Origin of the sequence: Arthrobacter flavus (assembly GCF_039526005.1) — a bacterium.
Taxonomy (GTDB): Bacteria; Actinomycetota; Actinomycetes; order Actinomycetales; family Micrococcaceae; genus Arthrobacter_D; species Arthrobacter_D flavus.
Window position 1 is genome coordinate 1 of sequence record NZ_BAAAIJ010000063.1, and the last position, 88562, is coordinate 88562.

Here is an 88562-nt window from a genome sequence, read left to right on the forward strand (position 1 = left end):
GGCTTTAGGCATGATGAACATCCTTCCACCCGCGAGGTTAATCCTCACAGGTCAGGAGTCAACCAAACCTTCAGCAGTCCCAACTGCTCCCGATCCAACGGTCGGAACGCGGTCGACACCACCGGTATGGGCGCAGGCTTGGCGTCTCGGAGGTCGTAATATCCCGTCGGATACATACCAAGCGCCGCAAAGACTCGGGATACCTGACGTAATTCCATGGCGGAGCCAACCCTGATAGCACCATGCCGCTCTGCAGTTACACGTGAGATACTGCCGAACCGTTCTGCATCAACATGGTTCTCGGCAATGGTCTTTTCGTTAACGGCTTGCGAAACCTTCACAAGGGTGTTGTATGCGGGAACCTCTTCGCCGTAAAGGTCCGAAAGCCGCTGCGCAAATCGGGCCCTAAGCCGCCAGGTGGGATTCATTGTCATCAGGATCCTCTATTCTTCGTGGACTGCTGCATGTAACATGCTACGTGAAAGTTACTAGCGTGCCAATAGGGTTTTGACAGAAGTAAACCCAGACAGTGTCGCCATTGACACCGTCCGGGTCAGCCTATATGTTGACTAACATGCTACATGCTGACCAATTTATTGGGGTCAAGGCCGTCACGCGCCTACCCCCGCCCCGCATCGAGGCAATCCTGTGATGGTGGCTGATGACTGACAGAACCGGTTCTCCAAGGGCCGTCTACGCGGATGCGAATGAAGGCAGTATCAGGGCTTTGCGCGACGCCGGCCAGCTACAACGGCTGAATGACCTAACGATGTTGGATGTGCATTACGGAACACCCTCCTCGCCATCGGAGTTCCTTTCAGTCGTCGACGATGCTGAAATTGTCATTATCGGTGGCGCTTTGCCTGATCTGGTTCTCCGTCAGGCTCCGAAGCTTGAGCTAGTTTGCTTCGTCGGCCAGGGCGCTGCCAACTTCGTGAATCTGCCCCTAGCCGCAAGCCGAGGGATCAAAATTGCCGTCACACCCGGCTACGGAACAGCAGCGGTTTCCGAGCATGTGTTAGCCCTACTCTTTGGAGTCGCTCGCCGCATTTCTGAGGGAGACCGGCATGTGCGCGAAAATCGCTGGCGCCCGTTTAGCCCCGGAACACAGCTGGCAGGAAAGACGGTTGGAATAATCGGCTACGGTGACATCGGTGCCCACACTGCGTCTCTGCTCAACGCTCTAGGGACACGGGTGCTCGTGTGGACCAGGTCCCCACCTGCCGGGGGTGCACCGGGAGTGCAATTCAAGCCACTGAATGATCTCCTGAAGGAAGCGGATGTCGTCAGCCTGCATCTTGAGTTGAACGAGCAGACTCAGGGGATGATTACCGGATCGATGCTCGACCTGCTGAAAAGGGGTGCCATTCTTATCAACACTGCCCGTGCTGAGTTGATTGAAGGAGGTGCCCTCGAACGCCGGCTAACCGACGGTGTGCTGTCGGCGGGCCTCGACGTATTCATCACCGAACCGCCCCTACAGGACAATCCGCTCCTGAAATTGAATAACGTGGTCCTCAGCCCCCATCAGGGATACCACACCCCCGAAGCCTTCGCCGCAATGCTCGAGATGGTGGTCGATAACGTTCGTGACCATGTCAGCGATTCGCACAGACACCCCGAACCATCAGCTTGACCTGAAGACATAGCCCTCACCCGTCCCATCGAAAGCCAGGAGTAGCCACTATGCAGTATGAAAACTACATCGGAGGACGTTGGACGGGGCGAAACTTCACGACCAACGTAAACCCGTCGGATACAAACGACGAAATTGGTATGTATGCGTCAGCTGACGCTGACGATACGAATAGCGCCATCGAGTCCGCGGTCGCCGCGCAGTCAGTCTGGCGCGCCTATCCCCCGTCGGAACGCATCAGTGTGCTCCGAAATATCGGTAATGCCCTGCTTGACCGGAAGGATGAACTGGGTGCGGCCCTATCTCGCGAGGAGGGTAAACCCGTAAGGGAGGGAATAGCCGAGGCGGGGCGTGCGGGAAACACGTTCCACTACTATGCATCAGCTATCGAGCATGCCCAGGGAGAAACCTACTCTTCGGCTCTCCCTAAGACTCTGATACAGACCCGGCGCAACCCAGTCGGAACCGTAGGCATAATTACCCCGTGGAACTTCCCGCTGGCAATACCAGCTTGGAAGATTGCACCCGCGCTTGCATACGGCAACACCGTAGTCTTCAAGCCCGCGGAGTTGGTACCCTCTTCGGCGTGGGCACTCACAAAGATCATTTCTGAAGCCGGTCTACCGGATGGCGTGTTCAACATGGTCATGGGTAGCGGGAGTGTGGTCGGGAAAGCTATGACGACTTCATCGAGGCTCGACGCCGTGACGTTCACGGGTTCAAGCTTTGTTGGTGCGGAGATCGCCGCCGATTGCATCTCGCATGGCGCAAAACGGATCCAGGCCGAAATGGGCGGCAAGAATTCCCTGGTGGTTCTGGACGACGCTGACCTGACCATTGCTGTCGAGGCCATCATCGACGGCGCTTTCAAGTCCACCGGTCAGCGCTGTACCGCGACGAGCCGCGTGATCTCGACCCCGCAAATGTATCCACGGCTGGTGGAACAGCTGTCGGCACGCATGGCAACGTTGAAGGTCGGGGACGCTCTCGATCCTTCAACCGACATCGGTCCTTTGGCAAGCCAGCAACAACTCAATCAGGTCCGGAAATACGTCGAGCTTGGGGTCTCGGAAGGTGCCGAATTGATCGCCGGCGGACATGAGATACGGTCAGCGTCGCCTGGATTCTATTTTGAGCCCACGCTCTTCGCGGGCGGGCGCTCCCAAATGAGAATCAACCAGGAAGAGATCTTCGGCCCGGTCGTTTGTCTCATCGAAGCCCCAGACGTCGATAGTGCAATTGCGTTGGCTAACGATACCCCGTATGGGCTCGCGGCCGGAATCATCACCGATTCTCAAAGGTCGATTGAGAGATTCTTGGATACAGCGGACGCCGGGATGCTCCACGTCAATCGATCGACGGCAAACACTGAACTGCACGTACCATTTGGCGGCAATAAGTCATCGAGCTATGGCCCACGCGAACAAGGTACAGCCGCCCGCGACTTCTTCACAAGTACTTCCACCGTCTATTCGACAACAGGAACCGACTGAGGGATTGCCCTTGGGGTGGTAATCGTTCCCTCGCTACCGCCGCCACGGCACACCCGAAGACCGAGCCCAAGGGGTTTCGCTCGTTAACGCAAAATAGGGCGGGAATTGCTTCCCGCCCTATTTCAGTGGTCAGTGACCACTAAGTCGAATTAGACGACCTGGATGTTTACGGCCTGAGGACCCTTGGGGCCCTGCTCGGTCTCAAAGCTAACCTTCTGGTTCTCGTCGAGGGACTTGAAGCCGCTCGAGTTGATAGCGGAGAAGTGAGCGAACACATCGGCGCTGCCATCTTCTGGCTCGATGAAGCCGAAGCCCTTGTCAGCGTTGAACCATTTCACGGTACCTGTTGCCATTTTTAAAACATCCTTCTGGAAATATGAAACCAATCCCGACTGTCGGGCAGTTTCAGTCGCGGCGTTCGTTTCCCGCTTCTACAGAAAAAGCGGCTGGCCCGTCTGGGTTTCGCCGCTTGAAATACAAAATGCGCAACACTACAACTGCGTACGAGTCTACATGGATTTCCCCTGAGGTAAAAACAAGCGCTGCGCCCGGCTCTCTCCGCTGCCCGGTCCGCACCGTGCAACGTGGAGGGAACCATTCGGGCAGGATGCCCAGTTAACCTGTCGACACGTTGATTCCAATGAAAGGGGTACGTGATCGCAAGTGACGAGATCAGCGGGCGACGACGTCGGCCGCGCTGGGTGGCCCTGGGAGTTCTCCTGCTCGGGGTAGCCGGATCGGTGCTGGTGTTCCTTGGACCCGGCCTGGCTGGTGGCCTGCGGCTGGAGGGCAGCTCTCTCTTGGGTGCTCCGGAGTGCACTGTCGAAACGTCTGAGGGCGACGTCGGGCTTGACCGCGATGAGGCGAAGGTGGCCACCACGGCTGTTGCGCTCCGCCTCCGGGGACTGGAAACCCCCGACACCACCGGTATCGACGACGCCGTCATCCAGCGTCTCATCGATGGACCAGCCGACGACGCCGGCCCCAGCCTGAGTTGCCGTGGCTCCGCAGCCAGTGACCTCGAGGAAGAGGAGCTGACCGACTCCGGGCTCACGTCCCGCGCCGAGCAGGTGCGGGTAGCCATGACCGAGGTCTTCGGCGACCAGAGCCTGGGTGGGTTCGCTCCAGGCGGGGTCGGCCAGGGACACGGCGGAGAGTCCACCCACTACGACGGCCGGGCCATCGACATCTTCTTCCGCCCGGTGACCGAAGACAACCGGCGCCAGGGATGGATCCTGTCGCATTGGCTCGTCGCGCATGCCGACGAGCTGGACATCCAGTACGTCATTTTCGACGACGAGTTCTGGAGTGCTCATCTATCCCGAGGCGGCTGGCACTACTACGAGGCACCTGCCCCCGGTAATGAGATCCTGCGTCACCTCGACCATGTACATGTGGACGTGATCGGCGGAGGCGACGGCTGACTCGCCGGGGACAATCGAAGGGTCGCCAACGGCGCCTGGATCACTGCACCTAGAGGATGCGCTTCTCCCCGGCGCGGACTATCCGCAGCCAGCGGTACCCATACCCGAGCAGATTCACCTCCAGAGGACCCCCGGAGTACCCCAAGGGTTCAGTGCCGAGGAGGTCGACCACGTGGGTGACGTCGTCGCCGTCTGGCAGGTCGATGCTAACCTTGCGGGCGTCGTCGGCGAAATTGTGCAGCGCGACGAGCTGACCGGTGGGTGTGGTCAGGGAATGCACCAGGACGCAGGGGTTGTCCTGCTGCAGTATCTCGAACGTTCCCCATCCAATCTCCGGTGACTTCTTGTAGGCGGCGATGAGTCCACGGATACTGTGCAGCAGTGAATCCGGGTCATGCTGCTGAGCGGACACGTTGACGTGTTCAGGAGAACCTCCTCCCTCGACCACGGGCAGCGGCAGATCGCCGGCGGCTGCCTGGGAGAACCCGCCGTTGGCCTCAGCTGACCACTGCATCGGTGTACGGACGGCGGAACGCCCTCGAAGGTCAGAGTGTTCGGCCATGCCGATCTCTTCCCCGTAGTAGAGGACCGGCGCGCCCGGTAGGGAGAACATGAGGCTATACACCATCTTGATGCTCCGGGGATCATTTCCGAGCATTGGAGGCAGGCGGCGGATGATGCCCCGCCCGTGAATCCGCATCGACTCCTCGGGGGCGAATGCGGCGAACACCTCGCCCCGTTCATCGGCGGAAAGCTGGTCAAGGGTGAGCTCATCATGGTTACGCACAAAGTTTGCCCATTGATTAGCCGTCGCCAGTTCAGGCCGCTGGGCCAGGACCTCGGCCAGGGGGCTCGCGTCCTGGCGTGCCAGTGCGAGGTAGAGGTGCTGGTTGGCGACGAAGTCGAACTGCATGGTGAGCTCGTTGCCGCTCTCGCCGAAGTAGGCCTTCTGCTCCTCGTAGGGCAGATTGACCTCGCCGAGCATCATCCCGGACCCGCTGCGCCGTCCCACATAACTCCTGATGGTTCTCAGGTAGTCATGCTCGTTGCGTCCCTCAGCTTCGATGAGGAAGGGAACAGCGTCCACCCGGAAACCATCAATGCCCAGCTGCAGCCAGAACCCGATGACCTTCGCAATCTCCTCACGGACAGCAGGGTTGGCGGTGTTCAGATCCGGCTGGTGGCCGTAGAAGGAGTGCTCGTAGTACTGGCCGGCCTGCTCATCCCAGGTCCACACTCCGTCCTCCTTGTCGGGGAACATGTTGGCGCGGCCATCCGCCGGCAGCTCGTCCCGCCAGTTGTAGTAGTCGCGGTACCGGTTGGTTTTGCTGGACCGGGCCTCCTGGAACCAAGGGTGTTCTATCGAGGTGTGGTTCACCACCAGGTCAACGATGACGCGCATTCCCCGGTCGTTGGCAGTGCGCACCATCTCGACGAAGTCACCCAGATGCCCGTTGCGCTCGTTGACACCGAAATAGTCGGAGATGTCGTAACCGTTGTCCTGCCGCGGTGAAGGGTAGAACGGAGCGAGCCAGAGGCAGGTGACACCGAGTTCCTCCAGGTAGTCCAACCGTTGGCCCAGGCCTTCGAGGTCACCGATGCCGTCGTCGTTCCAGTCCATGAATGTCTCGACGTTCAGGTTGTAGAAGATCGCTGTCTTCCACCAAAGATCGCTGGTATCGGTGATTCTCACGCCACTTACCTCATTCGTTTGGTCGTCGATTGTTCGAGCCTGTTTTCCCAGTTCAGCTGGCACGGCTGGCGGACGCAACCTGGGCAACAGCATTTCGCTCAGAGATGTATCCACCCGCCTGCGCGGTGGCCCTGCCCGGTGGCCCCGGCTTTCGGTCGGTGGCGCGTGAGAGCATTAATCCATGCCACGGACCAGCTCACCCATGATCGATGTCACCGACATCATCCGGATGGTCGGTGGCGCCTCGTTCCAGCGCGGGCAGACCTATGCAAAACAGGGTGCGGTCTCCCAGCTCGACTGGGACCCCGCTGGCAGCACTCTCGACGCGCGGGTGCAGGGAAACTCACCCGCCGCGTACCGCACCCGCCTCTTCCTGAGCGAAAAGGGCGACGGGCGGTACCACCTGAGGGACAGCTTCTGCAGCTGCCCCATCAGCCTCGACTGCAAACACGTGGCCGCCACAGCGCTGCAAAGCAACACCGAGCATCTGCTCTCCCGGCAGGAACTCACGACTCCCCTCCGGAAGGCAGCGCAGGTCGGCTGGCAAAGTTCGCTGACCGGGCTGATCACTCCAACGCCCGACGACGGTGCCGCCACCCCGACCCCACCCACCCCGCTGGCACTACAGTTTGAGCTCCGCGCCTCCGCGAGCCCGCAGCACGGCTGGGGGTCACCCCAATCATCGCGGAAGGCAGCCAAACCACGGCTCGGGGTGCGCCCCGTGGTCCGCAACAGCAAAGGCAACTGGGTCAAGAACAACCTGTCCTGGGGCAGCATCAGCTATCAGACGTACGGTGTCCTCCTTGACCCCGACCAGCACCGGTGGTTCTCCCAGTTCCCCTCCCTGCATCGGGGAACCGGGGTCAGCTACTTCGGCAACAACGACTCGTGGCTCTACCTGGAGGACTTCAGCAACCCGCTGCTGTGGCAGCTACTCAAAGAAGCCCAACGCCTCGGCGTCGAGTTTGTTGGTTCCACCAAGGGCGTCTCAGTGACCTTGGCCGGCCTGGCCAGCCTGAAACTCGACGCCACCTCCACCACGGATGGCCAGTTGCAGCTGTGCCCGGTGCTGGAAATCGACGGTCATCAGCACCCAGCGGACACCGCCAGGCCAATCAGCACCCACGGCATCTACACAGTGCAGCCAGGTAGCCCCACCCAGAGCACCGTCATCACGCTGGCCCCGACGTCCAAACGGCTCACCGATCATGACATCGGGTTGCTGTTGCAGACGGCCCCGGTGGTCATCCCTGCCCCGGAAAAGCCGCTGTTCCTCGACAGCTTCTATCCGCGGCTGCGCCAGGCCATTGAGGTGATCAGTAGTGACGAGTCGGTGACGTTCCCTGACATCGCCCCTCCCCTACTGATCCTGACCGCTCGTTACACGTCCGGCGACCGGCTGGAGCTGTCCTGGGACTGGGAGTATCGGCTCGGCCAGGACGCCACGCGCAAGCCGCTGCGACCGGACCCCGGCGCGCAGGACTATCGGGACCCGACCGCTGAAACGGAAATCCTCCGCACCACGCGCGCCCACCTCGGAACCACCCCGCTCCAGGCGCCCACCCTCGAAGACATGGCAGCCGTCGAGTTCACCGAGGACACCCTGCCGAAGCTCCTGGAACTGGCTGGCGTCAGGGTTGACGTGATCGGCGACCAGCCCACCTACGAGGAACTGACCGAGCCCGCCCAGCTGACCATCACCACAGTCGAAACCGATAACCGCGACTGGTTTGACCTCGGCGTCCTCGTGACAGTGCAGGGGCGCAAGATTCCCTTCGACCACATTTTCCGGGCCCTCGCGCAGGGAAAGAAGAAGATCAAGCTGGTGGACAACAGTTACCTGTCCATGAACCAGCCCGTCTTCGAGCAGCTCCGCGAACTGATCGAAGAGGCCCGCGCGCTCAACGAGTGGGAGCCCGGCCTGAAGATCAGCCGCTATCAGGCGGGGCTGTGGGCCGAGTTCGAGGACCTCGCGGAGGAAACCGAGGAGGCTCAGGGGTGGCGGAGCGCAGTCGCAGGACTGAACGACCTGCAGGAAATCGCTCCCACCTCGCTGCCGTCCACCCTGATCGCCACGCTCCGCCCGTACCAGCAGGACGGTTTCAACTGGCTTGCGTTCCTCTACCAGCACGGACTCGGCGGGGTCCTGGGCGACGACATGGGCCTCGGCAAAACCCTGCAGACCCTGGCCCTGCTCGCCCACGCCAAGGAGACCGGCGAAACCAAACCGTTCCTCGTCGTTGCGCCCACCTCAGTGATGCCCAACTGGGTGGCCGAGGCCCAGCGCTTCACTCCTGGCCTCACCATCGTCGGCGTCACCGACACCCAGGCGAAAAGCGGCAGTGATCTGGCGGCGCTGACGGCGGGGGCGGACGTCGTCGTCACCTCCTACACCCTGTTCAGGCTCGACTTCGAGGGCTACCAGGCCAAGGAATGGGCGGGCCTGATCCTCGATGAGGCGCAATTCGTGAAGAACCGCACCGCCAAGGTGCACCTGTGCGCCAAGGAATTCTCGGCGCCGTTCAAGCTCGCGATTACCGGCACTCCAATGGAGAACAACCTGATGGAGCTGTGGTCGCTGTTCTCCATCACCGCGCCGGGCCTGTTCCCGTCGGCCCGCCGGTTCACCGAGGACTACCGCAACCCGATCGAGAAGTCCGGCAACACCGAGCGCCTCGCCCGCCTGCGCCGCAGGATCAGGCCACTGCTGATGCGGCGCACCAAGGAAGCTGTCGCCTCGGACCTGCCCCCCAAGCAGGAGCAGGTCCTGGAGGTGGAGCTGCATCCCCGGCACCGGAAGATCTACCAGACCCACCTGCAGCGCGAACGCCAGAAGCTATTGGGCCTGATCGAGGATCTGGACCGCAACCGGATGATCGTCTTCAGGTCCCTCACCCTGCTGCGGATGCTGAGCCTGGACGCGTCGCTGGTGGATCAGGCGCACGACGGCGTCCCGTCGGCAAAGCTGGACGTCCTGTTCGAACAGCTCGAGGATGTGGTGGCCGAGGGGCACCGGGCCCTGGTGTTCAGCCAGTTCACCTCGTTCCTGAAGAAAGCCGCCGAGCGGCTGACTGCCCAGGGGATCGAGTACACCTACCTCGACGGGTCCACCCTGCGCCGCGGGGACGTGATCAACACGTTCAAGGACGGCCACGCACCGGTGTTCCTGATCAGCCTCAAGGCCGGCGGGTTTGGCCTGAACCTCACCGAGGCCGACTATGTGTTCCTCCTCGACCCGTGGTGGAACCCCGCCACCGAGGCGCAGGCCGTCGACCGCACCCACCGCATCGGCCAGACACGCAACGTCATGGTCTACCGGATGGTGGCCACCGGCACCATCGAGGAAAAGGTGATGAAGCTCAAGGAGCAGAAGGCCAAGCTGTTCAGTTCGGTGCTGGATGATGACGCCGTCTTCAGCTCAGCCTTGACCGCCGACGACATCCGGGGCCTGCTGGAGGACTAAAGTCGAAGGGGTGAGTCAACAACTATCAGCCGACCTGCCCACAGCCGCTCCCACCACCGGGTTTGTCCAGGTGCGGGGGGCGCGGGAGAACAATCTCCGCAACGTAAGCGTCGACGTCCCCCGGGATGCGATCGTCGCCTTCACCGGTGTCTCCGGCTCGGGAAAATCCTCACTCGCCTTCGGCACCATCTACGCCGAAGCGCAGCGCCGGTACTTCGAATCCGTCGCCCCCTACGCCCGCCGTCTGATCCAGCAGGGTTCCAACCCGCGGGTCGACGAAATCACCGGCCTGCCGCCCGCCGTCGCCCTCCAGCAACGCCGCGGTACACCCAGCTCCCGCTCGACGGTGGGCACCGTCACCACCCTGTCCAACTCGGTAAGGATGCTCTTCTCCCGGGCGGGCACCTATCCCGAGGGTGCCGAGTCGCTGGACTCCGATTCCTTCTCGCCCAACACCGCCGCCGGCGCCTGCCCGCAGTGCCACGGCCTGGGTATCGCCCACACCGTCAGCGAGGAATCCCTGGTTCCCGACACCTCCCTGACGATTCGCGACGGCGCCATCGCCGCCTGGCCGGGCGCGTGGCAGGGCAAAAACCTTCGCGACGTCCTGGGTGAACTGGGCCACGACATCGACACCCCGTGGCACCAGCTGCCGAAGGAGTCCCGCGACTGGATCCTTTTCACCGAGGAGCAGCCAGTAGTTCAGGTCACGCCTCAGCGGGACCGGGTCGCCAAACCCTACAAGGGCCGCTTCTGGAGCGCGAAGAGCTACGTACTCCACACCCTCGCCGACTCCTCCAGCCAGTCGATGAGGGAACGCGTCCTCCAGTTCATGCACAGCGGCCCCTGCCCGCTGTGCGAGGGTAGCGGCCTGCAACAGGCGGCCCTCGCCGTGACCTTCGCCGGGTACTCGATCGCCGAGCTCACCGCCGTCCCCCTGGCCGAGCTTGCAGCGATCGTGGAACCCACTGCCACCTTGCAACACGCGGGATCGAGTTCGCGTGCCCTGAGCTCGGGCGAGACCACAGAGGTTGCCGTCACCCTGACCAAGGACCTGCACCAGCGCGTCAGCGTGTTGCTGGACCTCGGGCTGGGCTATCTCAGTCTCCGCCGGCCCACGCCTACCCTGTCCCCCGGTGAGATGCAGCGGTTGCGCATCGCAACCCAGCTCCGGTCCGGCCTGTTCGGCGTGATCTACGTCCTCGATGAACCCTCGGCTGGCCTGCATCCCGCAGATGCCGAACCGCTGCTGGAGGTCCTGCAGCAGCTCAAATCCTCGGGCAACTCGGTGTTTGTGGTGGAACACGACATGGACGTGGTCCGCAGCGCGGACTGGGTGGTGGATGTGGGACCCAAAGCCGGCGAAGCTGGCGGCTCAGTTCTCTACAGCGGCGCTGTGGCGGGCCTGGCCGACGTCGAAGCCTCGGTCACCCGCCCGTTCCTCTTCCCGGAACAAGCGCCACCTGCCGCCCCTGCAGCGCTGCGGGAACCGACTCGCTGGCTGACCCTCAACGCCATTACCCGGCACAACCTCCGCGGCCTTGACGCGGCGATTCCCCTCAACGTACTGACAGCCGTCACAGGTGTCTCCGGCTCCGGCAAGTCCACGCTGGTCTCCCAGGTGCTTGCCGACGTCGTCAACGACTACCTGCATGCGGGCGTTCCGGCGGAGGATTCCGACGACGACGGCAGCGACCGCGACTGCGCCCCGGGAGACCACATGACAGTAGGCCATGTGGCCGGCCTCGACCTGATCGACCGGCTGGTCCGGGTGGATCAGCGCCCGATCGGGAGAACCCCCCGGTCCAACCTCGCCACCTACACGGGCCTGTTCGACGCCGTCCGCAAGCTGTACGCCGGCACCGACGACGCCAAAGCCCGAGGGTACGGCGCTGGCCGATTCTCCTTCAATGTCACCGGCGGCCGTTGCGAGACATGTCTCGGCGAGGGATTCGTCTCGGTCGAGCTTTTGTTCCTGCCCGGCAGTTACGGGCCGTGCCCCACCTGCGACGGAGCCCGCTACAACCCGGAGACCCTTGAGATCACCTATCAGGGCCGGACCATCGCCGACGTTCTCGGACTCACCGTCGACGCCGCCGCAGAATTCCTGGCCGACGTTCCGGCGGCGGCACGCAGTCTCACCACGCTCCGTCAGGTGGGGTTGGGCTATTTGCGGCTTGGGCAGCCAGCCACCGAGCTCTCCGGCGGTGAGGCGCAACGCATCAAACTCGCCACCGAACTGCAGCGCGCCCGCCGCGGGCACACCCTGTACCTCCTGGATGAGCCCACCACCGGGCTGCACCCGTCAGATGTGCAGCTGCTGCTGGCACAGCTAAACAACCTGGTCGACGCCGGCAACACCGTCGTCGTCGTCGAACACGATATGTCCGTCATCGCTGCGGCGGACTGGGTGATGGACCTGGGTCCTTCTGGCGGCGACGACGGCGGCCGGATCGTGGCGGAGGGGACGCCGTCGTCGGTCGCTGACAGCACTGTCAGCCGCACCGCGCCCTACCTGACGCGGAGACTCAACACCACCGTCTGAGTGCCCTCCCCCGCGAACCGCGGTTAGCGGCGCTGCCCGCTGAGATTCCGTTTTCCCGCTGAATTCGAACTGAGGTGGTATCCACGGCTCTGATCGGTGACCGGACCGGTACCAGCAATTTCGCGCATCTCGTCGATGCCTGCAACCGCTTCGGGCTTCGTCGGGTAGTAGGTGGAAACAGCCACCAGCCCCCCGTCTCCTGCCATGAGTTTGATCCGGTAACCGCCGTCGTGCGCATCCACTATTTTGAAGTAGCCTGACACTTTCTTACCTCCTTGTAAGGAATGTCTGAACGGGTACCTACATAGTAGGGATCCGCAGGTCCAATGGGTACGGTCCAGGAGGACATTCTGGAGCTATTTTCGGGACTTTCGTCCTATCCGCCGTCCTCTACCGGGCGGTAAAATAAGAGTGCTGGCACGGTAGCCATTCCGCCGCTGGCGGCCCTGTAAAAGCCCGGCGAATAGGTTCCAATTTCACAAGGTTCTTTTTTCGATCCAAGGGAGGGGAAATGACTACCGCATCACATCCTGCACGTGACTTTCACGTGACCCATGAGCTGGTTCGCGCTGGCTCAATGGGAATGGGAGTAGTCTTTCTGCTTTTGGGCGTTCTGGCCTTTGTGCCAGGACTGACGACACAATATGGCTCGCTGGCCTTCGCCAGCGGCTCGGAGGCTCTGCTTTTCGGCGTCTTCCAGGTGTCAATCCTGCTCAACCTCGTCTATCTGGTTGTCGGAGCAGCCGGGGTCATCATGAGCAGGGACAGCAAGGGTGCCCGCAATTTCCTGCTGGGCAGCGGTGCCCTGTTTTTGATCATGTGGATCTACGGTGTGGTCATCAACCTGGATTCGACGGCCAATTTCCTGTCCTTCAACGCGGCAGGTAACTGGATGCATCTGGTCCTCGCATTGGTGGCGGGCGCCGTAGCCACCGCACATATCGCCCGGACTCGTGGAGGTGGCCAATCAACCAATACCTAGTCAGCGGCCTACGGCCCAGATCATGAGTGTTGCCTTGCACCGACCCTGTCGGTGCAAGGCAACCTGATTTAAGCCGGTTGCAACCTAGTTGCAACCTTGGTGCAACCCGAAAAAGGATACGTTCGCCATGTGCCCGGTCACCGACGACGGGGCTGTTCGGAAACGGAAGGGAAGCTCATGCCTGGAAACAAAGCCGTTGCTTACAAAGGACCCGGGAAAGTGGAGGTCATCGATATTGATTACCCCACCTTCGAGCTGAAAGATGGACCAGGAGTGAACCCGGCCAATGTGGGCCGTCAGGTACACCACGGTGTCATCCTCAAGACTGTTACAACGAATATTTGCGGCTCCGACCAGCACATGGTTCGGGGCCGTACTACTGCGCCCTCCGATCTGGTGCTGGGCCACGAGATCACTGGCGAAGTGGTGGAGGTGGGCCGCGACGTCGAGTTCATCAAGAAGGGCGACATCTGTTCGGTGCCCTTCAACATCGCCTGTGGGCGGTGCCGGAACTGTAAGGAACGCAAGACGGGCATCTGCCTGAATGTGAATCCTGACCGCCCGGGAAGCGCCTACGGGTACGTGGACATGGGCGGCTGGGTGGGTGGCCAGGCGGAGTACGTCCTGGTGCCCTACGCCGACTGGAATCTGCTGAAGTTCCCGGACCGGGATCAGGCCCTGGAGAAAATCCTGGATCTCACCATGCTCTCGGACATTTTCCCCACGGGATTCCACGGTGCGGTCTCCGCTGGGGTGGGCGTTGGCTCAACGGTCTATGTTGCGGGTGCAGGCCCGGTGGGCCTTGCAGCAGCAGTATCGGCGCAACTGCTCGGAGCCGCTGTGGTGATCGTCGGCGACCTCAACGAGGAACGCCTGGCCCAGGCTCGCAGTTTCGGCTGTGAGACCGTCGACGTATCCAAGGGCGATCCGAAGGATCAGATCGAGCAACTGCTCGGTGTGCCTGAGGTGGACTGTGGTGTGGACGCTGTGGGCTTCGAGGCGCGCGGCCACGGGGCTGATGCCTCCCACGAGGCGCCTGCCACGGTGTTGAACTCGCTGATGAGCCTCACCGCTGCGGGTGGCGCACTGGGCATCCCTGGCCTGTACGTGACGGGTGACCCGGGAGCGGTCGACGACGCCGCGAAGGTAGGGTCCCTGTCCATCAGTCTCGGGACCGGCTGGGCCAAGTCCTTGTCCTTCACCACCGGCCAGTGTCCGGTGATGAAGTACAACCGGGGCCTCATGATGGCGATCCTGCACGACAAGGTGCAGATTGCCAAGGCTGTCAATGCCAAGGCGATCGGCCTGACGGACGCACCTCGCGGCTATCAGGAATTCGACGCTGGCGCCGCTACCAAGTACGTGCTCGACCCTCACGGGTACGTGGCTGCCTAGGACGCAGTCTGGACCGCGGGCATCGTTTCCGGTGCCCGCGGCCTTCCAGGTCGGGAGACCGCGGCCGGGAAGGCGTCAATCGAAGAGTGATTCGCCGGCATACGGCGTCAGAGCGTCCTTCTGCTCCCCACTGAGCCGTCGGATACTGCCGGAGTTCGTGTCGACGAAGGCGAGGGTTGTTTCGGCCTTCACACAGACCACCCCGGTGCGGGGGTCCAGGATCAGGTAGGACAGGGTGAAACTGGCCGGTTTGAGGGCACTCACCCAGACATCAATCCGCACCGGAATATTGCGGTAATCGAGCGTGTCAACGAACCTGACCCGGTGCTCGACGACGAGCGCCTGGGTGCCCGGATTGACCGAGGAAAACACCGCAACCGGCGGCTGGTCACCCTCGGCTCCCGTCCCGCCGGGAGCCCCAAAAGCGTGGATTCTCGCTTCCTCCAGAAGCCGGAGTACCTGTACATTGTTGATGTGCCCGTAGGCGTCCATGTCGGACCACCGCATCGGCACCAAACAGGTCAGTATTTGACCCCCCAAAACCATCCCTTATCCCACCCTTTCGTCAAGCATCGCCATGTCTCGATTTGGCAACGATTGGAATCTGTTCTACCGTAGACGATAACCCGTTCAGGGAAACAACCCGCTGCTTTGTTCTTCGAACAGCAGCTTGATATGCCCGGTGCTGCCAATCCACCCGACGTTGCTCGTCCGGCAGCCACCAAAGATTTGACCACAAAACAGTCGAGGCGAGCAGCGGCGCAAAAATGTCCGGGGACGGAACTAGCGTTGGTGGCCTTTCGGAGCATCAGACCCATGAAGAATCAAAAATTCAGCACTAACGCGCGCCGCGGCGTTGCAGTCATCGCTCTTGCTGGCCTTGGCCTCGGAGCATCAGCCGGAGTGGCGAACGCAGCCCCCGGCAGCACCTGGGACGCCCTCGCAGAGTGCGAGAGCGGCGGAAACTGGGGCATCAGCACCGGAAACGGCTTCTCCGGCGGCCTCCAGTTCACCCCCTCCACCTGGGCAGGATTCGGCGGACAGGGCGCCCCTCAGGACGCCAGCCGCGAGCAGCAGATTGCCGTAGCAGAGAACGTCCTGCAGGGCCAGGGCTGGGGTGCATGGCCAGCGTGCTCGGCCAAGCTGGGCTTGAGCGGTGGAGCGAACCCATCGGCACAGCCAATGCAGCAGGCACCTGCCACGCAGGCACCAGTCCAGGCACAGGCTGAGCAGATCCAGCCTCAGGTTGCCCCCGCTCCGGTTGCTCAGGCTCCCGTAGCCCCCGCACCAGTAGCCCCCGCACCAGTAGCCCCCGCACCAGTGGCCGAGGTTCCTGTGGCAGTGGCTCCAGTAGCGGCTCCCGCAGTCAGCGGCGACACCTACACCATCCAGTCCGGCGACACCCTCGGGACCATCGCCGAGAAGCTTGGTGTTGTTGGTGGTTGGCAGGCTCTGTACGAAGCCAACGCCGACACCGTCATTCACGCTGACCTCATCTTCACCGGTGACGTTCTGCAGCTCCCGGCCTCATAGCCTCACGCTGTAACCACCTGCATTACGACGACGGCGGCCGCCCGGGATTCCCCTGGACGGCCGCCGTCGTCGTTGTGCGTCGGATCGGGCCCGCTAGGCCAGACCCGCCTTCTTCAGCGCATCGGCCATCGCGGAGTTCGCTGGCGGCGCAGGAGTACGTGCCGCGGGTGGCTTTGACGCACGCGGTGTGGCTGCTCCCCTGTCCTGCCGGGGTTTCTCCGGCCGGCTGTTTCTGGGTTCTCCGACCGGCTCGTCGTCCAGACGCAGCGTCAGGGCAATCCGTTTGCGCTCCGGGTCGGCCTCCAACACCTTGACCTTGACCACCTGCCCCGACTTCACCACCTCGTGCGGATCGCTGATGAAGCGGTTCGCCATGGCCGAAATGTGGACTAACCCGTCCTGATGCACTCCGACGTCGACGAATGCGCCGAAGGCTGCAACATTGGTCACCACTCCGTCGAGGGTCATGCCGGGTTTGAGGTCGGAAATCTTCTCGACTCCTTCGGAAAAGGTAGCCGTCACAAATTCGGGCCGCGGGTCCCGTCCAGGTTTCTCCAGCTCCGCAACGATGTCCTTGAGAGTGGGCAGCCCGAAGGTGTCGTCCACAAAAGTCGTCAGGTCCAGTTCCCGCAGGGCGGTTCCGCCCTGACTAAGAATCTTCCGCGCCACACCATAGGCCTCCGGGTGGACGCTTGAGGCGTCGAGGGGCTCCGAGCCACCCGAGACCCGCAGGAAGCCTGCGCATTGCTCGTAGGCCTTGGCGCCCAGCCGAGGCACCTTCAGGAGGTCCGCACGGCGGGTGAAGCGGCCGTTGGCGTCGCGGTGGGCCACAATATTTTCGCTGAGCAGCGGTCCGACGCCAGCTACCCGGCTGAGGAGTGACGGTGAGGCAGTGTTCACATCCACTCCTACGGCGTTGACGCAGTCCTCGATGACCGCGTTCAGTGACCGCTCCAGGTTGGCTGCTGTCACGTCGTGCTGGTACTGGCCCACTCCAATGGATTTGGGGTCGATTTTCACCAGCTCGGCGAGTGGGTCCTGCAAGCGGCGCGCGATTGAAACCGCCCCCCGTAGAGACACGTCAAGATCCGGCAGCTCGGCCGATGCCAAGGCCGACGCCGAGTACACCGACGCACCGGCTTCGGACACCACCAGTTTCTGCAGCTTCCGCTCGGGCATCCGCTTGATCAGCTCAGTGGAGAGCTTGTCAGTTTCCCGCGACGCGGTTCCGTTGCCGATCGCGATGAGTTCGACGTCGTAGTCCGTGACCAGCTTCGCGAGTGACGCGAGCGCTGCGTCCCACTTCTTCAAGGGGGCATGCGGGTACACGGTATCGGTGGCAACGGCCTTGCCGGTGCCGTCGACCACTGCCACCTTGACGCCGGTGCGGAGACCCGGGTCGAGCCCCAGCGTGGTCCTGCCGCCTGCCGGCGCTGCCAGGAGGACATCCCTGAGGTTGGCGGCGAAGACCCGCACCGCCTCGGTCTCAGCGGCAGCGAACAGGCGGACTCGGAGGTCCAGCGACAGTTTGGCGAGTATCCGGCGCCACGACTGCTGGACCGTCTGGGCCAGCCAGGCATCTGCGGGGCGTCCGGCAGAGGCGATCTTCAGCACCGCCGCCACCGAGTTTTCGTACCGGGTGCGCGCTTTGGCGAACCCTTCGGCGTCTGCCGGGTCTCCTTCGGCGATGGCCAGCTCCAGCACACCTGCTTTCTCGCCGCGGAACAGGGCGAGGACGCGATGTGAGGGCATGGTGGACGGTGTCTGGGCGAACTGGAAATAGTCGGCAAACTTTTGGCCCTCGGCCTCCTTACCCGCCCGGACTTTCGACCGTAGGAGCCCTTGTTTCCAGAGCCTCTCCCGGGCCGAGGTGAGCAGGTCCGCATCCTGGCCAGCGCGTTCCACCAGGATCGACCGGGCGCCGGCGAGCGCTTCCTCGGCATCGGGAACATCACCGGTCACGTACCTGCCTGCCTCGGCCGCGGGATCCAGGGACGGGTTCCCCACCAGCGCATCTGCAAGCGGTTCCAGGCCCGCTTCCCTGGCGATCTGCGCCTTGGTACGCCGTTTGGTCTTGAAGGGCAGGTAGATGTCTTCGAGACGGGATTTCGTCTCGGCGCCGGCAATCGCGGCCCGCAACTGATCGGTGAGCTTGCCCTGTGACTCGATGGAGTCAAGGATGACCCGTCGACGGTCCTGCAGGTCGCGCAGGTACCTCAGCCGCTCGTCGAGTAGCCGGAGTTGCGTGTCGTCGAGCGAACCGGTGGCCTCCTTGCGGTACCGGGCCACGAAAGGGACGGTCGAACCGGCGTCGAGGAGGTCCACTGCGGCCTTCACCTGCCAGGCGTGGACTCCGAGTTCGTCGGCGAGGAGGTCAAAGATGGCGGTGTCAGAAGTCAGATGTGGCACGTCTGCCATTGTCGCTTACGGTGGGGGCCCGGTTCCAACCGGCGCGGAATTTCGCCCACAGAACCGGCGTGTTTACCCTCCGAGGACTCGGGCCTTCTGCGCCGCGAACTCTTCCTCTGTCAGGATGCCCTGCGCTTTGAGGGTGGCGAGGTCCTTGAGTTGTTGAATCGGGTCCGGGGGCGGTGGGTAACCCGGTGGCGGTGCTTGCGGCGCCTGCTGTGCCGGCTGTGCCGCGAATTGCTGGTCGAATGCGCGCTGGCGCTCGGCCGCTGTTGCCGCGTCGCGCTCGGCGAATTTGCCGGCCTGGCGTCGCTGCACCCGGCCACTGACCGCTGTGGCTGTACCCGAGATGACTGCTGTTCTTGCGACTCCACGTAAAAGTCCCACGGTTAGGCTCCTGCGCTGGTGGTGTGGTCGAGGGATTCCAGGGTGGCCATGAGGTCCGCCGCCGGGATTCGGGTGGAGGCGATGAGCTCACCGCCGCTGTTGCGGGCCGCGGCAACGAACGGCACAGCCCAACTGTTTTCGAAGACAATCAGGGCGGCCACGGTGTTTGGCTTGAGTGTTTCGGCGGCTTGCCGCAGGTCGTTCTCGTCGAGCAGGTGCGAGCGTGCTCCTGCGAAGAAGTCGAATCCCGCGGTCCCGGGCGCCGCTGTAGCGAGGTCGAGCTCCGTGACGGAACCGTCCTCGTCCTTGCTGATCACCATCAGGTCATAGATCCGGATGGTGCCGTTTTCGACGAGGTCTTTGATTGCCGCGCTGGTCTCTCCGGTGAGGCGGTCCTTCGGAAACTCGAGAAGAACAAAGTCGATGGGGCCGAGAACGTCGGTTGGTGTGGTCACGTGAGCTCCCTGATCTCTCGCTGGGCTCGGCAACGTGTCATTGCCTATGACGAGAGTCTGGGCTCCGCTGGCCACCGTCGCATCACCCGTGGGGGGTGAGCGGCCAGCTATCGGCCAGGTGAACTGAGAGGGTGAGCGTACTGGGACAACTAGGCGCAGGAATCCTGGTCCATGGTGATGGCCAGCGGATGTTTGCCGGTAAACGATCCGTCGGCCGTGGAGTAGTCAATCTCGACGTAGTCGGAGGTACCCCTATCGGCGTCGTCGTCGAGGGAAACCGAGACCACCACGTTGAGATACTCCAGAGTGGAGATCTCATAACCGACCGCGGGGACAGGTTCAGTGAAGAACACGTTCTCGGGCATGTCCGCCATGTCCGCCATTTCACCTGAACCATGAGCCTCGGTGTGCTCCTCGCCGCCGCCCATCACCGTCCCGTCCTCCATGCCGTGGGTCCCGTGACCGCCCCGGTTGGCTGGCGTGACTTCCGCAGAGTTAAGGGTGACGCCGGCGGGCGAACCGAGGCTGACGTCGTCGATCGTGAAGGATTCGAGCGTCTCGTTATGGATCAGGACCGTGTATTCCTGGTAGCCGAGTGCAGGCTGCACCGAGCAGAGCTTGGCGCCATTGACGCCCAGTTGAAGCGGATCCTCGCCGAGCGATGCCGCAATGACATCGGTCCCGGATCCACCGGCAATTGCCTGTTCCGGCGGCGCCCCATTGACGTTCAACGGGTTATCTTCCATCCCGCCGCAGCCGGAGATCAGGCCGACGGCGAGCACCGACATGCCAAGGATCGTTGCGGTTCTGCGTGCCATGGGTCCTCATGCTCTCAAGTGTCGGGGCCACCGGACGCGGCATGTACTCCGGTCCGCGCTTACCTGTTCTTCGTATCCAGTGGCGGTGCGGCTTGGTGAGCCACTCAATAACTCCCGCAAAGCCCCTACTCGTACAGCACGTAATCCGGCGTGGGCTGCAACCCGAGGACTTCCGCCGGCAGCATCAATGGCCCCTGAAGGGTGTCCTCTTCGAAGAAGAGTTTGAAGCCGGGATTCACCGTCGGCGGGAGTTCCAGCATCAACTGGTTGTAGGTCTCGATCTTCGCGCCCGGCGCACCGATTCCGTCGACACTCTTGATCACCTCGACGCCGTCGTATTCACCCACCGCGCCCTCGTTGGTCACCACCGACGGGGCAACCTGGTGGAACACCAGCGCCTTCTGTGGCAGCTGGTGCTCGGCCACCAGATCATCGAGGTACCCGGCGATCCGGTCGATTTCCTCCCCTGACGTCTGCCCATAGGACTGGCCCGGAAGCTGATCTCCTGAGATATCCCATTCCGGGTCCAGCGCGAGCCCCACATCGGGTTCCAGGAGCCACTTTTCGAGTCGTTGAACTTCCTCAGTCATGGTGGAGCGTCCCGGCTGGACATTGAGCAGCAGCATCGCGTTGTGCCGCCGGGCCGCCGCCAGGTAGGACCCAATGAATTCGTCCGAGGCGGCAGCACGATACAGCCCGTCCTCCCCGGGAGAAGCCTGCACGACGACGGTGATCAGTTCCAGCACCGGCATGACGTTGCGCCCGTCGGCGTACTGCTCACCGAGGAGCTCCATCTCCTCGACCCGCTCGTCAATGTCTCCGATCCCCAGTCGGCCCATCCCCTCGGACGCCGGGTGGCCGCTGAACCCCACCAGCCGGTAGTCAGGAAACAGATCGGTCCCGCCGCGGGGCAGTTGAAGCGGTTCGGGTTCGACGACGGCGGTTGGCTCGTCACGTGGTGGCACGCTGGGTTCGTCGGCGGGCGGCTCACCCGCAGCGGGAGTCGTCGTCGGCGTCGATACTGTATTTTCTGTCGATACTGTATTTTCGGCCGCACCACCGGACGCACCACCGGACGCGCCACCGGACGCGCCACCGGTTGCGCAGCCGGTGAGCAGCAGACACAGGGACAGCAGCATGGGCACCCCGACAGTCCTGAGCGGGTGGCCGGGGAGAGTGGTGTGGTGCATGTCATTCCTAGGCGAGAGTATTGGTCGGTCTGGGCGCCCTCAACGGTACAGGCGCTGGGCTACGCTGAACCCATGACTGAGCCAGCGTTCGTGCACGATACCGAGATTGCCACTTCCCCGCTTCGGCTGTGGGAAGCTCTGACCGAGGGTGCCGTGACACGTCGTTACTGGTCCGGACGCCGGGTGGAGTCCATCTGGGTGCCGGGTTCCCCCGTCCGCTTCTACGAGAGCAGCTCGGAGACAATCACCCACCACGGGGTGGTGCTGGAGGTAGACGAGCCCAAGCGGTTGTCGTACACGCTCCGCGAGGTGCCAGCAGGCGAAGACGGACAGGCCGACCCGCAAGACGACACCGCATCCCGCATCACGATTGACGTTGAGCAGGTGGCCGGTGGCGGGGTACGGTTTCGCCTCGTGCAGGACCGGTTCGCTGAGGCAGCCCAGATGGACGCGGTGGGCAAGAGCTGGGCTCCCATCCTGATGAACCTCCAGGCGCTGCTGGAAAATGACAACGCCCAGTATCCGGCGCCGGGCAACGCCTAGCGAAGAGGGGCTCGTCCAGGCGAACCCCAGCCCGGGCTCATTGTGTTTACTGGCACCCATCCCTAAGAATGAACTATGACAGTAATCATGAGGTCCCTAGAAACCGCAGTTCCTGAGACCGTTATGGTGCAGTCGGATGTGAGGGACGTCTTTGCCGCGCAGCCGGGCCTGAGCCGGCTCGGGACGCGTCTGGTCGGCGCGGCATTCGACTCCTCGGGAATCAATACCCGGTACACCGCGGTGAAGGAAATGACCCTGGACGCTCCGTCCGAGAACCCGGTCTTCTTCGATTCCGCTGAACGGCGCATCCTGTCCCCCAGCACCAAGGTGCGCAATGAGGTGTACGCGGAAGAAGGCACCAAGCTGTTCATCGAGGCAGCCGCCAAGGCCCTGACCGCCGCCGAGGGCATCGAACCGGCCGATGTCACCCACGTCATCACCGTCTCCTGCACCGGGTTTTTCAACCCCGGCCCCGATTACAAGGTGGTTCGCGCGCTCGGACTGAGCCCGGCCGTGCAGCGCTACCACCTCGGCTTCATGGGCTGCTACGCCGCCTTCCCCGCCCTGCGCGCCGCGAAGTCCTTTTGTGAGGCCGAGCCGGACGCAGTCGTTCTGGTGGTCGCAGCCGAGCTGTGCTCCCTGCACGTCAGGTCCTCCAACAACCCTGACACCATTGTGGGGTCCTCGCTGTTCGCCGACGGCGCGGCGGCCGCAGTGATCAGTGCGCGCGACTACAAGGCCACCACGCCCGCCCTGAGTCTCGATTTCTTTGAGACGGTCCTGACACCCGTCGGCGAGGAGTCCATGGCGTGGAACATCGGAGACGAAGGGTTCGAGATGGTGCTCGGCACCTACGTGCCCCACATCATCGATGAGCATATTGTGGGGGCGCTGGAGCCGTTGCTGGCCCGCGACGAAACCCTCGCCGACAAGCAGTACAAGGACATTGAGCACTGGGCAATCCACCCGGGAGGGCGGAGCATCCTGGACAAGGTGGAGGCCAAACTGGACCTGAAGGAGGACCAGTTGGTGCCGGCACGGGAGACCCTCCGGGATTACGGCAACATGAGCAGCGCCACCGTGATGTTCGTGTTGAAGCACATTTTGGAGCAACCCTTTGACGGCGCCGACGAGCGGATCTGCTCCATGGCATTCGGTCCCGGCCTGACAGTGGAAACCGCGCTGTTCACCAAGGTGGGTCCCTGAGTGCAGTTCCTCGCTCGCCGCGAGAATGGGTTCCTCGCTCGCCGCGACGTTGACGCGGTGGAGGAGATGGACAAACCGGATTGCGACCCGGTCCTGCTGGACCGGACCTACTCACAGTTCGGGTTGATCAACGCGACGGTCGCCGGCTGGCGGCGCACCTGGGCGGCACAGATCCGCCCGCGGTTGTCCTCATCGCGGCCCAGCACCCTCCTCGATATCGGGTCCGGCGGCGGGGACATGCCGCGGGCGTTCGCCCGCTGGGCGGCTCGGGATGGCCTGCAACTGTCGATCCTGGGCATCGATCCCGACGACCGGGCGCACGCGTTCGCGACCTCGCAGCCGCCCGTGCTGGGACTGACGTTCCGGCGCGCGTTCAGCACCGAGCTGGTCGCCGAGGGACTGAAGTTCGACGTCGTCACCTCCAACCACCTGCTGCACCACCTGGCACCGGAGGACCTGCAGTCGTTACTGGCCGACTCGGAACAGCTGAGTAGGGGGATCGCCCTGCACAACGACATTGAACGTAGCCGGTTGGGCTACCACTTGTTTTCTCTGGGCACCCTGCCGCTGCGCCGCTCCCTGATCCGGCGGGACGGGCTGACCTCGATCCGCCGCAGCTATACCGCCGCCGAATTGGCATCCGTCGCCCCGCCAGGCTGGGAGGTCACCGCACGGTTCCCTTCCCACAACCTATTGGTCCACCGGGCATCCGATGCATGACGTGATCCTGGTCGGAGGAGGCCCGGTGGGCCTGTTCGCGGCGATCCTGCTCCGACAGGCCGGGCTCGACGTGCTGGTCCTGGAGCAGCGCACGGCCCGGAGCGTCCACTCACGAGCCATCGGCATCCACCCGCCGGCCCTGGCATCGCTCGCTCAGGCGGGGGTGGCCAATGAGCTGATCCGTCGCGGCGTCAGGATCGGTGAGGGGGTTGCCCGCAGCGCTGGCAACGACGTGACCCGCCTGTCCTTCACGGACCTGGAATGCGACTACCCGTTTGTGCTTGCGGTACCGCAGATCCGGACCGAGCAGGTGCTGGAAACCCGTTTTGCCGCCGTCGCACCCGGTGCGTTCCGCCGGGGCGTGACGGTCACCGCGGTCCATGACATTGGGGCGTCAATGCTGGTGACCACGTCAACCGGCGAGGTGCTGCAGGCACGGCTCGTCATTGGGGCCGACGGCGGCAAGAGCACCGTGCGATCCAGCGCCGGGATCCCCTCTTCGCTGCAGCGGTACCCCGACACCTATCTGATGGGCGACTTTGCTGACTCGTCGGCGGACCGGTCGACGGCGGTGCTGTATCTGGAGCCGGGCGGGATTGTCGAGTCCTTCCCGCTACCGGACGGGGTGCGCCGCTGGGTGGTGCGGACGTCTTCGCTGGTCGTCTCGCCGACCCCCGATGTTCTGGCGGGGCTGATTCTTGCACGCACCGGCGTGCGGGTGGACGTGGACAGCATCTCAATGCTGAGCGCGTTCGACGTGCACCGGCGGCTGGCCCAGCGGCTCGTGTCCGGGCGGACCGTGCTGATTGGGGACGCGGCCCACCAGGTGAGCCCGATCGGCGGGCAGGGGATGAACCTCGGGTGGCTCGATGCCACCGAGCTGGTCCCGATCATCACGGCGTCACTGGTTGACGGCCGCGACGTTGGCCGCGACCTGGTGGCGTTTAACCAGCGACGCCGTCATGCTGCTGTGACGGCTGCACGCCAGGCTCATCTGAACATGGCACTCGGGCGCCCCCTCCCGCGGCCGGTTTTATCGGCCCGGAATGCCGTTTTGCGCCGGTGCAACGCGGTGCCCGCCGTCCACGACACTATCGCCCGCACCTTCACCATGCAGTGACCACCATGCAGTGACATTTCCCCGGGCAGCTCGCCCGTGCCCCCCGGTCTACAGGTGGGTCGGGGCGAACAGACGCAGCAGGGTTTCGACGACGACGACGTTCGGCCCTTCAGCGGCGAAACTGTCCTCCAACGCCTGCCGTACGTCGCCCGGGGCCACCTTCACCGCTGGCACACCGAACGCCTCGGCGAGCTTCACGAAATCCGGCCGGGTCAGCTCGGTGGCGGTGGCCTTCCCGAACGCGCCCTCCATGTATTCGCGGAGGATCCCGTACCCGCCGTCGTCGACAATCAGCCAGGTGACCGGCAGGTTGTGCTGCCTGGCGGTCGCCAGTTCGGCGATCGAGTACATTGACGAGCCGTCACCGGACACCGCGAGGACGCGCTCCCCGAGTCCGACGGCGCCACCAATGGCGCCGGGAAAACCGTAGCCCAGCCCACCGGCACCCTGCGCCGAGTGGAACTGGCCGTCCTTGGCATCCCAGCAGCTCCAGGCCCAGTAGGCCGCGATCGTCATGTCCCAGTAGGTCTGCAGCCCCGCTGGTGCTGCGGCACGGATGTCCGCCATGAACGTGCGTTCCATCGCGAGGTCCTGCGAGTCGAGCCGACCCTGCACCTTGGCGAGGGTTTCTGCAACCAGGGCGACGGCGTCGTACCCGCCGGAGCGGTCACGCTCGAGCGTGGGCAACGCCTCGTCGAGCGCGGCGAGCGCCTGGCCGGCGTCGGCGCGGATACCCAGAGCCGGCCGGTTGGATTCGAGCACCCGGGGTTCGGCGTCGATCTGGATGATACGCCCACGCGGTTCGAGCGTGAAGTAGTTGCTGGTCACCTCGCCGAGGGAGGAACCGACCACGAGAAGGACGTCGGCATCCTCCAGGACCTCGGTGACGTAGCGGTCCTCCACCCACGCCTGCAGCGACAGCTCATGCTCCCACGGGAACGCCCCGTTCCCGCCGGGCGAGCACAGGACGGGGGCACCGAGCTTCTCAGCGATGGACAGGAGCCAGTGCTCGGCCTTGCCGCGCCGTGTGCCGCCCCCGGCAACGATGGCGGGTCGCTTGGACTCGGTCAGCCACTTCGCTGCCTCACGGACCAGCTCCACCCGGGGTGGGTTGTCGAACGGCTCGGCGAGCGCATCCTCGACCTGCGGCACCATCACCGGGTCCAGCAGGACGTTCTGCGGCACCTCGATCCAGACCGGCCCCTGCGGCGAGGAGACGGCCTCGGTCCAGGCGTCCTGGATGGCCGAGGGGATGCCTGAGGCGTGTTGGATCAGGCGTTGGCTCTTGGTGACGTTGGCGGCCGACGCCTTCTGGTCGTCCAGTTGGTGGAGCATACCCTTGCGCCGGGCGCCGAGACCCTCCAGCGGGATCTGGCTGGCGATGACCACCATCGGCACGCCGGTGGCGTAGGCCTCCTGCAGGCCCGCGAGCGCCGTCAGGGCGCCGGGACCGGTGGACAGGAACAGCACTCCGACCTGTCCGGTGGCGCGGGAGAACCCGTCGGCGGCGAACGCCGAATTGTTCTCCACCCGCGAGGACACGAAGCGCAGGTCCGAGCGTGACAGCGCGTCGAACAGACCCAGGGCGTGCTGGCCGGGAATGCCGAACACCGTGGTGGCGCCCAGCGCACTGAGCGTTTCGACGACGAGGTCCCCGCCATTGCGTTCCCCAGTCAGTGGGTGCGGTGGTGCTGCTGCGACACTGTCGGTGGTGACCATTTAGCGTTCCTCTGTCGTGCTGTTCGGGGTGGCGCGGGTGGCGGTCGCCTGGTCGGCCATCAGGCTGACCAGGTCGTAGGCCACGTGCGATGCCGCGACCCCCGTGATCTCCGCATGGTCGTAAGCGGGGGCAACCTCGACGACGTCGGCCCCGATCAGGTTCATGCCGCGCATGCCGCGGAGGATTTCCAGCAGCTCACGGCTGGTGATGCCGCCCGCCTCGGGCGTTCCCGTCCCGGGGGCGTGCGCCGGGTCCAGGACGTCGATGTCGATGGAGATGTACAGCGGACGGTTGCCGATCCGGTCCCGCAGCTTGGCGACCACCTCGTCGACCCCCTGCCGGAACACGTCGGAGGAGGTCACAATCCCGAACCCGAACCGCCGGTCATCCTCAAGGTCCTTCACCCCGTAGAGCGGACCCCGGGTGCCCACGTGGGAGATGGCCTCGGTGTCCAGGATGCCCTCCTCCACCGCGCGTCGGAAGGGTGTGCCGTGGGTGTACTCGGCGCCGAAATAGGTGTCCCAGGTGTCAAGGTGCGCGTCGAAGTGCAACATCGCCACGGGTGCGCCAGCGCGTTCGGAGGCGGCCCGGAGCAGGGGCAACGCAATGGTGTGGTCGCCACCGAGAGTGACCAGCTTGGCGCCGTCGGCCGTCAGATCGAGGGCATTCTGCTGGATGGTTTCGATCGCCTCGTGGATATTGAAAGGATTGACCGCCATGTCGCCAGCATCGGCCACCTGCACCCGCTCAAACGGGGAGATGTCCAGGGCCGGGTTGTAGGGGCGGAGCAGGCGCGAGGATTCGCGGACGTGGTTGGAGCCGAACCTGGCCCCCGGGCGGTAGGAGACCCCCGAGTCGAAGGGGACACCGACGACGGCGATGTCGGCCCGGTCCACCTCGTCGAGTCGCGGCAGCCGGGCGAAAGTCGCAGCGCCCGCATAACGGGGAATCCGTGAGGAATCGATGGGGCCGATGTTTCCATTGGCCGTGACGCGCGGCTGTTCCATGAGTACCTCCGGGTTGGGGAAAACAGAAGTTGCCATATAAGCATCAACTGTTTTTCATAAGGCTAATTGTGATGCCCGTCTCGGTCAACACTGTAGCCGTCACGACGGATGAGAATTCCCCCATAAAGGATCCATAAATAGCGCCCAGTTCACCAGTCATCGAGGCCTACAGTCATCCAGTGACTACAACTTTGCACAGCATCAAGGACTCCCGCCGGGTGCGGCGACTGGGGCATTGGCTGCTGGATGACGAGAATCAGCGCAAGCCCAGACGCCCGAAAGCCGCAGCTACCCACTCGTGGGTGAAGGTGATGTGCCTGACCGGCGTCGACTACTTCTCCACCCTGGGGTACCAGCCAGCCATCGCAGCTGTCGCAGCCGGAGTCCTTTCCCCCATCGCGACCATCGTCCTGGTCCTGGTCACCCTCCTCGGGGCGCTGCCGGTCTATCGACGGGTTGCCGAGGAAAGTCCCAATGGTGAGGGTTCAATCGCCATGCTCGAACGCCTGCTTCCCCGCTGGAGCGGCAAGATCTTCGTGTTGGTCCTGCTGGGTTTTGCCGCCACCAGCTTCCTCATCACCATGACGCTCTCGGCAGCTGATGCGAGTGCACACCTGATTGAAAACCCCTTCGCGCCAGGCTGGATGCATGGCCAGGAGGTGCTCATCACCCTGATATTCCTCGGTCTACTCTCGGTGGTTTTCCTGCGGGGCTTCCGGGAGGCAGTGGGAATCGCCGTCGCGCTGGTGGCCGTGTTCCTGCTCCTGAATCTGGTCGTCATCGTGGTGGCGTTGGGGCAGGTGATTCTCCAGCCGCCACTGGTCGATGACTGGTGGACCGCTTTGAACACCCAGCACGGCAACCCGATGCTGATGGTGGTGGTGGCTTTGCTGGTCTTCCCCCGGCTGGCGCTCGGCCTCTCCGGGTTCGAAACCGGGGTCGTCGTCATGCCCCTCATCAAGGGGCACCCGGGCGACGAGCACGCGGACCTCGCGGGCCGCATCGCCGGGGCAAAGAAGCTACTGACGTCGGCAGCCCTGATCATGAGTGGATTCCTGATCACGTCGAGTATTGCGACCACTATCCTGATCCCCGCCGCGGAGTTCCAGGAGGGCGGCGAAGCCAATGGCCGTGCCCTCGCCTACCTTGCACACAAGTACCTCGGCGACGGCTTCGGCACCGCCTACGACATCAGCACCATCGCGATCCTCTGGTTCGCTGGCGCCTCGGCCATGACGGGGCTTCTCAACCTGGTCCCCCGCTACCTGCCGCGCTACGGAATGGCCCCTGACTGGGCCCGGGCAGTCCGCCCGCTGGTCATCGTTTTCACCGCCGTCGCCTTCCTGGTCACCATCGCCTTCCAGGCCGACGTCGAAGCGCAGGGCGGTGCCTACGCCACCGGTGTCCTGGTGCTGATCACCTCGGCGTCCGTCGCGGTCACCCTCTCAGCACACCGCCGCAGACAGCTGCTTGCCACCGTTGGATTCGGCGTTGTGACAATAGTCCTGTCCCTGACCACCGTGATCAACGTGGTGGAACGGCCCGACGGCGTCCAGATCGCCGGGCTCTTCATCCTCGGAATTCTGGTGGTCTCGGTCGCATCCCGGTTCAGCCGCGCCTTCGAGCTGCGCACCACGGGGATCAGGCTGGACGATGAGGCCTTGCGCTTCGTCGCGTCCATCGACGACGGCGACATCCTCCTCATCGCACACGAGCCGCAGCGTCTCACTGCCGGCGCCTACCGCAGGAAGCTTGAGCACGCGTGCACGGTCAGTCACCTGATGCCTGCCGACAACCCGCTATTTATCGAGGTAATTGTGGATGATTCCTCCGAGTTCGCCACGGCGCTGCAGGTGCGCGGGATTACCCGGCATGGCTACCGGATTCTGGAAGTGCACGGATCCAATGTGCCCACCACCATCGCTGCGGTGATGCTGCACATCCGTGACATCACCGGCCTGATGCCGCACGTCTACTTCCGCTGGACGGAGGGTCACCCGTTGACCAACCTGTTCAAGTTCCTCATCACCGGGGAAGGCGAGATTGCTCCGGTGACACGTGAGGTCCTTCGTGAAGCCGAGCCCGACGTCACCCGGCGGCCGTGGGTGCACGTCGGGTAGTCCCCCGATAGAAATTTGCCCGGTAGAGATTCACCCGCCGGAGATTTACCCGCCGGATGCTGCGGGGACCAAGGTCCAGAGAACAATCGTTTCCTGGTCGGTGGGATTGAACCAGGTGTGGGGTTCGCGGCCGGGGAACGTGACGGTGTCTCCGGCCTCCAGCTCATACCGGTCGTTCGAGAAGATCAGGACAAAACTCCCGGCAACAATGTGCAGGGTCTCCACCTCGCAATCAACCGAATACAGTTCGCTCTCGCCCCGCCCGTGAGGCTCGATCACAGCGCGGATCATCTGGAGCCGCCGCTCGGAGCGGGCCGTCATCAGGCGTTCATTAATACCTTCGCCACCGAGACTGATCCGTGGCGCCTCATTCAGCCGGGTTAGATGGGTTTCCGGCACCAGGAAGAGGTCACCGATCGAAATAGACAGAACCTGGCAAAGAGTCACCAGGGAAGCGACCGACGGCGATGTCAGATCGCGCTCCACACGACTCAGGAATCCCTTGGTCAGCCCGGTGGCAGCCGCAACCTGCTCGATGGTCATCCGCTGGGATTGCCGGGCGGCACGGATTCGAGACCCGATGGCTACCGGGGCGTTGCTGGGTTCTACGGGCAGGGCCTTCACTGGCTACCATCTCTCTGCTCAGGACAATCACCCGGGCGGACATCGACTATGAGCATACCTAGGATTTTCTGAGTACCGGCCCGAACGCGCACTTGACCTGTTAGCAAGATCACAACTAGCCTGTAGCGAAACATAAGTTTTCTATAGGTTACTTTCTCGCCGAAAACCCCACATTCAGGAGCACTATGGAATTCATCAATATTGCGATCGTGGTGGTCTACCTCGTGGGCATGCTGGCGTTCGGCTGGTGGGGCAAGTCCCGCACCAAGAACACGAGCGACTACCTCGTCGCTGGCCGGCGTCTGGGCCCGCTCCTGTACACCGGCACCATGGCTGCGGTAGTACTGGGCGGCGCGTCAACTGTCGGTGGTGTCGGCCTCGGTTACACCTACGGCATCTCGGGCATGTGGCTCGTCGTCGCTATCGGTGTTGGGGTGCTGCTGCTCAGCCTCCTCTTTGCCCCGACCCTGCAGAAGCTGAAGATCTACACGGTCTCCCAGATGCTCACCCTGCGCTACGGCGCCGAGGCCACCAAGGCCTCAGGGATCGTCATGCTGGCCTACACCCTGATGCTCTGCGCCACCTCTACCGGCGCCTACGCCACCATCTTTGTGGTGCTGTTCGGATGGGACCGCGCGGTCTCGATCGCCGTCGGCGGTGCGATCGTGCTGATCTACTCGACAATCGGCGGCATGTGGTCCATCACCCTGGCCGACATGGCGCAGTTCATCATCAAGACCATCGGCGTGTTTGCCCTGATGCTGCCCTTCGCCCTGATCAACGCCGGCGGTTTCGACGGCATCTCCGAGCGTGCGGGAGCCGAGTTCTTCAGCATCACCGGCATCGGCCTGCAGAGCATCATCACCTACTTTGTGGTGTACACGCTGGGCCTGCTCATCGGTCAGGACATCTGGCAGCGCGTCTTCACTGCCCGGACCCCCACGGTCGCCCGCTGGGGTGGCGTGACCGCTGGCGTGTACTGCATTCTCTACGGCGTCGCTGGCGCGGTCATCGGCATGTCGGCCAGCGTGATCCTCCCCAACATCGAGTCCCAGGACGACGTGTACGCGGATATCGCCATCAACGTCCTGCCGATCGGTATTGGCGGCCTGGTGCTGGCGGCCGCCGTCGCCGCCATGATGTCTACGGCATCCGGTTCGCTGATCGCCGCTGCGACGGTGGCGCGCGCCGACGTCGTGCCGTTTGTCAGCAGCTGGTTTGGCCGTAGCGGCCAGAGCACCATCGACACCACCACCGAGGGCGAGGCCGAGAACCCCGAGCATGATGTCACCGCCAACCGCTGGTGGGTCCTGGGCCTGGGCCTCGTCGCCATTGCGCTGGCGGTCGTTGTCCAGGACGTCGTCGCCGCTCTCACCATTGCCTACGCCATCCTGGTAGGCGGCCTCCTGGTCTCCATTCTCGGTGGGCTGGTCTGGAAGCGGGCCACCGGCGTCGCAGCAGCGGCCTCAATGGCTGCTGGCACTGTCTTCACCCTCGGCACCATGATCTACCTCGAGGTCAACGCCGAGAACCAGTACGACGGCATCTACGCCAACGAACCGATCTACTACGGACTCGTTGCGTCGGCCCTGGTGTTTGTGATCGTTTCCTTCCTGACCAAGCGAACCGACCCGGCGGTCATGGCTGCCTGGGAGCGTCGCGTGGCGGGGGCCGCTGAGGACGAGGTTCCCGTCGCCTCCACCACCCGCTAGCCAGCAACGACCCGCTAGAGAAGCCACCAGGCAGAACAAAGGCCGGCGTCCACTGGATCTCAGTGGACGCCGGCCTTTGTGATGTCACCGGTTACGGCTTGGCGATTGAGGCTCCGATTTTGCGGCCTGGGCGGCTGCTGCGGCCGCGGCCGACGGCGTCGGCTTTCGTGTCGATCTCGGCTTGCCGGACGTCCGCGGGGGTAATCGGCCCGTCTTCTTCACCGTTCCAGGACTTGATGGCACTCCAGGTGACCGCCGCGAGGGGCACCGACAGGATCGCTCCGACGATGCCCGCCAGAATGGTGCCAGCGGTCAACGCCACCAAAATCACCAGTGCGTGCACGCTCAGCGAGCGGCCCATGACCACCGGCTGCAGGAAATTGCCCTCGATCTGGTTCACAGCGATGACCACCACAATGACAATCAGTGCTGTGGTTGGTCCGTCGGACACCAGCGCCACGAGGGCCGCGAGGGCTCCGGCGAACGTCGCACCGACGATGGGGATAAACGCGCCGACAAACACGATGACTGCCAGTGGCAGGGCTAGCGGGATGCCCAGCCAGAAGAGGGCAATCCCGATGAACACCGAGTCCACGAGGGCGATGATCGCGGTTCCGCGGACGTAGCCGCCGAGGGTCTCCAGTCCGTGGACTCCGACGCGACGGGCCTTGACCAGCCGCTCACCTTTGAAGGGGCGGAGGATGAAGGCGAAGATCTTGTCGCCGTCCTTGAGGAAGAAGAAGAGGATGACCACCATCAGCACTGCCCCGGTGAGGAACTCGCCGGCCGCGGTAATTCCGGTCACCGCACCGGCGCCCACCGTTGCGCTGGTCGCAAAGTCGATCAGCCACTCCTGAGCATCGGCGATCTGTTGCTCGTCGACGGGAATCGGACCGCTGATGATGGCTTCGTAGATCTTGTCGAAGCCCTGCGTTGCGCTGGCGACCAGCTCGTCGGCCTGGCTCTGAACAGCAAAGACGATACCGGTGATGACGCCGCCCAGAACGCCCAGCAGCAGCAAAAAGGAGAACGCCGTCGCGAGCGCGCTCGGCCAGCCCTTTCGCCGGAGCCAGTTCACCAGCGGCCCGATAGCGGCCGCCAGGATCAGCGCGATGATCAGTGGGATGACCACGAGCGTGACCTGCATCAGGCCAAAGACCACTATCGATCCCAGGACGAGGATCAACAGCACCTGCGCCGCCCGGGTGCTCGCGCGGCCGAGGGAGTCCTTCCACGGATTTCCGGGCCCCTGCGGCGTATCGACGCGGGTTGCTACCTCGCGGCGCTCCTCGCCGCGGGGCGCGCCCTTGGTGCGCCTGAATATGTTGAACACTTCTGGTTCTCCTTGCTTCCTCCGGTGGCGCAGCTCAGCTGTCCCCGGCAATAAGTTGGTCACGAACCTGGCGTCGCAGCACCTTGCCAATCAGTGACCTTGGCAGTTCGTCTACCTCAACAATACGACGCGGTATTTTGTAGGCGGCCAGGGAACCCCGGCAGAAGGCCTTCAACACGTCGGCACTGAACGGTTGCCCATCGCGGACGACGACGGCGGCCACCACCTCTTCGCCACCTCCCGGCAGGGGCATCCCCACCACCGCCGCGTCGGCGACACTGTTGTGGTCGAGCAACGCTTCCTCCACTTCGGTGGGCATGACGTTGAACCCGCCGGTGACAATGACCTCCTTGATCCGATCCACGATCGTGACGTAGGACTCAGCATCGACCCGGACGATATCCCCGGTTTTGAACCAGCCGTCGGAACTCAGGACGGCTCGCGTATCCTCGTCGTTCCGCCAGTAACCTTGGAACACTTGGGGCCCCCGGATGAGGAGTTCGCCGGGCTGTCCGGGCGCACGATCGCTCTCGGTATTCTCGGGGTCCACGACCCGGATTTCCGTATTGGGGAAGGGCAACCCGACAGTTCCTGGCTTACGCGTTGGGCCAATTGGATTGCCCAGCGAGATGGGCGAGGTCTCGGTGAGCCCGTACCCCTCCACCAGGTATCCACCGGTCACCGACTCCCACAATTCGATGGTCGCTGGCGGCAGATTCATCGCACCGGAGATCGCGAAGCGAATGCTCTTCAGACTGACCCCACGCTCCACGGCGCGCTTCGCAAGACGCTCATAGATCGGTGGAACAGCGGGTAGGAAGGTGGGCGGGGTGGACTTCGCCGCGTCCAGCACCAGGTCTTCATCAAACTTGGGAAAAAGGACCAACCGGGCACCAATACTCATGGCAAACGTCAGACAGAGGGTGAGCCCGTAGGCGTGGAACATAGGCAGGACGGCGTAGATGACTTCTTTCCCGTCATCCAGGCCTGGCACCCATGCTCGCCCCTGCGCCGCATTGACGAGGAGGTTCCGATGGGTGAGCACCGCACCCTTTGGGTGCCCGGTGGTGCCACTGGTGTACTGCAGCACCGCAACGTCGGTGGGCACGGGACCCGGATGCGTAACGTCCAGCCTCTTGTTGTTCATCAGGTCGTCCCACCGGGTGACGCTTCGCTGGCCGGAGAGCTTGGCGGTGGTGGTCAACGCCTTGCGCGAGTCCTTGGCCTTCCGGAGGGGAAGCCTCAGCGCTGCCCGTTTCGCGAACGGCATGGCCCGTGTCAGGTCCACCGTCACCAGGGTGGTGACGTGGATGTCTGCGGGCAAATTCTGCACACGCTGCGCTGCTTTGTCCCAGACAATGGCCAGCCGCGCCCCGTGATCCTCGAACTGGTGCCGCAACTCCCGGTCGGTGTAGAGCGGGTTGTGCTCGACGACAATGGCACCGAGCCGCAGAACAGCGTAGAACGCCACCACGTGCTGGGGGCAGTTGGGCAGCACCAGGGCCACCCTATCGCCGGCTACAACACCCAGCCGATGAAGACCTTCGGCCGCGCGCTGGATCTCCTCTCCGAGCTGACGGTAGGTCGTCTCGGCTCCGAAGAACTCAAGGGCGACCTTCTTGCCGTAGCTGCGTGCGGATTCCTCAACGAGGTTGACGAGGGAGCCGTCAGGGATGGCGACTGTAGCGGGCACCCCCGGCCCGTAGTTTCGGACCCATGGGGCAGTTGAATCAAAAATCATCAGTCTACTTCCTGTCTTGGCCTGTTGAACTCTATCCTGATTCGCCGGGAAGACGCTCGCCGTCCATCAGGTGACTTCTCACTCATGCAGCGACTGGAACAGGACAGCGTAGATGCCCGCGGCCCCCACCGCGACCACCACCACGGTAGTCCAAAGCACCGCAGTCACATCCGCCTGTAAGGCACCGGTCCTGATCCCTTGGAGGTTCCGGTGATAGCGGAGCCGTTGACTCAGGTAGATTCCCAGCGCCGCAGCGAGTGAGGCGCCGGTGAGGATCAACGCAAACCACCCGTGCTGTGGCAGCCATCGCACGAAGAGCACACCGCTGATGACCAGCGCCAGCATGGTCCTTCCCCAGGCCAGTGAGGTGCGTTCCGGCGGCAAGCCGGTGTCGACGGGGTGTTTGCTGTTCATCGGCGTGAGTCAGGCCGGTCGGCTAAAGATTACGACCACTACCACCGCCGCCACTACCGTGGCGCCGAGCGCGAGCAGCGGGGCGAGGAATGGCAGGGGCAATGGCAGCCCGTGGCGCATAGCCCGCTCCACGATCAACCATCTGCCACCCGCTCCGGCGGCCAGGAGCATGGCCAAGATCAACAGCAAAATCGCCAGAGCTTTGCGGATGACCGGATCGAACAACTCAGCGGTGAACGCTTCAACCGCTATACCGCCAGCCAGCAACGCCAGGGATGTCCGGATCCAGGCCAGAAACGTCCGCTCGTTCGCCAGCGTGAACCGGGGATCGGGATCTACTCCGCCCCGCAGGAGGCGCTGGGTCAGTGACCCACGGCGGGAGGACTTATCTGGTGGGCTTGCCATGGCTTCATCCTAGCGACCCCCTCCCCACTTCCGCCGAGCGTTCGGCGCAGGGAAGTCCCGGTATGGCGCGAAGTTGGAGACGGTGGGAAGTCGAGGCCTCAAGCGAAGTCACGCTACGATGGATACCGAGAAGGGGAGTAGCTCCTGTTCGGGTCCGATCTTTGCGATTCCTGAACGGAGGCCTGTCGACATACTGGCTATCGATGATGATGCCCGGCAGTCCACCGGAAAGAGTTTTCCGGCGAGCGAGACCTTCGGCCGCGTTAACGACGGCCGGAGCCCCGTCACGGTCCTGGTCGCTATATCCCAGGAGACCGTAGTGACAGCAACCCAGAGCACACCATCACCGGCCGACATCCGCCGGTGGCGCCAGTATCTGGCCGACGAGCGCGCAGAAGCCGCCACCTACCGGTACCTGGCCAGCCGCCGCGAGGGTGAGGAACGTGAGATCCTGCTGGCGCTGGCGAAGGCCGAAGGCCGTCACGAGGCCCACTGGTTATCGCTGCTCGGAGACCACGAGGGCAAGCCCGCCCGGCCGTCCTTCCGGAACGTGGTGCTTGGGTTCCTGGCCCGGCGGTTCGGCAGCGTCTTTGTGCTGGCCCTGGCGCAGCGGGCCGAAAGCCGGTCGCCGTACTCGTCCGATCCAACGGCTACCGACGCGATGGCCGCGGATGAGCAGATTCATGAAGAAGTTATCCGCGGCCTCGCTACCCGCGGGCGGAACAGGTTGTCCGGCAATTTCAGGGCCGCCGTGTTCGGGGCCAACGACGGACTGGTCAGCAACCTGGCCCTCGTTCTGGGCGTCGGCGCAACCGGTGTCTCCACCGGGTTTGTGTTGTTCAGTGGAATCGCCGGTCTTCTTGCCGGGGCCCTGTCGATGGGTGCCGGTGAGTATGTGTCGGTGCGGTCACAGCGGGAACTGCTGGCTGCATCCCGGCCCACCCAGATCACGCTCACTGCGGCGAAGGAACTGGACATCGACGCCAACGAACTGGTCCTGGTGTATCGGGCGCGGGGCATGTCCCCCGAAGCGGCCCAACACCGCGCCTCGGAACGGTTGGGGCTCCGTGACTGCGACTGCGATCCCAGCCTGTCCCTTCAACCGGAGACAGACGGGGACCGGGACCACCACGAGCAGATCGGCACCGGGCTCGGCGCCGCCGCAGCAAGTTTCTGCTTCTTCGCCTCCGGTGCGGTCATCCCGATCCTGCCCTACCTTTTCGGAATGAGTGGCCTGGCGGCCGTCATCCTGGCCTGCGTTCTGGTGGGACTCGCGCTGCTGGGAACGGGCGCCGTCGTCGGGCTTCTCTCCGGAGGGTCGCCGCTGAAGCTGGCGTTGCGGCAGGTAGCGATCGGCCTGGGTGCGGCCGCCGCCACCTATCTGCTGGGCCTGCTATTCGGCGTCGGACTGCTCTAGCGCCGGCACCTGGCGGGCCCCGGGGCTGTTCAGGCCTTGGTGACGTAGTCCTCCAGCTTGGCGAGGGTCTTCTCCATCGCGATGGGGTTCTTTCGAAGGAATCCCATCGGCCGCAGCACAACCTTCCCAGTCACCGAGCGTGCATCCCACTGCTCGGTGACCAGGGTGCCGCCGTCGCGCGGTTCGAGGAGGTAGCTCCAGGTGGCCTTGGTGAAGTGACGCCAGGTAATCCGGCGACCTTCCTCGAACTCGGTCACCGTGTTGAGGGTTTTGTACTTCGCGCCGATCCGCATGTCCATGCCGAACTTGGCCCCCTGATACAGCCGTTGCGGCCCACCCGGCTGTTCGCCCTGGACGGTGTCGGAGCCGTCAATCACACTGTGGAGTGCCGGGGTCGCCAGGACCTCGAAGATGTCACTGGCCGGGGCGTTAATGAATCGTTCACGGGTAATCAGGTAGGAGCTCATGCCCCTATTCTGCCTTGCCTGCCTGGGTGGCTGGCTCAGGGTCCGCCGCGATCGACGTCGCAAGGGGAACCTCCTTCACGAAGAACAGCAGGATCGCAGCGATGATTCCGAGTGGCGCCATGTAGAGGAAAAGCGGCGTGAGCGCATCGTTGTAGGACTCGATCACCGCGTTCCTGGCCACATCGGGCAGCGTGTACACCAGCTCGGGCGTGAGTGAGTTGGCCCCGCCCTCGGTGCTGACTGCACCACCGGGAAGGCGTTCAGTCAGCAGGTCGGCAACCCGTGCCGTGAAGAGGCTGCCCACGATGGCCGACCCCAGGGTGGCACCGATCTGACGGAAGTAGTTATTGGAGGCGGTGGCGGTGCCCACCATCCGGTTGGGGAAGGTGTTCTGGACGATCAGCACCAGGATCTGCATGCTCAGGCCCAGCCCCGCACCGAGCATACCGATGTAGGTGCAGATCACCCACAGGGCGGTCTCGGGCTGGATGCTGGAGAGCAGGAACAGCGCGACGGCGACCAGCAGGGAACCAGCGATCGGCATCCACTTGTAGCGACCGGTGCGGCTGACCAGCACCCCCGATCCGGTGGAGGTGAGCAGCAGCGCGCCCATCATGGGGATCATCAGCAGCCCAGCGTTGGTGGCGCTCGCGCCGGTGACCATCTGTAGGTAGGTCGGCATGTAGCCGACGGCACCGAACATGGTGACGCCGATCAGCAGCCCCCCGGAGGTGGTGAGGTTGAAGTTGCGTTCCCGGAACAGGTGCATCGGGAGGATGGGCTCGTCGGCACGCCGCTCAACCATCACGAAGGCGACACTCGTGATGATGGCTACCGCGGCCAGGCCCAGGATGGTGGCGGAGGTCCAGTCGTACCGGGTGCCGCCCCAGGTGCCGACCAGCACAATCGAGGTGGTGGCGATGGCGAGAAGGGCCATGCCTGCGACGTCGGGCTTGGTCCGCTGACGCTCCTTGCTGGGCAGGTGCAGGAAGAAGATAACGACCAGGAGCGCGAGGACCCCCAGTGGCATGTTGATCCAGAACATCCATCGCCAGCCGGGGCCCTCGGTGAAGAAGCCACCCAGCAGGGGGCCGGCCACCGAGGCGAAGGCAAACACACCGCCCATCACGCCCATGTACTTGCCGCGTTCACGCGCGGGGACGACGTCGGCAATGATCGCCTGAGCGAGGATCATCAGCCCGCCCCCGCCGAGGCCCTGGATCGCACGGCCGGTGATCAGCCAGGGCATGTCCGGTGCGAGCCCTCCGACGATGGAGCCGGCCATGAAGATAGTGATCGCGATGAGCAGCAGGTTTTTGCGGCCCATCAGGTCACCGAGTTTGCCGTAGATCGGCATCACGATGGTGGCGGTCAGGATGTAGGCGGTGATCACCCAGAGCATCTGATCCACCCCGTTGAGCTCGCCCACGATGGTGGGGAGCGCCGTACTGAGGATCATCTGGCTGAGGGCCGCCAGCAGCATGGAGAGCATCAGGCCGATGAAGAGCAGCAGCATGCCGGTAGGTTTCTCGACAACGGCAGCCGTCGTGGTTTTGGTAGTGGTACTCATTGGATTTCCGGGAGGACCTCTCTGAGGAGTGCGTTGGCGGTGCTGAGAGCCGCGAACTGGTTGTCGAGTGTCGGTGCGTGCGCAGATTCCTGCATCGCGTAGCGCATGGGTGCTCCGGCGATCAGCACGATCATGCGGGAGATGTCTTCGGCGCGGTGGTGCTGTGCGACATCAGCCCATTTCGCTGAGGCGGTGATGCCCTCGGTGACGACGTCCCGGACCAGTTGCTCAACCTTCAGGAAGTAGCCGAAGCGGCGCTGGCGCAACTGGGGGAACCGCTGCACCACTTCCATCCGGAGGCTGTCGCCGTCGGCGCCGCCCTCCGTGGAATGCACCACGTGCACGAGCAGCCGGGAGACCTGATCGAGGAGGTTCGCATCAACGTCGAAGGCTTCGAGCCAGGTGTCGTCGATCGAGGGGTCCTGGAGACCGAGGATCGCGTCTTCCTTGGTGCTGAAGTAGTTGAAGAAGGTGCGGGCCGAGACGTTGGCCTGGGCGGAAATGGCCTCGGTGGTGACGCGGTCCGGCCCATTCTCAAGGGTGAGCCGGGCGGCTGCGTTATGCAGGGCAGCCCAGGTCTCGGTGCGTTTTCGGTCCCTGAGGGAAAGTAGTTGACTCACCGAACTATTGTGACACCCAGCAGTCTTTTACACAACTGCAAAATTGCACCGCTGCATTAATTCCGGGAGGGCAGAGAGATGACAGTTAAACGCCGAACGCGCCGGCGGCCGTGTGCAACACAGCTACCGACGCGTTCCAAGGCGTCACGGGATGGTGGCGTCCGGGAGACCCCTAAGGCTTGAGCAGCACCTTGATGGCGCGCCGTTCATCCATGGCCTTGTAGGCCTCGGCGGCGTCCTCAAGGGGCATTTCGACGTCGAACACTCTTCCCGGATTGATCTTCCCGGCGAGGACATCGGCCAGGAGTTCGGGAATATAGGTGTGGGCCGGCGCCATGCCGCCGCCCACCGTGATGTTCTTCGAAAACAGCAGCCCAATGGGTAGTTCGGCGCCTCCGGCGGGAACGCCGACAAACCCGAGATTGCCGCCGGGCCGGGTGCTGGCGAGTGCCTGCTCCATCGACTCCTTGGTACCCACGCACTCGAGCACCGAGTCGGCCAGCACTCCCCCCAGCAGTTCTTTGACTTTCTCCACTCCGGCGTCGCCGCGCTCAGCGACAATGTCGGTGGCGCCGAACTCGCGGGCGAGCGTCTGCCGGTCCTCGTGCCGGGACATGGCGATGATGCGTTCCGCGCCGAGCCGCTTTGCGGCGAGCACACCACAGAGCCCGACGGCGCCGTCGCCCACGACCACCACGGTGCGGCCCGGTCCCACCTGGGCGCTGACCGCGGCATGGTGGCCCGTGGACATCACATCGGACAGCGTCAGGAGGTTGGCGGTCAGCGCCTGGTCGGGATCCGTGACCCCGTCGACCCGGCGCAGAGTCCCGTCCGCCTGGGGTACGCGGACGGCTTCGCCCTGTGCGCCCTCGACGTAGTGGCCGTTCTCGTCGTCGCCACCCCAGGAGGTGAGGTGGTCACAGGCCACGGTCACTCCGTTGAGGCACTGCGGGCACTTGCCGCAACTGTCGACGAAGGGAGCAATCACGAAGTCTCCCACGGCCAGGTCTGTCACCTCAGCACCGATCTCCTCGACAACTCCGACAAACTCGTGCCCGATAGCCCGGGCGCCGCGATTCTTGCCGATGCCGCGGTAGGGCCAGAGGTCCGATCCGCAGACACAGGAAGCAGTGACCTTCACGACGGCGTCGGTGGGAAGTTTGATCGTGGGGTAGTCGCGGTCCTCAACCTTGATGTCGCCGGGGCCGTGGATGATGGTGGCACGCATGCGTACTCCTCAGACTGGTGTGGTGGGTAAGAAAATTAGCGTAGCGCGGTCGCCTGACAGAAAAGGCCCCGGCCGCTGGACGAATCCAGCTGCCGGGGCCCTTCAGTCGAGGAATTACAGTCCCGCGTACACTTCGCGGAGCAGTTTGGCGGTCTCGGACGGCGTCTTGCCGACCTTCACGCCGGCAGCCTCAAGGGCTTCCTTCTTGGCCTGTGCCGTACCCGCTGAGCCGGACACGATGGCGCCGGCGTGGCCCATGGTCTTGCCCTCGGGTGCGGTGAAGCCCGCCACGTAGCCGACAACCGGCTTGGTGACGTTGGCCTTGATGAACTCGGCCGCACGCTCCTCGGCGTCGCCACCGATTTCACCGATCATGACAATGGCCTTGGTTTCGGGGTCCGCTTCGAACGCAGCAAGTGCGTCGATGTGGGTGGTTCCGACGATGGGGTCGCCACCGATACCGATGGCGGTCGAGAAGCCCAGATCGCGCAGCTCGAACATCATCTGGTAGGTCAGGGTGCCTGACTTGGACACGAGGCCCACGCCACCCTTGCCGGTGATGTTCGCCGGGGTGATGCCAACCAGCGACTCCCCCGGCGTGATGATGCCGGGGCAGTTGGGGCCGATGATCCGGGTGACCTGGTTGCCGTCGGCGTCGACCTTGGACTGGGCAAGCGCCCAGAACTCGGCCGAGTCCTGGACGGGGACTCCCTCGGTGATGATGACGACGAGCCCGATGCCGGCCTCGATCGCCTCGATGACCGCGTCCTTGGTGAAGGCCGGTGGGACGAAAACGATCGACACGTCGGCGCCGGTTTCAGTGATGGCTTCGCTGACCTTGCCGAACACCGGCAGGGTGACGTCGCCGTGGGTGACAGTGGTGCCGGCCTTGCGGGCGTTAACGCCACCGACCACCTGAGTGCCAGCGGCGAGCATCAGAGCGGTGTGCTTGGTGCCTTCGCCGCCGGTGATGCCCTGCACAATGACCTTGGAGTCTTTGTTGAGAAAAATTGACATACGTTATTCCTTAATCCTTTGGACCCGGCAGCACGTGAGCCGGGAAGTGCAGGCTCGATCAGCGGGCGGCGTAAGCCAGTTCGGCGGCCTTGTCGGCGCCTTCATCCATGGTGTCGGCGAGGGTGACCATCGGGTGGTTCGCCTCGGCGAGGATGCGGCGGCCTTCTTCGACGTTGTTGCCGTCGAGGCGGACTACCAGGGGCTTGTTTTCCTTGTCGCCCAGGATCTTCAGGGCTTCGACGATGCCGTTGGCTACCGCGTCACACGCGGTGATGCCGCCGAAGACGTTGACGAACACGCTCTTGACCTGAGGGTCGTTGAGGATGACGTCGAGCCCTGCAGCCATGACGGCCGCTGACGCTCCGCCGCCGATGTCCAGGAAGTTGGCGGGACGCACGTTGCCGTGGGCTTCGCCGGCGTAGGCGACGACGTCGAGCGTGGACATGACCAGGCCTGCACCGTTGCCGATGATTCCCACTTCGCCGTCGAGTTTGACGTAGTTGAGGTCGTTTTCCTTGGCTTTGGCTTCGAGGGGATCGGTGGAGTCCTGATCCTCCAGCTCGGCGTGGCCGGCCTGACGGAACGCTGCATTCTCGTCGATGGTGACCTTGCCGTCGAGGGCGATGATGTCGCCGGCGCCGGTCTTCACCAGCGGGTTGACCTCAACGAGGGTGGCGTCTTCCTTGACGAAGACGTCCCACAGCTTGATGATCGCGTTGACGACGCCGTCGTGCAGCTCGGGGGCGAACCCTGCCGTCTCGACGATTTCCTTGGCCTTCGCCTGGTCGATACCCACGGCGGGGTCGACGGCGACGCGTGCGAGTGCCTCGGGGCGCTCCACGGCCAGCTGCTCGATCTCCACGCCACCCTCCACCGAGCACATGGCCAGGTAGTTGCGGTTGGACCGGTCCAGCAGTACCGAGAAGTAGTACTCCTCGGCGATGTCAGCGCCCTGCGCGATCATCACCTTGTGGACGGTGTGGCCCTTGATGTCCATGCCCAGGATGTCCGAGGCGTACTTGAACGCCTCGTCGGGGGTCTTGGCGACCTTGACGCCGCCCGCTTTGCCGCGGCCTCCAACTTTGACTTGAGCCTTGACGACGACAACGCCGCCAATCTTCTCGGCTGCCGCCTTTGCTTCCTCGGGGGTGTGCGCCACGATGCCGGCGAGCACGGGTACTCCGTGTGCCTCAAAAAGATCGCGCGCCTGATATTCGAACAGATCCACAGGCCAGTGTCCTTCTACGTCGAAGTAGGTTTACACAGGGAACTTTAGTCCCTCGGCGTTCGGCGCCTTTCACAGACTACCGGTTTAGTGACCAAGGGCACACTTCTATGGTTTGTAGAAATGTAACGCGATGAGCTAAGGAGCTACCCGGTCTTCGTGAGCGGTGCGTACCGCAGCAGGAGGCGTTTCTCCCCGACGTCGAACGACACCTTCGCCACCGTTTTGTCCCCCGCGCCCTCGACGGCGAGGATGGTCCCGTTGCCGAAGCTGGTGTGGTTGACCTTGTCCCCCACCGCGACGGAGAGCACCTCTTTCTGGGGCTGGACCCGCCCGACGACGGTGGCCGAGCGGGTGGGCAGCCCGCGACCGCTGTCGTCGCCGCCTGCGCCGGCACCCCAGTAGGATCCACTGAATTTGTTGCCCCCACCGATGGCGCCGCCACCAGCCCACATCGGCCCGGAGGCGCCCTCACGTTTCCAGGTAATGAGCTCACTGGGCACTTCGCCGACGAACTGAGACGCAGGGTTGTACTGGCTTTGGCCCCACATGCTGCGCACCTCGGATCGGGTGATGTACAGGCGCTTCCGCGCGCGGGTCAGCCCCACATAGGCGAGCCTGCGTTCCTCGGCGAGCTCCTTCGGGTCGGTAGCCGAGCGCTGGTGAGGGAAGATGCCCTGCTCCATGCCGGTCAGGAACACCACCGGAAATTCCAGCCCTTTGGCCGTGTGCAGGGTCATCAGGGTGACCACACCCAGTCGTTTGGCTTCCGCGACCGCCTGTTCCACCTCGGCAGCCGACCCTTCTGGCGCCGAGGGGATCTGGTCGGCGTCAGCCACCAGCGAGACCTGCTCCAGGAAGTCGCCGAGTGTTCCGTCAGGGTTGTCCTGTTCGTACTCGCGGACCACAGCGACCAGTTCCGCAAGGTTTTCCACCCGCGACTCGTCCTGAGGGTCGCTGCTCAGCCGGAGCTGGGCCAGGTAGCCGGTCTGTTCCAGCACCGCTTCCAGTGCTGCGGAGGCACCTGACCCGTCGGCCACTTCGGCGAGATCGTCGATGAGTTTGACGAAGCCGTTCACCGCATTCAAGGAGCGGGTCGCCAGGCCTGGCGCCTCGTCGGCCCGGCGGAGGCCAGCCATGAAGGACATGCGTTCCCGCTCGGCAAGCGCCGCGACGGCGTACTCGGCCCGGTCCCCGATCCCGCGCTTCGGTTCGTTGAGGATCCGGCGGAGGTTGACGACGTCGTCCTGGTTGACCAGGACCCGCAGGTAGGCCAGCGCGTCCTTGATCTCCTTGCGCTCGTAGAAGCGGGTGCCGCCCACCACCTTGTACGGCAGGCCGACCCGCATCAGGATCTCCTCAATGGAGCGGGACTGCGCATTGGTCCGGTAGAAGATCGCTACGTCACCGGGTCGAAGGTCGTCCTCATCCTGAAGGCGGTCGATCTCCTCGGCGATAAACCGGGCTTCCTCGTGCTCGTTCTCGCCCACGTACCCGACGATCGGTTCACCGTCCCCCTCTGCGGTCCACAGTTTCTTGTCGGGCCGGTCCGGGTTGCGGGAAATCACCGCGTTGGCTGCGCTCAGGATGGTTTGGGTGGACCGGTAGTTCTGTTCCAGCAGGATAGTGCGCGCGTTGGGATAGTCGTTTTCGAATTCGACGATGTTCCTGACGTCGGCACCCCGAAAGGCGTAGATGGACTGGTCGGAGTCACCGACCACCGTCAGCTCGGCGTTCGGGATCAGCTCGGCACCATCGGCGGGGTCTTGGGTAATCCCAACAATCTCGCGTACCAGGGCGTACTGCGCGTGGTTGGTGTCCTGGTATTCGTCCACCAGGACGTGCCGGAACCGGCGGCGGTAGTAGTCGGCCACTCCGGGGAAGGCCCTGAACATGTAGACGGTCTGGGCAATCAGGTCGTCGAAGTCCATCGCGTTGGCCTGGCGCATCCGCTGCGCGTAGCCCTTGTAGACCTCGGCGACCGCCTGTTCGAACGGGTCCGAGTAGTTCGCGGAGCCGGCGTAGCTTTCCTCGTCGATCAGCTCGTTCTTCAGCGCCGAGATCTTGTGCTGGATGGACTTCGGGGTAAACCGCTTGGGGTCCAGGTCCAGTCCCTTGGCCACCAGGGTGACGAGCCGCAGGGTGTCGGCTGAATCGTAGATGGAGAAGTTGGAGTTCAACCCCACCGAGGCGGCCTCGCGCCGCAGGATCCGCACGCAGGAGGAGTGGAAGGTGGAGATCCACATCCGCTTCGCAACGTCTCCCACGAGGGCTTCGATGCGTTCACGCATTTCGGCCGCAGCTTTGTTGGTGAACGTGATGGCCAGGATCTCACCGTGGTGGGCGCGGCCCATTGCCAGCAGATAGGCAATGCGGTGGCTGAGCACGCGGGTCTTGCCGGAGCCGGCGCCCGCAACGATCAGGAGCGGGGAGCCGCTGTGACGGACGGCTTCTTCCTGCTGCGGATTCAGGCCCACCAATAGTTCGCGTGCCCGCGCGTCGTCCCGGCGTCCGCCCGCGGGGCGCGGTGCCTCCGCAGACTCAGGTCCGGCAGAGCCGGGCCGGGCAGTCGACGTCGGCCGCTTCCCTGAGCTTGCGGGTGATGAACCGAGGTGTGGGTCGAAAAGCATATCCATGGTGCCATCAAGTCTAGTTGCTGGCTCCGACTAAACCTGCTGGGCAGACCCACCACAACAACACGCCCGCCGGTTCAACGGAACCGGCGGGCGTGTTGTTGTGGTGGGTCTGGATTCTGTTGGCGGTTACGGCTTGGCTTCTTCGATGTCGTCCTGGTCGATACCGAGTTGCAGCAACGTGCCGCTCTTGCGGTCGGCCAGGTAGGCCTTCATCTCGCGCTTGATGACCGGCAGCAGCATGTACACGCCGAGCAGGTTCACGAAAGCGCAGACGAACAAGGCCGCGTCCGCGAAGTTCAGGACCTGGGCGAAGGTCAGGACGGTGCCGACGACGGTGAAGAAGAGGAATACACACTTGTAGGTGATTTCGGATACCTTGCTGCGTCCGAAGAGGTACTCCCAGGCCTTCAGCCCGTAGTACGACCAGGTAATCAGGGTGGAGAAGGCGAACAGGGCCACGGCGATGGCGAGGATAATCGGGAACCACGAAATGACGGATTCGAAGGCATCCGAGGTGAGGATCACGCCGTCGGGAGCGCCGTCCCCGGCCTGAACCTGGTCGATTCCTGCCTGCAGGCTCGGTGCGCTGGCAATGACGATCGTGAGTGCGGTCATGGTACAGATGACCACCGTGTCGATGAAGGGTTCGAACATCGCGACGAAGCCCTCGCTGACCGGACGGCGCGTCTTGACTGCCGAGTGGGCAATCGCTGCGGAGCCCAGGCCGGCCTCGTTGGAGAATGCAGCACGCTGGAAGCCGACAATCATGACACCGATGAAGCCACCGGCCATACCGGCGGGAGCGAAAGCGCCCTCAATGATGGAGCCGAAGGCCGCTGGCACGTTGCCGATGTTGACGACGATCACGAAGAGACAGGCCGCGATGTAGACGGCTGCCATGGCGGGGACAAGCCGGCTGGTCGTAGCACCGATGGACTTGATGCCACCGAGGATCACTGCACCGACCAGGGCGGCCAGGACGAGGCCGAAGATCAGTGCGGCGCCCGCACTGCCGAGGAATCCATCGTCACCGCCAGTGACGTTCTGCACCTGGGCGAAGGTCTGGTTGGCTTGGAACATGTTGCCACCGGCAACACCGAAGATGAGGATGGCGACGGCGAAGATGCCGGTCAGGATCTTCGCGGGGAGCCGCCCGAACTTCTCAAAGGCGATGGGGAGGTACTTGAACGGCCCGCCACTGACGGTGCCATCGGGGTGTACCTCACGGTATTTCACGCCCAGGGTACATTCGGCGAATTTCGTGGCCATACCAAGCAGACCGGCCAGAATCATCCAGAAGGTGGCACCCGGCCCGCCGAGGGCCATGGCTGCGCCGACACCGGCAATGTTGCCAAGCCCTACGGTGCCGGAGAGGGCTGAGGTCAAAGCCTGGAAGTGAGGGACCTCCCCCGGGTCATCCTTGGAGGAATACCTGCCGCGGACCACCTCATAGGACACCTTGATGTGCCGGAACTGCACAAAGCCGAAGTAGATGGTGAAGATGATGCCTGCAGCGATCAGCCACGCGACAACTACAGGAAAGCTGATCTCCCCAATGGTGATGGGGAAGAACACGATGTTGGAGAACACCTCAGTAACGGGAGCGAAAACCGAATCAATCGCATCCTCGACCGCAGCCAGCCAGCCAATTTCATCCGCAACGCTGGACATAGGTAGTGCTTGGTTAATTGCCATTCATCTAAACAACCGCAAACCGTGGTGTGTTGGCAATCACAGATGCTTCAAATGGCATATTTGTCACCAAACTGTGATGTGATTCACAGTTCATCCTCAGTTTCACATGGTGGGATCTGATTTTATCCGAAAAGCTGGGATAATCACCCCATGTCCAAGACCCGAGCGCAGATCGCCAAGAAGCACGGACCAGCAGCAGCCGGCATTCCTGACGCCGTTCCGACCGCAGGTCCACCGCGCAGCAACGGGAACATGATCCTGATCGCCGCGGCGGCCACGGCAGTTCTCCTTTTCGGGTATTACCACCTCCTCGCGCTGGGCCAGATGGGCCAGCTCGCCGACGGGTTGACAATGCCGGACATGATGTTTGGTGGTTATGGCCCCGCGCACGTGGCCGATCTGCAGGCGGCCATGGACGACGACGCCCTGGGCCAACTCAGCTACCTCCACAAGACTGCGGGAACGCTGTTCCCGCTCATTTTCGGCATCGCGTGGCTACTCCTCATCCAGTTGAATGTCGATCGCCGTTGGCTGCGCTGGGTGCTCTGGGCGCCACCGCTGCTGTTCGCGGTGGTCGACCTGTGGGAGAACGTGGCAATCGATTCGATGCTCGCGGCCACAGCGCCCGACGACGGCCAGGTTGCCCTGGCCTCGGCGCTCACCATCGCGCGCTGGGTCCTGCTAGGGCTCTCAGCCATCGCAGGTCTTCTGGCGGTCCTACTCCCGGGCAGCGTGCGCGGTAAGCGTTCGGCCCTGCCAGCCGAGCCGAATGGGACGCCGCCCGAAAGCAGGTAAGCTAATACCGCTGTACCCGCCTCTGTAGCTCAGTAGGATAGAGCGTCCCTCTCCTAAAGGGAAGGTCGTCGGTTCGATTCCGGCCAGGGGCACCACCGTCGATGGGTAGCCCGATGAATGAACCGTTTCGCCTCGGCTCCGCTGACACGCTGCTCCATCATCTGCATGGCTCCTGGTCGGTTGAGCGATCCCTGAGGGATCATGCCTCCGGCCTGACGGGCCGGTTCGCCGGCGTCGCAACTTTCTCGTTCGACGACGACGCCCTCCGCCACGGCGAGCAGGGCACCCTCATCTGGGCCGGGTCCTCACCCACACCTGCAACCCGCGAACTGTTCTGGCGGCAGGCCTCACAACCCCTGTCAGCAGAGGTGTTCTTCTCGGACGGCCGCTTCTTCCATGGCCTCGACCTCTCCACCGGCCAGGATTCGCCCCTGCATCAGTGCTCACCCGACGTCTACCGGGGAGAGTTCGTCCTGGTGGACCGGGATCATTGGCAGTACACGTGGCGGGTCAGCGGTCCTCAGAAGGATCTGACGTTGATGACGCGCCTCACCCGGACCCGCGAAACGGAATCGTTGACAAGCCGCCGCAAGGCGTAATGTCTGCCACTATGAGCCACCTCTTCCTCCGACGCGTGCCCCAGTTGCTGGTTGGCCTGTTCTGCTACGGCTTTGCCATAGCCATGATGATCCAGGCTGGGATTGGCGTGTCGCCGTGGGACGTTCTCGGCCAGGGAACGGCTCTGCAGTCCGGACTGCCATTCGGTGTCGCCACCAACCTGATTGGACTGCTGGTCCTCCTGCTCTGGATTCCTATCCGGCAGAAGCCGGGCATCGGGACCGTGCTCAATGTGGCACTGGTGGGCCCCAGCGCCGAGGTGGGCCTCGCCATACTCCCCATGCCAACGGAACTCTGGGCGCAGATCCTCCTCTTCGCCGGCGGTCTCACCCTGCTCGCCCTGGCGACTGGCCTGTATATCGGTGCCCGGATGGGCCCCGGACCACGGGACGGGTTAATGACCGGTATTCACCGGAAGTGGGGCTGGAGAATCTGGAAGGTCCGCACAATCATCGAACTCACCGTGCTGGCCATCGGCTGGGTGCTTGGCGGCACCGTCGGCGTCGGCACCGTCGCCTTTGCCCTCTTAATAGGGCCAATGGTCAACGCAGCGCTTCCCCTACTTCACATTCCGGACCCGCGCCCCCGCGGCGGCGCAGCAGGCACCGCTGCTCCTGCCACCTGACACGGTCCGCAGGGAGCTAGATTCCGGGTGCGACGTTCTTCCTGACGGCGAACTGGGTGCGGTGCAGTTCGGCGTACCGCCCATCGCGCTCCAGCAGTTCGTCATGGGTGCCCCGTTCGGCGATCTGGCCCTCCTCGATCACGAGGATCTGGTCCGCGGAACGGATCGTCGAGAGCCGGTGCGCGATCACGATGGCGGTCCGGCCTTCCAGGGCCTCCGTCAGTGCCGCCTGGACCGCGGCCTCCGAGGTGGAGTCCAGTGCCGCCGTCGCCTCATCCAGGATGACCACCCGCGGCTGGGCCAGCAGCAGGCGGGCGATGGTCATCCGCTGCCGCTCACCGCCGGAAAGCCGATAGCCCCGCTCCCCCACCATGGTGTCGAGCTGATCGGGCAGTGACCTCAACAGCGGTTCGAGCCGGGCACGCCGGACGGCGTCCCACAGCTCCTCGGTGGTTGCCCCGGGCCGCGCCAGGAGCAGGTTCGATTTGATGGTCTCGTGGAAGAGGTGGCCGTCCTGGGTGACCATGCCCATGGTGTGCCGGAGGGATTCGAAGGTCACGTCCCTCACATCGGTCCCGGCGAGGCGGACCGCACCGCTGTCGACGTCGTACAACCGCGACAGCAGTTGGGCGATAGTCGACTTTCCGGCACCAGAGGATCCCACCAGGGCGATCGTCTGGCCCGGTTCCACCCGGAAGGACACCCCGTGCAGCACCTCCTCGCCGCCCCGGGTATCCAGGGTGGCGACCTCCTCCAGGGAGGCGAGGGAGACCTTGTCCGCCGAAGGGTAGGCGAACCGGACGTCGTCGAACTCCACCGAGACGGGGCCCGCGGGGATGGTACCGGCGTCGGGCTTCTCCTTGATCAGCGGGTCCAGGTCGAGGACCTCGAAGACCCGCTCGAAGCTGACCAATGCGCTCATGATTTCCACCCGGGCGTTCGCCAGGTTGGTCAGGGGCGCGTAGAGGCGGGTGAGGAGCAGCGCGAGCGTGACCACCTCACCCGTGTTCAGCGCACCGTTCAGGGCCAGCGCGCCACCGAGGCCGTACACCAGGGCGAGGGCGAGTGCTGAGACCAGCATCAGCGCGGTGACGAAGACCCACTGAAGCATCGCCATCCGGACGCCAATGTCGCGGACCCGTGCGGCGCGGACCGCGAATTCCCGCGATTCCTCGTCCGGGCGGCCGAACAGCTTGACCAGGGTGGCACCGGGAGCGGAAAAGCGTTCGGTCATCTGCGTGCTCATCGCCGAGTTGTGGTCCGCGGCCTCGCGGCGCAGGGCGGCGAGGCGGTTTCCCATTCGCCGTGCGGGCAGCAGGAAGATCGGCAGCATGAGGACGGCCAGGACGGTGACCAGGACCGACGTCGTCAGCATGACCACCAAGGTCAGGGCGAGCGCCACAATGTTGCTGACCACCCCGGAGAGGGTGCCGCTGAAGGCCTGCTGCGCACCGATCACGTCATTGTTGAGCCTGCTCACCAGCGCGCCTGTCCGGGTGCGGGTGAAGAAGGCGATCGGCATTTTCTGCACGTGATCGAAGACTGTGGTGCGCAAATCCAGGATGACGCCCTCACCGATCTTCGAGGAGAACCAGCGGGTCGCCATAGACACCACTGCGTCGGCAACCGCTACCAGCGCGATGACGACGGCCAGCCAGATGACTGTCTCCAGCCCGGTGCCGGCGATGATCTCGTTGACCACCTGGCCAGCGAGGACCGGTGTCGCGACTGCGAGGAATGCGGACACCACTGACAGCGCAATGAAGAAGATCAGTTTGGTCCGGTACGGCACAGCAAATCTCAGGATCCGCTTCAGCGTTTCCTTCGAGAACTTGTTGTTGCTGTCCTTGGCGGTGGAAATCCGGTAAAGGGAGTTCCAAGCCGCGCCTTCCATACTCATGTACTGCCTCCATCGCTCAGGTCTTCAGCTTATGCCCGCCCTGCCCGCCTCACTGGCTAAGTTGGCCGGATCACAGGGGACGCGGAACTAATTTCGCTGTCGGCTTTGTTGCACTATGTGGCTGTGCACTTTGTGCCCGCACAACCCTGCCCTGTACAACGGCAGGAGACCCCTGAACCATCCCCAGTTATTAAGGACCCGCAAAATGTTGACCCGTCGTCTTTCAATCCTTGGCGCAGCCGCTGCTCTCACCCTGGGCCTGGCGGCCTGCGGCGGCGGCGAGTCCACCGGGGAGCCCGCTGACAGCAGCACCTCAGCGGGACCCACCACGCTGCAGGAAATCCAGGATGCAGGAGTCATCACCGTCGGCACCGAGGGGACCTACCGTCCCTTCAGCTTCCACGAGGGAGGCGCGGGCGATCTGACCGGGTTCGACGTCGAGGTCATCACCGCCGTCGCCGGGGAACTCGGCGTCGAAGCGGAGTTCGAGGAAACCCAGTGGGACGCCATCTTCGCCGGACTAGATGCCGGCCGGTTCGATGTCATCGCGAACCAGGTATCGATCACCGACGAGCGTCTCGAGAATTACGACTTCTCCGATCCCTACACGGTCAGCACCGGTGTCATCGTGACCACCTCGGACAACACCGACATCACCTCCTTCGAGGACCTTCAAGGCAAGACCACCGCCCAGTCGCTGACCAGCAACTGGCACGCGCTGGCGCAGGAAAGCGGCGCCGAGATTGAGGCAGTCGAAGGCTGGGCACAGTCAGTGACCCTGCTCGAGCAGGGCCGGGTCGACGCCACGATCAACGACACGCTGACCTACCTGGACTACCAGCAGACCAACCCCACCGATGCGATCAAGATTGCCGCCGAGACCGATGAGGAGTCGCTCAGCGCCTTCACCTTCACCAAGGGCAGCGACGACCTGATCGCCGCAGTCGACGAGGCCCTCGCCGGCCTGCGTGCAGACGGTACGCTTGCCGAAATCTCGGAGAAGTACTTCGGCTCCGACGTCACCGAATAGCACCGGCTAGGTACACGGAGGAACACCATCGACTGGACACTGTTCTGGGATTCGCTCTGGCCCCTGGTCCTGGGCGGGCTGACGGGAACCATCCCGCTGTCCCTATCCTCGTTTGTCCTCGGCTTGCTCCTGGCGCTCGTCATCGCTTTGATGCGTCTGAGCCGGAACCGGCTCGCGTCGTCAGCGGCACGGGTCTACGTGTCGATCATCAGGGGCACTCCCCTGCTGGTGCAGCTGTTCGTGATCTTTTACGGCCTGCCCTCGATCGGGTTGGTGATTGATCCTTGGCCCAGCGCCATCATCGCGTTCTCCCTGAACGTAGCGGGCTACGCCGCTGAGATCATCCGCGCGGCGATCCTGTCCGTCCCCAAGGGGCAGTGGGAGGCTGGGCACACCATCGGGATGTCCCGCACCCGGACCCTGCGCCGCATCATCCTGCCGCAGGCCGCCCGCGTGTCAGTCCCCCCGCTGTCCAACACGTTCATCAGCCTGGTCAAGGACACCTCGCTCGCGTCCCTGATCCTGGTGACCGAGATGTTCCGCCAGGCCCAGGAAATTGCCGCGTTCAGCCAGCAGTTCATGATGTTGTACCTGGAGGCCGCTCTGGTCTACTGGGTGTTCTGTTTCGTGCTCTCGAGCGGGCAGTCCTATCTGGAGAAGAGGTTGGATCGCTATGTCGCCCATTGAGTTCACCCCAGCAGCAGCCGGTCAGGACGGCAACCTGCTGACCGTGACCGGCCTCAGCAAGGCCTTCGGCGAGAACGTCGTGCTGAAGTCCATTGACCTTTCCATCAAACCGGGACAGGTGACAGCCCTGATCGGGCCCTCCGGCTCGGGTAAAACCACCGTGTTGCGCTGCCTCAACGGGCTTGAGACCCCCGACGGCGGAATCGTCTCGGTCACTGGCGGCCCGTCAGTGGATTTTGGCGGCAAGGTTCATGCCAGGGATCTGTCGGACCTGCGCGACCAGAGCGCGATGGTCTTTCAGCACTACAACCTGTTCCCCCACATGACCGTCCTTCAGAACGTCATCGAAGGACCCATCCAGGTGAAGAAAATGCGCCGGGCCGACGCCATCCGAGATGCCGAGTCGCTGCTCGCCCGGGTGGGCCTGGCGGACAAGAAGGATCAATATCCGTTTGAGCTGTCCGGCGGCCAGCAGCAGCGGGTGGGCATTGTCCGCGCGTTGGCGCTGAAACCTGCGCTGCTGCTCTTCGATGAGCCCACCTCCGCGCTTGACCCCGAACTGGTCGGCGAGGTTCTGGGCGTGATCAAGGAACTCGCCGACGAACAGTGGACCATGATGATCGTCACCCATGAACTGGCCTTTGCCCGCGAGGTCGCCGACGAGGTGGTGTTCATGGACGGCGGCGTGGTGGTGGAGCGCGGCCACCCCGACACCGTGCTGCGCAATCCCCGGCAAAAGCGCACCCAACGGTTTGTCCAGCGACTCCTCCACCCGTTCTGACCCGTTCCTGACTTTTGGAGACTACCCATGACCCAGCCCACCGACGCCCAGCTGACCGAGGTCGAGCAGTGGCGCAGCTTCCGTGAACAACGCGACAGCTCCCTCGCCGTCGGGCACGGCTGGCTGACACTGACCTCCCTGCAGTGGTTGCCGGCTGAGCCGTCGGCGCTGGAACTGGTCCCGGGCCGCTGGAGTGCCAGCGTCCCCACCGCTGAGCCGGGTGCCACGCTGACTGTCCGGGCGTCGGACGGTGTGACGCTGGTGAGCACCGGCGAACCGGTCGACGGCACCATCGAACTGTCCCTGCCCGACGGCGGCTCCGAGAACTGGGTGCGCTATCAGGACACCGTGGTGGAACTGGCCGTCCGGGGCGGCCGCTATGTGGTGCGGACCCGCGATAACACGGCCCCCACGTTTACCAGGTTCGACGGCGTACCGGTCTTCGAGTACAACTCCTTCGCCGTGAGCGACGGCCACTACACGGCCTTTCCGGCCGCCCGCGAGATACCGATCCGGACCGCTCACCCCGAGGTCGACGACGTCGCCCAGGCGACCGGAACGGTGACGTTTGCTATCGGCGGGGATGATCACACGCTCCTGGCAGAGCAGCAGCGTGACGGGTCCCTGAAAGTGGCGTTCCACGATGCGACGAACGAGGACACCACCGCCGAGTGGCGTTTCCTGGTCACCGACCGGGTGTCATCTGATGGACGGGTCCAGCTCGACTTCAACCGGTCGTTGAACTATCCCAGCGCGTTTACCGCGTTTGGCACCTGCCCGAGGCCAATTGACGGGAACCATATCAGCGTCCCGGTGCAGGCCGGCGAACAACAGCCCGCCTAGCGTCCTCTGGACGCCAGTCGCCGTCGTCGTTCCCGTTTGACCGGTTTTCGTGAGGAACCTGGACAAATCGGTCCAACATCTCTCTCACGGATGTCCAGGTTGACCCGGCCTGTCCAGGTTGCTCACCGTTTTGGCGCATCTAGGCCCAGCTCCCGGCGCACCAGGGGCAGCACCTCGGTGCCGAGCAGTTCAATCGACTCCAGCACCTGCGTCTGCGGCACGGAGGACCAGTCGAGCTGCAGAATGTGCCGGTCGTGCTGCATCTGCGATTGGGCCAGCACAATCTTCTCCGCCACCTCCTCGGGGTTTCCCACGAAGATCGCCCCGGAGCGTGCGGCCTGCATGTTGTAGGTGACCTCACTCGGCATCGGAAATCCCCGCTCCGATGAAATCCGTTTCATCGTGTCCAGCCAGTACGGCTTGAAGACGGCTTGGGCGTCCTTCCTCAACACCAGCCCGACGCCGCTCAGGCCCACCTTCAGGGTCGCGGGGTTATGGCCCTCCCGGGCAGCCGTCTCACGGTACAGCTGGGCGTGCTGGGCGAAGTTCCCCACGGAGCCCCCAGTAGGGCGAAGATCACCGGGGTGCCCAGGCGTGCGGCACGCACTGACGACGCCGGTGTGCCGCCGGTTGCGATCCAGATGTCGAGATGCCCCGAGGTGGGCCGCGGCAGAATCAACGCATTGTCCAAGGCGGCACGGAACTTGCCCTGCCAGGTGATGCGTTCGGAGGCGTCGAGTTGCAACAGCAGCCGGATTTTCTCCTCGTAGAGCTCTTCGTAGTCTCCGAGTTCTGCCCCGAACAGCGGATAGGACTCGATGAAGGACCCCCGCCCGGCAGTGAGCTCCGCCCTGCCGCCGGAGAGGAGGTCGAGGGTCGCGAACTGCTGGTACACCCGCACCGGATCCTCGGTGCTGAGGACGGTGACCGCCGAGCCGATGTGGATCCTGGTGGTCTGCGCGGCGGCCGCGGCGAGCACGGGTACCACCGACGAGACGGCGTAGTCCGGGCGGTGATGCTCACCGATGCCGAAGTAGTCCAGGCCCACCTCGTCGGCGAGCCGTGCCCGCTCCAACAGGTCCGCCATCCGCTGCTGCGGCGAAACCCGCTCTCCCGTCACCGGGTTGGGGTGAATGTCCCCGAAGCTGTAGATACCGATTTCCATACGCGAGGCCCCTGACGTCGGTGGTGGCTAGGCGGCGATCCGCTGCGGGTGCGTATAACAGTTAAGGGAGGTGCCGCGGCTGAAACCCACCAGGGTGATGCCGGTTTCCTCGGCGAGGTCGGCCGCCAACGACGACGGCGCGCTGACCGCAGACAGTACTGGGATCCCCGCGAGCTGCGCCTTCTGGACCAGCTCGAACGACGCACGGCCGGACACCTGCAGGATGGTGCCCCTCAACGGCAGCATCCCCTCGCGCAGGGCCCAGCCCACCACCTTATCGACGGCGTTGTGCCGGCCTACGTCCTCACGAAGGCATAACAATTCACCGTCGCGGGTGAACAGCCCAGCCGCGTGCACGCCACCGGTCGAGTCGAAGAGTTTTTGGGATTCACGCAACCGGTCCGGCAGCCCGGCGAGCGCCGGAAGGGTGACCTGCGCGTCGTCGTCGTGCACGTCGAAACGGGACGACTTGCGCACGGCGTCGATCGAGGCGGTACCGCAGATGCCGCAGGAGCTCGAGGTGTACACATGGCGTTCCATCGTGGTGTCCGGAAGCACCACATCGGGTCTGAGCTGGGACTCGACGACGTTGAACGTCTGCTGACCGGCGTCGTCCACTCCCGCGCAGTAGCGGAGACTGACCAGCTGCCCCGGCTCCCAGACGATGCCTTCGGAGACCAGGAATCCTGCGACCAGGTCAAAGTCGTCGCCGGGTGTACGCATGGTCACCGAAAAGGATTGTGCTCCCAGCCGGATTTCCAGCGGTTCCTCTCCGGCGAGGAAATCCTCTCGCCGGCTGATGCCATTGTCGGTTGCGCCGAGGCGGAACCGGGTGATCTGGCGGCGCTGACTAACGCGCTTCTTCAATGTGCACTCCTACCGTTGTCCTAGGATGAGACTAGTGGACTTCTGACCCTAGGATGTGATGGCTATGGCGACTCGTGCGCCCAAAGATGGAATCAACGAAGCCGAAATTAAGGTCGGTAAGCCCAAGAGAAAAGCGGTGGGACTCCCCGCCGTTCTGAACTCCCTGAAGATTTCGCTGGACCAGATGGGTCCGGTGCGTAGCGCGCAGACGCTGCTGGCAGTGAACCAGGAAAAGGGTTTCGACTGCATGGGCTGCGCCTGGCCTGAGGGTGACAAACGGCATACCGCCGAGTTCTGCGAAAACGGCGCCAAGGCTGTCGCCGAAGAAGCAACGCGCCGCACCGTGACGCCGTCGTTCTTCGAGAAGCATTCGGTTGCCGAGCTCAACGAGCGTGATGAGTACTGGCTGGGCCAGCAGGGCCGCATCACCCACCCCATGCTCCTTGAAGAAGGCGGCACCCATTACCGTCCGGTGAGCTGGGACATGGCCTACGACATCATCGTTGAGGAGCTCGCGGCACTCGACAGCCCCGACGAAGCGGTCTTCTACACCTCCGGCCGGACCTCCAACGAGGCGGCCTTCCTGTACCAGTTGATGGTGCGCGGTATTGGCACCAACAACCTGCCGGACTGCTCCAACATGTGCCACGAGTCCTCGGGCTCCGCGCTGACCCAGACCATCGGCATCGGTAAGGGAACGGTGTCCCTCGAGGACGTCGACAAGGCCCCGCTGATCCTGGTTGCGGGCCAGAACCCGGGCACCAACCACCCCCGCATGCTGACGTCGCTGGAGAAGGCGAAGAAGAACGGTGGGCAGATCGTCGCGATCAACCCGCTGCCCGAGGCTGGTCTGCTGCGCTTCGAAAACCCGCAGAAGATCTCCGGCATCCTCGGTACCAGGTTCGGCGGCGGCACCCAGCTCTCCGACGACTTCCTCCAGATCCGCCTCGGCGGCGACCAGGCCCTCTTCCAGGGTCTCGGCAAGTACCTGCTGGAGCAGGAGGAGAAGACCGGGACGGTCTTCGACCACGAGTTCATCAAGGAACACACCACCGGCCTGGAAGAATACCTGCAGGAACTCCGTGAGGTGTCCTGGGACGAAATCGTCGAGGCCAGCGGAATCGCCAAGTCTCAGATCACCTCGGTCGGCGATCGGATGATCGCCTCCCCCGGCACAGTGGTGTGCTGGGCGATGGGTCTGACCCAGCACAAGCACTCGGTGAAGACACTGCGCGACGTCGTCAACGTCCTCCTGCTGCAGGGCAACATCGGGAAGCCGGGAGCGGGCGTCTGCCCGGTCCGGGGACACTCCAATGTGCAGGGCGACCGCACCATGGGAATCTTCGAACGGATGCCTGACGGCTTCCACGACGCCCTCGACGCCCACTTCAGTTTCGCGTCACCGCGGAAGCACGGCTTCGACACCGTTGCGGCGATCCGTGCGATGCGCGACGGCGGCGCGAAGGTCTTCATGGCGATGGGCGGCAACTTTGTGCGCGCCACTCCGGACTCCGATGTGACCGATAAGGCGCTCCGCAACACACGTCTCACCGTGCAGGTGTCGACGAAGATGAACCGTTCGCATCTGATCACCGGCCGCCGTGCCCTGATCCTGCCGGCCCTGGGCCGGACGGATCGGGACACCCAGGCCAGCGGCGACCAGCGGGTCACCGTCGAGGACTCGATGAGTGCGGTGCATGCCTCACGTGGACGGCTTCGCCCCCCGGGACCGGATGTGCGCTCGGAGATCTCGATCGTGTGTGAGCTCGGTGACCGCCTGTTCGCCCGCCCGCAGAGCCCGTTCCGCGACAACGCCCCGCAGATCGACTGGGTGGCGGCGCAGGCCGACTACTCGGTGGTCCGTAACCACATTGAGGCGGTCATCCCTGGCTTCGAAAATTACAACACTCGGATCGAAACGGGCGGGTTTGTCCTGCCGAACGGTCCCCGTGACGGCCGGAAGTTCACCACTCCGTCCGGCAAGGCGGTCTTCACCGGCAACGCCCTCGAGTACCCGAAGGTCCCCGCGGGCCGGCTGCTGCTGCAGACCCTCCGGTCACACGATCAGTACAACACGACGATCTACGGCAAGGATGACCGGTACCGCGGCATTCACGGCGGACGGCGTGTGGTGTTGGTGCATGCGGACGATCTGGCGGCTGCCGGGATCGCCGAAGGAGAAATGGTGCATCTGGTGTCGCAGTTCTCCGATGGCGTTGAACGCCGGGCCGAGAACTTCAGGGCGGTCACCTACGCCACCCCGCGGGGCTGCGCGGCCGCCTACTACCCCGAGACCAATGTGCTGGTGCCGTTGGATTCGACTGCCGATGTGAGCGGCACACCGACTTCCAAGTCAGTGATCATCCGGCTGGAAAAGATCGCCTGAGCCAAACCCGATCTGAGCTTAACTACCGGTGCCCCCAGTCAGCTGACTGGGGGCACCGGTAGTTAACAGGCGAAGTCTTAGCTGATCCACGGCAGGCGCAGCGCTGGCAACCTATCCCCCGCAACGCAGCCGCTGGCCGGCACCACCATGACCCCGTCCGCGGAGGCGAGGCCTCTGAGCATGCCGGAGCGCTGGTGGGTGGCCGCGACGGCCCGTCCGGATTCCAGCCGGTAGGGCACCACCCGGCTCCGACCGGGCAGCTCCTCGAAGGCTTCCCCGACGGTCACCTCGTCGGTTTCGGGGAACGGCGCTCCGCGCAGGCCTGCCAGCAGGGGGCCCACCACGGTCAGCATGGCCATCATCGCGGCCAGGGGATTGCCGGGGAGACCTACCAGGAACCGGCCATCCTGCAGCCGGGCCAGCAGCGTTGGATGCCCGGGCCGCATCGCAATGCCGTCAATAATGAACTCCGCCTCGAGCGTCTCCAACGCGCGCCGGATGTGGTCAGCCGATGAGCTGCCCGTCCCTCCGGTGGTGATCAGGACGTCACCGGAGGCTCGCGCGAGGGAAAGTTCGTCGAGTGCTTCGGCGCTGATGGCGGCGACGACGTCGTCCAGGTCGTCCTTGGCCCGACCCGATGTGTCAACATGCCCACCCATCATCTGAACCAACCCGGGAAGCTGCGGGCCGAACGTGTCACGGACCTGCCCCGGCTCGGGTAGCCCGGCTTCGATGACCTCGTCGCCGGTCAGCAGCAGGGACACCCGCGGCGCCCTCAGCACTGGAAGGTTGTCGTAGCCGCAGACGGCCGCAAGGGCAATCTGGGCAGGGTTCAGGGTGACGTTCGCGGGAATGGTCTCGCTGCCCTGAGGGGCTTCCTCACCGGCCGGTCGGATATGTTCCTGTGGCCTCGGCTCGTCCGGCCGAGCCCGCGAGTTGCGGTCCAGTGAATCACCGCGCACGGCGCCGTGCTCCATGCGCAGGATTCCGGTGGCCCCCTCCGGCACCACACCGCCGGTCAGGATGAACGTCGCTTCCCCGAGAGTCAGCGGTCCCGCACCCGAGTCCCGGTGCGGTGCAGGACGTGACCAGGGGTGCTCTTCCTTGGGTGCATGACTGACCAGTTGCCACGGTGGGTTGCCGTTGACGGCCCATCCATCCATGGCCGATGACGCGTAGTGCGGGATGGCCTGCAAAGCCGTGACCGGCTCAGCCAGTGTCTGTCCCAACGCTTCGGAGAGTGGGACTGTCTGGTTGGCCAGTGGCGTTCCGGCGTCGTAGGCGACGCGTCGCGCCTGCTCCCAGTCGAGGTTCCGTCCGGTGCGCGTCTGGTCCACGGGCGTTTCAGCGGGGGACGTCACCTCGACGGTGGAGTTGTCGGTGGGGGCTTCGCCCAGGGGGAATGCGCTCATGGGGGTTTCGCTCACTGGACCTCCGCCGTCGATGGGCTGGCCACGTCCCCGGTGGGACACTGGCGACGTGCAGCCTCAATCGCGGACTCCATGGCTACCGCCTCGGTTGCCTGCTGACTGGCCACAGCGAGGCCAGCGGCGTAGCCAGCAATGAAGGTGGTCAGCGGCGCTGCCGGGCGCACTATTGAATGGGCTGCGTCCCCCGCAAGGGAAAGGATGGCATCGATATCGATGGTGGTGCCCTGAAGTTCGAAGGCCTCAATGAGCTGGGCACTCCATTCCTGAAGGATCTGATCCTGCTTTTTCATCGCTGCTCCTGAATCTAGGTCGGTGCTATGCCTGAGACACCGAGGGAATGGGCGTCAGCCCAGGTGTCGACGTCGGCGGTGCTCCCCGGCCGAACGTCAATTGCTCTCCATTGCACCCTAGCAAGGAGCGCCTTCATCGATAGATTCTGGGCCCCTCCGGAGGCGTGGATCTCCTGCACCGCTAACCGCAGGGCATCGAAACGGTACAGTGCGGCCAGCGGCTGATCCCGGCCGCCGTCGTGCGCCATCGCCGAGGATTCCGGATGATCGACCGCCGCTGTCAGAAGCGACGGAATCGCTTCCGCGATGCGCGGCATGTCGCACGCCAGCACCAGCAGCCACGGCGTGGACTCGCCCTGTAGATGGTCGACAGCGGCAGCCAGCGCTGCGGCCGGCCCGCCGAACGGTGGCGACTCGCGGACAAACTCGCGCGACACCGGTTGCGCCCGGACTGTCGCGCCGTGGACCTCGTCTGGGCCGACCACGACGAGCCGTCGTGCAGCTGCCGCGGCGTGACAGGTCAGATCCAGCAGGCTGTGCCCGTTGAGCTGCAGAGAGGCCTTCGGTGTTCCTCCCAGGCGCGAGGAACGGCCGCCCGAGAGCACTACGGCATTGAAGGCAACGGGGACTTGACCGCTCAAGCGGCGCTCTCCGACCGGAGGAAGGCGCTCCACTGCGGGGCTGGCTTCTCAATCTCGCGGAAGTGGTGGGACGGGCCGCGGGGCGGCTGGGGGGTGACACCCAGTTGCCACCCCAGGGAGGCGAGCGTCTTGTCGCCCTTGTCGTTGTTGCACCTGAGGCAGCAGGCCACGAGGTTTTCCCAACTGGAGTCCCCGCCGCGAGAGCGTGGATACACGTGATCGATGGTGGACGCGCTTTTCCCGCAGTAGGCGCACAGATGATTGTCCCGACGGAGCACACCCCTGCGCGTGACCACGAGACTTTGCCGGTAGGGGATTTTCACATACCGGTTCAGCAGGATGACCGAGGGCCGCCCGAGTATCTCGTTGGGTCCAATGACCGGCTCCTCCCCTTCGGCGACGACGCTGGCCTTCCCAGCCAGCACAAGGACCAGCGCCCGGCGGAAGGTCACTACCGCCAGCGGCTCATATCCAGCATTCAGAACGAGAGTGCGCATGCACATTCCTCTTTGCCGATCAGGCCGTCACCCCTATCGCCGGGGTGCAGGCCTAGAAAACTGACTCCTTTTGAGTAAGGGTAGTTTGGCTGGGGCCCGGTTAGCCAATTCTTGTGGAGCAGGTCCAGGCGTGTCGTCGCAGACCGATCGCCTCGATAGTCTGGGCGGCAGTCAGACACCAAAGGCCCGGAGGAAAATCCTCCGGGCCTTTGGTAAACAGTGTGGGTGTCTCTTAGCCGCCAACGCGGATGAAGACGGGGCCCGAACCAAGGTCGGCTGGGGCGACAACCGTCTGGTTGCCGTTGAACCCGCCGTGGACTGCCTGGCCGCCACCGATGTACACAGCGATGTGGGCCACTCCGGCGCCGCCATCGGCGTAGTAGATGAGGTCACCTGGGATGGCTTCGCCGGCGCTGACCGTGCGTCCCAGCGAAAGGTACCCGGCTGGCCAGCCGTGGAAGTTGATCCCTGCTGCTGCCAGTGCGTTGCTTGCAAGACGGGTGCAGTCCTGGATAACGCCCAGCTGACCCTGTGCTGCGGCCGCGATTGTTGCTGCCGTCCCGGAGGAGGCCGCGGGGGCCTCCGGCGCGGCAGGCGCCTCGGCTGCAGGAGTGGCCTCTGCTGGAGCGACCTGGGCGGGCGCCTCCTGCTGGACGTTCACTGCGGGAGTTGCGGTCGCGGGCTCAATTGTTTCGGGCTCAGCGGCCGGGACTTCCTCGACCTCAACGACAGTCTCGGCCTGAGCCGTGACCACTGGGGCTTCGGCAACTGCTGGGGCTGCTATGGCTTTGACCGGGGTGCGGTTGAACGCAACATCGGCGTCTGCAGGCGCTTCGACAACTGCCGGTGCGGCCTGAATCTCCAGCGCGGAGGTCAGGATGGTCCGCTCTGCTGATTCGAGGGAGAGCTCAGCAGCGTTCGCCGATACCCCGCCGGTCAGGACGAGGCCTGAAGCTGCCGCAATTACGGCGGCCTGGCGGCCCATGCCGCCAGCGTTCTCGGTAACGGCTTTGGCCAGGGCCGAGAAGTTGGTGGCCTGGCGTTTATCGGCACGGTGGCGTGCAATGGCTGTGCTAGTGGTCATGTGTGCGTTCTCCAGGATTCGGTGTGGTCTTAGCTAACGCGGACGAAGCTAGCGCCGGGGAGGTCGGAAAGGGAATGCAGGCCGGTGTTCATGCCGTTGAGGCCACCGCTGATGACTTGGCCGTTGCCGACGTAGATGGCCACGTGGCCGCCGGTGATGACGAGGTCGCCTGCCGCTGGGGAACCAACAACTGATCCAAAGGCGAAGAAGTCGCCCGGCGCAATGTCGCCCACGGACTTGCCGACTGAGCGGAGCGCCTTTTCAACCATGGCGGTGCAATCTTGTCCCACACCAATCTGGGAGTACGCGGATCCGACCAGGCCAGCGGCGATGTTACCGGACGGTGCCGCCTCGGGTGCTGGCTTTTCGGCGGCGGGCGCCTGGACTGCAGCAGCTGGAGCGACCTCTGCGGCGGGCGCCTCGGCTGGGGCTGCCTCGACTGGGGCTGCGTCCTGCACCGCGGGCTCTGCCACCACGTCGGCTACTGGCTCAGCGACCGGCGCTACTGGCTCGACGACGTCGGCCTGCACCTCGACAGCCGGGACAACCTCTTCTGCGGCGGGCGTCGCCGATACGGCTGCCCGCTCGAAGGTGATGTCGGCGGTGGCGGGAGCGCTGACGGCGTCGGCGGTCACTGCGATCGAGTTCAAGGGGGTGGAGAGCTGGACGACCCGCTCGGACTCACCGAACCCGTGGGCTGGCAGCCCGGCGGTCAGGACCAGCCCTGACGCTGCGACGATTACTGCTGCCTGGCGGCCTACGGAACCAGCGTTCGAGGAGACGGCGCTTGAGATGGCCGTCAGCGGGCTGGTGTGCGTACGGGCGGCCTTGTGGCGGCCCAGAGAAGAGCTAGTTGACACGTTTGATTGCCTCTCCCAATTGCCTGCGAGGTGAGCTGTCGGATTCGGATGGGAGTCACCCGGTCATCTGATTCCCAGTGGAATCACACGACTTAACCCCAAGGATTTCTTGCGAAATCCACTAATTGGTTCCCCCGCCTCTGCCATGCGAATTGTGCGAACGGAACCTCAGGCAGTGGCAGAGCTAGGCGATCTGCTCGAGGGTGCCAAACCTATTAGAATTTGGCACGAGATCGACGGTACAGCAGATCGACCACAATGTCACATTCCGGTCACGGAACGGTGTGTCCTTGGTTACAGCCAGCCCATGGGGTCCACGGCCTGACCGTCAACCATTACTTCAAAATGCAGGTGGCAACCAGTGGATGCGCCGGTACTACCGCTCTGAGCGACGACGTCGCCGCGGTCCACCGACTGCCCTTCCTGGACGCTGCTGGATGAAAGGTGGTTGTACGTGGACTCAAGGCCGTTGCCGTGATCGATGACCACGCGGTTCCCGCCCCCGTAGGGGTGCCAGCCGGTAAAGGTGACGGTACCTGACGCGGCGGCGAACACTTCACTGCCGCACGAGCTACTGAAGTCCTGGCCCGAGTGGAGTTCCCCGCCCATGCCGGTGATCGGGCTTACCCGGTAGCCGAAAGGAGACGTGATGACCAGCTTGTCCATGGGGGCGGACAGGGAGCCGCGCGCCGCGGCAGGCACAGCCGCTGAGCCTGCAGCGGTCATGATCTCGCTGAGTTTGGCGTCTGCGTCGAAGGTGCTCTGCAGCGCGGTGCGGCTGAAATCGACCAGCGCCGCGTCGGGGACACTGATTTCCCGGGGCGCGGCAGTCGCCTGCGCGGTGGGTGCTGCTGCTGCGGCAACCGCGCTGTCGTCCTGCGGGACCGTCGCTGCCGTGGTGGGTAGCGTGACAGTCAGCACCAGCCCGGAGGCGGCGGCGGCGATGGCGAATTTTTGGCTCAGCCCGGTGAGCGAAAAGTCGCCCCTGACTCGGGTAGTGCGTCGTCGTTCGAGTCGGTGCGCGTCCCGAGGACGCGCGGCAGACACCGGGGCGCCGGCACGGCGACGCCCCGAAGCATGGTGCTTCGGCAATGGGTCCCTTTCGTATATGCCTGCGAAGTTAGCTGTCGGATTCGAGTTCGGGAAAAAACTCGGCCCTGACCGGTTCCGCCGAAGCAGATCCGGGTCTGGGCTTCACCCCAAGGCGACCGGTCGGCCGCCGTCTGATGGGTCCTCCGCCCCTGTCACGGGTCTCAGCATCCAAATCCGCTGACAGGGTTAGGCGTGCGGTTTAGATAACGCTGATGTATCAACGCCAGTTTTCCATCATCCACGACCATAAGCAAAAGAGATACATTCGTTATCTTTTCCTGTGGATAACTTGCGGCAACATTGAGCCTTGGCGAGCTAGACGCCTGGACCGGAAACCGACACGAACACGTGTGCAGCGACCTCTGGCGGGAGCTCCAGGGCACCGTCGATGCCCTCGACCCTGACCGATACGTAGTCGCCGACCGCCTGCACGGTGATGACGGTCCCGGGCCGCAGTCCGCCCTCATCGAGTTGGGAGAGCAATTCCGGGTCCACCTGAATGGGCTCGGCCAACCGGATGAGGGTAATCACTGACCCCTGGGGATTGGTGCCGCTGACCGACAGGAGGCTGCGGACACCGTCGGTGAAGTCTTGGGTTGGCGGGCCCCCCAAAGCCTCAAGCCCCGGAATAGGGTTGCCGTAGGGGGACTCGGTGGGCTTCCCCAGCAGCTCGTACAGTCGCTGTTCAACCCGCTCGCTCATCACGTGCTCCCACCGGCAGGCTTCTTCGTGGACATAGGCCCAATCCAGTCCAATCACGTCGGAGAGGAGACGTTCGGCGAGCCGGTGCTTGCGCATCACCCCGATGGCGCGACGGCGACCTAGGTCAGTGAATTCGAGGTGGCGATCGCCTGAGACGACCACCAGTCCGTCGCGCTCCATCCGGCCGATGGTTTGGGAGACGGTGGGACCGGAATGGCGGAGCCGTTCAGCAATCCGGGCGCGGAGGGCAACAATATTCTCTTCCTCCAGTTCCAGGATGGTCCGCAGATACATCTCAGTGGTATCGATGAGGTCCGTCATGCGGTTCAGCTCCTAGGCACTGGTGCGGGATGGAACAGCGGGCAGCTTTCGCGGTGGGAACGCGGCACGGATCGCCAGCGCCGAACACAAGTTCTACGCTCACCAAGGTTAACCCATTTCCCAGTTACCGCGGCAATCAGCGGCCACCGCCCACCCAGTCGTGACGTGTTCACAAATGCCGCCAGGGCCGGGTAGTGCGGCAGAATGTATCCCGTCTTGTGTCGCACGCTTACCCCCTTGGAGAGACCATGAGCATTTCCCCGGACCAACTGATCCCCGCTGGCCTCCTTCCCGCCGACGGGCGTTTCGGAGCGGGCCCGTCGAAGGTGCGCGACGAGCAGATGGAGGCCCTCGCGCAGGCCGGACGGACCCTACTTGGCACCTCCCACCGCCAACCTCCGGTGCGCAACCTTGTTGGCTCGGTCCGGGAGGGCCTGACCCGGCTGTTCAACGCGCCGGCAGGCTACGAGGTGGTACTGGGCGTGGGTGGCTCGACAGCATTTTGGGATGTTGCATCCTTCGGCCTGGTGCAGGACAAGGCCCAACACTTGTCTTTCGGGGAATTCGGGGCGAAGTTCGCTTCCGCCACCAACAAGGCGCCCTTCCTCCAGGCATCCTCGGTAATCACCTCGGCCCCGGGGACGCGCCCCAGCCCTGCAGCGGAAGCAGGCGTGGATGTCTACGCCTGGCCGCAGAACGAGACCTCCACCGGTGTCGCAGCGCCGGTGCACCGGATCGACGGCGCCGCACCGGATGCGTTGGTCCTCATCGATGCGACGTCGGCCGCCGGCGGTCTTGACGTGGATGTCAGTGCATCCGATGTCTACTACTTCGCTCCGCAGAAGAATTTCGCGTCCGACGGCGGCCTGTGGCTTGGCCTGTTCTCGCCGGCCGCACTGGAGCGGGCAGCCCGGATCGCGGCGACCGACCGCTGGATCCCGGATTTCCTGAGCCTTCAGACAGCCATCGACAATTCTCTCCTCAACCAGACCTACAACACCCCGTCCCTGGCCACCCTGGTGACTCTCAATGCCCAGGTCGAATGGCTGAACCAGAGCGGCGGTCTTGAGTTCGCTGCGGCGCGCACCGCGGAGTCCGCGGGGCGGGTCTACCAGTGGGCGGAAGCGTCCGACGTCGCCACCCCCTTCGTTTCCCGCACCGAGGACCGCTCCAATGTCATTACCACCATCGACTTCGAGGACTCCGTTGACGCTGCGCTGCTCGCAAAGGTGTTGCGCGCCAACGGGATTGTCGACGTCGAGCCGTACCGGAAGCTGGGCCGGAACCAGCTGCGCATCGCGACGTTCGTCTCAATCGAACCGGACGATATTTCAGCGCTGCTGGCCTGCATCGACTTCGTCATCGGCCGAGGCTAGCCTTCCGCCGCTACTTGGATCCCTCAGGTCCCTGCCATCCCCAGGCTCTGCGGATGGCAGGGACGCTAAGGATCGGTGAGAGGTTTCCCGAAGTCAGTTTCAATCCGCAGCCGCCGCCGTGGGGCCGGATCGTAGCGAAGCCGTAGGTGGTGGGCCCGCCAGGCCCAGATCATTCCCGCCAGTGCCGCAATGATGCCGGCCGCTGCAGCGACGGCGAGGCTCCACCGTGGGCCGAAAGTGTTCGAGACCAGGCCGACGATTGGCGCGCCGAGCGGTGTGCCGCCGAGGAAGATGGCGAAATACAGCGCCATTACCCTGCCGCGCATCACCTGCTCGGTGGTGGTCTGGACATACGCATTGGCGCTGGTCAGAAGTGTCAGCGCGAACAGGCCGACCGGGATCAGGGCGAGGCCGAACAGCCAGACCGTGGGCGCCAGCGCTGCTGCGGCGCAGGCGACACCGAAAGCTGCTGACGCCCCGTAGATGAATCGCAGTCTCGGTTTGCTGCGCCGGGCCGAGAGCAGGGCGCCCGCCACTGAGCCGATGGCCATCACCGACGACAGCACACCGAACACTCCTGCGCCGCTGTTGAACTCGGTGCGTGCCATCGCCGCGATGTAGACGGCGAAGTTGAGCCCGAAGGTACCGACGATGAAGATCGCCAGCATCACCATCATCAGGTCGGGCCGGTTACGCACATACCTGAAGCCCTCCCGAATCCTGCCCTTGCCCGGTGGGGACTTCTCCAGGACCCGCAACTCAGAGCGTCTGATGGTCATCAGCACAAAGATCATGGCGCCGAAGGTGAGCGCGTTGATCATGAAGACCCAGCCGGGGCCGACCGCCACGGTGAGCAGACCCGCCACCGCTGGGCCAACCATCCGCGCAGCGTTGAAGGAGGCGCTGTTCAACGCGACTGCGTTGGGGAGATAGTCGTCCCTGACCAGCTCCGACACGAAGGTTTGTCGTGCTGGCGCGTCGACCGCTGAGACGAATCCGAGGGCGAGGGCAAAGGCGTACACATGCCAGAGTTCAGCTACCCCGAGCACCACCATCAGCCCGAGTCCGACGCCGAGTGCCGCCATCGAGAGCTGGGTGATGATCAGTAGTTTCCGCCGGTCCACCGAATCCGCGATCAGACCGGCCCAGGGGGCGACGAGCAGCTGGGGGCCGAGCTGGAGCGCCATGACAATGCCCATGGCTGCTGCATCCTGATCGGTGAGAATGTCATACACCAGCCAGTCCTGGGCAGTGCGTTGCATCCAGGTGCCAATGTTGGAGACCAGCGCTCCGAAAAACCAGACCCGATAGTTATGGATATGCAGCGAGCGGAACATTCCCATTAGGTGAGTCCCGCTCGGCCTCGTCCACAACTACCGTGAGTCAACTGGTTATTCTCCTCCAGCAGCGTCAGGGGAAACTGATTCGTCCTTGGCCGAGTCCTCGGGGCGCACCCGCTCCGCCCAGGGAATCCAGGGTGGGGACAGCAAGGAGGTGTCCGACGGCAGCAGGCCAACCTCGGAGATCGTCGGTTCTTTACCGCGGGGTACCCGGGCCAGAGTGGCAAACCAGTGCCAGCCGCCGTAACCGGGCAGATGGGCTTCGAACCGGTGGGTCACCACCCGTTCGGCGTCGGGGTACGCGCCCACATGGGTGCCGACCTGCCCTTGCTCAGCAATCTCGTTCACACCGTTCCGCGCGAATTCCACCGCATCGGCCAAGAGGGCGTCGGGCTTGGACGGCTTCCGGGGAGTACGGCGTTTCGGCGGAACCACCGCGTCGTCGGCCGCCTCCGCGAGCGCCGGGTCAGCGACGTCCGCCGAATGAGCGACGATTTCCAGGTCTGAATCCACGATCTGGCCTACGCGTCCAGATCGTCGGCGACCGCGCGGAGGACCGCTGCGACCTTGCCGGCGTGCGACTTGTCGGGGTACCGGCCGCGGCGCAGCCCGTTGGAGACGTCGTCCAGCAACTTGATGAGGTCCTCGGTAATGACTGCCATATCGTCAGCGCTTTTACGTGTCGCCTTCGCAACCGAGGCTGGTGCCTCAAGGATGCGGGCGGAGAGCGCCTGGAGCCCCTTGCGGCCGTCGGCGACGCCGAACTCCAGTTTGGTGCCCACCTTCACCTCAGTCACTCCTGCAGGTAGCGCCGAGGCATGAAGGAAGACCTCCTGGCCGTCGTCGGTAGCCAGGAAACCAAAACCCTTTTCAGCGTCAAACCACTTGACCTTGCCAATAGGCACGTCGTTACCTCGTTCTGTAGGTGCTGCGTCGGACACTGCTAGTACCGTGCCGATCCTCGGGAAAGGATCTGGTGCCCTGGGCCTAGCGGCGGGGCCAGCGTCTCGTCGGGAAAGTCTCTGTCTTCCAGAATATCCTCCCTACCAGTGTGCTTCATGAAAGGGGCACACCTTGTACGCTGTTAGCGTTATGGAGAATACCTCACCCCACCCCCTTCCTGATCATGGATCCAACACTCCGGAGCGGAACCTGCCCCGCCTGATCCTGATGGTGACAGCAGTAGCCCTGGCGATCATCGGCTTGCTTTCGCTCACTGCCGTGCTCATCACTGCCTTTCTTCAGGGCACCGTGTGGCCCGGCTTTGTCGCCGGAGCCTACGTCTGCCTTCCGGTGGCCTTTGTCCTCATGATCCTGATGGTGATTTCGGGAATTCGGGCCCGCAGACGGGCCTGACCCCGGCTCCCATCGCGGGCTTCCGCCGGGCGATCGGGCGGGGCGGGCACAGGCAAACGGGGTAACGTTGTCATAATGTCCGCCATCCGCGATCTAGCCACCGATCTGGCTGCACGCAGCGACGCACGGCTCCGTGACCTTCTCGCGGCGCGCCCGGACCTCGTTCTCCCACCAGTCCCCGATTTCGCTGCCCTCGCCGCCCGCGCTTCCACCCGGGTCAGCGTCCAGCGGGCGCTGGAAAACCTCAGCGAACCCGAGCTGGATGTCCTCACCGCCGTGCAGCTTTCAACTCACGGCGACACCGGCCAAAGCACCACCGCAGCCTGGCTCCGGTCGGACATCAAGGGTTCAACTGTGAAGGTCCTGGACGGCTTCCTGGCCCATCTACATGCGCTCGCCCTGCTCCGCCGCGCGCCGGCCCCGCCGGAGGCTCCGGCCGCCGACCAGAACCGCCGGTTTTACCTTCCCGTAGCCTCCCTGACCGAAGCCCTGGGCCCCTACCCTGCCGGGCTGGGCCGGGAGATCACCCTGCTGGTCCGGCTGCTCCCCGGGTACGCCAAACAGCTGCCCGCCGCCATCGACCGGCTTCGCAAGCTGGGCTTGGAGGTCGGCGAGGCCCCCACGGCGGACGCCGCTGCCGCGGTCCTGCACGAGGTCGTTTCGACTCCGGCCGGCTGGGAGGCCTTGCTGGCCCTGGCACCCGACCGCACCCGGGATCTGCTCGGCAAATTCAGCGTCTCGGCGGTCGGCGCGTCACCACTGAGCGCCGAGGACCCGAGTTCACCCATTCACTGGTTGCTCGCCCACGGGCTCCTCGCCCGCCTGGATGCGAGCCACGTTGAGCTACCCCGCGCCGTGGGACGGGCTGCGCGTGGTCATTCCATCATCGAGCAGCTGCGCTGTGACCCCCCGGTTCCCGAGCTAAGAACCATCCGGAACAGTCTGCGGGATAACGCCGCCCACAGCGCGGTCGCCGAAACCCTGCGCCTGGTCACCGACCTCGTAGTAACCGTCGAGGCTTCCCCGATCACTACCTTGCGGTCCGGCGGTGTGGGCGTCCGGGAAATCCGGCGGCTCGCCGATGCTCTGCGGGTCGACACCGAGCAGGCTGCCTGGCTGGTGGAGCTCGCGGCCCTCGCCGGTCTGCTGGTGCTCGACGTCGACACCTCCCGTTGGCGGGTTGAACCGGGCACCCTGTGGCTGGCGCAGGACCGGGTGGAGCAATGGCACCGCCTGGTGACCACATGGCTGGATGCGCAACGCGCGCCGTCGTTGGTGGGAACCCAGCTCACCGCCGGCGCAACGGTGAACGCGCTGGCGGCCGAGGCCAACCGCCCCGATGCCCCCCACCTCCGGTCCCGGATGCTGGCGGCGTTGGCTTACCTCAGCAGCAACACCAGCGGGCATCCAATCGACGGCTCCATGTCGGCCGTTTTGCAGGTCCGCGACGTCGTCGAGTGGCTCACGTGGAGCCAGCCGCGCCTTCAGCGGCGCTTTGCCCGGCTGGTTCCGGGCATGCTCACCGAGGCGTCCCACCTCGGCCTGATGGGGTCCGGCGCCTTGACTGAACTGGGCGCGCTGACCGCAGCGGGCAAGCACGACGACGCCGCCGCCGTCCTGCGCGGGGCCCTGCCCGCCCCGCTGCGGCACTTCATGTTGCAGGCAGACCTGACCGCCGTCGCCCCCGGGTATCTCGAACCGGAGGTCGCCACCGAGCTGGCCCTCCTCTCCACCCCAGAGGGGCAGGGCCCGGCCAGCATCTACCGGTTCTCAGCCGAGTCGCTGCGGCGCGCGTTCGACGACGGACAGGATGCCTCAACGATTCTGGCGTTCCTGGCCCGCCACTCTGCGACCGACGTCCCGCAACCGTTGAAGTACCTGGTCGACGACACCGCGTCGAGGTACGGCCGCCTCCGGGTGGGCAGAGCCAGTAGCTATGTCCGCAGCGACGATGATGCGGCGCTGTCAGCCCTCCTGACCGATCCCCGGGCCGCAGCACTTGGCCTGGTGCAACTCGCGCCGACAGTCGTGATTTCCCAGGCGTCAGGACCGGAGCTCGCGGCGGTCTTGCGTGACCTCGGGTACGCCCCCGCCCTCGAAGGCTCGGCCTTGCCATCGAAACCGGGACGATCCGGCACCACAGGCGGGCCGGGAAGCGTGACGGCGGCGTCGTCGCGGGTGACGTTGAACCCCTGGGTCCTCTCCTCCGAAGACATCTCCAACCAGGTGGCAGTGCTTCGCGGTGCCGGGGTCACGCCCGCGGACGGAATGTCGACCACTGAGAGCGACACCCTGCTGGGACTCGAAACCCTCCGCAAGGCAATCCGGCTGCGACGCCCGGTGCGGCTCGGGTTCGCCGACAGCCAGGGGAATTCCACCCGGCAGGTCCTTGTTCCACTATCTGTATCCGGCGGCAGGGTCCGGGTCATCGACCCGGGCAACGAGGTCGAAAAAGTCGTCTCGATCCACCGGATCATGGACGTTGAACTACTTTCCATTGATGAAGGGGCAGCAACTGATGCCTGACGGCCCGCTGATCGTTCAAAGCGACAAAACCATTCTGCTGGAAGTGGACCACGAACAATCCACCGAAGCACGGCACGCGATCGCTGCGTTCGCTGAGCTGGAACGCGCCCCTGAACACGTCCACAGCTATCGGCTGACTCCGCTGGGGCTATGGAATGCCCGTGCGGCAGGCCTCGACGCCGAGCATGTCCTCGACACCCTGCTGAAGTACTCACGGTTCCCGGTACCCCACGCACTGCTGGTGGACATTGAAGAGACGATGTCGCGGTACGGTCGGCTCCGCCTCGAGAAGGACGACCAGCATGGTCTGGTCCTGCGCACCAACGACTACCCGGTGCTCGAGGAGGTGCTGCACGCCAAGAAGATCCAGCCCCTGCTGGGCCCGCGCATCGACGGAGAAACGGTGGTGGTGCACTCCTCGCAGCGTGGTCAGCTCAAGCAGTTGCTTTTGAAGCTGGGCTGGCCGGCGGAGGACTTCGCCGGCTATGTGGATGGCAAACCCCACCCGATCGCCCTGCTCGAGGAGGGGTGGACGCTGCGCCCCTATCAGAAGCTGGCCACGGAAAACTTCTGGTCGGGCGGCTCGGGCGTCGTCGTACTCCCCTGTGGTGCGGGCAAGACCCTGGTGGGCGCTGCAGCGATGGCGACGTCCCAGACCACCACGCTGATCCTGGTCACCAACACCGTCTCCGCCCGTCAGTGGAAGGACGAACTGCTGAAGCGCACGTCCCTCACCGAGGACGAGATCGGTGAGTATTCGGGCGCTGTGAAGGAGATCCGACCGGTCACTATCGCCACCTACCAGGTGCTGACGCTGCGCCGGGGCGGTCTCTACCCGCACCTTGAACTCCTCGACGCGAATGACTGGGGCCTGATCGTCTACGACGAGGTGCACCTATTGCCTGCCCCGATCTTCCGCATGACAGCCGATCTGCAGGCACGACGCCGACTCGGCCTGACCGCGACCCTGGTCAGGGAGGATGGCCGGGAAGGCGAGGTGTTTTCCCTCATCGGCCCCAAGCGCTATGACGCCCCCTGGAAGGACATCGAGGCGCAGGGCTACATCGCGCCGGCCGACTGCGTGGAGGTGCGCGTGGACCTGCCGCGCGATGAACGGGTTGCCTACGCGATGGCCGAGGACGGGGACAAGTACCGCCTTTGCGCCACGTCGGAGACCAAGAGCGGCGTGGTCGAAAAGCTGGTCGCCTCGCACCAGGGCGAGCAGCTGCTGGTGATCGGCCAGTACATCGACCAGCTGGACGAGCTCGGCGAGCGCCTGAATGCCCCAGTGATCAAGGGGGACACGTCAGTGAAGGAACGCCAGCGGCTGTTTGGCGAGTTCCGCAACGGGGAGATCCACACTCTGGTCGTCTCGAAGGTAGCCAACTTCTCCATTGACCTGCCGGAGGCCTCGGTCGCCATCCAGGTGTCCGGGTCCTTTGGATCACGGCAGGAGGAAGCTCAACGGCTGGGCCGCCTGCTACGCCCCAAGGCCGATGGTCGGGCCGCACGGTTCTACACCGTGGTCGCTCGGGACACGATCGACCAGGACTTCGCCGCCAAACGGCAACGGTTCCTGGCCGAGCAAGGCTATGCCTACCGGATCATGGATGCCGCGGACATCCCTCAGGGCTGACATACGGGAAGCTTTCACGCACCATCCAGACAACTCCCAGTGTCTGGGAGGATACTGGGAACTGTGAAAAAGACTGGACCTGAAGCCAAACTCCTCGTAGTGGATGACGAGCCAAATATCCGTGAGCTCCTCTCCACCTCCCTGCGTTTCGCGGGTTTCGACGTCGTAGCTGCCGCCAACGGCCGCGAAGCGCTGGCCGCTGCCGAGACCCATAACCCTGACCTGGCAGTGCTCGATGTCATGTTGCCGGACATGGATGGTTTCACCGTGACCCGCCGGCTCCGTGCCGCCGGACGGCATTTCCCCGTCGTGTTCCTCACCGCCCGGGACGATACCGACGATAAGGTCACCGGGCTGACCGTGGGCGGGGACGACTATGTCACCAAGCCATTCAGCCTCGATGAGGTGGTGGCCCGGATCCGCGCCGTCCTCCGCCGCACCCAGCCCATGGACGACGATGACGCAGTGATCCGGGTGGATGACCTGGAGCTCGACGACGACGCCCACGAGGTGCGCCGAGCGGGCGAGGTCATCGATCTCTCCCCCACCGAGTTCAAGCTGCTGCGCTACCTGATGATGAACCCTAACCGGGTGCTCTCGAAGGCCCAGATCCTTGATCATGTATGGGAGTACGACTTCAACGGGGATGCTTCGATCGTCGAGTCCTACATCTCCTACCTGCGGCGCAAGATCGACAAGAACCCTGACGCGGTGGCCCTGATCCAGACCAAGAGGGGCGTCGGCTATCTCCTGCGTACCTCCGACAAGCGGTAGGTACCTGCCGACGTGATTGATCGGTGGAAAGCCGCATCGCTGCGCACCCAACTGGTGGCCACCATGACTCTGCTCATGGTGGTCACTGTTGCGATTACCGGTATTGTCACGGTCTCAATGTTGCGCGGCAGCCTGATTGAGCAGATGGATCTGGATATCCGGGCCAACGCCGACGCCGTGGCACAAAACATCCTTCCCGACGGCGCCACCGACGGGACCTTGCTGCGGTTCTACGGCGAGCTGAGGGACGTGGACGGCCAGAAGCTCAGGGGAACCCTGTCTGAGGAATCGGCGGACTACCCGGTCATTCCCGCGATTCCCGTCGAGGACGTGTCCGCTCGGGGGCAGGCGGGCTTCACGGTTCCAGGGAGCGCCGCTGGCAGCCCCGGCTGGCGGGTGAAGCTCTACGCACTGAGCAACGGCCAGGGCAGCGTGGCCATTGCTTCGAGCCTGGCCACGGTCAACAAATCGTTGGAGGAGGCCGGGCAGATCATCTTCTTCGTCGGCCTCGGGGCCACCATGGTGGCCAGCGGTATCGCCTTCATTGCTGTGACCCGCCAGTTCAGGCCCCTGGGTCGGGTGGAACGGACTGCTGCGGCGATCGCCGCTGGGGACCTGTCCCGACGCGTCGAGGTGGAACGGCCGGCGACTGAGGTGGGGAGGTTGTCACGTTCGCTCAACGCCATGCTCGCCCACATCGAGACTGCGTTCTCAGCCCGAACCGAATCCGAACGCAAGATGCGCCGTTTCGTCGCTGATGCGTCCCACGAACTACGCACCCCGCTCGTAACGATCAGAGGATTCTCGGAGCTGTATCGGCACGGAGCACTGCAGAACGACGACGATGTGCGGGCCGCGATGGGCCGGATCGAAAGCGAAGCCAAGCGGATGGGCGAGCTGGTTGAGGACCTGCTGACGCTCGCCCGGATTGACGAACAGCGCCCGCTGAAAGCCGAACCACTGGATCTGGTCATTCTGGGAAACGATGCAGCGCTCGACGCCCGCGCGATTGCCCCTGATCGTGAGATCACCGTCATCGGCTTGGACGGCGGTGCAGCACATTCGGCACCAACCGTTGGGGATGAAGCCAGGCTCCGCCAGGTCGTAGCCAACCTCATGACCAATGCTTTGCGGTACACCCCCGATGGCACGCCCATCGAAGTCGCGGTTGGTGTGGCGCCGGTGATCCACGGTCGGATGGACTCGGTTATCGAGGTCAGAGACCACGGCCCGGGTATCTCCGAGGAAGACGCAGCTCGGGTTTTCGAGCGGTTCTACCGTGCGGACTCATCCCGCTACCGCGAAACCGGCGGCACAGGCCTGGGGCTGGCGATTGTTGCTGCCCTGGTGGCCCAGCACGACGGCTCGGTGCGGTTGGAGGAGACCTCCGGCGGCGGCGCCACCCTGTCCATCCGGCTGCCGTATAGCGCCCTCGACTCGAACGACTCCCCCTCCACAGCCCTGTAGGGCACGGGCGTTGCCCACTTTTCAGGCTTCCTCCGCCCGACCCTTGGACGCGCGGCCTAAGGTCGGAGCTAGCCCGCAATGGTCCGGGAGCCGCCGTCACCGAGGAGGAAACACGTGGCACACTTTCAGGTCGACACTGATGCACTCGCCGCAAAGGGCAGCGAGGTGCAGGGTACCATCGGTCGGCTGCAGGCCGAGGTGAATACGATGCAAGCGGGGCTGCTGGACCTGGAGGGGCTGTGGAAGGGGCAGGCTGCCGCCAATTTCCAGCAGGCTGTGGCTCAGTGGCGTGCCACCCAAGCCCGGGTGGAGGAGTCGTTGGCGGAGATCAACCAAGCCCTGACGGTGGCCACCCAGCAGTACGCGGACGCTGAACTGAGTAACGCGCGGATGTTCCTGTACTGACTGGCTGACCCTTCGGCCCACGGTGACCGGCAGGCCAATCCTTGCCGGTTTACGCCGGAAGGACGGCACCCCGTGGGGGATACCGTCCTTCCGATGTGAGCTGGGCGAGGTGGTGACACCTCGCCGGTGGGGACTAGAAGCCGCCCATACCGCCCATGCCGCCCATTTCGTCGCCTCCGCCGCCGCCGGCTGGAGCCTTCTCAGGCTTGTCAGCTACTACGGCTTCGGTGGTGAGGAACAGACCAGCAATGGAGGCCGCGTTCTGCAGTGCAGAGCGGGTCACCTTTACGGGGTCGTTGACTCCTGCTGCGAGCAGGTCTTCGTAGACGCCAGTTGCTGCGTTCAGGCCGTGGCCTGCAGGCAATCCGCGGACCTTGTCGACAACGACGCCTGGCTCAAGGCCGGCGTTGAAGGCGATCTGCTTCAGCGGAGCGTCGATGGCAACGCGGACGATGTTCGCGCCGGTTGCCTCGTCGCCTTCGAGCTGCAGCGATGCGAAGGCCTTGGCACCAGCCTGGATGAGAGCAACGCCGCCACCGGCGACGATTCCCTCTTCAACTGCTGCCTTCGCGTTGCGGACAGCGTCCTCAATGCGGTGCTTGCGCTCCTTGAGCTCAACCTCGGTTGCGGCTCCGGCCTTGATGACTGCAACGCCGCCGGCCAGCTTGGCCAGGCGCTCCTGCAGCTTCTCGCGGTCGTAGTCGGAGTCGGAGTTCTCGATCTCGGCGCGGATCTGGCTGACGCGTCCGGCGATCTCCTCGGCGTTGCCTGCACCCTCGACGATGGTGGTCTCGTCCTTGGTGACAACAACCTTGCGTGCGCTGCCCAGGAGGTCAAGGGTAGCGTTCTCCAGCTTGAGGCCAACTTCTTCGGCGATAACCTGGCCACCGGTGAGGATGGCGATGTCGGCCAGCTGTGCCTTGCGGCGGTCGCCAAAGCCTGGCGCCTTGACGGCTACCGACTTGAACGTGCCACGGATCTTGTTGACTACCAGGGTGGCCAACGCTTCGCCTTCGATGTCTTCGGCGATGATCAGCAGTGGCTTGCCTGACTGCATGACCTTTTCGAGAACCGCTACGAGGTCCTTGACGTTGGAGATCTTGGAGTTGACGATCAGGATGTACGGGTCTTCAAGAACCGTTTCCTGGCGCTCAGCGTCGGTGACGAAGTAGCCGGAGATGTAGCCCTTGTCGAAGCGCATGCCCTCGGTGAGCTCAAGCTCAAGGCCGAAGGTATTGGATTCTTCAACGGTAATGACGCCTTCTTTACCGACCTTGTCCAGCGCTTCAGCGATCAGGTCGCCGATCTGCTGGTCACCGGCTGAGATGGACGCGGTTGCGGCGATCTCTTCCTTGGTCTCGATTTCCTTGGCGGAGGCGAGCAGCTCGCGAGTGACGGCTTCAACTGCCTTCTCGATGCCGCGCTTCAGGCTCAGCGGATCGGCGCCAGCAGCAACGTTCCGCAGGCCTTCCTTGACCAGTGCCTGGGCGAGAACGGTGGCGGTGGTGGTACCGTCGCCGGCGACGTCGTCAGTCTTCTTGGCGACTTCCTTAACCAGCTCTGCGCCGATCTTTTCGAACGGGTCGTCCAGTTCGATCTCCTTGGCGATGGATACACCATCGTTGGTGATCGTGGGGGCGCCCCACTTCTTTTCCAGGACGACGTTGCGGCCACGTGGGCCCAGCGTTACCTTGACGGCGTCGGCGAGGATGTTCAGTCCGCGCTCAAGGCCGCGGCGTGCCTCTTCATCAAAAGAAATGATCTTGGCCATAGTGGCTTAGGTCCTTTCGGGGACAGTACTGCTTATCAGCAAACTTATGCCCACCGGCTGCGGTGCCCGCGACGGACGGGTATCAGCAGGACGATCTCTTTACGTCCCGCCACGACCCTCACCACAGTGGTGTGCGTGTCACATCCAACCCCGCCGACAATTAGCAGTCAGCGGCTTAGAGTGCTAACTCAATAATTAGCACTCTGGCTGTCTGAGTGCAAGTGAAGACCCTCCCACTGGGCGCGGGTGACGCCGTACACCACCGAGTCGTAAATGGCGCCGCGGACTACTCGCGCGTCACGGAACCGCGCCTCCTCGGTCCACCCCAGTTTCAGTCCCACACCACACATCGCGAGGTTGCCGGACCAGGTGGAGAAGTCGAGGCGACGAAAGGTTGTGAGGCTAAAAAGATAGTCGGCCCACAATGCCAAGGCCTCGGTGCCGATGCCACGGCCCCTCACCGCCGGGTCAAAGACGGTGATTCCTGCCCGGGGCCATGCGGTTGCCTCGGACTCCCAGTGCCAGGAAACAGTCCCGATCAGGTGGTTGGTTGACGCGTCGGCGATCACCAGCCGCCGTCGCACCCCGGGCCACTCGCCGGAGTCCAGCTGCTCCTTGATGCGCCCCACGGCGGCGTCCGCCTCCTGCTCAGTGTGCGGCGGAAAATAGGGCCCGTCCCATAGATTCCACTCGTGGTGGGGTTTGAGCCATTCGCGATAAGCGGAAAGATCCTCGGGAAGCCAGTCCCGGAGCCGGAGTTGCCGGCCCTCGATCAGCACCTGTGGCATCTGCGTAATGGCTACTGGAAGCCGGGGCCGACAACCACTGTGATGTTCGGGGACACCTCGGTGGTTTCCACCAGGGTCGGGATACCAAGGATGCCTGCCACTTCCTGTGCCGCCGCAAGCTGGGAGGGGTTGTTGTAGAAGATCACCGAGGTCTGCGGCGGCGCGCCGCCCCAGTCGGCGATCTGCCCCACAGCCCAGCCCCCGGCTGTGACCCGCCCTGCCGCTGAGCTGGCCAACCCGCCGATACCCGTCGAGTTGTAGACATTGACTGCCTGGGTTCGATCGATTACTGCCGGTTCCTCGCTCGGAGTCGGCTCAGCCTCGGTGGGCTCGGCAGTGGGAGCGTCGGTCGGATCGTCCGTCGGGGCTTCGGTTGCTGAGTCGGACGGGGTCGGCTCTGGCTCGGAGGCGTCGCCGTCGGCCCCTGCAGAAGGTGACCCGTCCGCCGTGGCGGTCTCGGAGGAGGGTGCCGTGGTGGTCTGGGTGGCGGCTGAATCGGTCTGGCCAATGCCCAGGCGGGGAAGGATGAAGTAGGCGGCCAGCCCGACGGCGAGCGCGAGTACCCCAACCAGGATTTTCAGCGCCAGTCCGCTGGAGCGCGGGGGAACCAGCCTTTCCCGGTGAACGCCCTGCCGCGATGCGGATTCAGGGATCTTGTCGAACTCGTCCCGGGGGTACTGGCTCATAGTTATGCGTCATCCTTGGGTTTTGGCGCTGCGAAAGGTTCGCCGGGAGCGTTCAGATGTCGGCGCCGAGGCGGCGGGCCGAGCGCGCACGCTGACGAGATGTACGTAGTCTACGCAGTCGCTTGACCAGCATGGGGTCGTGAGCCAGTGCTGCCTCGGTGTCGATCATGGCGTTGAGGATTTGGTAGTAGTGAGTAGCTGACAGGTCGAACAGCTCGCGGATGGCTTGTTCCTTGGCCCCTGAGTACTTCCACCACTGGCGTTCGAGGGCCAGCATCTGCTGCTCGCGGTCACCCAAACCGGATGCCTGACGGCGATCCTCCGGATCCGGGTGCATCACGCTGTCAGCGCTCGCCGCTTCGGTCACTGCCCATCGCCCCTTAGTTGAAGGCAGCTCAGTGGAACGCTGCCGGTGACCTTCATGGTAATTGGGAATAACACGGTTGTCATTTGGCGCGCTGGGGCACAAGGATGGGAGGGTGTCCGAATATCAGAGCGCCCTCTTCCCCGAGCCAGCCCCCTCCCCCTCAGGGTTCTCGGGTGCGGGCAGCCCGAAGTTCCCGTTCGCCGCGCCCGTTCCGGTGGCCGACGTCGTCCACCCATCGTGGGCTGCTGCGCTGGCACCGATCGAGCCGCAGCTGCATCTGCTCGCCGAGCGGCTGCGTGCCGAGGTCGACGGCGGCCACGAAATCCTGCCGCCAGCGCAGCACGTCCTCCGGGCGTTCAGTTACCCGTTGGACCAGGTCAAGGTGCTGGTGCTGGGTCAGGACCCATACCCGACGCCGGGGCATGCCGTCGGGCTGTCCTTCTCGGTAGCGGAAAGCACCCGGCCGATTCCACGGAGCCTCGCCAACATCTACCGGGAACTCGCTACCGACACCGGCACGTCGGTTCCCGCGCACGGTGACCTGTCTGCGTGGGCCGAACAGGGGGTGCTGCTGCTGAACCGGGTACTGACGGTTCGGGCCGGTGACGCGGCGTCCCACCGCAGACTGGGCTGGGATGTGGTAACCAGTGCAGCGGTGGAAGCCCTGGTGGCCAGAGACCTCCCCCTGGTTGCGGTGCTGTGGGGCAGGGACGCCCAGCAGATCAAGCCGCTGCTCGGCAGCACTCCGGTGATCGAGTCGGCTCACCCGAGCCCGCTGTCGGCGTCGCGGGGGTTCTTCGGCAGCCGCCCGTTCACCCGGGCCAACACGCTCCTGGCAGAGCAGGGCGCCGCACCGGTGGACTGGCAGCTGCGCTGACCTACCGGCGCCGGTTCCGGCGTTCGTTACTGCTGACTCCCTTGGTCAGCGGACGGGCCAGGTTGTCACCCAGCACGACGCCGCCAGCGATGGCAAGAATAATCGTCAACGCATTGAACAGACTGTTGGTGCCAGATCCAATCAGCTCGGTTTCGATGGTCAGGCCGTACATCGACCTGAACACCATCAGGCCCGGGTAGAGGAACATAACTGCCGGTACTGCCACGACCAGCTGGGGTGCACCCATCCGCAACGCCACCATTCGCGCGAGCATCCCGATCAGCACGGCGGCGAGTGCGGGGGCAAGTCGGTAGCCAACACCCAGGGTGACCACCAGCGAGTACAGCAGGAAACCGGTGACCCCGATCAGCGCTGTGGGCAGCAGAAGCTTCATATCGGTCTGCTCTGCGACACCGATCATGGCGACGGCAATCAGGACCAGCGCCGCCGCCACCGGCAGCGGATACATTGATCCCTCAGTCGTCAACGTCAGCTCGGGCACCCCCACCAGTGCGCCAGCGACCAACGCAACGGCGATCCCGGAGATGATCGCGGCAAACACCAGGAACGCTGATAGATACCTGCCCGCCGCGGTGACCGGGAATCCGTTGATCGCGTCCTGAGTTGCGGAGACGAGCCGGCCAGTCGGCAGCAATAGCAGGATCCCGCCGACCACGACGAACGACGGCGCAATGCCTAGATCGAGCCACCAGAAGAGCATCGCAATGATCGTGACCATACCCGAGGCGGTAGCTACCGCGAAGAACTCAGGAACCCGCCACTTCCCCAGCTGCCGCAAAAGGAGATCCACGCCGATGCAGCTGGCAAAGCTGATCAGCGACTCCAGCGGTCCGCCACCGATGAAACTCACGATGGCAGCCCCGAAGACGCCGAACGCAGCCGTCACCATCCAGCGGGGAAAGGGTTTTGGCTTGTGGGTGATCTCGTCGAGCCGAGCCGCAGCTTCGATCCGCGAGGTTCCGCCGTTGACGACGTCGGTCACCAACTGGTGCACCTTCAGCAGACCGGCGTAGTTATTGGTCCAGGAACGTACCACCCGCAGCACGGTGACGGGGGTCTGGTCCTTGGCCGAATAGTTCAGGATGACCGATTGGTTGGTGATGTCCACTTCAATGTTGTCCAACCCAAAGGCAGCGGTCACCGCGATAATGCTGGTTTCGACCTCAAGGGCGCCGGCACCGTACCGGAACATTGTTTCGGCGAGGCTCAGCGCGAAATCGAGGGTTCGCCGTGCGTTGATGTCCGGTCCGGAAACCTGGATGGTGGGATTGGCGTAGGGGCTGCCAGCCAGCCGCTCAACGATGCTCATCGCCTGGGTGGGAGGTGTCTCACCCTGAACCAGTCGGCGGAGCACCTTCCTGGCCGCGGCATTCGAGCGGTCGGGGCGCACCGAACGAGGTGTGGTCGGCAGCGCATCGGTAGGCGTCGAGTAGGTCCTGCGATCCGGCTTGTTATTCGCCGGACGCGGACGGGATTTGGGCTTGGCCCCGGAGGATCTGCCCGGCTTGCCGGCCGCGCCTGAGCGACCACCGGATCCCGGCCCGCCAGGGGTGCCGGGTAGCGAATGAACCGGACGCGCTGCGGGCTGGGCCACGCTGGCCGGGGTCCCCGCGGTGGGCACGATCGGCAGCTGTTCGGCAACCGGCGCGGGGTTGGTGTTGGGGTTGCGGCCGTCGTCGGCCTCGGTCTTCTCACCCATGGGACTCACCCCTTCATCCGGTGTACCCGCTGGGAGCGGGAGTTTTTTTTAGTAGAACGGTTGGTGGTGTCGGCGCCAGTAGATTTGTCGAGCGACCTTCTCGCCGATCGCGTTCCAGAGCCGATACTTCCACGCGCTGAGCGGTAGGTCATAACAGCCGACAAAGTCCGTCACAGTCTTGGTGAAGCTGGTCTTGAACAGACCCAACCCGTGGTGCTGATGCGTGGGGTCCTTGAGCCGGTCGCTGGGCGGAGTACCGCAGAAATCGTATTCCACTATCCCGAACTCTTCTTTGAGGTCGGTGATCGCCTGCCACTGCACCAAATGGGAGTCACCATACTGGGATCGTTTGGGCTTGGATCCACCGTCCTTGTAGGTGCCCTTGAGCCCATAGTTGATGACGAACGCGCCAACTGCAGGTTCGCCGTCCTCGTAGACGAAATACAGGCGGCCCTGGCCAGCATCGGCGAAGTTCTGCCAAAACCGGCTGTAGTACTCGTACGAGCGGAGCCTGGCGGCCGACCGATCCTCGATGTGGGCCATCAGCTGGTACATCTGGCGAAAGTTTTCGTCGGTGGGTTCCATCCGGCGCACTTCGACGCCCTCGCGGATGGCACGCCGGACAGCGTTGCGGCCGCGCGAATGAAGGTTGCGCAGCAGCTGGTTCGGTTCGGGGGACGTGTCCAGGATCGCAGTGTGGTCGTTGGGCTGCAGATCGAAGGTTTTGATCAGGCCCGCGTTGTGAAACAGCCGGTCGACGTCGTCGTCGGCCGGGATGTCAGGCTCCACTTTTACCGCGAATACGTTGTGACGACCGGTACGGATCAGGTCCCGGCAAGCGTCGAGAACCGCTGGCACATGGGCGGGATCAGCAACGTCAGGACCCTTGATGAGGTACCACAGGGCACCCAACAGGGGCAGCCGCTTTTCGATCACCAGGTTGTAGGTAATGTACTCGGAGCTCTCAAAGACCAGGAACCGGGGAGTCCAGCCGTGCTGGGACTTCACCGCGGCGAAAGATGCCGACTGGAGCATATTTCCCCCGCTAGGGTTCGACGTCACCAACGCGTCCCAGTTGTCCCGCTCCTCGGCCGTGGCTAGACGCGCGGTGAACTTAACCAAAATCCCTCAATCAGTGGTGGTGAGACAAAGACAATTCAGTGTAACGGTTGGCCCCGTTTGCCCCGGCCAGCTTCGCTACTGTCTGGCCGCCGTGCCGCAAATCGTCACCTTAGGCAACGACACCGCTGTGTGGTCCACCTCATTGGCCGGATGATGCCCTAGCATCCAACATATGGACTATCGATACCTCGGAAACAGTGGATTCAAGATCTCGGAAATTACCTACGGCAACTGGTTGACCCACGGCTCGCAGGTGGAGAACGACGTCGCCACCCAGTGTGTGCGCGCGGCTCTGGATGTCGGCATCACCAGTTTTGACACGGCAGACGTGTACGCCAACACCGCCGCCGAAACGGTGCTGGGCAAAGCGCTGAAGGGCGAGCGGCGTCAGTCGCTGGAAATCTTCACGAAGGTGTGGGGGGCCACCGGGCCAAAGGGGCCGAACGACGTCGGGCTTTCCCGTAAACACATCATGGAGTCGATCAACGGTTCGCTGGAGCGGCTGCAGACCGACTATGTGGACCTCTACCAGGCGCACCGCTACGACCACGAGACGCCGCTGGAAGAGACGATGCAGGCGTTCGCGGACATCGTCCGCCAGGGCAAGGCCCTGTACATCGGTGTCAGCGAATGGGACGCGCGCCAAATCCGTGCCGGGCATGCGCTGGCCAAGGAACTCGGCTTCCAGCTGATCTCCAACCAGCCGCAGTACTCGATGCTGTGGCGGGTCATTGAGGAGGAAGTGGTTCCGGTGTCCGAGGAGTTGGGGTTGTCCCAGATTGTCTGGTCTCCGGTGGCGCAGGGCGTGTTGACCGGCAAATACCGGCCAGGCGGCACACCCGAGGAAGGATCGCGGGCCGCTGATGACAAGGGCGGCTCGAACATGATCAAGCGGTGGATGTCTGACGAGATCCTCACCGGAGTGCAGAAGCTCCAGCCGATCGCCGATGAGGTTGGGCTCACCATGGCGCAGCTGGCCATCTCCTGGGTGCTGCAAAACAAGAACGTTGCTGCAGCAATCATCGGCGCGTCGAAGCCTGATCAGGTCAAGTCAAACGTTGTGGCGTCGGGTGTGACCCTTGATGCCGCTGTCATGGCCAAGATTGACGATGCGGTTGGATCAATGGCTGAGACCGATCCGGCGAAGACTGTTTCGCCTGAGCAGCGTCCCGTATGAGGCTCGCGGTCACCGGTGCCACCGGCAAATTGGGCCGAACGGTCACCTCGGTTCTGAGAGCCGCAGGGCATCAGGTTGTCGGCATGGACGTGCAGGGGGAACGTGGTCCCGGTTTCGTGAAGATCGACCTGACCAACTACGGACACGTCGTTGATGCCTTCATGGGAGTCGACGATCGGCATACCGGCTTCGACGCCGTCGTTCATCTGGCGGCCATTCCCGCTCCCGGCATCTATGCGGATGCTGCGACCTTCCACAACAACATGCCGTCCACCTACAACGTGTTCCAGGCCTGTCGCCGCGCTGGAATCAAGAAGATTGTGTATGCGTCCAGTGAGACGGTGCTGGGGCTACCCTTCGACGAGGACCCGCCCTACATCCCCGTCGATGAGAAGTACACCGCCCGGCCGGAGAGCACCTATTCGCTGGTCAAACACCTCGAAGAGCAGATGGCGATCCAGCTGACACGGTGGGATCCCGAATTGAGCATTACCGCGCTGCGGTTCTCGAACGTCATGGACCCCGAAGACTATGTGGAGTTCCCTTCTTTCGATGCCGATGCGATGGCTCGAAAGTGGAATCTCTGGGGGTACATTGACGGTCGCGACGGAGCGCAGGCCGTGCAGCGGGCGCTGGAGAATGCCGGGCCGGGCTTCGACAGGTTCATCATCGCCGCAGCTGACACGGTGATGAGCCGCTCCAGCGCATCGCTCGCTGCCGAGGTGTTCCCGGGCGTCGAGGTGGTCAAGGATGTGGGCGAGCACGAGACGCTGCTGTCCATCGATCATGCCCGCGACGTGCTCGGCTTCGATCCGCAGCACAGCTGGCGGGATCACATCAGCTAGCTGTCGAAGAAGCCGCCCGACGACGCCGGGCGGCTTCTTCGAGGATTCAGCGGTTCGGGACCTGAAAGGCGCCCGTCGGACCCGCATAGTCCAGGCTCCGATGCCTTCGGCCGATCACGAGGGCCGCTTGTGTGGGGGCGCGAAAAATCTTTGAGAAAGTTTTTTTCGGGACCTCGTTTTTCCCCTCATACTGTCGGTGCTCGATGATGGAATGGAGGTATGAAAAGCAGGAAAGCTTCTGCTACCGGAGCGGGATTCCCACCCGAATCCGGCCCGTGTTCCGCCACGGATTCCGGGCCCGCGACCAGCGGGCCCGCGAACACCTCCGCCGGGTCGCCTGCCGGGTCTCCCTCCGGGTCTTCCACGGGGACTTCTGCGGGGAATTCTGCGGGGTATGGTCCGGAGGGACCGCTGGGCGCGGACGCGGTGTGGACAGCACCCACTGTTGAATCCCCGGAGCCGGATTCGGAGTCTGAGCCGGGGGTTGAGGGGTCGCCCGTTGCGGATGATGAGGCCTCGGATTTTTGGGGATTGGTCTCTGTGCCCGGCGAACGGGTGCGGTCCAGTGAGGAACCTCCCGCCTTGACCGGCCAGCTCGGGTTGGCTGCTCCGGCGGGCCTTGACTCGTCCCAGGTCTTGGATGCGTTGAATGATGTCGCCGAGGCGCGGTCGTGGCTTGATGCCCAGGAAGCGAAACTGGTCACCCGGATCCTGGACCTGCAGACCGAGCAACCCCGGTGCGACCGCGGGGCGTTCGGGTTCGAGAAAACCTTGGCTGCGGCCGAGATCGGCGCCGCGTTGCACCTGCCGGAGCGGACCGCCGGGTTCCTGATCGAACACAGCACCCTGCTGACCCGCCACCACCCGGGCACGTTGAACGCGTTGGAGGAGGGCAGACTCTCACGCCGTCATGCCTGGGCGGTTGTCGAAGAAGCCTCTGACATGCTCGACACCGGCCCTGCCCTGGCCGCCGCCTATGAGGCCCGGCTGATCGCGCTGGCCGGTCAGACCACTGTGGCGAAGTTCTGCCGCCAGGCCCAACGGTTACGCGAAAAGCTGCATCCCGAACCCATCAGCAGCCGGCACCGGAAAGCTCTGCGGGAACGCGAGGTGGTCCTGAACCCCGCCCACGATGGGATGGCCTGGCTCGCAGCCTATCTGCCGACCGATCAGGCGGCCGGGATTTTCCACCGGGTCGATACCGCGGCCCGGGCGTTGCAGGGCCCCGACGAGGCCAGGACCCTCACCCAACTCCGGGCCGACGTTCTGGTGGATGTCCTCACCAGCGCCGGACCCACCGGATACCTGAGTTGCCCGGTCAGTGGGATCAGCGAGACCGAATCCTCCGGGCCCGCAGATTCCGGGCCCCGTAACGATCATGAACCCGGCAGCGGCGGTAACAGCCATAACGGCTGGAACGGTTCGACCGGGTGCAGCGGGTCGGGTCGGTCGGGGGATGCCAGCACATATTGGGGTGTGCAGGCGAAGGTCTTCGTCACCGTCCCGGTGATGACTCTCCTCGGCGGGGATGTGCCGGGTGAGTTGGAAGGCTACGGTCCGATTGATCCCGAGACCGCCCGGAAGCTCGCCGGGCACGCACCCTCGTTCACCAGGATTCTCACCCACCCCTTCACCGGGGCCAGACTCGGAGCCGATGCGAGAACGTATCGGGTCCCGCAGGACCTGAAGGATGCGGTCCGGGTCAGGGACGGGACCTGCCGACATCCGGGATGTAACCGGTTGGCGGTCTTC

General features: G+C 64.2%; 80 protein-coding genes, 1 tRNA gene and 2 riboswitches. Of the genes, 35 read left to right on the forward strand and 46 right to left on the reverse strand.

Annotated elements, in window-relative coordinates; genetic code table 11:
* Window positions 1-44: 44 nt before the first annotated feature.
* Entirely contained in the window at window positions 45-434 is a 390-nt protein-coding gene (locus ABD059_RS17045; RefSeq protein ID WP_343882240.1) for a 2-oxoadipate dioxygenase/decarboxylase family protein, read from the reverse strand.
* A 227-nt stretch (window positions 435-661) separates the two neighbouring features.
* Between ABD059_RS17045 and ABD059_RS17050 the strand changes: the two genes are divergently transcribed.
* Window positions 662-1636 carry a 2-hydroxyacid dehydrogenase gene (locus ABD059_RS17050; protein WP_343882241.1) on the forward strand — a complete coding sequence of 325 codons (975 nt, stop codon included), beginning with the start codon at window positions 662-664 and terminating at the stop codon, window positions 1634-1636.
* A gap of 50 nt (window positions 1637-1686) precedes the next feature.
* Window positions 1687-3129, forward strand: coding sequence for an aldehyde dehydrogenase family protein (locus tag ABD059_RS17055; RefSeq protein ID WP_343882242.1), 1443 nt, complete (start codon window positions 1687-1689; stop codon window positions 3127-3129).
* Window positions 3130-3278: 149 nt separating this feature from the next.
* Here the strand turns inward: ABD059_RS17055 and ABD059_RS17060 are convergent, their stop codons facing one another.
* Window positions 3279-3482 (reverse strand): cold-shock protein, encoded by a 204-nt coding sequence (locus ABD059_RS17060; RefSeq protein WP_019483883.1) that lies wholly within the window; start codon window positions 3480-3482, stop codon window positions 3279-3281.
* A gap of 300 nt (window positions 3483-3782) precedes the next feature.
* On the opposite strand from ABD059_RS17060, the gene ABD059_RS17065 reads away from it, so the two are divergent.
* Window positions 3783-4553 (forward strand): VldE C-terminal domain-containing protein, encoded by a 771-nt coding sequence (locus ABD059_RS17065; RefSeq protein ID WP_343882244.1) that lies wholly within the window; start codon window positions 3783-3785, stop codon window positions 4551-4553.
* Between the two features lie 49 nt (window positions 4554-4602).
* Here ABD059_RS17065 and ABD059_RS17070 read toward each other — a convergent pair whose 3' ends face one another.
* On the reverse strand, window positions 4603-6246 hold the full coding sequence (locus tag ABD059_RS17070) for an alpha-amylase family protein (RefSeq protein ID WP_343882245.1): 1644 nt from the start codon (window positions 6244-6246) through the stop codon (window positions 4603-4605).
* A gap of 181 nt (window positions 6247-6427) precedes the next feature.
* On the opposite strand from ABD059_RS17070, the gene ABD059_RS17075 reads away from it, so the two are divergent.
* On the forward strand, window positions 6428-9709 hold the full coding sequence (locus tag ABD059_RS17075) for a DEAD/DEAH box helicase (RefSeq protein ID WP_343882246.1): 3282 nt from the start codon (window positions 6428-6430) through the stop codon (window positions 9707-9709).
* Between the two features lie 10 nt (window positions 9710-9719).
* Window positions 9720-12254 (forward strand): excinuclease ABC subunit UvrA, encoded by a 2535-nt coding sequence (gene uvrA, locus ABD059_RS17080; RefSeq protein ID WP_343882248.1) that lies wholly within the window; start codon window positions 9720-9722, stop codon window positions 12252-12254.
* 23 nt (window positions 12255-12277) lie between these two features.
* Here the strand turns inward: uvrA and ABD059_RS17085 are convergent, their stop codons facing one another.
* A complete protein-coding gene (locus ABD059_RS17085; protein WP_343882250.1) occupies window positions 12278-12517 on the reverse strand; it encodes a YegP family protein in 240 nt (79 codons plus the stop codon).
* 248 nt (window positions 12518-12765) lie between these two features.
* On the opposite strand from ABD059_RS17085, the gene ABD059_RS17090 reads away from it, so the two are divergent.
* Together ABD059_RS17090 and fdhA are read left to right on the forward strand one after the other, a co-directional pair.
* Window positions 12766-13236 (forward strand): DUF4383 domain-containing protein, encoded by a 471-nt coding sequence (locus ABD059_RS17090; RefSeq protein ID WP_343882252.1) that lies wholly within the window; start codon window positions 12766-12768, stop codon window positions 13234-13236.
* Window positions 13237-13413: 177 nt separating this feature from the next.
* Entirely contained in the window at window positions 13414-14631 is a 1218-nt protein-coding gene (gene fdhA, locus ABD059_RS17095; RefSeq protein ID WP_343882254.1) for a formaldehyde dehydrogenase, glutathione-independent, read from the forward strand.
* A 75-nt stretch (window positions 14632-14706) separates the two neighbouring features.
* On the opposite strand, the gene ABD059_RS17100 is transcribed toward fdhA, so the two are convergent.
* Window positions 14707-15138 carry an acyl-CoA thioesterase gene (locus tag ABD059_RS17100; protein ID WP_343882257.1) on the reverse strand — a complete coding sequence of 144 codons (432 nt, stop codon included), beginning with the start codon at window positions 15136-15138 and terminating at the stop codon, window positions 14707-14709.
* Between the two features lie 309 nt (window positions 15139-15447).
* On the opposite strand from ABD059_RS17100, the gene ABD059_RS17105 reads away from it, so the two are divergent.
* The gene (locus ABD059_RS17105) at window positions 15448-16164 is read left to right on the forward strand and encodes a transglycosylase family protein (RefSeq protein ID WP_343882259.1); all 717 of its coding nucleotides are present in this window, start codon (window positions 15448-15450) and stop codon (window positions 16162-16164) included.
* Window positions 16165-16257: 93 nt separating this feature from the next.
* Here ABD059_RS17105 and ABD059_RS17110 read toward each other — a convergent pair whose 3' ends face one another.
* The 5 genes from ABD059_RS17110 to ABD059_RS17130 form a co-directional block, all read right to left on the reverse strand.
* The gene (locus tag ABD059_RS17110) at window positions 16258-18582 is read right to left on the reverse strand and encodes a Tex family protein (protein ID WP_343882261.1); all 2325 of its coding nucleotides are present in this window, start codon (window positions 18580-18582) and stop codon (window positions 16258-16260) included.
* A gap of 63 nt (window positions 18583-18645) precedes the next feature.
* Window positions 18646-18960, reverse strand: coding sequence for an SHOCT domain-containing protein (locus tag ABD059_RS17115; protein WP_343882264.1), 315 nt, complete (start codon window positions 18958-18960; stop codon window positions 18646-18648).
* 2 nt (window positions 18961-18962) lie between these two features.
* On the reverse strand, window positions 18963-19415 hold the full coding sequence (locus ABD059_RS17120) for a DUF6325 family protein (protein WP_343882267.1): 453 nt from the start codon (window positions 19413-19415) through the stop codon (window positions 18963-18965).
* A 149-nt stretch (window positions 19416-19564) separates the two neighbouring features.
* The gene (locus ABD059_RS17125; protein WP_343882269.1) at window positions 19565-20233 is read right to left on the reverse strand and encodes a hypothetical protein; all 669 of its coding nucleotides are present in this window, start codon (window positions 20231-20233) and stop codon (window positions 19565-19567) included.
* Between the two features lie 125 nt (window positions 20234-20358).
* On the reverse strand, window positions 20359-21423 hold the full coding sequence (locus ABD059_RS17130) for a hypothetical protein (protein ID WP_343882272.1): 1065 nt from the start codon (window positions 21421-21423) through the stop codon (window positions 20359-20361).
* Window positions 21424-21495: 72 nt separating this feature from the next.
* On the opposite strand from ABD059_RS17130, the gene ABD059_RS17135 reads away from it, so the two are divergent.
* From ABD059_RS17135 to ABD059_RS17150, 4 genes are all read left to right on the forward strand, one after another.
* Entirely contained in the window at window positions 21496-21966 is a 471-nt protein-coding gene (locus ABD059_RS17135) for an SRPBCC domain-containing protein (RefSeq protein ID WP_343882273.1), read from the forward strand.
* Between the two features lie 75 nt (window positions 21967-22041).
* Window positions 22042-23172 carry a type III polyketide synthase gene (locus ABD059_RS17140; protein ID WP_343882275.1) on the forward strand — a complete coding sequence of 377 codons (1131 nt, stop codon included), beginning with the start codon at window positions 22042-22044 and terminating at the stop codon, window positions 23170-23172.
* Window positions 23173-23892, forward strand: a complete 720-nt coding sequence (locus ABD059_RS17145) for a class I SAM-dependent methyltransferase (protein ID WP_343882277.1) — start codon at window positions 23173-23175, stop codon at window positions 23890-23892.
* Window positions 23885-25012, forward strand: a complete 1128-nt coding sequence (locus tag ABD059_RS17150) for an FAD-dependent oxidoreductase (RefSeq protein WP_343882279.1) — start codon at window positions 23885-23887, stop codon at window positions 25010-25012. The genes ABD059_RS17145 and ABD059_RS17150 overlap by 8 nt, the downstream gene beginning before the upstream one ends.
* A 48-nt stretch (window positions 25013-25060) precedes the next feature.
* Here the strand turns inward: ABD059_RS17150 and ABD059_RS17155 are convergent, their stop codons facing one another.
* Complete coding sequence (locus tag ABD059_RS17155; RefSeq protein WP_343882281.1) at window positions 25061-26731, reverse strand: thiamine pyrophosphate-binding protein; 1671 nt, start codon at window positions 26729-26731, stop codon at window positions 25061-25063.
* On the reverse strand, window positions 26732-27739 hold the full coding sequence (gene speB / locus ABD059_RS17160) for an agmatinase (protein WP_343882422.1): 1008 nt from the start codon (window positions 27737-27739) through the stop codon (window positions 26732-26734).
* A 311-nt stretch (window positions 27740-28050) separates the two neighbouring features.
* Between speB and ABD059_RS17165 the strand changes: the two genes are divergently transcribed.
* Window positions 28051-29859, forward strand: a complete 1809-nt coding sequence (locus tag ABD059_RS17165; RefSeq protein WP_343882424.1) for an APC family permease — start codon at window positions 28051-28053, stop codon at window positions 29857-29859.
* 45 nt (window positions 29860-29904) lie between these two features.
* Here ABD059_RS17165 and ABD059_RS17170 read toward each other — a convergent pair whose 3' ends face one another.
* Window positions 29905-30483, reverse strand: coding sequence for a helix-turn-helix domain-containing protein (locus ABD059_RS17170; protein ID WP_343882283.1), 579 nt, complete (start codon window positions 30481-30483; stop codon window positions 29905-29907).
* A 185-nt stretch (window positions 30484-30668) separates the two neighbouring features.
* On the opposite strand from ABD059_RS17170, the gene ABD059_RS17175 reads away from it, so the two are divergent.
* Window positions 30669-32195, forward strand: a complete 1527-nt coding sequence (locus tag ABD059_RS17175; RefSeq protein WP_343882285.1) for a sodium:solute symporter family protein — start codon at window positions 30669-30671, stop codon at window positions 32193-32195.
* Between the two features lie 91 nt (window positions 32196-32286).
* Here the strand turns inward: ABD059_RS17175 and ABD059_RS17180 are convergent, their stop codons facing one another.
* From ABD059_RS17180 to ABD059_RS17195, 4 genes are all read right to left on the reverse strand, one after another.
* Complete coding sequence (locus tag ABD059_RS17180; protein ID WP_343882287.1) at window positions 32287-33528, reverse strand: AI-2E family transporter; 1242 nt, start codon at window positions 33526-33528, stop codon at window positions 32287-32289.
* 34 nt (window positions 33529-33562) lie between these two features.
* Window positions 33563-35269: a long-chain-fatty-acid--CoA ligase gene (locus ABD059_RS17185; protein ID WP_343882289.1), complete on the reverse strand. Its 1707-nt coding sequence runs from the start codon at window positions 35267-35269 to the stop codon at window positions 33563-33565.
* Between the two features lie 78 nt (window positions 35270-35347).
* On the reverse strand, window positions 35348-35683 hold the full coding sequence (locus ABD059_RS17190) for a DUF202 domain-containing protein (protein ID WP_343882291.1): 336 nt from the start codon (window positions 35681-35683) through the stop codon (window positions 35348-35350).
* Window positions 35684-35692: 9 nt separating this feature from the next.
* A complete protein-coding gene (locus ABD059_RS17195) occupies window positions 35693-36088 on the reverse strand; it encodes a YidH family protein (protein WP_343882293.1) in 396 nt (131 codons plus the stop codon).
* Window positions 36089-36407: 319 nt separating this feature from the next.
* Here ABD059_RS17195 and ABD059_RS17200 point away from each other — a divergent pair, with 319 nt between their 5' ends.
* The gene (locus tag ABD059_RS17200; protein WP_343882295.1) at window positions 36408-37505 is read left to right on the forward strand and encodes a VIT1/CCC1 transporter family protein; all 1098 of its coding nucleotides are present in this window, start codon (window positions 36408-36410) and stop codon (window positions 37503-37505) included.
* A 29-nt stretch (window positions 37506-37534) separates the two neighbouring features.
* Here ABD059_RS17200 and ABD059_RS17205 read toward each other — a convergent pair whose 3' ends face one another.
* From ABD059_RS17205 to ABD059_RS17240, 8 genes are all read right to left on the reverse strand, one after another.
* Complete coding sequence (locus tag ABD059_RS17205; RefSeq protein WP_343882297.1) at window positions 37535-37972, reverse strand: SRPBCC family protein; 438 nt, start codon at window positions 37970-37972, stop codon at window positions 37535-37537.
* 4 nt (window positions 37973-37976) lie between these two features.
* Entirely contained in the window at window positions 37977-39542 is a 1566-nt protein-coding gene (locus tag ABD059_RS17210) for an MDR family MFS transporter (protein ID WP_343882299.1), read from the reverse strand.
* Window positions 39539-40162 (reverse strand): TetR/AcrR family transcriptional regulator, encoded by a 624-nt coding sequence (locus ABD059_RS17215; protein ID WP_343882301.1) that lies wholly within the window; start codon window positions 40160-40162, stop codon window positions 39539-39541. The genes ABD059_RS17210 and ABD059_RS17215 overlap by 4 nt, the downstream gene beginning before the upstream one ends.
* A 172-nt stretch (window positions 40163-40334) precedes the next feature.
* A complete protein-coding gene (locus ABD059_RS17220) occupies window positions 40335-41390 on the reverse strand; it encodes a zinc-dependent alcohol dehydrogenase family protein (RefSeq protein WP_343882303.1) in 1056 nt (351 codons plus the stop codon).
* A 114-nt stretch (window positions 41391-41504) separates the two neighbouring features.
* Window positions 41505-42407: a succinate--CoA ligase subunit alpha gene (sucD, locus tag ABD059_RS17225; protein WP_343882305.1), complete on the reverse strand. Its 903-nt coding sequence runs from the start codon at window positions 42405-42407 to the stop codon at window positions 41505-41507.
* 58 nt (window positions 42408-42465) lie between these two features.
* Window positions 42466-43635, reverse strand: a complete 1170-nt coding sequence (gene sucC / locus ABD059_RS17230) for an ADP-forming succinate--CoA ligase subunit beta (RefSeq protein WP_343882307.1) — start codon at window positions 43633-43635, stop codon at window positions 42466-42468.
* Between the two features lie 143 nt (window positions 43636-43778).
* On the reverse strand, window positions 43779-46262 hold the full coding sequence (gene pcrA, locus ABD059_RS17235; protein WP_343882426.1) for a DNA helicase PcrA: 2484 nt from the start codon (window positions 46260-46262) through the stop codon (window positions 43779-43781).
* A 132-nt stretch (window positions 46263-46394) separates the two neighbouring features.
* Complete coding sequence (locus ABD059_RS17240; RefSeq protein ID WP_343882309.1) at window positions 46395-47939, reverse strand: alanine/glycine:cation symporter family protein; 1545 nt, start codon at window positions 47937-47939, stop codon at window positions 46395-46397.
* Window positions 47940-48113: 174 nt separating this feature from the next.
* Between ABD059_RS17240 and ABD059_RS17245 the strand changes: the two genes are divergently transcribed.
* The 4 genes from ABD059_RS17245 (at window position 48114) to yczE (ending at window position 50001) form a co-directional block, all read left to right on the forward strand.
* Entirely contained in the window at window positions 48114-48758 is a 645-nt protein-coding gene (locus tag ABD059_RS17245; protein WP_343882311.1) for a hypothetical protein, read from the forward strand.
* 18 nt (window positions 48759-48776) lie between these two features.
* Window positions 48777-48853: transfer RNA gene (locus ABD059_RS17250), tRNA-Arg, on the forward strand.
* Window positions 48854-48871: 18 nt separating this feature from the next.
* Window positions 48872-49357, forward strand: coding sequence for a DUF6314 family protein (locus tag ABD059_RS17255; RefSeq protein WP_343882313.1), 486 nt, complete (start codon window positions 48872-48874; stop codon window positions 49355-49357).
* Entirely contained in the window at window positions 49357-50001 is a 645-nt protein-coding gene (yczE, locus tag ABD059_RS17260) for a membrane protein YczE (protein ID WP_343882315.1), read from the forward strand. Before ABD059_RS17255 ends, yczE begins: the two co-directional genes overlap by 1 nt.
* Window positions 50002-50017: 16 nt before the next feature.
* On the opposite strand, the gene ABD059_RS17265 is transcribed toward yczE, so the two are convergent.
* The gene (locus ABD059_RS17265; protein WP_343882317.1) at window positions 50018-51901 is read right to left on the reverse strand and encodes an ABC transporter ATP-binding protein; all 1884 of its coding nucleotides are present in this window, start codon (window positions 51899-51901) and stop codon (window positions 50018-50020) included.
* 205 nt (window positions 51902-52106) lie between these two features.
* On the opposite strand from ABD059_RS17265, the gene ABD059_RS17270 reads away from it, so the two are divergent.
* From ABD059_RS17270 to ABD059_RS17285, 4 genes are read left to right on the forward strand one after another with little or no spacing between them, the layout of a single operon-like run.
* Complete coding sequence (locus ABD059_RS17270) at window positions 52107-52931, forward strand: amino acid ABC transporter substrate-binding protein (RefSeq protein WP_343882319.1); 825 nt, start codon at window positions 52107-52109, stop codon at window positions 52929-52931.
* Between the two features lie 27 nt (window positions 52932-52958).
* Window positions 52959-53618, forward strand: coding sequence for an amino acid ABC transporter permease (locus ABD059_RS17275; protein WP_343882428.1), 660 nt, complete (start codon window positions 52959-52961; stop codon window positions 53616-53618).
* The gene (locus ABD059_RS17280) at window positions 53605-54399 is read left to right on the forward strand and encodes an amino acid ABC transporter ATP-binding protein (RefSeq protein WP_343882321.1); all 795 of its coding nucleotides are present in this window, start codon (window positions 53605-53607) and stop codon (window positions 54397-54399) included. The genes ABD059_RS17275 and ABD059_RS17280 overlap by 14 nt, the downstream gene beginning before the upstream one ends.
* A gap of 27 nt (window positions 54400-54426) precedes the next feature.
* Window positions 54427-55242 (forward strand): DUF1684 domain-containing protein, encoded by an 816-nt coding sequence (locus ABD059_RS17285; RefSeq protein WP_343882323.1) that lies wholly within the window; start codon window positions 54427-54429, stop codon window positions 55240-55242.
* A 122-nt stretch (window positions 55243-55364) separates the two neighbouring features.
* Here the strand turns inward: ABD059_RS17285 and ABD059_RS17290 are convergent, their stop codons facing one another.
* Genes ABD059_RS17290 through fdhD form a run of 3 tightly spaced genes read right to left on the reverse strand, consistent with a single transcriptional unit; the run spans window position 55365 to window position 57274 of the window.
* Window positions 55365-55796 carry an LLM class flavin-dependent oxidoreductase gene (locus ABD059_RS17290; RefSeq protein WP_343882325.1) on the reverse strand — a complete coding sequence of 144 codons (432 nt, stop codon included), beginning with the start codon at window positions 55794-55796 and terminating at the stop codon, window positions 55365-55367.
* Window positions 55721-56407, reverse strand: coding sequence for an LLM class flavin-dependent oxidoreductase (locus ABD059_RS17295; RefSeq protein WP_343882327.1), 687 nt, complete (start codon window positions 56405-56407; stop codon window positions 55721-55723). The genes ABD059_RS17290 and ABD059_RS17295 overlap by 76 nt, the downstream gene beginning before the upstream one ends.
* Window positions 56408-56434: 27 nt before the next feature.
* Window positions 56435-57274 carry a formate dehydrogenase accessory sulfurtransferase FdhD gene (fdhD, locus tag ABD059_RS17300; RefSeq protein WP_343882330.1) on the reverse strand — a complete coding sequence of 280 codons (840 nt, stop codon included), beginning with the start codon at window positions 57272-57274 and terminating at the stop codon, window positions 56435-56437.
* 64 nt (window positions 57275-57338) lie between these two features.
* On the opposite strand from fdhD, the gene ABD059_RS17305 reads away from it, so the two are divergent.
* Entirely contained in the window at window positions 57339-59660 is a 2322-nt protein-coding gene (locus ABD059_RS17305) for an FdhF/YdeP family oxidoreductase (RefSeq protein ID WP_343882332.1), read from the forward strand.
* Window positions 59661-59737: 77 nt separating this feature from the next.
* Here the strand turns inward: ABD059_RS17305 and ABD059_RS17310 are convergent, their stop codons facing one another.
* From ABD059_RS17310 to ABD059_RS17345, 8 genes are all read right to left on the reverse strand, one after another.
* Window positions 59738-61072, reverse strand: coding sequence for a molybdopterin molybdotransferase MoeA (locus ABD059_RS17310; protein ID WP_343882334.1), 1335 nt, complete (start codon window positions 61070-61072; stop codon window positions 59738-59740).
* Between the two features lie 11 nt (window positions 61073-61083).
* Window positions 61084-61380: a DUF6457 domain-containing protein gene (locus tag ABD059_RS17315; protein ID WP_343882336.1), complete on the reverse strand. Its 297-nt coding sequence runs from the start codon at window positions 61378-61380 to the stop codon at window positions 61084-61086.
* 14 nt (window positions 61381-61394) lie between these two features.
* Complete coding sequence (gene mobA, locus ABD059_RS17320) at window positions 61395-62021, reverse strand: molybdenum cofactor guanylyltransferase (protein ID WP_343882338.1); 627 nt, start codon at window positions 62019-62021, stop codon at window positions 61395-61397.
* A complete protein-coding gene (locus ABD059_RS17325) occupies window positions 62018-62518 on the reverse strand; it encodes an HNH endonuclease (protein ID WP_019483835.1) in 501 nt (166 codons plus the stop codon). The genes mobA and ABD059_RS17325 overlap by 4 nt, the downstream gene beginning before the upstream one ends.
* 232 nt (window positions 62519-62750) lie before the next feature.
* The gene (locus ABD059_RS17330; RefSeq protein ID WP_343882341.1) at window positions 62751-63602 is read right to left on the reverse strand and encodes an NlpC/P60 family protein; all 852 of its coding nucleotides are present in this window, start codon (window positions 63600-63602) and stop codon (window positions 62751-62753) included.
* Window positions 63603-63631: 29 nt separating this feature from the next.
* Window positions 63632-64462 carry an NlpC/P60 family protein gene (locus ABD059_RS17335; protein ID WP_343882343.1) on the reverse strand — a complete coding sequence of 277 codons (831 nt, stop codon included), beginning with the start codon at window positions 64460-64462 and terminating at the stop codon, window positions 63632-63634.
* 5 nt (window positions 64463-64467) lie between these two features.
* Window positions 64468-64631, reverse strand: a riboswitch (cyclic di-AMP (ydaO/yuaA leader).
* A gap of 125 nt (window positions 64632-64756) precedes the next feature.
* Window positions 64757-65554 (reverse strand): M23 family metallopeptidase, encoded by a 798-nt coding sequence (locus ABD059_RS17340; RefSeq protein ID WP_343882345.1) that lies wholly within the window; start codon window positions 65552-65554, stop codon window positions 64757-64759.
* A 2-nt stretch (window positions 65555-65556) separates the two neighbouring features.
* Window positions 65557-65731, reverse strand: a riboswitch (cyclic di-AMP (ydaO/yuaA leader).
* A gap of 138 nt (window positions 65732-65869) precedes the next feature.
* Window positions 65870-66577: an iron-dependent transcriptional repressor DtxR gene (locus ABD059_RS17345; RefSeq protein WP_343882347.1), complete on the reverse strand. Its 708-nt coding sequence runs from the start codon at window positions 66575-66577 to the stop codon at window positions 65870-65872.
* Window positions 66578-66825: 248 nt separating this feature from the next.
* On the opposite strand from ABD059_RS17345, the gene serC reads away from it, so the two are divergent.
* A complete protein-coding gene (serC, locus tag ABD059_RS17350; RefSeq protein ID WP_377959662.1) occupies window positions 66826-67953 on the forward strand; it encodes a phosphoserine transaminase in 1128 nt (375 codons plus the stop codon).
* Window positions 67954-68018: 65 nt separating this feature from the next.
* Here serC and ABD059_RS17355 read toward each other — a convergent pair whose 3' ends face one another.
* From ABD059_RS17355 to ABD059_RS17365, 3 genes are read right to left on the reverse strand one after another with little or no spacing between them, the layout of a single operon-like run.
* The gene (locus tag ABD059_RS17355) at window positions 68019-69296 is read right to left on the reverse strand and encodes an MFS transporter (protein ID WP_343882349.1); all 1278 of its coding nucleotides are present in this window, start codon (window positions 69294-69296) and stop codon (window positions 68019-68021) included.
* Between the two features lie 48 nt (window positions 69297-69344).
* On the reverse strand, window positions 69345-69806 hold the full coding sequence (locus ABD059_RS17360) for a DUF3027 domain-containing protein (RefSeq protein ID WP_343882351.1): 462 nt from the start codon (window positions 69804-69806) through the stop codon (window positions 69345-69347).
* Between the two features lie 8 nt (window positions 69807-69814).
* Complete coding sequence (locus tag ABD059_RS17365) at window positions 69815-70198, reverse strand: cold-shock protein (protein ID WP_019483828.1); 384 nt, start codon at window positions 70196-70198, stop codon at window positions 69815-69817.
* Window positions 70199-70385: 187 nt separating this feature from the next.
* Between ABD059_RS17365 and ABD059_RS17370 the strand changes: the two genes are divergently transcribed.
* The 6 genes from ABD059_RS17370 (at window position 70386) to ABD059_RS17395 (ending at window position 77457) form a co-directional block, all read left to right on the forward strand.
* Window positions 70386-70649, forward strand: a complete 264-nt coding sequence (locus ABD059_RS17370; protein ID WP_343882354.1) for a hypothetical protein — start codon at window positions 70386-70388, stop codon at window positions 70647-70649.
* Between the two features lie 75 nt (window positions 70650-70724).
* The gene (locus ABD059_RS17375) at window positions 70725-73175 is read left to right on the forward strand and encodes a helicase-associated domain-containing protein (protein ID WP_343882356.1); all 2451 of its coding nucleotides are present in this window, start codon (window positions 70725-70727) and stop codon (window positions 73173-73175) included.
* Entirely contained in the window at window positions 73168-74811 is a 1644-nt protein-coding gene (locus tag ABD059_RS17380) for a DNA repair helicase XPB (RefSeq protein ID WP_343882432.1), read from the forward strand. Before ABD059_RS17375 ends, ABD059_RS17380 begins: the two co-directional genes overlap by 8 nt.
* Window positions 74812-74874: 63 nt before the next feature.
* Window positions 74875-75585, forward strand: coding sequence for a response regulator transcription factor (locus ABD059_RS17385; protein ID WP_019483824.1), 711 nt, complete (start codon window positions 74875-74877; stop codon window positions 75583-75585).
* Between the two features lie 12 nt (window positions 75586-75597).
* Complete coding sequence (locus tag ABD059_RS17390; protein ID WP_343882358.1) at window positions 75598-77052, forward strand: sensor histidine kinase; 1455 nt, start codon at window positions 75598-75600, stop codon at window positions 77050-77052.
* Between the two features lie 114 nt (window positions 77053-77166).
* Complete coding sequence (locus ABD059_RS17395) at window positions 77167-77457, forward strand: WXG100 family type VII secretion target (RefSeq protein ID WP_343882360.1); 291 nt, start codon at window positions 77167-77169, stop codon at window positions 77455-77457.
* A gap of 133 nt (window positions 77458-77590) precedes the next feature.
* On the opposite strand, the gene groL is transcribed toward ABD059_RS17395, so the two are convergent.
* From groL to ABD059_RS17415, 4 genes are all read right to left on the reverse strand, one after another.
* On the reverse strand, window positions 77591-79228 hold the full coding sequence (groL, locus tag ABD059_RS17400; protein WP_019483821.1) for a chaperonin GroEL: 1638 nt from the start codon (window positions 79226-79228) through the stop codon (window positions 77591-77593).
* A gap of 188 nt (window positions 79229-79416) precedes the next feature.
* Window positions 79417-80016: a GNAT family N-acetyltransferase gene (locus ABD059_RS17405; protein ID WP_343882363.1), complete on the reverse strand. Its 600-nt coding sequence runs from the start codon at window positions 80014-80016 to the stop codon at window positions 79417-79419.
* Window positions 80017-80027: 11 nt separating this feature from the next.
* Window positions 80028-80702 (reverse strand): LytR C-terminal domain-containing protein, encoded by a 675-nt coding sequence (locus ABD059_RS17410; protein ID WP_343882365.1) that lies wholly within the window; start codon window positions 80700-80702, stop codon window positions 80028-80030.
* Between the two features lie 52 nt (window positions 80703-80754).
* Complete coding sequence (locus ABD059_RS17415) at window positions 80755-81039, reverse strand: DUF3263 domain-containing protein (protein ID WP_343882434.1); 285 nt, start codon at window positions 81037-81039, stop codon at window positions 80755-80757.
* A 142-nt stretch (window positions 81040-81181) separates the two neighbouring features.
* Between ABD059_RS17415 and ABD059_RS17420 the strand changes: the two genes are divergently transcribed.
* Window positions 81182-81946 carry a uracil-DNA glycosylase gene (locus tag ABD059_RS17420; RefSeq protein WP_377959661.1) on the forward strand — a complete coding sequence of 255 codons (765 nt, stop codon included), beginning with the start codon at window positions 81182-81184 and terminating at the stop codon, window positions 81944-81946.
* A gap of 1 nt (window position 81947) precedes the next feature.
* Here the strand turns inward: ABD059_RS17420 and ABD059_RS17425 are convergent, their stop codons facing one another.
* Together ABD059_RS17425 and ABD059_RS17430 are read right to left on the reverse strand one after the other, a co-directional pair.
* On the reverse strand, window positions 81948-83666 hold the full coding sequence (locus ABD059_RS17425; RefSeq protein ID WP_343882367.1) for a threonine/serine exporter family protein: 1719 nt from the start codon (window positions 83664-83666) through the stop codon (window positions 81948-81950).
* 48 nt (window positions 83667-83714) lie between these two features.
* Complete coding sequence (locus tag ABD059_RS17430) at window positions 83715-84788, reverse strand: lipid II:glycine glycyltransferase FemX (protein ID WP_343882369.1); 1074 nt, start codon at window positions 84786-84788, stop codon at window positions 83715-83717.
* 172 nt (window positions 84789-84960) lie between these two features.
* On the opposite strand from ABD059_RS17430, the gene ABD059_RS17435 reads away from it, so the two are divergent.
* From ABD059_RS17435 to ABD059_RS17445, 3 genes are all read left to right on the forward strand, one after another.
* Window positions 84961-85965 (forward strand): aldo/keto reductase family protein, encoded by a 1005-nt coding sequence (locus ABD059_RS17435; RefSeq protein ID WP_343882371.1) that lies wholly within the window; start codon window positions 84961-84963, stop codon window positions 85963-85965.
* Window positions 85962-86810 (forward strand): NAD-dependent epimerase/dehydratase family protein, encoded by an 849-nt coding sequence (locus ABD059_RS17440; RefSeq protein ID WP_343882373.1) that lies wholly within the window; start codon window positions 85962-85964, stop codon window positions 86808-86810. The genes ABD059_RS17435 and ABD059_RS17440 overlap by 4 nt, the downstream gene beginning before the upstream one ends.
* A 540-nt stretch (window positions 86811-87350) precedes the next feature.
* The coding region (locus ABD059_RS17445; RefSeq protein WP_343882375.1) for a DUF222 domain-containing protein at window positions 87351-88562 on the forward strand (1212 nt) is incomplete at its 3' end.

What these genes read in the sequence shown, in the direction of transcription:
- ABD059_RS17415 (WP_343882434.1), bottom strand. Translation starts at nt 81,039, where the DNA reads ATGCACCCGGATCCGGAGGATCGCCGTCAGGCATCCGGTTTGGGTGAC.
- ABD059_RS17075 (WP_343882246.1), top strand. Translation starts at nt 6,428, where the DNA reads ATGCCACGGACCAGCTCACCCATGATCGATGTCACCGACATCATCCGG.
- ABD059_RS17405 (WP_343882363.1), bottom strand. Translation starts at nt 80,016, where the DNA reads ATGCCACAGGTGCTGATCGAGGGCCGGCAACTCCGGCTCCGGGACTGG.
- ABD059_RS17270 (WP_343882319.1), top strand. Translation starts at nt 52,107, where the DNA reads ATGTTGACCCGTCGTCTTTCAATCCTTGGCGCAGCCGCTGCTCTCACC.
- ABD059_RS17150 (WP_343882279.1), top strand. Translation starts at nt 23,885, where the DNA reads ATGCATGACGTGATCCTGGTCGGAGGAGGCCCGGTGGGCCTGTTCGCG.
- ABD059_RS17090 (WP_343882252.1), top strand. Translation starts at nt 12,766, where the DNA reads ATGACTACCGCATCACATCCTGCACGTGACTTTCACGTGACCCATGAG.
- serC (WP_377959662.1), top strand. Translation starts at nt 66,826, where the DNA reads ATGAGCATTTCCCCGGACCAACTGATCCCCGCTGGCCTCCTTCCCGCC.
- ABD059_RS17125 (WP_343882269.1), bottom strand. Translation starts at nt 20,233, where the DNA reads ATGGCACGCAGAACCGCAACGATCCTTGGCATGTCGGTGCTCGCCGTC.
- ABD059_RS17055 (WP_343882242.1), top strand. Translation starts at nt 1,687, where the DNA reads ATGCAGTATGAAAACTACATCGGAGGACGTTGGACGGGGCGAAACTTC.
- ABD059_RS17305 (WP_343882332.1), top strand. Translation starts at nt 57,339, where the DNA reads ATGGCGACTCGTGCGCCCAAAGATGGAATCAACGAAGCCGAAATTAAG.
- ABD059_RS17060 (WP_019483883.1), bottom strand. Translation starts at nt 3,482, where the DNA reads ATGGCAACAGGTACCGTGAAATGGTTCAACGCTGACAAGGGCTTCGGC.
- ABD059_RS17110 (WP_343882261.1), bottom strand. Translation starts at nt 18,582, where the DNA reads ATGGCAGACGTGCCACATCTGACTTCTGACACCGCCATCTTTGACCTC.
- groL (WP_019483821.1), bottom strand. Translation starts at nt 79,228, where the DNA reads ATGGCCAAGATCATTTCTTTTGATGAAGAGGCACGCCGCGGCCTTGAG.
- ABD059_RS17375 (WP_343882356.1), top strand. Translation starts at nt 70,725, where the DNA reads ATGTCCGCCATCCGCGATCTAGCCACCGATCTGGCTGCACGCAGCGAC.
- sucD (WP_343882305.1), bottom strand. Translation starts at nt 42,407, where the DNA reads ATGTCAATTTTTCTCAACAAAGACTCCAAGGTCATTGTGCAGGGCATC.
- speB (WP_343882422.1), bottom strand. Translation starts at nt 27,739, where the DNA reads ATGGAACAGCCGCGCGTCACGGCCAATGGAAACATCGGCCCCATCGAT.
- ABD059_RS17310 (WP_343882334.1), bottom strand. Translation starts at nt 61,072, where the DNA reads ATGAGCGCATTCCCCCTGGGCGAAGCCCCCACCGACAACTCCACCGTC.
- ABD059_RS17255 (WP_343882313.1), top strand. Translation starts at nt 48,872, where the DNA reads ATGAATGAACCGTTTCGCCTCGGCTCCGCTGACACGCTGCTCCATCAT.
- ABD059_RS17265 (WP_343882317.1), bottom strand. Translation starts at nt 51,901, where the DNA reads ATGAGTATGGAAGGCGCGGCTTGGAACTCCCTTTACCGGATTTCCACC.
- ABD059_RS17285 (WP_343882323.1), top strand. Translation starts at nt 54,427, where the DNA reads ATGACCCAGCCCACCGACGCCCAGCTGACCGAGGTCGAGCAGTGGCGC.
- ABD059_RS17315 (WP_343882336.1), bottom strand. Translation starts at nt 61,380, where the DNA reads ATGAAAAAGCAGGATCAGATCCTTCAGGAATGGAGTGCCCAGCTCATT.
- ABD059_RS17045 (WP_343882240.1), bottom strand. Translation starts at nt 434, where the DNA reads ATGACAATGAATCCCACCTGGCGGCTTAGGGCCCGATTTGCGCAGCGG.
- ABD059_RS17190 (WP_343882291.1), bottom strand. Translation starts at nt 35,683, where the DNA reads ATGAACAGCAAACACCCCGTCGACACCGGCTTGCCGCCGGAACGCACC.
- ABD059_RS17425 (WP_343882367.1), bottom strand. Translation starts at nt 83,666, where the DNA reads ATGGGTGAGAAGACCGAGGCCGACGACGGCCGCAACCCCAACACCAAC.
- ABD059_RS17105 (WP_343882259.1), top strand. Translation starts at nt 15,448, where the DNA reads ATGAAGAATCAAAAATTCAGCACTAACGCGCGCCGCGGCGTTGCAGTC.
- ABD059_RS17245 (WP_343882311.1), top strand. Translation starts at nt 48,114, where the DNA reads ATGTCCAAGACCCGAGCGCAGATCGCCAAGAAGCACGGACCAGCAGCA.
- ABD059_RS17100 (WP_343882257.1), bottom strand. Translation starts at nt 15,138, where the DNA reads ATGCGGTGGTCCGACATGGACGCCTACGGGCACATCAACAATGTACAG.
- yczE (WP_343882315.1), top strand. Translation starts at nt 49,357, where the DNA reads ATGTCTGCCACTATGAGCCACCTCTTCCTCCGACGCGTGCCCCAGTTG.
- ABD059_RS17355 (WP_343882349.1), bottom strand. Translation starts at nt 69,296, where the DNA reads ATGGGAATGTTCCGCTCGCTGCATATCCATAACTATCGGGTCTGGTTT.
- ABD059_RS17325 (WP_019483835.1), bottom strand. Translation starts at nt 62,518, where the DNA reads ATGCGCACTCTCGTTCTGAATGCTGGATATGAGCCGCTGGCGGTAGTG.
- ABD059_RS17050 (WP_343882241.1), top strand. Translation starts at nt 662, where the DNA reads ATGACTGACAGAACCGGTTCTCCAAGGGCCGTCTACGCGGATGCGAAT.
- ABD059_RS17410 (WP_343882365.1), bottom strand. Translation starts at nt 80,702, where the DNA reads ATGAGCCAGTACCCCCGGGACGAGTTCGACAAGATCCCTGAATCCGCA.
- ABD059_RS17175 (WP_343882285.1), top strand. Translation starts at nt 30,669, where the DNA reads ATGGAATTCATCAATATTGCGATCGTGGTGGTCTACCTCGTGGGCATG.
- pcrA (WP_343882426.1), bottom strand. Translation starts at nt 46,262, where the DNA reads ATGCTTTTCGACCCACACCTCGGTTCATCACCCGCAAGCTCAGGGAAG.
- ABD059_RS17135 (WP_343882273.1), top strand. Translation starts at nt 21,496, where the DNA reads ATGACTGAGCCAGCGTTCGTGCACGATACCGAGATTGCCACTTCCCCG.
- ABD059_RS17205 (WP_343882297.1), bottom strand. Translation starts at nt 37,972, where the DNA reads ATGAGCTCCTACCTGATTACCCGTGAACGATTCATTAACGCCCCGGCC.
- ABD059_RS17380 (WP_343882432.1), top strand. Translation starts at nt 73,168, where the DNA reads ATGCCTGACGGCCCGCTGATCGTTCAAAGCGACAAAACCATTCTGCTG.
- ABD059_RS17370 (WP_343882354.1), top strand. Translation starts at nt 70,386, where the DNA reads ATGGAGAATACCTCACCCCACCCCCTTCCTGATCATGGATCCAACACT.
- ABD059_RS17435 (WP_343882371.1), top strand. Translation starts at nt 84,961, where the DNA reads ATGGACTATCGATACCTCGGAAACAGTGGATTCAAGATCTCGGAAATT.
- ABD059_RS17345 (WP_343882347.1), bottom strand. Translation starts at nt 66,577, where the DNA reads ATGACGGACCTCATCGATACCACTGAGATGTATCTGCGGACCATCCTG.
- ABD059_RS17140 (WP_343882275.1), top strand. Translation starts at nt 22,042, where the DNA reads ATGACAGTAATCATGAGGTCCCTAGAAACCGCAGTTCCTGAGACCGTT.
- ABD059_RS17130 (WP_343882272.1), bottom strand. Translation starts at nt 21,423, where the DNA reads ATGCACCACACCACTCTCCCCGGCCACCCGCTCAGGACTGTCGGGGTG.
- ABD059_RS17165 (WP_343882424.1), top strand. Translation starts at nt 28,051, where the DNA reads ATGTGCCTGACCGGCGTCGACTACTTCTCCACCCTGGGGTACCAGCCA.
- ABD059_RS17240 (WP_343882309.1), bottom strand. Translation starts at nt 47,939, where the DNA reads ATGTCCAGCGTTGCGGATGAAATTGGCTGGCTGGCTGCGGTCGAGGAT.
- ABD059_RS17330 (WP_343882341.1), bottom strand. Translation starts at nt 63,602, where the DNA reads ATGACCACTAGCACAGCCATTGCACGCCACCGTGCCGATAAACGCCAG.
- ABD059_RS17185 (WP_343882289.1), bottom strand. Translation starts at nt 35,269, where the DNA reads ATGATTTTTGATTCAACTGCCCCATGGGTCCGAAACTACGGGCCGGGG.
- ABD059_RS17155 (WP_343882281.1), bottom strand. Translation starts at nt 26,731, where the DNA reads ATGGTCACCACCGACAGTGTCGCAGCAGCACCACCGCACCCACTGACT.
- ABD059_RS17220 (WP_343882303.1), bottom strand. Translation starts at nt 41,390, where the DNA reads ATGCGTGCCACCATCATCCACGGCCCCGGCGACATCAAGGTTGAGGAC.
- ABD059_RS17440 (WP_343882373.1), top strand. Translation starts at nt 85,962, where the DNA reads ATGAGGCTCGCGGTCACCGGTGCCACCGGCAAATTGGGCCGAACGGTC.
- ABD059_RS17195 (WP_343882293.1), bottom strand. Translation starts at nt 36,088, where the DNA reads ATGGCAAGCCCACCAGATAAGTCCTCCCGCCGTGGGTCACTGACCCAG.
- fdhA (WP_343882254.1), top strand. Translation starts at nt 13,414, where the DNA reads ATGCCTGGAAACAAAGCCGTTGCTTACAAAGGACCCGGGAAAGTGGAG.
- ABD059_RS17280 (WP_343882321.1), top strand. Translation starts at nt 53,605, where the DNA reads ATGTCGCCCATTGAGTTCACCCCAGCAGCAGCCGGTCAGGACGGCAAC.
- ABD059_RS17210 (WP_343882299.1), bottom strand. Translation starts at nt 39,542, where the DNA reads ATGAGTACCACTACCAAAACCACGACGGCTGCCGTTGTCGAGAAACCT.
- ABD059_RS17295 (WP_343882327.1), bottom strand. Translation starts at nt 56,407, where the DNA reads ATGGAAATCGGTATCTACAGCTTCGGGGACATTCACCCCAACCCGGTG.